The sequence below is a fragment of the Rhodococcus sp. NPDC058532 genome (genome assembly GCF_042719255.1).
In the GTDB taxonomy this organism is placed as follows: domain Bacteria; phylum Actinomycetota; class Actinomycetes; order Mycobacteriales; family Mycobacteriaceae; genus Rhodococcus_G.
On the sequence record NZ_JBHXNU010000003.1, the window covers coordinates 199,293 to 312,949 of the forward strand.

At 70.9% G+C, this 113,657-nt stretch carries 107 protein-coding genes and 3 tRNA genes (1 of these 110 only partly in view); 76 read left to right on the forward strand and 34 right to left on the reverse strand.

Going from position 1 to position 113,657, the window contains the following annotated elements; translation table 11 throughout:
- The first annotated feature begins 396 nt into the window (after positions 1–396).
- Together serA and ACFWQG_RS05460 are read left to right on the forward strand one after the other, a co-directional pair.
- A complete protein-coding gene (gene serA / locus ACFWQG_RS05455) occupies positions 397–1,989 on the forward strand; it encodes a phosphoglycerate dehydrogenase (RefSeq protein ID WP_378506567.1) in 1,593 nt (530 codons plus the stop codon).
- A gap of 95 nt (positions 1,990–2,084) precedes the next feature.
- Entirely contained in the window at positions 2,085–3,098 is a 1,014-nt protein-coding gene (locus ACFWQG_RS05460) for a 3-isopropylmalate dehydrogenase (RefSeq protein ID WP_378506568.1), read from the forward strand.
- A gap of 235 nt (positions 3,099–3,333) precedes the next feature.
- On the opposite strand, the gene ACFWQG_RS05465 is transcribed toward ACFWQG_RS05460, so the two are convergent.
- A complete protein-coding gene (locus ACFWQG_RS05465) occupies positions 3,334–4,533 on the reverse strand; it encodes an MFS transporter (RefSeq protein ID WP_378506569.1) in 1,200 nt (399 codons plus the stop codon).
- Positions 4,534–4,609: 76 nt separating this feature from the next.
- Between ACFWQG_RS05465 and ACFWQG_RS05470 the strand changes: the two genes are divergently transcribed.
- The 5 genes from ACFWQG_RS05470 (at position 4,610) to ACFWQG_RS05490 (ending at position 7,419) form a co-directional block, all read left to right on the forward strand.
- Entirely contained in the window at positions 4,610–5,383 is a 774-nt protein-coding gene (locus ACFWQG_RS05470; RefSeq protein WP_378506570.1) for a fumarylacetoacetate hydrolase family protein, read from the forward strand.
- Positions 5,384–5,470: 87 nt separating this feature from the next.
- Positions 5,471–6,943 (forward strand): glutamate--tRNA ligase, encoded by a 1,473-nt coding sequence (gene gltX / locus ACFWQG_RS05475; RefSeq protein ID WP_378506571.1) that lies wholly within the window; start codon positions 5,471–5,473, stop codon positions 6,941–6,943.
- Positions 6,944–7,082: 139 nt separating this feature from the next.
- A tRNA-Gln gene (locus tag ACFWQG_RS05480) sits at positions 7,083–7,154 on the forward strand.
- Between the two features lie 86 nt (positions 7,155–7,240).
- A tRNA-Glu gene (locus ACFWQG_RS05485) sits at positions 7,241–7,316 on the forward strand.
- Between the two features lie 30 nt (positions 7,317–7,346).
- Positions 7,347–7,419 (forward strand) — tRNA-Glu (locus ACFWQG_RS05490).
- 58 nt (positions 7,420–7,477) lie between these two features.
- Here the strand turns inward: ACFWQG_RS05490 and ACFWQG_RS05495 are convergent.
- From ACFWQG_RS05495 to ACFWQG_RS05505, 3 genes are all read right to left on the reverse strand, one after another.
- Positions 7,478–7,645, reverse strand: a complete 168-nt coding sequence (locus ACFWQG_RS05495) for a DUF5302 domain-containing protein (RefSeq protein WP_378506572.1) — start codon at positions 7,643–7,645, stop codon at positions 7,478–7,480.
- Between the two features lie 121 nt (positions 7,646–7,766).
- Positions 7,767–8,264 (reverse strand): PPOX class F420-dependent oxidoreductase, encoded by a 498-nt coding sequence (locus ACFWQG_RS05500; RefSeq protein ID WP_378506573.1) that lies wholly within the window; start codon positions 8,262–8,264, stop codon positions 7,767–7,769.
- 100 nt (positions 8,265–8,364) lie between these two features.
- Positions 8,365–9,084: an IclR family transcriptional regulator gene (locus tag ACFWQG_RS05505; protein ID WP_378506574.1), complete on the reverse strand. Its 720-nt coding sequence runs from the start codon at positions 9,082–9,084 to the stop codon at positions 8,365–8,367.
- Between the two features lie 159 nt (positions 9,085–9,243).
- Here ACFWQG_RS05505 and leuC point away from each other — a divergent pair, with 159 nt between their 5' ends.
- From leuC to ACFWQG_RS05520, 3 genes are all read left to right on the forward strand, one after another.
- Positions 9,244–10,677, forward strand: coding sequence for a 3-isopropylmalate dehydratase large subunit (leuC, locus tag ACFWQG_RS05510; RefSeq protein ID WP_378506745.1), 1,434 nt, complete (start codon positions 9,244–9,246; stop codon positions 10,675–10,677).
- A gap of 28 nt (positions 10,678–10,705) precedes the next feature.
- Positions 10,706–11,320, forward strand: coding sequence for a 3-isopropylmalate dehydratase small subunit (gene leuD, locus ACFWQG_RS05515; protein WP_378506575.1), 615 nt, complete (start codon positions 10,706–10,708; stop codon positions 11,318–11,320).
- 153 nt (positions 11,321–11,473) lie between these two features.
- Positions 11,474–12,193: an HU family DNA-binding protein gene (locus ACFWQG_RS05520; RefSeq protein WP_378506576.1), complete on the forward strand. Its 720-nt coding sequence runs from the start codon at positions 11,474–11,476 to the stop codon at positions 12,191–12,193.
- A 68-nt stretch (positions 12,194–12,261) separates the two neighbouring features.
- Here the strand turns inward: ACFWQG_RS05520 and ACFWQG_RS05525 are convergent, their stop codons facing one another.
- From ACFWQG_RS05525 to cofC, 3 genes are all read right to left on the reverse strand, one after another.
- The gene (locus ACFWQG_RS05525) at positions 12,262–13,206 is read right to left on the reverse strand and encodes an NUDIX domain-containing protein (protein ID WP_378506577.1); all 945 of its coding nucleotides are present in this window, start codon (positions 13,204–13,206) and stop codon (positions 12,262–12,264) included.
- A 28-nt stretch (positions 13,207–13,234) separates the two neighbouring features.
- A complete protein-coding gene (locus ACFWQG_RS05530) occupies positions 13,235–15,400 on the reverse strand; it encodes an RNA degradosome polyphosphate kinase (RefSeq protein ID WP_378506746.1) in 2,166 nt (721 codons plus the stop codon).
- 124 nt (positions 15,401–15,524) lie between these two features.
- A complete protein-coding gene (cofC, locus tag ACFWQG_RS05535; RefSeq protein WP_378506578.1) occupies positions 15,525–16,184 on the reverse strand; it encodes a 2-phospho-L-lactate guanylyltransferase in 660 nt (219 codons plus the stop codon).
- Positions 16,185–16,303: 119 nt separating this feature from the next.
- On the opposite strand from cofC, the gene ACFWQG_RS05540 reads away from it, so the two are divergent.
- Together ACFWQG_RS05540 and ACFWQG_RS05545 are read left to right on the forward strand one after the other, a co-directional pair.
- Entirely contained in the window at positions 16,304–17,302 is a 999-nt protein-coding gene (locus tag ACFWQG_RS05540) for an NAD(P)H-dependent glycerol-3-phosphate dehydrogenase (protein ID WP_378506579.1), read from the forward strand.
- Positions 17,303–17,353: 51 nt separating this feature from the next.
- The gene (locus tag ACFWQG_RS05545) at positions 17,354–18,460 is read left to right on the forward strand and encodes a D-alanine--D-alanine ligase family protein (RefSeq protein ID WP_378506580.1); all 1,107 of its coding nucleotides are present in this window, start codon (positions 17,354–17,356) and stop codon (positions 18,458–18,460) included.
- A 161-nt stretch (positions 18,461–18,621) separates the two neighbouring features.
- Here ACFWQG_RS05545 and ACFWQG_RS05550 read toward each other — a convergent pair whose 3' ends face one another.
- Positions 18,622–19,215 carry a DUF3515 domain-containing protein gene (locus ACFWQG_RS05550; protein ID WP_378506747.1) on the reverse strand — a complete coding sequence of 198 codons (594 nt, stop codon included), beginning with the start codon at positions 19,213–19,215 and terminating at the stop codon, positions 18,622–18,624.
- A 35-nt stretch (positions 19,216–19,250) separates the two neighbouring features.
- Positions 19,251–19,484, reverse strand: a complete 234-nt coding sequence (locus ACFWQG_RS05555; protein WP_378506581.1) for an Lrp/AsnC ligand binding domain-containing protein — start codon at positions 19,482–19,484, stop codon at positions 19,251–19,253.
- Between the two features lie 201 nt (positions 19,485–19,685).
- Between ACFWQG_RS05555 and ACFWQG_RS05560 the strand changes: the two genes are divergently transcribed.
- The gene (locus tag ACFWQG_RS05560) at positions 19,686–20,594 is read left to right on the forward strand and encodes a thiamine-phosphate kinase (RefSeq protein ID WP_378506582.1); all 909 of its coding nucleotides are present in this window, start codon (positions 19,686–19,688) and stop codon (positions 20,592–20,594) included.
- 9 nt (positions 20,595–20,603) lie between these two features.
- Here ACFWQG_RS05560 and ACFWQG_RS05565 read toward each other — a convergent pair whose 3' ends face one another.
- A complete protein-coding gene (locus ACFWQG_RS05565) occupies positions 20,604–22,049 on the reverse strand; it encodes a DUF1254 domain-containing protein (RefSeq protein ID WP_378506583.1) in 1,446 nt (481 codons plus the stop codon).
- A gap of 243 nt (positions 22,050–22,292) precedes the next feature.
- Here ACFWQG_RS05565 and ACFWQG_RS05570 point away from each other — a divergent pair, with 243 nt between their 5' ends.
- Positions 22,293–22,988: a uracil-DNA glycosylase gene (locus ACFWQG_RS05570; RefSeq protein ID WP_378506584.1), complete on the forward strand. Its 696-nt coding sequence runs from the start codon at positions 22,293–22,295 to the stop codon at positions 22,986–22,988.
- 92 nt (positions 22,989–23,080) lie between these two features.
- On the opposite strand, the gene ACFWQG_RS05575 is transcribed toward ACFWQG_RS05570, so the two are convergent.
- Both ACFWQG_RS05575 and rpmB read right to left on the reverse strand, forming a co-directional pair.
- On the reverse strand, positions 23,081–23,878 hold the full coding sequence (locus ACFWQG_RS05575; RefSeq protein ID WP_378506585.1) for an enoyl-CoA hydratase/isomerase family protein: 798 nt from the start codon (positions 23,876–23,878) through the stop codon (positions 23,081–23,083).
- Between the two features lie 115 nt (positions 23,879–23,993).
- Positions 23,994–24,185, reverse strand: coding sequence for a 50S ribosomal protein L28 (gene rpmB, locus ACFWQG_RS05580; RefSeq protein ID WP_378506586.1), 192 nt, complete (start codon positions 24,183–24,185; stop codon positions 23,994–23,996).
- Between the two features lie 214 nt (positions 24,186–24,399).
- Between rpmB and ACFWQG_RS05585 the strand changes: the two genes are divergently transcribed.
- The 23 genes from ACFWQG_RS05585 to ACFWQG_RS05695 all read left to right on the forward strand — a co-directional run bounded on the left by ACFWQG_RS05585 (position 24,400) and on the right by ACFWQG_RS05695 (position 49,464).
- Positions 24,400–26,034, forward strand: a complete 1,635-nt coding sequence (locus ACFWQG_RS05585; RefSeq protein WP_378506587.1) for a DAK2 domain-containing protein — start codon at positions 24,400–24,402, stop codon at positions 26,032–26,034.
- Between the two features lie 29 nt (positions 26,035–26,063).
- Entirely contained in the window at positions 26,064–28,403 is a 2,340-nt protein-coding gene (gene recG, locus ACFWQG_RS05590) for an ATP-dependent DNA helicase RecG (RefSeq protein WP_378506588.1), read from the forward strand.
- Positions 28,404–28,457: 54 nt separating this feature from the next.
- Positions 28,458–28,976: a hypothetical protein gene (locus ACFWQG_RS05595; RefSeq protein WP_378506589.1), complete on the forward strand. Its 519-nt coding sequence runs from the start codon at positions 28,458–28,460 to the stop codon at positions 28,974–28,976.
- Positions 28,977–29,127: 151 nt separating this feature from the next.
- Positions 29,128–32,541, forward strand: a complete 3,414-nt coding sequence (locus tag ACFWQG_RS05600) for a pyruvate carboxylase (protein WP_378506590.1) — start codon at positions 29,128–29,130, stop codon at positions 32,539–32,541.
- A 25-nt stretch (positions 32,542–32,566) separates the two neighbouring features.
- Positions 32,567–33,130: a 16S rRNA (guanine(966)-N(2))-methyltransferase RsmD gene (gene rsmD, locus ACFWQG_RS05605; protein WP_378506591.1), complete on the forward strand. Its 564-nt coding sequence runs from the start codon at positions 32,567–32,569 to the stop codon at positions 33,128–33,130.
- Positions 33,127–33,618, forward strand: coding sequence for a pantetheine-phosphate adenylyltransferase (gene coaD / locus ACFWQG_RS05610; protein WP_378506592.1), 492 nt, complete (start codon positions 33,127–33,129; stop codon positions 33,616–33,618). Before rsmD ends, coaD begins: the two co-directional genes overlap by 4 nt.
- Positions 33,619–33,720: 102 nt before the next feature.
- Positions 33,721–34,485 carry a DivIVA domain-containing protein gene (locus tag ACFWQG_RS05615; protein ID WP_378506593.1) on the forward strand — a complete coding sequence of 255 codons (765 nt, stop codon included), beginning with the start codon at positions 33,721–33,723 and terminating at the stop codon, positions 34,483–34,485.
- 131 nt (positions 34,486–34,616) lie between these two features.
- Positions 34,617–35,243 carry a YceD family protein gene (locus tag ACFWQG_RS05620; protein WP_378506594.1) on the forward strand — a complete coding sequence of 209 codons (627 nt, stop codon included), beginning with the start codon at positions 34,617–34,619 and terminating at the stop codon, positions 35,241–35,243.
- A 2-nt stretch (positions 35,244–35,245) separates the two neighbouring features.
- Complete coding sequence (gene rpmF / locus ACFWQG_RS05625) at positions 35,246–35,428, forward strand: 50S ribosomal protein L32 (protein WP_137799096.1); 183 nt, start codon at positions 35,246–35,248, stop codon at positions 35,426–35,428.
- A 5-nt stretch (positions 35,429–35,433) separates the two neighbouring features.
- Positions 35,434–36,201 carry a ribonuclease III gene (gene rnc, locus ACFWQG_RS05630; protein WP_378506595.1) on the forward strand — a complete coding sequence of 256 codons (768 nt, stop codon included), beginning with the start codon at positions 35,434–35,436 and terminating at the stop codon, positions 36,199–36,201.
- Positions 36,202–36,205: 4 nt separating this feature from the next.
- Positions 36,206–37,072 (forward strand): bifunctional DNA-formamidopyrimidine glycosylase/DNA-(apurinic or apyrimidinic site) lyase, encoded by an 867-nt coding sequence (gene mutM / locus ACFWQG_RS05635; RefSeq protein ID WP_378506596.1) that lies wholly within the window; start codon positions 36,206–36,208, stop codon positions 37,070–37,072.
- A 321-nt stretch (positions 37,073–37,393) separates the two neighbouring features.
- Entirely contained in the window at positions 37,394–37,492 is a 99-nt protein-coding gene (gene kdpF, locus ACFWQG_RS05640) for a K(+)-transporting ATPase subunit F (RefSeq protein ID WP_378506597.1), read from the forward strand.
- Positions 37,493–39,184, forward strand: coding sequence for a potassium-transporting ATPase subunit KdpA (gene kdpA, locus ACFWQG_RS05645; protein ID WP_378506598.1), 1,692 nt, complete (start codon positions 37,493–37,495; stop codon positions 39,182–39,184).
- The gene (gene kdpB / locus ACFWQG_RS05650) at positions 39,181–41,283 is read left to right on the forward strand and encodes a potassium-transporting ATPase subunit KdpB (RefSeq protein WP_378506599.1); all 2,103 of its coding nucleotides are present in this window, start codon (positions 39,181–39,183) and stop codon (positions 41,281–41,283) included. The genes kdpA and kdpB overlap by 4 nt, the downstream gene beginning before the upstream one ends.
- Positions 41,284–41,289: 6 nt before the next feature.
- A complete protein-coding gene (locus tag ACFWQG_RS05655) occupies positions 41,290–41,934 on the forward strand; it encodes a potassium-transporting ATPase subunit C (protein ID WP_378506600.1) in 645 nt (214 codons plus the stop codon).
- Between the two features lie 7 nt (positions 41,935–41,941).
- Positions 41,942–44,455 (forward strand): DUF4118 domain-containing protein, encoded by a 2,514-nt coding sequence (locus ACFWQG_RS05660; protein ID WP_378506601.1) that lies wholly within the window; start codon positions 41,942–41,944, stop codon positions 44,453–44,455.
- Positions 44,456–45,136, forward strand: a complete 681-nt coding sequence (locus ACFWQG_RS05665) for a response regulator (protein WP_378506602.1) — start codon at positions 44,456–44,458, stop codon at positions 45,134–45,136.
- A 49-nt stretch (positions 45,137–45,185) separates the two neighbouring features.
- Complete coding sequence (locus tag ACFWQG_RS05670) at positions 45,186–45,629, forward strand: OsmC family protein (RefSeq protein WP_378506603.1); 444 nt, start codon at positions 45,186–45,188, stop codon at positions 45,627–45,629.
- A 13-nt stretch (positions 45,630–45,642) separates the two neighbouring features.
- A complete protein-coding gene (locus tag ACFWQG_RS05675; protein WP_378506604.1) occupies positions 45,643–46,824 on the forward strand; it encodes an SMP-30/gluconolactonase/LRE family protein in 1,182 nt (393 codons plus the stop codon).
- A gap of 11 nt (positions 46,825–46,835) precedes the next feature.
- Entirely contained in the window at positions 46,836–47,117 is a 282-nt protein-coding gene (locus ACFWQG_RS05680) for an acylphosphatase (protein WP_378506605.1), read from the forward strand.
- A gap of 174 nt (positions 47,118–47,291) precedes the next feature.
- A complete protein-coding gene (locus tag ACFWQG_RS05685; protein WP_378506748.1) occupies positions 47,292–47,801 on the forward strand; it encodes a hypothetical protein in 510 nt (169 codons plus the stop codon).
- Entirely contained in the window at positions 47,801–48,967 is a 1,167-nt protein-coding gene (locus tag ACFWQG_RS05690) for a glutathionylspermidine synthase family protein (protein WP_378506606.1), read from the forward strand. Before ACFWQG_RS05685 ends, ACFWQG_RS05690 begins: the two co-directional genes overlap by 1 nt.
- 41 nt (positions 48,968–49,008) lie before the next feature.
- Entirely contained in the window at positions 49,009–49,464 is a 456-nt protein-coding gene (locus ACFWQG_RS05695) for a DUF350 domain-containing protein (RefSeq protein WP_378506607.1), read from the forward strand.
- A gap of 70 nt (positions 49,465–49,534) precedes the next feature.
- Here the strand turns inward: ACFWQG_RS05695 and ACFWQG_RS05700 are convergent, their stop codons facing one another.
- Positions 49,535–51,097: an APC family permease gene (locus ACFWQG_RS05700; RefSeq protein WP_378506608.1), complete on the reverse strand. Its 1,563-nt coding sequence runs from the start codon at positions 51,095–51,097 to the stop codon at positions 49,535–49,537.
- 153 nt (positions 51,098–51,250) lie between these two features.
- Here ACFWQG_RS05700 and ACFWQG_RS05705 point away from each other — a divergent pair, with 153 nt between their 5' ends.
- Both ACFWQG_RS05705 and smc read left to right on the forward strand, forming a co-directional pair.
- Positions 51,251–52,015, forward strand: coding sequence for a VOC family protein (locus tag ACFWQG_RS05705; protein WP_378506609.1), 765 nt, complete (start codon positions 51,251–51,253; stop codon positions 52,013–52,015).
- 60 nt (positions 52,016–52,075) lie between these two features.
- Complete coding sequence (gene smc / locus ACFWQG_RS05710) at positions 52,076–55,684, forward strand: chromosome segregation protein SMC (protein ID WP_378506610.1); 3,609 nt, start codon at positions 52,076–52,078, stop codon at positions 55,682–55,684.
- Between the two features lie 41 nt (positions 55,685–55,725).
- On the opposite strand, the gene ACFWQG_RS05715 is transcribed toward smc, so the two are convergent.
- Genes ACFWQG_RS05715 through ACFWQG_RS05725 form a run of 3 tightly spaced genes read right to left on the reverse strand, consistent with a single transcriptional unit; the run spans position 55,726 to position 60,256 of the window.
- A complete protein-coding gene (locus ACFWQG_RS05715; RefSeq protein ID WP_378506611.1) occupies positions 55,726–57,537 on the reverse strand; it encodes an amidohydrolase family protein in 1,812 nt (603 codons plus the stop codon).
- Positions 57,534–59,192, reverse strand: a complete 1,659-nt coding sequence (locus ACFWQG_RS05720) for a class I adenylate-forming enzyme family protein (RefSeq protein WP_378506612.1) — start codon at positions 59,190–59,192, stop codon at positions 57,534–57,536. The genes ACFWQG_RS05715 and ACFWQG_RS05720 overlap by 4 nt, the downstream gene beginning before the upstream one ends.
- Before the next feature lie 23 nt (positions 59,193–59,215).
- The gene (locus ACFWQG_RS05725; protein WP_378506749.1) at positions 59,216–60,256 is read right to left on the reverse strand and encodes an NAD(P)-dependent alcohol dehydrogenase; all 1,041 of its coding nucleotides are present in this window, start codon (positions 60,254–60,256) and stop codon (positions 59,216–59,218) included.
- A 247-nt stretch (positions 60,257–60,503) separates the two neighbouring features.
- On the opposite strand from ACFWQG_RS05725, the gene ACFWQG_RS05730 reads away from it, so the two are divergent.
- The 7 genes from ACFWQG_RS05730 to ACFWQG_RS05760 all read left to right on the forward strand — a co-directional run bounded on the left by ACFWQG_RS05730 (position 60,504) and on the right by ACFWQG_RS05760 (position 69,820).
- Positions 60,504–61,130: a TetR/AcrR family transcriptional regulator gene (locus ACFWQG_RS05730; protein WP_378506613.1), complete on the forward strand. Its 627-nt coding sequence runs from the start codon at positions 60,504–60,506 to the stop codon at positions 61,128–61,130.
- 56 nt (positions 61,131–61,186) lie between these two features.
- Positions 61,187–62,614: a signal recognition particle-docking protein FtsY gene (ftsY, locus tag ACFWQG_RS05735; protein WP_378506614.1), complete on the forward strand. Its 1,428-nt coding sequence runs from the start codon at positions 61,187–61,189 to the stop codon at positions 62,612–62,614.
- Positions 62,615–62,875: 261 nt separating this feature from the next.
- Positions 62,876–64,204, forward strand: a complete 1,329-nt coding sequence (locus ACFWQG_RS05740; protein ID WP_378506750.1) for an ammonium transporter — start codon at positions 62,876–62,878, stop codon at positions 64,202–64,204.
- 5 nt (positions 64,205–64,209) lie between these two features.
- Positions 64,210–64,548 carry a P-II family nitrogen regulator gene (locus ACFWQG_RS05745; RefSeq protein ID WP_378506615.1) on the forward strand — a complete coding sequence of 113 codons (339 nt, stop codon included), beginning with the start codon at positions 64,210–64,212 and terminating at the stop codon, positions 64,546–64,548.
- Positions 64,538–67,081 (forward strand): [protein-PII] uridylyltransferase, encoded by a 2,544-nt coding sequence (locus tag ACFWQG_RS05750; protein ID WP_378506616.1) that lies wholly within the window; start codon positions 64,538–64,540, stop codon positions 67,079–67,081. Before ACFWQG_RS05745 ends, ACFWQG_RS05750 begins: the two co-directional genes overlap by 11 nt.
- A 75-nt stretch (positions 67,082–67,156) precedes the next feature.
- Positions 67,157–68,722: a signal recognition particle protein gene (ffh, locus tag ACFWQG_RS05755; RefSeq protein ID WP_378506617.1), complete on the forward strand. Its 1,566-nt coding sequence runs from the start codon at positions 67,157–67,159 to the stop codon at positions 68,720–68,722.
- 3 nt (positions 68,723–68,725) lie between these two features.
- A complete protein-coding gene (locus tag ACFWQG_RS05760; protein ID WP_378506618.1) occupies positions 68,726–69,820 on the forward strand; it encodes an amidohydrolase family protein in 1,095 nt (364 codons plus the stop codon).
- Between the two features lie 128 nt (positions 69,821–69,948).
- On the opposite strand, the gene ACFWQG_RS05765 is transcribed toward ACFWQG_RS05760, so the two are convergent.
- Positions 69,949–70,749 carry an NADase-type glycan-binding domain-containing protein gene (locus ACFWQG_RS05765; protein WP_378506619.1) on the reverse strand — a complete coding sequence of 267 codons (801 nt, stop codon included), beginning with the start codon at positions 70,747–70,749 and terminating at the stop codon, positions 69,949–69,951.
- Positions 70,746–71,402: a DUF5336 domain-containing protein gene (locus ACFWQG_RS05770; RefSeq protein WP_378506620.1), complete on the reverse strand. Its 657-nt coding sequence runs from the start codon at positions 71,400–71,402 to the stop codon at positions 70,746–70,748. Before ACFWQG_RS05770 ends, ACFWQG_RS05765 begins: the two co-directional genes overlap by 4 nt.
- 301 nt (positions 71,403–71,703) lie before the next feature.
- On the opposite strand from ACFWQG_RS05770, the gene rpsP reads away from it, so the two are divergent.
- The 5 genes from rpsP to ACFWQG_RS05795 are packed head-to-tail and all read left to right on the forward strand — an operon-like array spanning position 71,704 to position 76,007.
- Complete coding sequence (gene rpsP / locus ACFWQG_RS05775) at positions 71,704–72,150, forward strand: 30S ribosomal protein S16 (RefSeq protein WP_378506621.1); 447 nt, start codon at positions 71,704–71,706, stop codon at positions 72,148–72,150.
- The gene (locus tag ACFWQG_RS05780) at positions 72,150–72,392 is read left to right on the forward strand and encodes an RNA-binding protein (RefSeq protein WP_378506622.1); all 243 of its coding nucleotides are present in this window, start codon (positions 72,150–72,152) and stop codon (positions 72,390–72,392) included. The genes rpsP and ACFWQG_RS05780 overlap by 1 nt, the downstream gene beginning before the upstream one ends.
- A 4-nt stretch (positions 72,393–72,396) precedes the next feature.
- Positions 72,397–72,924, forward strand: coding sequence for a ribosome maturation factor RimM (gene rimM / locus ACFWQG_RS05785; RefSeq protein ID WP_378506623.1), 528 nt, complete (start codon positions 72,397–72,399; stop codon positions 72,922–72,924).
- Positions 72,925–72,926: 2 nt separating this feature from the next.
- Positions 72,927–73,619, forward strand: coding sequence for a tRNA (guanosine(37)-N1)-methyltransferase TrmD (gene trmD / locus ACFWQG_RS05790; protein WP_378506624.1), 693 nt, complete (start codon positions 72,927–72,929; stop codon positions 73,617–73,619).
- A gap of 48 nt (positions 73,620–73,667) precedes the next feature.
- The gene (locus tag ACFWQG_RS05795) at positions 73,668–76,007 is read left to right on the forward strand and encodes a Tex family protein (RefSeq protein WP_378506625.1); all 2,340 of its coding nucleotides are present in this window, start codon (positions 73,668–73,670) and stop codon (positions 76,005–76,007) included.
- Positions 76,008–76,098: 91 nt separating this feature from the next.
- Here the strand turns inward: ACFWQG_RS05795 and ACFWQG_RS05800 are convergent, their stop codons facing one another.
- Complete coding sequence (locus ACFWQG_RS05800; protein ID WP_378506626.1) at positions 76,099–76,767, reverse strand: GAP family protein; 669 nt, start codon at positions 76,765–76,767, stop codon at positions 76,099–76,101.
- Positions 76,768–76,909: 142 nt separating this feature from the next.
- Between ACFWQG_RS05800 and ACFWQG_RS05805 the strand changes: the two genes are divergently transcribed.
- The 6 genes from ACFWQG_RS05805 (at position 76,910) to ACFWQG_RS05830 (ending at position 81,130) form a co-directional block, all read left to right on the forward strand.
- Complete coding sequence (locus ACFWQG_RS05805; protein WP_378506751.1) at positions 76,910–77,836, forward strand: formylglycine-generating enzyme family protein; 927 nt, start codon at positions 76,910–76,912, stop codon at positions 77,834–77,836.
- Positions 77,833–78,681, forward strand: coding sequence for a hypothetical protein (locus ACFWQG_RS05810; protein WP_378506627.1), 849 nt, complete (start codon positions 77,833–77,835; stop codon positions 78,679–78,681). The genes ACFWQG_RS05805 and ACFWQG_RS05810 overlap by 4 nt, the downstream gene beginning before the upstream one ends.
- Before the next feature lie 146 nt (positions 78,682–78,827).
- A complete protein-coding gene (gene rplS / locus ACFWQG_RS05815) occupies positions 78,828–79,169 on the forward strand; it encodes a 50S ribosomal protein L19 (RefSeq protein ID WP_378506628.1) in 342 nt (113 codons plus the stop codon).
- A gap of 84 nt (positions 79,170–79,253) precedes the next feature.
- Positions 79,254–80,039, forward strand: a complete 786-nt coding sequence (gene lepB / locus ACFWQG_RS05820) for a signal peptidase I (protein ID WP_378506629.1) — start codon at positions 79,254–79,256, stop codon at positions 80,037–80,039.
- A 10-nt stretch (positions 80,040–80,049) separates the two neighbouring features.
- The gene (locus tag ACFWQG_RS05825) at positions 80,050–80,742 is read left to right on the forward strand and encodes a ribonuclease HII (RefSeq protein WP_378506630.1); all 693 of its coding nucleotides are present in this window, start codon (positions 80,050–80,052) and stop codon (positions 80,740–80,742) included.
- 64 nt (positions 80,743–80,806) lie between these two features.
- Positions 80,807–81,130, forward strand: coding sequence for a DUF2469 domain-containing protein (locus tag ACFWQG_RS05830; RefSeq protein ID WP_345343313.1), 324 nt, complete (start codon positions 80,807–80,809; stop codon positions 81,128–81,130).
- 4 nt (positions 81,131–81,134) lie between these two features.
- On the opposite strand, the gene ACFWQG_RS05835 is transcribed toward ACFWQG_RS05830, so the two are convergent.
- Together ACFWQG_RS05835 and ACFWQG_RS05840 are read right to left on the reverse strand one after the other, a co-directional pair.
- A complete protein-coding gene (locus tag ACFWQG_RS05835) occupies positions 81,135–81,647 on the reverse strand; it encodes a TIGR04338 family metallohydrolase (RefSeq protein ID WP_378506631.1) in 513 nt (170 codons plus the stop codon).
- Positions 81,644–82,393, reverse strand: coding sequence for a DUF2786 domain-containing protein (locus ACFWQG_RS05840; protein ID WP_378506632.1), 750 nt, complete (start codon positions 82,391–82,393; stop codon positions 81,644–81,646). Before ACFWQG_RS05840 ends, ACFWQG_RS05835 begins: the two co-directional genes overlap by 4 nt.
- Positions 82,394–82,542: 149 nt before the next feature.
- On the opposite strand from ACFWQG_RS05840, the gene ACFWQG_RS05845 reads away from it, so the two are divergent.
- The 3 genes from ACFWQG_RS05845 to dprA are packed head-to-tail and all read left to right on the forward strand — an operon-like array spanning position 82,543 to position 85,534.
- Positions 82,543–82,899: a YraN family protein gene (locus ACFWQG_RS05845; RefSeq protein ID WP_378506633.1), complete on the forward strand. Its 357-nt coding sequence runs from the start codon at positions 82,543–82,545 to the stop codon at positions 82,897–82,899.
- Positions 82,899–84,407: a YifB family Mg chelatase-like AAA ATPase gene (locus tag ACFWQG_RS05850; protein ID WP_378506634.1), complete on the forward strand. Its 1,509-nt coding sequence runs from the start codon at positions 82,899–82,901 to the stop codon at positions 84,405–84,407. The genes ACFWQG_RS05845 and ACFWQG_RS05850 overlap by 1 nt, the downstream gene beginning before the upstream one ends.
- Positions 84,404–85,534: a DNA-processing protein DprA gene (gene dprA / locus ACFWQG_RS05855; RefSeq protein ID WP_378506635.1), complete on the forward strand. Its 1,131-nt coding sequence runs from the start codon at positions 84,404–84,406 to the stop codon at positions 85,532–85,534. The genes ACFWQG_RS05850 and dprA overlap by 4 nt, the downstream gene beginning before the upstream one ends.
- Positions 85,535–85,547: 13 nt before the next feature.
- On the opposite strand, the gene ACFWQG_RS05860 is transcribed toward dprA, so the two are convergent.
- Positions 85,548–86,123 carry a hypothetical protein gene (locus tag ACFWQG_RS05860; RefSeq protein WP_378506636.1) on the reverse strand — a complete coding sequence of 192 codons (576 nt, stop codon included), beginning with the start codon at positions 86,121–86,123 and terminating at the stop codon, positions 85,548–85,550.
- A gap of 136 nt (positions 86,124–86,259) precedes the next feature.
- Here ACFWQG_RS05860 and ACFWQG_RS05865 point away from each other — a divergent pair, with 136 nt between their 5' ends.
- The gene (locus ACFWQG_RS05865) at positions 86,260–87,036 is read left to right on the forward strand and encodes a siderophore-interacting protein (RefSeq protein WP_378506637.1); all 777 of its coding nucleotides are present in this window, start codon (positions 86,260–86,262) and stop codon (positions 87,034–87,036) included.
- Positions 87,037–87,039: 3 nt separating this feature from the next.
- On the opposite strand, the gene ACFWQG_RS05870 is transcribed toward ACFWQG_RS05865, so the two are convergent.
- A complete protein-coding gene (locus ACFWQG_RS05870; RefSeq protein ID WP_378506638.1) occupies positions 87,040–88,224 on the reverse strand; it encodes a multidrug effflux MFS transporter in 1,185 nt (394 codons plus the stop codon).
- 84 nt (positions 88,225–88,308) lie between these two features.
- Between ACFWQG_RS05870 and ACFWQG_RS05875 the strand changes: the two genes are divergently transcribed.
- Complete coding sequence (locus ACFWQG_RS05875) at positions 88,309–89,259, forward strand: tyrosine recombinase XerC (RefSeq protein ID WP_378506639.1); 951 nt, start codon at positions 88,309–88,311, stop codon at positions 89,257–89,259.
- A 45-nt stretch (positions 89,260–89,304) separates the two neighbouring features.
- Here ACFWQG_RS05875 and ACFWQG_RS05880 read toward each other — a convergent pair whose 3' ends face one another.
- Positions 89,305–89,787 carry a M23 family metallopeptidase gene (locus ACFWQG_RS05880; protein ID WP_378506640.1) on the reverse strand — a complete coding sequence of 161 codons (483 nt, stop codon included), beginning with the start codon at positions 89,785–89,787 and terminating at the stop codon, positions 89,305–89,307.
- 285 nt (positions 89,788–90,072) lie between these two features.
- Here ACFWQG_RS05880 and rpsB point away from each other — a divergent pair, with 285 nt between their 5' ends.
- The 6 genes from rpsB (at position 90,073) to ACFWQG_RS05910 (ending at position 95,086) form a co-directional block, all read left to right on the forward strand.
- A complete protein-coding gene (rpsB, locus tag ACFWQG_RS05885; RefSeq protein ID WP_378506641.1) occupies positions 90,073–90,951 on the forward strand; it encodes a 30S ribosomal protein S2 in 879 nt (292 codons plus the stop codon).
- 88 nt (positions 90,952–91,039) lie between these two features.
- Entirely contained in the window at positions 91,040–91,864 is an 825-nt protein-coding gene (gene tsf, locus ACFWQG_RS05890) for a translation elongation factor Ts (protein ID WP_378506642.1), read from the forward strand.
- Positions 91,865–92,111: 247 nt separating this feature from the next.
- Positions 92,112–92,855 carry a UMP kinase gene (gene pyrH / locus ACFWQG_RS05895; RefSeq protein ID WP_378506643.1) on the forward strand — a complete coding sequence of 248 codons (744 nt, stop codon included), beginning with the start codon at positions 92,112–92,114 and terminating at the stop codon, positions 92,853–92,855.
- A 45-nt stretch (positions 92,856–92,900) separates the two neighbouring features.
- Positions 92,901–93,458 (forward strand): ribosome recycling factor, encoded by a 558-nt coding sequence (gene frr, locus ACFWQG_RS05900; protein ID WP_378506644.1) that lies wholly within the window; start codon positions 92,901–92,903, stop codon positions 93,456–93,458.
- 69 nt (positions 93,459–93,527) lie between these two features.
- Entirely contained in the window at positions 93,528–94,361 is an 834-nt protein-coding gene (locus ACFWQG_RS05905; RefSeq protein ID WP_378506645.1) for a phosphatidate cytidylyltransferase, read from the forward strand.
- The gene (locus tag ACFWQG_RS05910; protein WP_378506646.1) at positions 94,358–95,086 is read left to right on the forward strand and encodes a methyltransferase domain-containing protein; all 729 of its coding nucleotides are present in this window, start codon (positions 94,358–94,360) and stop codon (positions 95,084–95,086) included. Before ACFWQG_RS05905 ends, ACFWQG_RS05910 begins: the two co-directional genes overlap by 4 nt.
- A 7-nt stretch (positions 95,087–95,093) precedes the next feature.
- Here ACFWQG_RS05910 and ACFWQG_RS05915 read toward each other — a convergent pair whose 3' ends face one another.
- A complete protein-coding gene (locus tag ACFWQG_RS05915) occupies positions 95,094–95,498 on the reverse strand; it encodes a lipopolysaccharide assembly protein LapA domain-containing protein (RefSeq protein WP_378506647.1) in 405 nt (134 codons plus the stop codon).
- Positions 95,499–95,591: 93 nt separating this feature from the next.
- Here ACFWQG_RS05915 and rlmN point away from each other — a divergent pair, with 93 nt between their 5' ends.
- Complete coding sequence (gene rlmN / locus ACFWQG_RS05920; protein ID WP_378506648.1) at positions 95,592–96,701, forward strand: 23S rRNA (adenine(2503)-C(2))-methyltransferase RlmN; 1,110 nt, start codon at positions 95,592–95,594, stop codon at positions 96,699–96,701.
- A 67-nt stretch (positions 96,702–96,768) separates the two neighbouring features.
- On the opposite strand, the gene ACFWQG_RS05925 is transcribed toward rlmN, so the two are convergent.
- Complete coding sequence (locus ACFWQG_RS05925; protein WP_378506649.1) at positions 96,769–97,017, reverse strand: DUF2631 domain-containing protein; 249 nt, start codon at positions 97,015–97,017, stop codon at positions 96,769–96,771.
- A gap of 198 nt (positions 97,018–97,215) precedes the next feature.
- On the opposite strand from ACFWQG_RS05925, the gene ACFWQG_RS05930 reads away from it, so the two are divergent.
- From ACFWQG_RS05930 to ACFWQG_RS05955, 6 genes are all read left to right on the forward strand, one after another.
- Positions 97,216–98,022: an NAD(P)H-binding protein gene (locus ACFWQG_RS05930; protein WP_378506650.1), complete on the forward strand. Its 807-nt coding sequence runs from the start codon at positions 97,216–97,218 to the stop codon at positions 98,020–98,022.
- Positions 98,023–98,071: 49 nt separating this feature from the next.
- Positions 98,072–99,223: a 1-deoxy-D-xylulose-5-phosphate reductoisomerase gene (dxr, locus tag ACFWQG_RS05935; protein ID WP_378506651.1), complete on the forward strand. Its 1,152-nt coding sequence runs from the start codon at positions 98,072–98,074 to the stop codon at positions 99,221–99,223.
- 8 nt (positions 99,224–99,231) lie between these two features.
- The gene (locus ACFWQG_RS05940) at positions 99,232–100,458 is read left to right on the forward strand and encodes a M50 family metallopeptidase (RefSeq protein ID WP_378506652.1); all 1,227 of its coding nucleotides are present in this window, start codon (positions 99,232–99,234) and stop codon (positions 100,456–100,458) included.
- A 45-nt stretch (positions 100,459–100,503) separates the two neighbouring features.
- On the forward strand, positions 100,504–101,658 hold the full coding sequence (gene ispG / locus ACFWQG_RS05945) for a flavodoxin-dependent (E)-4-hydroxy-3-methylbut-2-enyl-diphosphate synthase (protein WP_378506653.1): 1,155 nt from the start codon (positions 100,504–100,506) through the stop codon (positions 101,656–101,658).
- Between the two features lie 83 nt (positions 101,659–101,741).
- Positions 101,742–102,578 carry a GNAT family N-acetyltransferase gene (locus ACFWQG_RS05950; RefSeq protein WP_378506654.1) on the forward strand — a complete coding sequence of 279 codons (837 nt, stop codon included), beginning with the start codon at positions 101,742–101,744 and terminating at the stop codon, positions 102,576–102,578.
- A 111-nt stretch (positions 102,579–102,689) separates the two neighbouring features.
- On the forward strand, positions 102,690–104,498 hold the full coding sequence (locus ACFWQG_RS05955; RefSeq protein WP_378506655.1) for a penicillin-binding transpeptidase domain-containing protein: 1,809 nt from the start codon (positions 102,690–102,692) through the stop codon (positions 104,496–104,498).
- A gap of 7 nt (positions 104,499–104,505) precedes the next feature.
- Here ACFWQG_RS05955 and ACFWQG_RS05960 read toward each other — a convergent pair whose 3' ends face one another.
- The 4 genes from ACFWQG_RS05960 to ACFWQG_RS05975 form a co-directional block, all read right to left on the reverse strand.
- Positions 104,506–104,961 (reverse strand): hypothetical protein, encoded by a 456-nt coding sequence (locus ACFWQG_RS05960; protein WP_378506656.1) that lies wholly within the window; start codon positions 104,959–104,961, stop codon positions 104,506–104,508.
- Positions 104,962–105,079: 118 nt separating this feature from the next.
- A complete protein-coding gene (locus tag ACFWQG_RS05965) occupies positions 105,080–105,844 on the reverse strand; it encodes a nuclear transport factor 2 family protein (RefSeq protein ID WP_378506657.1) in 765 nt (254 codons plus the stop codon).
- Between the two features lie 73 nt (positions 105,845–105,917).
- Positions 105,918–107,330 carry an APC family permease gene (locus ACFWQG_RS05970; RefSeq protein ID WP_378506658.1) on the reverse strand — a complete coding sequence of 471 codons (1,413 nt, stop codon included), beginning with the start codon at positions 107,328–107,330 and terminating at the stop codon, positions 105,918–105,920.
- Positions 107,331–107,361: 31 nt separating this feature from the next.
- A complete protein-coding gene (locus ACFWQG_RS05975) occupies positions 107,362–108,219 on the reverse strand; it encodes a LuxR C-terminal-related transcriptional regulator (RefSeq protein ID WP_378506659.1) in 858 nt (285 codons plus the stop codon).
- Positions 108,220–108,326: 107 nt separating this feature from the next.
- Here ACFWQG_RS05975 and ACFWQG_RS05980 point away from each other — a divergent pair, with 107 nt between their 5' ends.
- Positions 108,327–109,955 carry an AMP-binding protein gene (locus tag ACFWQG_RS05980; protein WP_378506660.1) on the forward strand — a complete coding sequence of 543 codons (1,629 nt, stop codon included), beginning with the start codon at positions 108,327–108,329 and terminating at the stop codon, positions 109,953–109,955.
- Positions 109,956–109,998: 43 nt separating this feature from the next.
- Here ACFWQG_RS05980 and ACFWQG_RS05985 read toward each other — a convergent pair whose 3' ends face one another.
- The 4 genes in view from ACFWQG_RS05985 to ACFWQG_RS06000 are tightly spaced (at most 1 nt apart) and all read right to left on the reverse strand, a layout consistent with a single transcriptional unit that may run on beyond the window.
- Positions 109,999–110,784 carry an ABC transporter permease gene (locus ACFWQG_RS05985; protein ID WP_378506661.1) on the reverse strand — a complete coding sequence of 262 codons (786 nt, stop codon included), beginning with the start codon at positions 110,782–110,784 and terminating at the stop codon, positions 109,999–110,001.
- Positions 110,759–111,664 carry a 2-aminoethylphosphonate ABC transporter permease subunit gene (locus ACFWQG_RS05990; protein ID WP_378506662.1) on the reverse strand — a complete coding sequence of 302 codons (906 nt, stop codon included), beginning with the start codon at positions 111,662–111,664 and terminating at the stop codon, positions 110,759–110,761. Before ACFWQG_RS05990 ends, ACFWQG_RS05985 begins: the two co-directional genes overlap by 26 nt.
- Positions 111,661–112,842 (reverse strand): ABC transporter ATP-binding protein, encoded by a 1,182-nt coding sequence (locus ACFWQG_RS05995; protein ID WP_378506663.1) that lies wholly within the window; start codon positions 112,840–112,842, stop codon positions 111,661–111,663. Before ACFWQG_RS05995 ends, ACFWQG_RS05990 begins: the two co-directional genes overlap by 4 nt.
- A gap of 1 nt (position 112,843) precedes the next feature.
- Positions 112,844–113,657: the 3' portion of a 2-aminoethylphosphonate ABC transporter substrate-binding protein gene (locus ACFWQG_RS06000; protein ID WP_378506664.1), read on the reverse strand. The gene runs 236 nt beyond the window's last position; only the last 814 of its 1,050 coding nucleotides appear in the window; its start codon lies beyond the right edge, outside the window; the stop codon is at positions 112,844–112,846.

Below are 113,657 nucleotides of genomic sequence, written 5' to 3' on the forward strand. Positions count from 1 at the left end.
CGAAAGAGGAAGGGTGGGGGGGTTGGGGGGGGGGGTTGGGTAGCAAGACGAAGGGGACGACCGGGGGTTTTTGCCGGTTGTGTTGGTTTCCCCCGGGGGGGGGGAAAAACCCCCCCCACGGGCGCGGTAGCGCGGGGCCCGATGCCCTCCCGGACAGTGCACCTGTTCCGGAGGGCATCGGGCCCGTCCGCTTTCCGGGGGCGAGGCGGCCGACACGCGTACCCGGTGATGCGCGTGCGGATCGTTCCCGCGTCCACGATGTGGTACTGCCGACCCGCGGGGTGATACCGAACTGTGGGGGCAACTAAGCTGTCCGGGTCACGAACTTTGCGGGCACCGCACCGCGCCCCGGTTCGGTGACGATCCGCCCAGACACCTAACACAGGGAGTTCGCTCGTGAGCCAGAATGGCCGTCCCGTTGTCCTGATCGCCGACAAGCTCGCACAATCGACCGTCGATGCGCTCGGAGACGGTGTCGAGGTGCGCTGGGTGGACGGCCCCGACCGTCCCGCCCTGCTGGCCGCCGTGCCCGAGGCGGACGCCCTGCTCGTGCGTTCCGCGACCACCGTCGACGCCGAGGTCCTCGCCGCGGCCGCCAAGCTGAAGATCGTCGGCCGCGCCGGCGTCGGGCTGGACAATGTCGACATCCCGGCCGCGACCGGTCGCGGCGTCATGGTCGTCAACGCGCCGACCTCCAACATTCACTCGGCCGCCGAGCACGCCGTCTCGCTGCTGCTCTCGACCGCCCGTCAGATCCCGGCCGCCGACCGCACGCTGCGGGAGAAGACCTGGAAGCGCTCCAGCTTCAACGGCACCGAGATTCTCGGGAAGACCGTCGGCGTCGTCGGCCTTGGCCGCATCGGTCAGCTGTTCGCGCAGCGTCTCGCCGCGTTCGAGACCAACCTCATCGCGTACGACCCCTACCTGCCCGCGGCCCGCGCGGCGCAGCTGGGTATCGAGCTGGTCGACATCGACGAGCTGGTCGAGCGTGCCGACTTCATCTCGGTGCACCTGCCCAAGACCAAGGAGACCGCGGGCCTGATCAACGCCGAGCGCCTGGCCAAGGCCAAGGACGGCGTCATCATCGTCAACGCCGCCCGCGGCGGCCTGATCGACGAGGACGCGCTGTACGACGCGCTCGTGAACGGCAAGGTTCGCGCCGCCGGTCTCGACGTGTTCAACACCGAGCCGTGCACCGACTCCAAGCTGTTCGATCTCGACAACGTCGTCGTCACCCCGCACCTTGGCGCCTCCACCTCCGAGGCCCAGGACCGCGCGGGCACCGATGTCGCCAAGTCCGTGCTGCTGGCCCTGGCCGGCGAGTTCGTGCCGGACGCCGTCAACGTCTCCGGCGGCCCGGTCGGCGAAGAGGTCGCGCCGTGGCTCGAGCTGGTCCGCAAGCTGGGCCTGCTCGCCGGCACGCTGTCGACCGAGGCCGTCCAGAACGTCCAGGTGATCGCGAGCGGCGAGCTGTCCGCCGAGAACGTCGACATCCTCGGTCTCGCCGCGCTGCGCGGCCTGTTCTCCGCGAGCAGCGACGAGGCCGTCACGTTCGTCAATGCCCCGCAGCTCGCCGAGCAGCGCGGCGTCACCGTAGAGGTCGAGAAGCACAGCGAGGCGCAGACGCACCGCAGCGCCGTCGAGGTGCGCGCGGTCGCCGCCGACGGCACCGTCACCACCGTCGCCGGTGCGCTGACCGGCCTGCAGCAGGTGGAGAAGATCGTCGCCGTCAACGGCCGCAGCTTCGACCTGCGGGCCGAGGGCCACAACATCGTCGTGCACTACACGGATCGGCCGGGCGTGCTCGGCATCCTCGGCACCGTGCTCGGCACCGCGGGCATCGACATCCAGGCCGCCGCGCTGAGCCAGGACGCCGAGGGCGAGGGCGCCACCGTGATCCTGCGCGTCGACCGCGTCGTCGGTGACGCCGAGGTCGCGCAGATCACCTCGCAGCTCGACGCGCGTGTGGCGCAGGTCGACCTGTCCTGATCGTCCCGGTCTGACCACGTGGCCGCGACCGTTGACGAAACGGTCGCGGCCACAGTCAGATTCACCCCCAGTAGCTACGAGAAGAGAGTGTGTTCATGAAGCTTGCGGTCATCCCCGGTGACGGCATCGGTGTCGAGGTCACGGCCGAGGCGCTGAAGGTGCTGCGGAAGCTGGTTCCCGACGTGGAGACCACCGAGTTCGATCTCGGTGCCAAGCGGTACAACGAGACCGGCGACCTGCTGCCGGACGCGGAGCTGGAGTCGATCCGTCAGCACGACGCGATTCTGCTCGGCGCGATCGGTGATCCGCGGTACGTTGCCCCCGGCATCCTCGAGCGTGGCCTGCTGCTGAACATGCGCTTCCTGCTCGACCACCACGTGAACCTGCGCCCGGCCCGCACCTACCCGGAGTCGACGTCGCCGCTGGCCGCGAACCCGGACATCGATTTCCTCGTCGTCCGGGAGGGCACCGAGGGGCCGTACACCGGCAACGGTGGCTCGATCCGGGTCGGCACCCCGCACGAGGTCGCCACCGAGGTGTCGGTCAACACCTGGTTCGGTGCCGAGCGCGTCGTCCGCGCCGCCTACGAGCTGGCGCAGAAGCGTCGCAAGCATCTGACGCTGATCCACAAGACGAACGTGCTCTCCAACGCGGGCCGCATCTGGACCCGCGCGATGGAGCAGGTCGGCGCCGAGTACCCGGACGTCGAGACCGCGTACTGCCACATCGACGCCGCGACGATCTACATGGTCACCGACCCGGCGCGGTTCGATGTGATCGTCACCGACAACCTGTTCGGCGACATCATCACCGACCTGGCAGGCGCGGTCACCGGCGGTATCGGCCTCGCCGCGAGCGCCAACATCGACGCCTCCGGCACCAACCCGTCGATGTTCGAACCCGTGCACGGGTCGGCCCCCGACATTGCGGGCCAGGGCATCGCCGACCCGACCGCGGCGATCCTGTCGGCTGCGATGCTGTTGCGCCATCTCGGTCGCGAGGACGACGCGGCGGGGATCGAGCGCGCGGTCGAGGCCGATCTCGCTGCCCGTGGCGACGCGCCGATCGTCACGACCGAGGTCGGCGACCGGATCGCGGCCGCGGTCTAGTACGCGCCACACACGCGCCCGCGAGCCGTCCGGCTCGCGGGCGCGTGTGTGTCTGTGGACCGGTCGTCCGAGGCCGGTTCAGCCGAGCGAACGTGCCGTTCATTCGACCAGATCGACTGAACGCTTCCGTTCAGTCGATCAGATCGAGCGGATGATCCGTTCACTCGGGCGGTGTGGAGCGGATGGGCCCGGTGGTCCGATCGTCGGGACGGTGCGCGCGCCTCGGCCGGGCGGATCAGGTGCGGGCGGGGTGGTGGGTGGGGACCAGGGGTGCCGCGGCGGCGGGCATCAGGGCGGCGACAGCGAACGCGGCGGGGAACCCGATCACGCCGATGACCGCGCCGAAGACCGGGCCGACGGCCGCCGCGGCGATGAACTGTCCGGTGTTCTGGATGCCCAGTGCCCGGCCGCTCCAGTAGGGTCCCGCGATCTCGGCGACCGCGGTGAACGCGAGACCGTTCGGAGCGACGGTGGTCACCGACGCGACGACCAACAGTGCAACGGCGACCGGGGACCCGGTTGCCGCTGCCGCCGCCAGGGCGAGCATCGACACCGAGACGGCCAGTGCGACCGTCCGCAGGGGGCGCAGTCGGCTGCCGACCCGGTCGGACCAGACGCCGGCGGCGACGCGTCCCGCCGCGCCGAGGAACTGTGCGGCGGTGATGACGATGCCCGCGGACGACTCCGACCACCCCCGGTCGGTCACCAGCCAGACCAGGGCGTAGGTCCACACGACGTACTGCGGGACCACCAGCAGGATCGAGGTGGCGTGGATGCGTTGCAGCGTGCCGGTCGTCCGGTACGGGTTGGCGAGCAGGCCGAGGTCGGCGGCGTCACCGGGCGCGGGCCGCGGCGGATCCGCGATCCAGATCGCGCATGCCGCGGCCGCCAGCGCACACGCCGCGGCGGGGAAGGCCAGCGCCCAGCCGATGCCGTGATCGCGGGCCAGGACCGGGACGGTCATCGCGGCGACCGCGACACCGAGCGGCAGCGACATCTGGCGGATGCCCATCGCGAGTCCGCGCTGGTGGGGCGGGAACCAGCCGACGACGACGCGTCCACTGGCGGCGTTGGCCGCGGCGGCCGCTGCGCCGCCGAACGCCAGCAGCACCGCGAGTGCGGGCAGGGCCGTGACGACGGTGGCGGCGGTGGTGGACGCGGCGGCCAGCGCCAGCCCGGCGGCCAGGACGACGCGCTCGCCGTATCGGTCGGCCAGCGCGCCCCAGGCGACCAGGGTCAGCATCACGCCGACGATCGGTGCCGACGCGAGCGTGCCGGCCTGCGCGAGGGTGAGGCCGTACTCGTCGTGCAGCGTGGGGATCAGGAACGCGGTCCCGTTCACCAGGACCGCCTGCGCGGCCTGGGCGGCGACGCCGAGCCCGAGCATCGCCGCGCGGCGCGTGGTGCTGACGGTGTGCTGCGCGGTATCGGTCATGACGTCACGCTACGACCGTGCTTCTCATGTAGTGAAATTGATGTCCCAAAATATGGAATAGGTCTAGGATTCGGGCATGCGCCTAGGTCGAATTGCCAGCCCGGATGGGGTCGCCTTCGTCTCGATCGAGGGGGAGGGGGACGCGCGCACGGCGAAGGAGATCGCCGAGCATCCGTTCGGCACCCCGACGTTCACCGGCCGCAGTTGGCCCCTCGCGGACGTGCGCCTGCTCGCCCCGATCCTCGCGAGCAAGGTGATCTGCATCGGCAAGAACTACGCCGCGCACGCCGCCGAGATGGGCGGCGAGGCGCCCGCCGATCCGGTCATCTTCCTCAAGCCCAACACCGCGATCGTCGGCCCCGGCGCACCGATCGTGCTGCCGCCGAGTTCCAGCGAGGTCCACCACGAGGGTGAGCTGGCCATTGTCATCGGCCGCCCCTGCAAGGATGTGCCCGCGGCGAAGGCGCTCGACGTGGTGCTCGGCTACACCGTCGCCAACGACGTGTCCGCGCGTGACCATCAGCGCCACGACGGCCAGTGGACCCGGGCGAAGGGGCACGACACGTTCTGCCCGTTGGGGCCGTGGATCGAGACCACCCTCGACGCCTCCGACGTCGAGATCCGCACCGAGGTGAACGGCGAACTCAGGCAGCGCAGCCGCACTTCGCTACTGCTGCACGATATTCCGAAGATCATCGAGTGGATCTCGGCGGTCATGACGCTGCTGCCGGGCGACGTCATCCTGACCGGAACACCGGAAGGCGTCGGGCCGATCGTCGCGGGCGACAGCGTCAGCGTGACCGTCGAGGGGATTGGGACGCTCACCAACCCCGTCGTCGCGAAAGGCTGATCGGGCGGCCCGACGGTGCGGGGGAGGACTAATCTGGGAGGGACCCGCGGTCTCAACGAGACCGTCCTCCTCCAACCCAAGTGAGCCATGACCACCAGCGAAGTGCGCGTCCGTTTCTGTCCGTCTCCCACCGGAACCCCGCACGTCGGGCTCGTCCGCACCGCCCTGTTCAACTGGGCGTACGCGCGGCATCACGGCGGCAAGTTCGTCTTCCGCATCGAGGACACCGACGCGGCGCGCGACTCGGAGGAGTCGTACCAGGCGATCCTCGACGCGCTGCGGTGGCTCGGCCTGACCTGGGACGAGGGCCCCGAGGTCGGGGGCCCGCACGAGCCGTACCGGCAGTCGCAGCGCCGCGATCTGCACCTCGAGGTCGTCGCGAAGCTGGTCGAGGCGGGCGAGGCATACGAGTCCTTCTCGACGCCGGAGGAGGTGGAGGCGCGGCATCACGCGGCAGGCCGCGACCCCAAGCTCGGGTACGACAACTTCGACCGCACCCTGACCGAGGAGCAGCGGGAGCTGTACCGGTCCGAGGGGCGCAAGCCGGTGATCCGGTTGCGCATGCCCGACCACGACCTGACCTGGGTGGACATGGTCCGCGGTGAGACGACGTTCAAGGCGGGCACGGTCCCGGACTTCGCGCTCACCCGCGGCAACGGCATCCCGCTCTACACGCTCGTGAACCCCGTTGACGACGCGCTGATGAAGATCACCCATGTGCTGCGCGGCGAGGACCTGCTGTCGTCGACGCCGCGGCAGCTCGCGCTGTACGAGGCGTTGCGGCGCATCGGTGTCGCCGATTTCACACCGGAGTTCGGGCATCTGCCGTTCGTGATGGGGCAGGGCAACAAGAAGCTGTCCAAGCGGGATCCCGAGTCGAATCTCTTCATTCACCGCGACCGCGGCTTCCTCCCCGAGGGGCTGCTGAACTACCTGGCCCTGCTCGGCTGGAGCATCGCCGACGACCGCGACGTCTTCTCGCTCGACGAGATGGTCGCGGCCTTCGACATCGCGAAGGTCAACTCCAATCCCGCGCGGTTCGACCAGAAGAAGGCCGACGCGATCAACGCCGAGCACATTCGGTTGCTCGACTCCGCGGACTTCGCGGCCCGGCTCCGCGCGTACCTGACCGCGCACGGTCACCCCGTCGACGCCGTGACGGCCGAGCAGTTCGACACCGCCGCGGAGCTCGTGCAGACCCGCATCGTGGTGTTGTCGGACGCCTGGGACCTGCTCAAGTTCCTGTTCGTCCCCGACGCCGACTTCGCGATCGACGAGGCCGCCGCAGCGAAAAACCTGGGCGCCGACGCGGCGCCGGTGCTGGATGCGACCATCGCCGCACTGGACGGGCTCGGCGCGTGGGCGACCGCCGACCTCGAGGCCGCCCTCAAGGCCGCGCTGATCGACGGTTTGGAGCTCAAGCCGCGCAAGGCGTTTGCTCCGGTGCGGGTCGCGCTGACCGGGTCGCACATCAGCCCGCCGCTGTACGAGTCGATGGAGCTGCTGGGCCGCGAGAAGACCCTCGGCCGCCTGCTGGCGGCCCGCGCGAGCATCGTCTGACCCTCCGCCGGCTGGTCGGGTGGCTCAGATTGGGCCCCTGACCAGCCGATTTGGAGAATGGCGGGTGGGCTTTGCTAAAGTTCTCCTCGGTTCGAACGACAGCAACCGCCGCGCAGCGGAGGCCGTCGGGAGAAGCCATTGGGGTATGGTGTAATTGGCAACACAGCTGATTCTGGTTCAGCCATTCTAGGTTCGAGTCCTGGTACCCCAGCGGAAATTCGGTGAGTGTTCACTGTGCTGTTTCGACAGCACAGCGGCCGTTCGCCGGGTTGCCATGCAGTACACGGCACGTTCCCTGGCCCCGTCGTCTAGCGGCCTAGGACGCCGCCCTCTCAAGGCGGTAGCGCGGGTTCAAATCCCGTCGGGGCTACCACGGAGAGCGTGCCGATCGTCTGCAAGTCCTGGCCCCGTCGTCTAGCGGCCTAGGACGCCGCCCTCTCAAGGCGGTAGCGCGGGTTCAAATCCCGTCGGGGCTACAAAACGAAAGACCCTCCGGTATCCGGAGGGTCTTTCGTCGTTGGACGGGAACGTCCGTCAGCCGCTCTTGCGGCGGAACTCACGCTTGTGGTCGGCGGGGCCATGCGAGTTGTGAATCTTGGAATCGCCTGCCGGTGCGTTGCCGTGCATCGAGTGCTGATGACTCTTGCGCTCGAGTGCCTCCCGGAACTGCTCCTTGATGTGTTCACTCTCGGATTCGGTCACGGTGCGGTCCTCCTCGATCGTCGATCTCCGGTGGATGGGGTCGCACCGTGACCGTACCGCGCCGACGTGCCCCCGTCGCGGCAATATTTCGCGGCACGGATGCGGTCGGGCGGGGGCGGTGTCAGAGAAATTCGGCGGTGCTGCCGCCGAGCGGCATCGACGGCAGGCCGAGCTTGCGGTGGTCCCACGACCGCACTCGGTCCGGCTTCACCCGCACCGCGACTCGCTTGTTGAGCATCATCTCGATCGCGGGATCGACGTCCTTGCGGTACGGGCCGGTGTACCGCTCCCAGATGCTCACGCCGACGGACCACAGGGCGTCGGGATCCTCGACGATCTCGGCGGTACCCTCGAACGAGACGCCGCGCAGGGTGTCGTAGGTGTGGCCGTCCTCGATCATCACCGTGATGCGGTTGTCGCGGCGCAGGTTCACCGCCTTCTGCGACTTCGCCTTCGTCTCGAACCACACTTCGCCGTCGATGATCGCGTACCACATGGCAATCAGGTGGGGTGCGCCGTGCGGGCCGATGGTGGCCATCGTTGCGACGCGGCTGTGTTCGACGAACTCGGTGATCTCGGCGTCGGTCATCGTGACCTGTGCCCGCTGGTTGGTGCCCACTGCGACGGTCCTCCGGTTTCGGATTTTCTGGAACGTGTTCTCACGCAGCACTGTGCCACGTGGGTGTCCGCCGGGGGAGGGGATGGGCGCCGAATCCCACTCAGAGGCGCTTGTGCAGCGCTTCCGCGGCGGCGAGCAGGTCCGCCGCCCACCTGGCGCCGGGGCGTCTGCCCATCCGGTCGATCGGTCCGGACACCGAGATCGCCGCGACGACGCTCCCGGTGCGGTCGCGGACCGGGGCGGCGACGCTGGCCACGCCGGGTTCGCGTTCGGCCGCGCTCTGGGCCCACCCTCGTTTGCGTACCTCGGTGAGGACCCGCTCGCTGAACAGGGCATCGGGGAGCACGCTGCGTTGGACCTGTGGATCCGACCAGGCGAGAAGCACTTTGGCGCCGGATCCCGCGGTCATGGGCAGCCGGGCGCCGACGAGCACGGTGTCGCGAAGGCCGGTGGGCGGCTCCATCGACGCGACGCAGACCCGCTGCACCCCTTCGCGTCGATAGAGTTGCACGCTCTCGCCGGTGATCTCACGCAGTCGCGGCAGCACCAGGGCGGCCGCCTCGAGCAGATTGTCGTGTGCGGTCGGTGCCAGTTCCGCCAGGCCGGGGCCCGGGCGCCACAGGCCGTCCGCGTCGCGCGCGAGCAGTCGGTGCACCTCGAGGCCGACGGCGAGGCGGTGCGCCGTCGCACGGGGGAGGCCGGTGCGCGTGCACAGCTCCCCGAGAGTGCACGGCGCCTCCGCGACGGCGTGCAGGACCGACATCGCCTTGTCGAGAACCCCGATGCCGCTGACCGCCTCGGGAACGCTATGCTTTCTCATAGGTCGATATTATGCGTCTCGCATTCTGAGATTCCTAATCGGACACTCTCGCGGGATGTGCACGGCAGGACGATGGCAACGACCACGAACCGAGAGATGATGGAGGTCGGATCCTCGGCGGGCCAGCCCATAACCCGCGAGCCGACCGATCACGAAGAGGTGGAGAACATGGCCAGCAGAGGGCGCACTCTTGCGGAGAAGGTGTGGGACGACCATGTCGTCGTCCGGGGCGAAGGGGAGGGCTCGGCGCGTCAGCCCGACCTGATCTACATCGACCTGCACCTCGTGCACGAGGTCACCAGCCCGCAGGCGTTCGACGGACTTCGGTTGGCCGGACGGCAGCTTCGTCGTCCGGACCTGACGATCGCGACCGAGGACCACAACGTCCCGACCGTCGACATCGATCAGCCGATCGCCGATCCCGTTTCGAGACTTCAGGTCGACACGTTGCGACGCAACTGTGAGGAGTTCGGGGTCCGGTTGCACCCGATGGGTGACCTGGACCAGGGCATCGTGCACGTCGTCGGTCCGCAGCTGGGGCTGACCCAGCCCGGCATGACGGTCGTCTGCGGCGACAGCCACACCTCCACGCACGGCGCCTTCGGTGCTCTGGCAATGGGAATCGGCACCAGCGAGGTCGAGCACGTGATGGCGACGCAGACCCTGTCGCTGCGCCCGTTCAAGACGATGGCCATCACGGTCGACGGTGAGATGGCCGATGGTGTCACGAGCAAGGACCTGATTCTCGCCGTGATCGCGAAGATCGGTACCGGTGGGGGGCAGGGCTACGTGCTCGAGTACCGCGGTGAGGCGATCCGCAAGCTCTCGATGGAAGCCCGAATGACGATCTGCAACATGTCGATCGAGGCGGGCGCGCGGGCCGGGATGATTGCACCCGACGAGATCACCTACGAGTTCGTCAAGGGGCGTCCGCACGCCCCGACCGGCGCGGACTGGGATGCCGCGGTTGCCGCGTGGAGCGAGCTGAAGACCGACGACGATGCGGTTTTCGACGCCGAGGTCCACATCGACGCGTCGGCGCTGACCCCCTTCGTCACGTGGGGAACCAACCCGGGCCAGGGTGCTCCGCTGGGGGAGCGGGTGCCGAACCCGGAGGACATCGTCGACGAGAGCGACCGCGCGGCAGCCGAGAAGGCCCTGGCCTACATGGGGCTGGAGGCGGGCACGCCGCTCCGCGAGGTCTCCGTCGACACCGTCTTCGTCGGTTCGTGCACCAATGGGCGGATCGAGGATCTGCGTGCGGTCGCGGGAGTTCTCAAGGGCCGCAAGGTTGCCGACGGGGTCCGCATGCTGATCGTTCCCGGTTCGATGCGGGTGCGGGCCGAGGCTGAGGCGGAGGGGCTCGGTGAGATCTTCACGGCAGCAGGGGCGCAGTGGCGTCAGGCCGGCTGCTCGATGTGCCTTGGCATGAACCCGGACCAGCTCGCCTCGGGTGAGCGCTCGGCGTCGACGTCGAATCGAAACTTCGAAGGCAGGCAGGGCAAGGGCGGTCGCACCCATCTGGTTTCGCCGCTCGTCGCCGCCGCAACCGCGGTGCGCGGGACGCTGTCGGCGCCGGCGGACCTCGACTAGAGACTCGGAACAGGTAGGAGATATTTCGATGGAAGCCTTCACCACTCACAAGGGCATCGGCGTCCCGCTGCGACGGTCCAATGTCGACACCGATCAGATCATTCCCGCGGTGTACCTAAAGCGCGTCACGCGTAGTGGTTTCGAGGACGGGCTGTTTGCCGGCTGGCGTGCCGATCCCGGATTCATCCTGAACCTCGCCCCGTACGACAAGGGCACCGTACTGGTAGCGGGACCGGACTTCGGCACCGGCTCCTCCCGTGAGCACGCGGTGTGGGCGCTGTCGGACTACGGATTCCGGGTCGTCATCGCATCGAGGTTCGCGGACATCTTCCGTGGCAACGCGGGCAAGGCCGGTCTGCTGGCCGCTCAGGTGGAGCAGTCCGACGTCGAACTGCTCTGGAAGGCGCTCGAGGAGCAGCCCGGTCTGGAAATTGTCGTGGATCTCACGTCGCGCACGGTGAGTGCTGGAAGTCTGGTGGTGCCCTTTGCCATTGACGACTACACGCGCTGGCGTCTGCTGGAGGGACTCGACGACATCGGATTGACGTTGCGCCAGGTAGACGCGATTTCCGAGTTCGAAAAGTCAAGGCCGTCATGGAAACCGACCACCCTTCCGGCCCGGGTCGACGGCAGCGACGGGTAGGGGCGCTAAGCACATCGGACGCCGGAAATGGGTAGCCACGCCGCTGAGAGAGGCATGAGAATTGGCGTGGCACATAGACTCTTGCCCATTTCCGGTTTACCGTGTTTGCTAGTCGGTCCGTCAATGGGCCATTGGTTTGCGGAGGAACATCCAATGAACAAAGCAGAGCTCATTGATCAGCTGACCGAACGGTTGGAGTCTGATCGTCGTAGCGCCACCGATGCGGTCGAGCACATCGTCGACATCATCGTCCGCGCGGTGCACGCCGGCGAGAACGTCACCATCACCGGCTTCGGTGTCTTCGAGCAGCGTCGTCGTGCGGCGCGGGTCGCGCGTAACCCGCGCACCGGTGAGACCGTCAAGGTTAAGCCGACGTCGGTGCCGGCCTTCCGCCCTGGCGCCCAGTTCAAGTCCGTCATCGCAGGAAAGCAGAAGCTGCCCGCGTCCGGCCCGGCCGTGAAGCGTGGTGCGGCCGCCGCGGCTCCCGCGAAGAAGGCCGCCGCGAAGAAGACGGCGGCGAAGAAGGCCGCGCCCGCCAAGAAGGCCGCCGCGGCGAAGAAGGCCACGGCCACCAAGGCGACGGCCGCGAAGAAGACCACCGCAGCCAAGAAGGCCGCCCCCGCCAAGAAGGTCACCGCGGCGAAGAAGGCCACGGCCACCAAGGCGACGGCCGCGAAGAAGACCACCGCAGCCAAGAAGGCCGCCCCCGCCAAGAAGGCCACGGCCACCAAGGCGACGGCCGCGAAGAAGACCACCGCCGCCAAGAAGGCCGCCCCCGCCAAGAAGGCGACCGCAGCCAAGAAGGCCGCCCCCGCGAAGAAGGCACCGGCCAAGAAGGCCCCCGCGAAGAAGACCACCGCCCGCAAGCGGTAGGCCTCGACGCACGGAAGAGGGGGACGACGGGCAACCGTCGTCCCCCTCTTCTTTCGTGTCAGTGCCGTTCAGGCCTCGGGGAGGGCGCTGTCGACATGGTTCGCGTCCACCAGTCGGCCCCCGGACATCGACAGCACCCAGGTGCTGCCCTTTCGATTGCGCGCGGCGGGGAGGGTGACACCGTCACGATCGGCCCAGCGCTGCAACAGATCGGGGATGACCCGGCCCTGGCTGCAGATCACCTGGACCCCGCCGCGGGCCGCGATCTTGCGCACGAGGGACTGCGTCGTCGCCGGATCGTCCAGGTACGACTCCTCGGTCAGCGCCGGTTCCACCCCGATGCCGACCCCGAGGTCGCGGGCGAGGGGTTCGACGGTTTGCACACAGCGGACCCGGTCGGCGGCGTGGATCTCGGTGGCGCCGAAGGCCCGCAGCAGCGTCGAGAGCGCCTCGGCCTGCCCGCGCCCGACCTTGTCCAGGGGGCGCTGGGTGTCATCACCCTTGTATCGGGTGCGCCGACCCGCCTTCGCGTGCCGTACCAGCAGCACCGTTGTTGTGTCGGCGGGAACCTTGAGGAAGCGGCGGGTCACCTTGAGATCCACCGGGTACGACAGTGCGGCCGGAACGTCCTCGGGGGGGAGCCACCGCAGTTCGTCGACCTCGTCGTTGGGCACGAACAGGCCACCGCGCGCCTCGGCCGCCCAGTAGTCCACCCGCTTGCGTTTGCGATGTCCGGGTACCTCGTAGGCGACCCGGGTGACGTGCCTGCCCAGCTGGACCCTCAGGCCCGTCTCCTCCTCGACCTCGCGCAGCGCGGCAACCACCGGTGTCTCACCGGGATCGAGCTTGCCCTTAGGGAAGGACCAGTCGTCGTACTTGGGGCGGTGGATCAGGGCGATCTCGATCTCGTACGGGTTGGTGGGCGACTTTCGCCACAGCACCGCCCCCGCCGCGAAGATGTTCGCCTTGATCGACGTCGACCCGGCCTTCGGGCCATCCGACTTCGTGCTCACGGAGTTCCTCCTGTCGGGTGGTCGGGGCCTATGCCGTGCGGCCGCGTCGGCTGCACATCAGTTCCTCCTGATGCTCGCGCACCTGCTCGCCGCGGGCCGGGGACGCCGCCCAATGCCCGTCGGACTGCAGCACCCAGCACCGGGTCGTCGGGTCGAGCGCGGACTCGAAAACCTCGCCGAGTTGGCCGGTGAGGCGCGGATCCTTGACCTGGGCCATCACCTCGACCCGCCGATCGAGATTGCGGTGCATCATGTCGGCGCTGCCGATCCAGAACTCGCCAGCGCCCTCGAAGTGCATGATCCGGGAGTGCTCGAGGAACCGGCCGAGAATCGAACGGACCTCGATGTTCTCGCTCAGGCCCGGCACCCCCGGCCGGAGTGCGCAGATCCCGCGGACCACGACCCGGACCGGGACGCCCGCCTGGGAGGCGCGGTAGAGCGCGTCGATCACCTGTTCGTCGACGAGCGCGTTGGCCTTGAGTCGGATGCCCGCCGGTCGACCGGCCAACCGGTGCTCGATCTCGGCATGGATGCGAGCAACGATGCCGGCACGAACCCCGTGCGGGGCGACGAGAAGGTTGCGGTAGTTGGCCTTTCGGGAGTACCCCGTCAACGTGTTGAACAGGTCGGTCAGGTCGGCGCCGATCTCGGGGGCCGCGGTGAGCAGGCCCACGTCCTCGTAGAGTCGCGCGGTCTTCGGGTTGTAGTTGCCGGTGCCGATGTGGCAGTAGCGGCGGATTGTCGACCCCTCGCGCCGGACGACGAGGCAGGTCTTGCAGTGCGTCTTGAGTCCGACGAGTCCGTACACGACGTGCACGCCCGCCTGCTCCAACTTGCGTGCCCACTTGATGTTCGCCTGCTCGTCGAACCGGGCCTTGATCTCCACGAGCGCGACCACCTGCTTGCCCGCCTCGGCCGCGTCGATGAGCGCATTGACGATCGGGGAGTCGCCCGAGGTGCGGTACAGCGTCTGCTTGATGGCGAGCACCTGCGGGTCAGCGGCCGCCTGCTCGATGAACCGCTGCACGCTGGTCGAGAACGAGTCGTACGGATGGTGCACGAGGACGTCACCGTCGCGCAGCGTCGAGAAGACGCTCTTGGGTGTCTCGCGTTCGCCGAACGCCGGGTGGGTGGCGGGGACGAACGGGGCGTCCTTGAGCGCGGGCCGGTCGACGCCGTACACCTGCCACAGGCAGGACAGGTCGAGCAGGCCCGGCACCTGGATCACGTCGCCGGGGTCGACGTCGAGTTCGCGCAGCAGCAGCTCGAGCATGTGGTCGGTCATGTCGTCCGCGACCTCGAGCCGGACCGGGGATCCGAAGCGGCGGCGGGCGAGTTCGCGTTCGAGGGCCTGCAGCAGGTCCTCGTCGCGGTCCTCCTCGACCTCGAAGTCGGCGTTGCGGGTGATCCGGAACGCATGGTGCTCGACGATCTCCATGCCGGGGAACAGCACGTGCAGGTGCGCGGCGATCAGCGCCTCCATCGGCAGGAACGCGGGGATCGCCCCCGGTCCGTCAGCTCGGGTGACCCGGACGAAGCGGTCCACGTTGTCGGGCACCTTCACGCGGGCGAAGTGTTCGCCCCCGGTGGACGAATCCTTCACCGTCACCGCGAGGTTCAGGCTCAGCCCGCTGATGTAGGGGAACGGGTGGGCGGGATCGACGGCCAGCGGTGTCAGCACCGGGAAGACCTGGTCCCGGAAGTACTCGGAGAGCCGGCCTGCCTCGTCCTCGTCGAGGTCCGACCACCGGATGATCGAGATGCCCTGCCGCGCGAGCTGCGGGAGCACCTGGTCGAGGAAGGTGCGGGCGTGCAGTTCGGCGATCTCCTGGGTGCGTTCGCCGATCAGCGCCAACTGCTCGCGCGGGGTCAGCCCGTCGGCGGAGCGCACCGACAGCCCGGTCTCGTCGCGGCGCTTGAGCCCCGCGACGCGCACCATGTAGAACTCGTCGAGATTCGACGCGAAGATCGCGAGGAACTTGGCCCGCTCGAGCAGCGGAAGGGACGGGTCCTCGGCGAGCGCGAGAACCCGCGAATTGAAGTCGAGCCAGCTGAGTTCGCGGTTGAGGTAGCGATCGTCGGGGAGCGGCGCCACCGAACCGTCGACCGACCGGGGTGTCGCGGCGGGGGGCGCGGTCGGGATCACCGGGAGGTGTCCGGCGACGGGTGACGGGCCGAGGACCTCGCCGTCGATCGCCGTCTTCTTGGCCGTGTCGGGTCCCGCGCCTTCGCCGTTGCTCACGGCTCGATCATCCCCCAGATGGCGAGGAGGCGACAATCCGACGACGGCGATTCGAGATGAACGTCGAGCGACCGTTTCACCACCCGAGCGCGCGAAGCACCCGCGCCGTCTCCGGGCCGGCGCCCAACGCGGCCGCGGCGTCGAGATCGGCTGGCGTGTCCACATCGAGGCGCAGCCCTGGCCAGTTCCCCGTCAACGCCGCTGCCCCCGAATCGATGTGTTTGCGCGCCGAATCCGCACCGAACTGCGGTGCGAGATCGGCCGCCGTCGCGGCGATCAGGGCGGCCGTCCCGGTGCCGTGATGATCGACGACCACCGCACGCCGGTGCGGCAGCGCGGCCGTCACCGCGGCGGTAAGTTCGTCCGCGGACAGGCACGGCAGGTCGCCCTGGAGGGCGACGATCGGCACCCCCGGCATGCCGAGCCGCCGAGCGGCCGAGTGCAGCACCGAATTCAACGGGTCGACGGCGTGCTCGTCGGGGTCCGCCAGGTGCGCCGCGCCCGCGGTCTCGGCGACGGCAGCCACCGCCGCGTCCGGGGTGATCACCGTGACACCCGCGACGGCATCCGAGGACCGCGCGGCGGCGAGCGTGTCGCGCAGCATCGCCAGCACCAGCGCGGCCCGCTGCGCGCGGTCGAGGCGGGACGCCAGCCTGGACTTCGCGCGCCCGAGGTCCTTGACGGCGATCACCACGTGGGCGCGCACCGCCGTCGAGGGTGGGGGTGCGCCGGTCATGCCGCCAATCCTGCCAGTGCCACCGACGGCGGACACGGGGGCGTCATGCGCACCGCCGGTCCCCACCCCGGTACTACTGTCGTCACTGCCAACATGGAGCGGGAACGGTCGGAGGGCAGATGGTCAGGGCGGCGGTACTGGGTGCGGGTTCGTGGGGAACGGCGTTCGCGAAGGTGCTGGCGGATGCCGGGACCGAGGTGACGATGTGGGCCCGTCGCGAGGAGGTCGCCACCGCGATCACGACGACCCACGCCAATCCCTTTTACCTGGAGGGTGTCGCGCTGCCGACGACCGTGACCGCCACCAGCGATCACACCGCGGCGGTCGACGGCGCGGATCTCGTGGTCCTCGCCGTGCCCTCCCAGACGCTGCGCGAAAACCTCGCCGGCTGGGCGCCGGCAATCGGACCGGACGCGACCCTGCTGTCGCTGGCCAAGGGTATCGAGTCGGGCACGCTGATGCGGATGAGCGAGGTGATCACGGAGGTCGCGGCAGTGCCGCCGGGGCGGGTGGCCGTGCTCTCCGGCCCGAACCTCGCGCGCGAGATCGCGGTCGGTCAGCCCTCCGCCACCGTGATCGCGTGCGTCGATCACGATCGGGCTGTTGGAGTTCAAAAGGCGTGTGCCACAGGATATTTGCGGCCGTACACCAACGTCGACGTGGTCGGCTGCGAGATCGGTGGTGCCTGCAAGAACGTCATCGCGCTCGCGTGTGGCATGGCGTCCGGGCTCGGATTCGGGGAGAACACGAACGCCTCCATCATCACCCGCGGCCTCGCCGAGATGATCCGGCTCGGTGCCGCGCTCGGCGCCAACCCCGCGACGCTCGCCGGCCTGGCCGGTGTCGGGGACCTGGTGGCGACCTGCTCGTCGCCGCTCTCCAGGAACCGAACCTTCGGCGCGCACCTGGGGCAGGGCGGCACCCTGGCCAGTGCCCAGGCCGCGACCAAGGGGCAGGTGGCCGAGGGCGTCAAGTCGTGCACCTCGGTGCGCGCGCTGGCAGCACGGCACGACGTGGAGATGCCGTTGACCGACGCCGTCCACAAGGTCTGCCACGAGGGACTGTCCGTGCCCGAGGCGGTCGGCATGTTGCTCGGCCGCCGAATCAAACCCGAGTAGGTCGCAAACCCGCGTGCGCCGACCGCCCGCCGCCAACGGTAGGGTTTCCGGGTGAACAATCCTCGTACCAGGGTCGCGGTCGTCTTCGGTGGCCGAAGCAGCGAGCATTCGGTGTCCTGCGTGTCCGCGGGCAGCGTCCTGCGCAACCTCGATCCGGACGTCTACGAGGTGGTGCCGATCGGCATCACCCCGGACGGTGCGTGGGTGCTCGGCTCCACCGACCCGGACACGCTGACCATCGACGGTCGCGCGCTGCCGTCCGTCGACGCGTCGGGTGCCGCCCTGACGCTGACCGCGGACCCCACCCGGCCCGGCGCGGTGGTCGCGCTCGACCCCGAGCGGGCCGGTGAGATCCTCGCGTCCGTCGACGTCGTGTTCCCGGTGCTGCACGGCGCCTACGGCGAGGACGGCACCATCCAGGGCCTCCTTGAGCTTGCCGGTGTGCCCTACGTCGGTCCCGGCGTGCTGGCCAGCGCGGCGGGCATGGACAAGGAGTTCACGAAGAAGCTGCTCGCCGCAGAGGGGCTGCCGATCGGCCACCAGGTGGTGCTGCGGCCGGGTACCGCGACGGTGACCGCGGCGGACCGGGAGGCGCTCGGGCTGCCGGTCTTCGTCAAGCCCGCCCGCGGGGGTTCCTCGATCGGCATCACCCGGGTCACCAGCTGGGACGGGCTCGATGCGGCGATCGCGCATGCCCGCAGTCACGACCCGAAGGTCATCGTCGAGGCCGCGATCATCGGCCGCGAGGTCGAATGCGGCGTCCTCGAGTTCCCGGACGGCACCGTGCGGTCGAGCGTCGTCGCGGAGATCCGCATGCCCGAGGTCACCGACGATGACGGCGCGTTCTACGACTTCGACACCAAGTATCTCGACGACATCTGCGAGTTCGACGTGCCCGCCAAGCTGGACGACGCCGTCGGCGACGAGATCCGCGCGATCGCGGTGCGCGCGTTCGAGGCACTCGACTGCCAGGGCCTCGCCCGCGTCGACTTCTTCGTCACCGAGAACGGCCCGGTCATCAACGAGATCAACACGATGCCGGGGTTCACCGCGATCTCGATGTTCCCGCGGATGTGGGACGCGGCCGGTGTCGACTACCGGACGCTGGTGTCCACGCTCGTCGACACCGCGCTCGCGCGCGGGACCGGCCTGCGCTAACGCGCCCCGAGCCGCCCCGAGCGCCCCGAGGTCCCCTCCACCCCGACCCGCCCCCACCCCGAGTGAACGGAAGCGTTCAGTCGATCTAATCGACTGAACGTGCCGTTCACTCGGCGGTGGGGGCACCGTCTCCGGGCCCGCCGACTGATCGAGGGACGCGATCAGGGGTTGGGGATCGGCGCCGGGTCGATCGGCGTCGCCTCGAGGGCGCCCGACAGCGCGGCGGACGTGTCCTGCAGCGGCGTCGGGCCAAGCCCGTGCGGGATGGTCACCGCGACGTACACGCCCCGGTCCACGGCGAACCAGGTGCTGGCGTCGAGGCCTTCGTCGCCCGGAATCTCCAACCACTGCACACCGTCGACGAGCTGCAACGCGCTGGCCGCGTCGAACTCGCTCGGCCGGTCGAGGCCGCACCGCAGCACGATCTCCTGCGCGTCGGCCGACTGCCACGCCGCTGCGCCCTCCGGGGCGGGATCCACGAGTTCGGCGCGGCTGAAGTCGCCCAACCGGTCCGGCAGCGTGTCGATCAGTGCGGTGCATTCGGCGGACCCGGACGCGGGCGCGGGCACCGGGCCGAGCGCGACCGGATCGAGCGCCGGGTTGCGGTTCGCCACGATGGCCGCGACGACGATGCCCCCGACCAGCGCGACGGGCAGCGCGACCGCGGCGGCGATCAGGGCGGGGCTGCGGCGGGTATCGGACGGATCGGTGGCGTCGGTGGTGCTCACGGTGCTGTTCTGTGCCGTTTCGTTCAGGGGATTGTTGTCGTCGGGGATTGGTGACGGGATGCTCACGCGGTCGTGGCCACCTCGCAGGTGAGGGTGCGGGTGATTCCGGCGACCCGCTGGATCCGCTCGACGACCGGGGTGAACCCGGAGCCAGCCCCGTCATCGACACGGACCACCACGTCGTAGGGGCCGGTCACGTCCTCCGCGGTCAGCACCCCCGGCAACTGCCGGATGCGGTCGGCGATCACCGTCGCCCTGCCCACCTCGGTCTGGATCAGTATGTACGCCTGCGCCACCGGTGGGCCCCTTCCCAGTGCAGGGCCCCGCCGCCTCGGTAGAGTCGCGGTGGCCCTGGCTGTCGTGCTCGGCCGGATCGAGTCCCGGCCGCCTCCCAGGGTACCGCGACCGCTTTCGACGAAAGGCCCGTCATCGACACACCGGCTTCGGAGCAGTTCCCGGACCGCGGACCCACCGTTGCGGATCTCGGGGAGTTCGCCGTGATCGACCGGGCGGTGGCCGGACGCGTCCAGCCGGACACCACGGATCTCGGACCGGGCGACGACGCCGCCGTCGTGCGCGCCGCCGACGGGCGGGTGGTGGTGTCCTCGGATATGTTGGTGCAGGGCAGGCACTTTCGGTTCGACTGGTCCACCCCCGAGCAGGTGGGGCGGAAGGCGGCCGCGCAGAACGCCGCGGACATTGCGTCGATGGGGGCGTGGCCGACCGCGTTCCTCGTCTCGCTCGGCTGCCCGCCGGACACCCCGATCCGGGTGGCGGACGCCCTGAGCGAGGGGATCTGGGCGGAGGCGTCCGCGCTCGGCGCCGGGGTGGTCGGGGGGGACACCGTCCAGTCCGATCAGGTGGTGCTGTCCCTCACGGTGCTCGGCGACCTGCGAGGCCGCGACGCGGTGCTGCGGGCGGGTGCCCGACCCGGGGACCAGGTGGCGGTCACCGGGCGGCTCGGGTGGTCCGCCGCCGGCCTCGCCCTGCTCGTCGCCGACAACCGCGACTTCCCGGAACTTGTTGATGCGCACCGTGTTCCGACGCCTCCCTACCGCCGTGGCCCGGACGCAGCCGAGGCGGGCGCCACGGCGATGACGGACAACTCCGACGGCCTCGTCGCCGACCTCGGGCACCTGTGCGCGGCGTCCGGGGTACGGGTCGACCTCGACCCGGCAGCCCTGGCCCCGGACCCGCCGCTGCGTGCCGCCGCCCAGACGCTGGGCGTGGACCCGTCCGCCTGGGTGCTGACCGGTGGCGAGGATCACTCCCTCCTCGCGACCTTCCCCCGCGGCGCGGCCCTGCCCGACGGGTGGCGCCGCATCGGCGTCGTGCGGGCCGGTGCCGGTGTCACCGTCGGCGGGCGCGCGTGGTCGGGGTCGGGAGGCTGGCAGAGTTTCGGCTGACCCGCGGGATCAGTCGAGCGGTTCGAATTCGCCAAGCGTCCAGGTCCGGTCGAACCACGGCTCGAGCGGGCCATACAGGCGAAACAGCGGAAACCACGACTTGCCGGGCAGCGTCTCGACCCAATTGGATTCCCTGCCCGCAGGCGGGGTCGGGCCGAAGAACAGGTCGTGTGAGCCGTCCTCGTTGGCGACCAGGTCGCCGGAGTTGCTCGCCACCGCAGGCCAGATCGTCGACGGAACCTGAATCAGCGACCGGGTCTGGGTGTCGTACACGTCCACCGCCCAGAAGTTCTTCACCGGCGGATTGGGGTCGACGTGCAGCCGGTAGCTGCGGCCGCCGTCGAGGATATCCCCGCGCGCGTCGTGCACGGTGTAGGCGTAGGCCGAACCCGCTCCGACCTTGGCGTGCGCCATCGCCGGGGTGATGACGGTCGCGATGTAGTGGAACTGCGTGCGCGCGTCGAGAAGTCGGGCGCCGTCACGGAGAAATTCGTGGTTGCCGCCGACGAAGGCGTTGTTCCACGACCCGTACAGCGACGCCTCCGGATCCCGCGGCGCGAAGGACAGTGCCCGCGCCATCCCGGCACCGATGCGGGCCGCGCTATCGAGGATGCCGCGCATCCGGTCGTCCGGCTCGAACGGCGTGCCCTTCACGATGCCGATCGCCGCGAGCTGGCCGGCCCGTTCCGGGTCGAGCGCCTCGGTCGGCTCCTCCTGCACGAGTTCGTCGATCTCGAAGAAGAACGACAGGTCGTTCGCGTGGACCGTGTTGAAGGGCGCCTCCTCCACCCAGTTGACCCACTCGTTGGCTGGCGGGGAATCCGCCTCACCCAGCGGGTAGATCCGGGTCCGCTGCATGTCGGCGACGCCGCCGAGCGCGCGCAGCACGACCCAGTTCGTATGGGTCGGGCTCCGCAACACGAAGTAGCCGTCCGGCACCTCGCCGGTGTAGCCGGGCGGGAGGAACAGGTAGTTGCCGCCAAGGCCGTGGTCGGGTCCGGGAATGCCCATGTCGGTGACGTAGCGGAACCAGAAGTCGTCGACGACGCACATCGAGTTGGGTGGCGCCTCGATCACCGTAGGCCCCCAGGCCTTGAGGTCGAGGAAGGTGGTGCCGTAGGTGGTTTCGGTGTTCGGAGTCAGCGCGAGCCCGCGTGAATTCGCCCGCGGATCCGAGTAGCCGATCGTGCGCGGGGAGTCGATGCCCAGCGTGCGGAGGCCGCGGCGGAACGCGACCAGCGACGCACCGGGCACGCAGGTGAGGAACACGTCGATCCCGCGAATCAGGTCCAACGCGTCGTAGATCGACGTCACCGTGTCGGGGAGCGGCACCCCGTCAAAGAACCGGAGGTGCCCGAACGGGGTGTCGATGCCGTCCGGCGACGAGATCGACGCGATCGCGTCGGTCAGGCCCGGCGGCGTCGAACCGGGAATGGACGTGTCGTGAATCACCATGTGCAGCACCTCTCGACTGAACCGATCCGTGTCACCACACGATAGGGATTCCGGTGGCAGGGCCGCCTCACTCGATGGGGGTGAATCCGGAGGCCAGGCCCGCGCCGGGGCACCATCACCCGGGGCGTATGGGCGTCGATAGGCTGACCGCATGACCAACAGTGCACGCGGACAACGCCCGTCCACGGTCCGATCTCGCCTCGGGCGCAGTGGGACGGCCGCCGCCGGTCGCGGGCTGCACCGATGACGCCCCGTCCGCTCGATGAGCTGGTCGAGCCAGGCTGGGCGCAGGCGTTGGCGCCGGTTGCCGATCGGATCGCGGCGATGGGGGAGTTTCTCCGCGCCGAAAACGACGCAGGCCGCGGCTACCTGCCCGCGGGGGAGCACGTGCTGCGCGCGTTTGCCCAGCCGTTCGACGAGGTGCGGGTCCTCGTGGTCGGTCAGGATCCGTATCCCACCCCGGGACATGCGGTGGGACTGAGCTTTTCGGTGGCGCCGCAGGTGCGTCCGGTGCCGCGGAGCCTGACCAACATCTTCACCGAACTCGGGTCGGACCTCGGCGTCCCGACCCCGTCGACCGGCGATCTGACACCGTGGGCCAAGCAGGGGGTGCTGCTGCTGAACCGGGTGCTGACCGTGCAGCCGGGTCAGGCCGCATCCCATCGGCGCAAGGGCTGGGAGGAGGTCACCGAGCAGGCCATTCGCGCGTTGGTGGACCGGACCGATCCGAGCGGGCGGCGGCGTCCGCTCGTCGCGGTCCTGTGGGGTCGGGACGCCGGGACGCTCAAGCCGATGCTGGGGGACACCCCGGTCGTGGAGTCCGCGCATCCGTCCCCGCTGTCCGCGTCCCGCGGCTTCTTCGGGTCGAGGCCCTTCAGCCGCGTCGACCGGCTCCTCGAGGATCAGGGGGAGAAGCCGGTCGACTGGCGGTTGCCCTGACCTGCCACCCGCCGAGCGAACGGATCATTCGGTCGATCTGATCGACTGAACGCTTCCGTTCACTCGGCCGGGCGGGGTGGGCGGGTCGGCGGTCAGCGCAGGGACGTGAAGTCGGGGGCGCGCTTGGCGACGAACGCGTCGACGCCCTCGCGGCCCGTTGCGCCGCCGGACGCAGCGGAGATCGCCGCCGCCTCCGCGTCGAGCTGATCCGACAGGGTGGACTCCTCCGACCGGGCGAGGAGCTCCTTGATGCCCGCGTAGGACGCGGTCGGCCCCGTCGCGAGTCGCTGCGCCAGCTGTTGGGCCTGCTCCTGCACCTCATCGTCGGCGACGACGCGGCTCAGCACGCCGAGGCGGACGGCCTCGTCCGCGTCGAGGACGGCATCGGTGAGGAGGATCTCGCGGGCCCGGCGACTGCCGACGATCCGCGGCAGGTTCCAGGACATGCCGCCGTCCGGGGTGAGCCCGATTCCGGGATAGGCGGGGCGCAGTTTCGTCGAGGCGCCGCCGAGCGCGATGTCCGCCGCGCACACCAGGCTCATGCCTGCGCCCGCCGCCCAGCCGTGCACCGCCGCGACGACGGGAACCGTCGCGGCGGCCAGCAAGCGCACGAGGTCGTGCAGTTCGTTGGCGATGCCGAGGATGTAGGCGGGTCGGTCGTCGGCGGCGGCGAACGCCCGGACGTTACCGCCCGCGCAGAAGTTCGCGCCGTCACCGACGAGCAGGATCGCGCCTGCGGCGATCTCGCCTGCGGCGAGTGCGCGCAGCGCGGTGGTGCCCTGGTTGACCGCGTCGGAGTCGAGTGCGGTGCCGTTGTCGGCGGTGGCAATGGCGATGCGAAGCACGTCGCCGACAAGGCGGACGTGGGTAAGGCCGTCGAGAGAAGTCACCGTTGTACCCTATCGGGGCGCCGGAACCGGGTGTGCGCAGCTCCCGGTGGTCGACAGACGACTGTGCCCCCGACACCGGAGGGTGTCGGGGGCACAGTCGATGCTGGGATGAACCTCAGCCGCGGACGACCTTGCCCGCCTTCAGGCAGGAGGTGCACACGTTGAGCTTCTGACGGGTACCGGTTCCAACCTGGGCCCGGACAGTCTGAATGTTCGGGTTCCAGCGACGGTTGGTACGCCGGTGCGAGTGCGAGACCGACTTACCGAAGCCGGGTCCCTTGGCGCAAACGTCGCAGACGGCAGCCATAGTCGCGAACTCCTTGATGTGATGCGGATGGTTTTCAGTTGCGAGCAGGGAACACTGGAGCGCCCCGTGCCAGGCAACCGTGCCAGATTAGCTGGCGCACCCCCGAAAGGCCAAACCGGGTCCGTGGGGTGCGTCGAGGTGAGCGGGCTGTCGGGCCCTGCCGCTAATCTTGCGGCACCGATGATACCGAAGTCACGCGGAGGACGACATCGAGGTGCGCGAGGCCCTGCAGCAGCTGGACGGTGCGGCGTTGCGTCGCTGGGCTTGGGGCTGCGTCGAGGGGCTGACCGGCCGCTGCGAGGACATCAACCGGCTCAACGTCTTCCCGGTTCCGGACTCGGACACCGGCACCAACATCCTGTTCACGATGCGCTCCGCGGTCGACGCGGCGGCGTCGGTACCGGACGGTGCACCGTCCTCCGCGGTCGCCGCGGCCCTCGCCCGCGGAGCGGTGACCGGCGCCCGCGGCAATTCGGGAGTGATCCTGTCCCAGGTGCTTCGGGGGATCGCCGAGGTGGCCCGCGGCGAGCGACTCGACGTCGCCGCCGTGCGCAACGCCCTCAACGAGGCCGCTGTCCTCGCCGCCGAGGCAATCAGCACCCCCGTCGAGGGCACCATCGTCACCGTTCTGCGGCACGCCGCCGCGGCAGCGGACGACCGCCCGGCAGGTGCCGCGCTCGGCGCCGTGGTGACGGCGGCCGCGGAGGCCGCGGTCGAGGCGCTCGCCCGCACCCCGGAACAGCTCGCCGAGCTTGGCAGGGCGGGTGTCGTCGACGCGGGCGGGCTCGGGCTGGTTGTCATCCTGGATGCGCTCGTCGGGGTCGTCACCGGGACCGTCCCGGACCGGTCCGGGCTCGCACTCGACGCCCCCGTGACGGCGGGGGCGGCGCCCGTCGCGCCGCCCGCACCCTGCGCCGGGGACCACAGCGGTCAGGACTACGAGGTGATGTACCTGCTCACCGACTCCGACGCGCGGCGGGTCGGGACGCTGCGCCTGCGGCTCGGTGACCTCGGTGACTCCGTGATCATCGTCGGCGATGGTGCCGGGGCGTGGACGGTGCACGTGCACTGCGTCGACCCGGGCGCCGCCGTCGAGGCGGGTCTGGAGGCCGGGTCCGTGCGCCGGGTCCGGATCGCCTGCTTCGCGCTCGACGCGCTGCGCGGGTCGCGGCCGGCGGCACACCCGCCGACGACGGGCAGGCGCATTCTGGCGGTGGTGGACGGCGACGGTGCCGCGGACCTGTTCGCCGCCGAGGGTGCGCGGGTGCTGCGCGCGAACCCGCCGGTTACCCCGCAGCGGTTGCTGACCGCGATCCGCGGTCTCGACTGCGCGGAGGTGCTGGTCCTGCCGAACGGGGCGCTGCCCGCGCAGGAACTGGTCACGGTCGGCGCGGCCGCCCGCGACGACCACCGCTCGGTGCTGCTGCTGCCGACCTCGTCGACGGTGCAGGGCCTCGCGGCGCTCGCCGTGCACGACGACGGCCGGGCCGCCGCCGACGACGCCTTTGCGATGTCGGAGGCGGCCGCGGCCACCCGGTGGGGCTCGGTGCGCGTCGCCAGGGAGCGCGCGCTGACGTTGATGGGTACCTGCGCGGCCGGTGACGGACTCGGCCTGATCGGGCACGAGGTGGTGGTCATCGCCGCCGACGCGGCCGACGCCGGGCGCAGGCTCCTCGACCAGGTGCTCGGCATCGGCGGGGAACTGGTCACGCTGCTGGTGGGGGCACAGGCGCCCGCTGTGCTCGCCGACGCCCTTGTCGACCATGTCGCGCTGCACCATCCCGGCGTCGAGGTGCACGTGTATCCCGGCGGACAGGACGGCGACCTACTGCAGGTCGGCGTCGAGTAGGACCTCGAGGCAGGACGAGAAGACTCACGATGGCAACCCTCACCGATCGCATTGATCACCTACTCGGCGCCAAGGCCGCCGAGCCGCTCGCGCAGGACTTCGAGATCCACACCGTCGAGGACCTGCTGCGGCACTACCCGCACCGCTACGCGACGCAGGGTGCGGAGCTGGGGGAGAGCAGGCCGCCCGAGGGCGCCCACATCACGCTGGTCGCGACCGTCGCGAAGGCCGACGTGGTGTCGTTCAAGAACCGCAACGGCAAGATGCTCCGCACCGTCCTCGAATCCGACAAGCAGCGGGTCGAGGCCACGTTCTTCAACCCGCAGAAGGTGGCGCACGTGATCCGGCCGGGCGTGCGGGCGATGTTCTCCGGCACCGCGAAGTACTTCCGCGAGCAGCTGCAACTGACGCACCCGAGCTACCTGATCTTGCCGGCAGGCGACGGCGAACCCACGGTCGGTGGGCGGGTACGCGGGGCCGGGGAGCTGGCCGGGATGGCGCGCAGCGCGCAGGGCTCCGACGCGGGCGTCGACATGGAGATCTTCGATCGGGAGCTGATCCCCATGTACCGGTCGACGCGGGACGTGGAGACGTGGACGATCGCGAAGTGCGTCCGGCAGGTTCTCGACCAGCTCGACCCGGTGCCCGACCCGCTGCCGGAGGCGACGCGCGAGGAGTTCGGCCTCATGGCCCTCGACGAGGCGCTGCGCCTCGTGCACCGGCCGGAGACCACGCTGGACATCGAGCGGGCGCGGGAGCGGCTGCGCTTCGACGAAGCGGTCGCGCTGCAGCTGGTGCTGGCCCGGCGCAGGCACGCCGTCGACGAGCGGGTGGCCCCCGCCTGCCCGCCGCGACCCGACGGCCTCGCGGCCGCGTTCGACGCGCAGCTGCCGTTCACCCTCACCGACGGTCAGCTCGCGGTGGCGGCGGAGATCGCGGCGGACCTGTCCCGGCCGCATCCGATGAACCGGCTGCTGCAGGGTGAGGTCGGATCCGGCAAGACGATCGTCGCGTTGCGCGCGATGCTGCAGGCGATCGACGCCGGGTATCAGTGCGTGCTGCTGGCGCCGACCGAGGTGCTGGCCGCGCAGCACGCCCGTTCGCTGCGGCAGATGCTCGGAACCCTTGCCCTCGCAGGCGAACTCGGCGCCGCCGAGTACGCGACCCGGGTCACGCTGGTGACCGGGTCGATGTCGGTGGCCGCCAAGCGGGCGGCGCTGAACGAGGCGCAGGTCGGGGACGCTGGGATCGTGATCGGCACCCACGCGCTCATCCAGGACGGCGTCGGCTTCTTCAACCTGGGTCTGGTCGTCGTGGACGAGCAGCACCGCTTCGGTGTCGAGCAGCGCGACAAGCTGCGGTCCCGCGCCAGGGAGGGGCTGAGCCCGCACGTGCTGGTGATGACCGCGACGCCGATCCCGCGCACCATCGCGATGACCGTCCTCGGTGACCTGGAGACCTCGACGCTGCGGGAGCTGCCGCGCGGGCGGTCGCCGATCGTGAGCAACGTGGTGTCGGCGTCGGACAAGCCGGCGTGGGTGGACCGGGCGTGGGCGAGGATCTGCGAGGAGGTCGCGGCGGGGCGGCAGGCCTACGTGGTGTGTTCCCGGATCGGGGAGGGAGACGAGGACGACGAGGCGGGCGGTGAACCGGCACTCGACCTCGACGACCTCTTCGGCGGCGACGCACCCGAAGCCGAACCCGCCCGGCGCGCACCGGCCAGGAAGGCGAAGCCGGCCAGGGGCGGGGACGCTCCGCAGACCGCGGCCGCGGTCGCCGTCTTCGAGGACCTGCGGAGGGGGGCGCTGTCGTCGGTGCGGGTGGGGCTGCTGCACGGCAGGCTGCCCGCCGACGAGAAGGACACGGTGATGCGCGAGTTCACCGCGGGCGAGGTCGACGCCCTGGTCTGCACGACCGTCGTCGAGGTCGGTGTCGACGTCCCCAACGCCACCGTGATGGTGATCGTCGACGCCGACCGGTTCGGTGTCAGTCAGCTGCACCAGCTGCGCGGCCGCGTCGGGCGCGGCGCCCACCAGGGACTGTGCATCCTGATCACCGGCTCGCGACCCGAGTCGCCCGCGTTCCGCAGGCTGAGTGCGGTCGCGGGAACCAACGACGGATTCGAACTGGCGCAGCTGGACCTGGCGCAGCGTCGCGAGGGCGACGTGCTCGGTGTCGCCCAGTCCGGGACCACCACGACGCTGCGCCTGCTGTCGCTGCTCGACCACGAGGAGGTCATCGCGACGGCACGCGACTTCGCGCGGCGCGTCGTCGCGGAGGACCCGGATCTGAGCCGGCATCCGGGGCTGGCGTCGATGGTGTCGGCGGGACTCGACGCCGAGCGGCTGGACTTCCTCGACAAGTCGTAGCGTGTCGGTGGCAGCCGACCCTGCCGCGCCGCCCGACCGACCCGAGGAAGTGCCATGACCGACGACCTGTCCGCCCCGTCCGACCTGTCCGCGTACGAGGACGAGCTGGCGGCGATCGAGCGGCGGGTGCGACGGGAATTCTCGTTCGGGCGCAGGCGGCCGGTCGTGATGGCGTTGATGTTCGTCCTCGCCGTCGCGTTGTTCCTGCCGTTCTCCGGTTCGGACTCGGCGGTCACCATCCTGGCCGGCGCGGCCGCCGCCGAGGTGACGGTGCCGCAGCGGCTGTTCCTCGGGTTCGTCCTCGTGGTCGGGCTCGGGGTGTCGACGCTCGCGGTGGCCACCCGGCGGTGGGCGCTGTCCTGGCTGGCGATGCTCGGGTCGTCGATGGGGTTCGTGTTCGGGATGCTCGCCTGCTGGTCGCAGCAGTCGCTGCCGGAGGCGACCAGGCCGCAGGGGCTCGGGGCGGGACTGCTGCTCGCGTGGGCGGCGATGGCGCTGCTCGCGATCCAGTGGGCGTCGGTGACGTGGAGCCGCGCGAACGTGATGCCGGCGCGGGGGCGTCGGGAAAATTAGCCGAAATCGCAGCTCACGCGGGGTGGCGGGGTCGCGTGAGGTGGGGCAAGGTAGCGTACTGCATCGTTACAGGCGTCCGATCGTCCGGGGGATTCCCGGATGGTGGAACGCACCGCCATGTTCGCCGTGAACGCAGGGGTAGTTTTCAGCGATGTTCTCAAAAGTCTTGGTTGCCAATCGCGGTGAAATCGCGATTCGGGCATTCCGCGCCTCCTACGAGCTGGGTGCGGGCACCGTCGCCGTCTTTCCGTACGAGGACCGCAACTCGGTTCACCGGCTGAAGGCAGACGAGAGTTACCAGATCGGCGAACAGGGCCACCCGGTGCGGGCATACCTGTCGATCGGCGAGATCGTCTCTGCCGCCAAGAAGGCGGGCGCGGACGCGATCTACCCCGGCTACGGCTTCCTGTCCGAGAACCCGGACCTGGCCGCCGCCTGCGCCGCGGAGGGCATCACGTTCGTCGGCCCGTCCGCCGAGATCCTCGAGCTGACCGGCAACAAGGCCCGCGCGATCGCCGCCGCGAAGGCGGCGGGTCTGCCGGTGCTGGCGTCCTCGGCGCCGTCCGCCGACGTGGACGAGCTGATGGCGGCGTCCGAGACGATGGAGTTCCCGATCTTCGTCAAGGCCGTCGCCGGTGGTGGTGGTCGCGGCATGCGCCGGGTCGCCGACCGCGCCCAGCTGCGCGAGTCGATCGAGGCCGCGGCCCGCGAGGCCGAATCGGCCTTCGGGGATCCGACCGTGTTCCTGGAGCAGGCCGTCGTCGACCCCCGGCACATCGAGGTGCAGATCCTCGCCGACGGGCAGGGCAACGTCATCCACCTGTTCGAGCGGGACTGCTCGGTGCAGCGGCGGCACCAGAAGGTGATCGAGCTGGCGCCGGCACCGAACCTGCCGGACGAACTGCGGCAACGGATCTGCGCGGACGCCGTCGCGTTCGCCAAGCAGATCGGCTACTCCTGCGCGGGCACCGTCGAGTTCCTCCTCGACACCCGCGGCAACCACGTCTTCATCGAGATGAACCCCCGCATCCAGGTCGAGCACACGGTGACCGAGGAGATCACCGACGTCGACCTGGTGCAGGCGCAGCTGCGGATCGCGTCCGGCGAGACCCTCGCCGATCTCGGTCTGAGTCAGGACTCGATCGCCATCCGCGGTGCCGCGCTGCAGCTGCGGATCACCACCGAGGATCCGGCGAACGGGTTCCGGCCCGACACCGGCCGGATCACCGGCTACCGCACCCCCGGCGGTGCTGGCGTGCGGCTGGACGGCGGCACCATGGTCGGCGCCGAGGTCGGCGCCTACTTCGACTCGATGCTCGTCAAGTTGACCTGCCGCGGCCGCACCCTCGAGGCGGCCGTCGCCCGTGCCCGCCGCGCGGTCACCGAGTTCCGGATCCGCGGCGTCGCCACGAACATCCCGTTCCTGCAGGCGGTGCTCGACGACCCGGAGTTCATTGCAGGCAAGGTCACCACGTCGTTCATCGAGCAGCGTCCCGAGCTGCTCACGCAGCGTGCGTCCGCGGACCGCGGCACCAAGATCCTCACCTACCTGGCCGACGTCACGGTCAACAAGCCGCACGGCGAGCGCCCGTCGACGGTGTACCCGCACGACAAGCTGCCCGCCATCGATCTCAAGGCGGCGCCGCCCGCCGGATCCAAGCAGCGGCTGATGGAGCTCGGACCCGAGGGATTCGCCGCCGCCCTGCGCGCGCAGGACGCCCTCGCCGTCACCGACACCACCTTCCGCGACGCGCACCAGTCGCTGCTGGCGACCCGGGTACGCAGCCGCGACCTGCTCACCGTCGCCGGGCACGTGGCCCGGATGACCCCGGAGCTGCTGTCGGTGGAGGCGTGGGGCGGCGCCACCTACGACGTCGCGCTGCGGTTCCTGCACGAGGATCCGTGGGAGCGGCTCGCCGCGCTGCGCGAGGCCATGCCGAACATCTGCCTGCAGATGCTGCTGCGCGGCCGCAACACCGTCGGCTACACCCCCTACCCGGAGACCGTGACCCGCGCGTTCGTGCGGGAGGCCACCGCGACCGGTGTCGACATCTTCCGGATCTTCGACGCGCTCAACAACGTCGACCAGATGCGGCCCGCGATCGACGCGGTCCGGGAGACCGGGACCGCGGTCGCCGAGGTCGCCCTCTCGTACACCGGGGACCTGTCCAACCCGAACGAGACCCTCTACACCCTCGACTACTACCTGAAGCTGGCCGAGCAGATCGTCGACGCCGGTGCGCACGTGCTGGCGATCAAGGACATGGCCGGACTGCTGCGTGCCCCCGCGGCCGCGACCCTGGTGTCGGCGCTGCGCAGCAACTTTGACCTGCCGGTGCACGTGCACACCCACGACACCCCCGGCGGTCAGCTCGCCACCTACCTGGCGGCGTGGCAGGCGGGTGCGGACGCCGTCGACGGCGCCAGCGCCGCGATGGCGGGCACCACCAGCCAGCCTGCCCTGTCGGCGATCGTCGCCGCAGCGGCGCACAGCCCGCGGGACACCGGCATCGACCTCCAGGCCGTGTGCGACCTGGAGCCCTACTGGGAGGCGCTGCGGAAGGTGTACGCGCCGTTCGAATCCGGACTGCCGTCCCCGACCGGTCGCGTGTACACCCACGAGATCCCGGGCGGGCAGCTGTCGAACCTGCGCCAGCAGGCCGTCGCGCTCGGCCTGGGCGACCAGTTCGAGGAGGTCGAGGCCAAGTACGCGGCAGCGGACCGGATGCTCGGCCGCCTCGTCAAGGTCACCCCGTCGTCCAAGGTGGTCGGCGACCTCGCCCTGCACCTCGTCGGTTCCGGCGTCGACACCGAGGAATTCGCTGCCAACCCCGCAGGCTACGACCTCCCCGACTCCGTCGTCGGGTTCCTGCGCGGCGAGCTCGGCACCCCCGCGGGCGGCTGGCCCGAACCGTTCCGCACCAAGGCCCTTGAGGGCCGCGGCGCCGCAAAGCCCGAGACCCCGCTCACCGCCGCCGACGAGGCCGGTCTCGCGGGCGCCTCCGACGAGCGGCGCGGCACCCTCAACCGGCTGCTGTTCCCCGGCCCGGCAAAGGAATTCGGTGAGCACCGGGCCAAGTACGGCGACACCTCCCGGCTGTCGGCGAACCAGTTCTTCTACGGCCTGCGCCGCGGCGAGGAACACCGCGTGGAACTCGCGCCCGGTGTGGAACTGCTCATCGGACTGGAGGCGATCTCCGACCCCGACGAGCGCGGCATGCGCACGGTGATGTGCATCCTCAACGGGCAGCTGCGGCCGGTGTCGGTGCGTGACCGGTCGATCGCCAGCGAGGTGCCCGTCGCGGAGAAGGCCGACCGCGCCAACCCCGGCCACATCGCGGCCCCGTTCGCGGGCGTGGTCACGCTGATCGTCGCGGAGGGACAGAAGGTCGCGGCCGGTGACACCGTCGCCACCATCGAGGCGATGAAGATGGAGGCCGCGATCACCGCGCCGCGCGGCGGCACCGTCTCCCGCCTCGCGATCGGCCCGGTGCAGCAGGTCGAGGGCGGCGACCTGCTCGCGGTGATCTCCGTCGTCGCCGCAGAGGAGGACGGCCCGCAGTGACACGGATCGTTGCCGGGGCGGTGCGGTGACCCGGATCGTCGCCGGCGCCGCGGGTGGGCGCAGGCTCCGGGTGCCCGAGCAGGGCACCCGGCCCACCTCCGAACGGGTGCGGGAGGCGCTGTTCAGTGCACTGGACGCGCGGATCGACCTCGACGGCGCGCGCGTGCTCGACCTGTACGCGGGTTCGGGGGCCCTTGGCCTCGAAGCGCTTTCGCGGGGAGCGGGCCACGTGCAGTTGGTCGAGTCCAATGCCCGCGCCGCAGCGGTGGTCCGGGCCAACATCGCCGAGGTGGGCCTGCCCGGCGCGGTCGTGACGACCGCGCCGGCGGCCGCCGTCGTGGCGGGCACCCCGGACGGGGAGTACGACATCGTGATGCTGGACCCGCCGTACGCGTTGGGGGAGCAGGAGCTCGGGGTCGTGCTCGCCGACCTGGCCGCGAAGCGCTGGGTCGGCGAGGGGTCGCTGGTGGTGGTCGAACGGGCCACCCGCTCGCCGGAAACGGTGTGGCCGGACGGATTCGAGGTCGAGCGGACCCGCAAGTACGGCGACACCCGGGTCGAGATCGCCTGTTACCGTCTGCAGTCATGAGCAAGGCGGTCTGTCCCGGGTCCTTCGATCCCGTCACCAACGGTCACCTCGACGTGATCGCCCGTGTCGCGGTGCAATTCGACGAGGTCGTCGTCACCGTCGTCGTCAACCCCAACAAGCGGGGCATGTTCTCCGTCGACGAGCGCCTGCAGATGCTGCGCGACGCGACGGCGGACCTGCCGAACGTGACCGTCGACTCCTGGCAGGGGCTGCTCGTCGACTACGCGACCGCGAACGGTGCCACCGCGATCGTCAAGGGCCTGCGTGGCGCCAACGACTTCGACTACGAACTGCAGATGGCGCAGATGAACCACAAGCTGACCGGTGTCGACACCCTGTTCGTCGCGACCAACCCGCGCTACAGCTACCTGTCCAGCTCGCTGGTCAAGGAGGTCGCCACCTACGGCGGCGAGGTCTCGGACATGCTGCCCCCGCACGTGCACGCGCGGCTGCTCGAGCGGATCGCCGAACGCGCGGCCGCCGGCTAGACGCACGACACATCTGGGTGCCGGTGGGCGTGGCGCCGCGCCCCGTCCGCGGGCTGCGGCAAGATTGACGGCGCAAGCCGCTGTCGACGATTGGGGTGTGGCGTGTACCGGGTATTCGAGGCGCTCGACGAGCTCGTCGCGATCGTGGAGGAGGCCCGAGGCGTCCCGATGACCGCGGGCTGCGTGGTGCCGCGGGGTGACGTCCTCGAACTGCTCGACGACGTCCGTGACGCGCTGCCCGGCGAACTCGACGACGCGCAGGACGTGCTCGACCACCGCGACAAGCTCGTCGGGGACGCCCGCGCGCACGCCGAGCAGACGGTCTCCGGCGCCAACGCCGAGGCCGACGAGACCCTCACCGGCGCGCGGGACTCCGCCGACCGGATCCTCGCCGACGCCAAGGAGAAGGCCGACCGGATGGTCGCGGAGGCCCGCGCGCACGCCGACCAGCTCGTCGCCGACGCGCAGGACGAGGCCGAGCGGACCGTCAGCGACGCGCGGCGCGAGTTCGAGGACGTGACCGGCCGGGCGCAGGACGAGGCCGACCGGATGGCCGAGGCGGGGCGGGCCGCGCAGGAACGGTCCATCGCCGAGGGGCGCGCCGAGCAGGAACGCCTGGTGTCGGCGACCGAGGTCGCGATGGCGGCGCATGCCGAGTCGGCGCGGGTGATCGACGCGGCGCACGCCGAATCGGATCGCCTCCGCAGCGACTGCGACCTGTACGTCGACACCAAGCTCGCCGAGTTCGAGGAGTTCCTCACCGGCACCGTCCGATCCGTCGGCAGGGGCAGGCAGCAGCTGCGCACCGGGTCCGGGGTGCCGACCTACGACGACGTCGACGATCGACGGTCCGAGCGTCGCCGCTGACCGGCCCGACGCCGGATTCACCCTCGCGGTCGACCGTCGCGTATCGTGGGGTGGTTGCCCGATCCGGGCCCGTCCCGATCCGCAGAGAACCGGTCCCGTCGAGAACCGGCCCGTATGGAAAGAGTGTTCGCGTGTCGTCCCACCGTTCCACCTCGCCCCGTCCGCACGACGGCGGCTTCGTGCTGGACACCCGCACCCTCGGTCGCAGGCCGGGGTCGATGACGACCCTCACCCGGACCGTGCCGACCCCGATCCGCATCGGCCTCGACCTGGTCGCGGTGCCGGTCGGTGCCGACGTCGAGCTGGACCTGCGTCTGGAATCCGTTTCCGAGGGCGTCCTCGTCACCGGCACGGTGCGCGCCGCGACGGTCGGGGAGTGCTCGCGCTGCCTCGAGCCGTTCGAGGGCGAGCTGAACCTCCACCTGACCGAGCTGTTCGCCTACCCGGACAGCGTCACGGAGGAGACCACCGAAGAGGACGAGGTCTACCGGATCGTCGACGAGATGATCGACCTGGAGCCGGTCATCGTCGACGCCGCCGGGCTTGAACTTCCGCTGCAGCCGTTGTGCAGCGAAGACTGTCAGGGACTGTGCCCCGAATGTGGCATTCGCCTGGCGATTGCAGAATCCGGGCATGGACATGAGATACTGGATCCTCGCTGGGCTGCCCTCGCGGGGAAGTTGGTCGACGCCGACAGTGTCGAAGCCGATGCAGAGTCCAGCACGAGTCGTGTGAACACCGAAGCCGAGGAGAAGTAGAAGTGGCTGTCCCCAAGCGCAGAATGTCGCGATCCAACACCCGGTCGCGTCGCAGCCAGTGGAAGACCACTGCGCCCACCCTCATCACCTGCCCGAACCGTGGCTGCGGCGAGAAGACGCTGCCCCACATTGCGTGCCCGTCCTGCGGCACCTACAAGGGTCGTCAGGTCACCGCTGCGGTCTAGTCGCAGTGACAAGCAGTACGAGCCCAACAGCTCCCGCCGGCGGCGAGGAGGGACAGCATGCTTCCCTCCTCGCCGCCCTTGGCGTTGAGTTGGACGATGCACTTCTGACCCTCGCCCTGACGCACCGGTCGTACGCGTACGAGAAGGGCGGCCTGCCGACGAACGAACGCCTCGAGTTCCTCGGGGATTCCGTTCTCGGGCTGTCCGTCACCGAACGCCTGTACCTGGCGCACCCGGACAAGTCCGAGGGCGAGCTGGCGAAGATCCGCGCGAGCATCGTGAACATGCACGCCCTTGCGGAGGTCGCGCGCGGCCTCGGCGAGGGTGGCCTCGGCGTTCACCTCCTGCTCGGCAAGGGCGAGGAGATGACCGGCGGCCGCGACAAGGCCAGCATCCTGGCCGACGGCATGGAGTCGCTGCTCGGCGCCGTGCACCTGCAGCACGGCATCGACACCGCGCGGACCGTGGTCCTCACCCTCTTCGCGGACCTGCTCGAACGCGGACCGAAGCTCGGCGCAGGCCTGGACTGGAAGACCAGCCTGCAGGAGCTGACCGCGGAACGCGGCGACGGCGTCCCCGTCTACGAGATCAGCTCCACCGGCCCCGACCACGACAAGGAGTTCACCGCGACCGTGCTCGTCGCGGGAGCACCGCTCGGCATCGGCATCGGCCGGTCCAAGAAGGAAGCCGAGCAGAAGGCGGCCAGCACGGCCTGGAAGTCGCTGACCGACGCGCAGGCCGCGTCGGGCGCGGCGTCCTCCGCCGGCGAGTAGCCCCGTGCCGGAACTACCCGAGGTCGAGGTGGTGCGACGCGGCCTCGACGCGCACGTCGTCGGGGCCCGCGTCGCGTCCGTCGAGGTGCTGCACCCGCGGGCGGTGCGCCGGCACCTGCCGGGCGGCGCCGACCTGGCGGCCCGGCTTACCGGCCTGTCGGTCTCCGCCGCGCGCCGTCGCGGCAAGTACCTGTGGCTTGAGGTCGATCCCGGCGAGCTGGCGGTCGTGGTGCATCTCGGGATGAGCGGTCAGATGCTGGTGCAGGAACCCGGCGTGGCAAGGGAGAAGCACCTGCGGATCCTCGCGGAACTCGACAGCGGCCGGCAGCTGCGGTTTGTCGATCAGCGGACCTTCGGCGGCTGGGCGTTGGCGCCGCTCGTCCAGGTGGACGGCACCGCCGTCCCCGCACCGGTGTCGCACATCGCCCGCGACCCCCTCGACCCCCGCTTCGACCCGGACGCCGTCGTCGCGGCGGTTCGCGGCAGGCACTCCGAGATCAAGCGGGTCCTGCTCGACCAGACCGTGCTGTCCGGGGTCGGGAACATCTATGCCGACGAGGCGTTGTGGCGCAGCCGGATTCACGGGAACCGTCCGTCGGACCGGTTGACTCGACCGCAGGTGCGGCTGCTGCTCGCGTCCGTCACCGACGTGATGACCGAGGCGCTCGCGCAGGGCGGCACCTCCTTCGACGCGCTATACGTCAACGTCAACGGCGAGTCCGGCTATTTCGACCGCTCCCTCGACGCCTACGGCCGTGAGGACGAGCCCTGCGCCCGGTGCGGCGCCCCGATCCGCCGCGAGAAGTTCATGAACCGCTCCTCGTACAGCTGCCCGAAATGTCAGCCGCGGCCGCGTCCCCGCCGCCCCTGATCCCTCCGGTCGACTCCGTCGACTGTGCGTGATTTTCACCCCGACCGGGGTAAAAATCACGCACGGGCGCGAAGCGCATCAAGAAGGCGTAAACGCACGCAGGTCACACCGTCAGCGACCCGTTAGGGACGACGATTCCCCGGTGCGGCGGGGGCACTCTGCACTGTGGCCCGCAAACGGGCCGGGCGCGCCGACGGACGGCGGCCCCTTGCCGTGTGAAGAGGAATGCGTGATGGCTGATCTGGCCTACGTGATGCTGATCATCGGGACCTTCGCGGTCTGCGCGGGCGTGCTGCGCGCGCTGCAGACGAAGAAGGTCCGGTGACGGCGGCCGGCCTGCTGAGTGTCGTGCTGATCGCGCTCGCGGCCGCCCTGGTGATCTATCTGCTCGTCGCGCTCGTCGACCCCGAGAGGTTCTAGGTGAATCCCGCACTCGCAGCGGGACTGCAGATCGCGTTCGTGCTTGGCGTCCTTGCGATCCTGTACGTCCCCGTCGGTGACTACATGGCGAAGGTGTACGACACCGACCGGTCCCGCGACCTACGGATCGAAACGATCCTGTACCGGCTCTGCCGGATCAACTTCCACACCGAGCAGACCTGGTTCGGCTACGCGGCGTCGCTGCTCGGCTTCTCCGCCGCGAGCACCCTGTTCCTGTACTTCCTGCAGCGGGTCCAGGGGGTGCTGCCGCTCGGCGCGGGCCTCGAGGGCGTCAGCCCGGCGATGGCGTTCAACACCGCGGCGTCGTTCGTCGCGAACACCAACTGGCAGTCGTACACCCCCGAGACGACGATGAGCCACCTCACCCAGTCGCTCGGGCTCGCGGTGCAGAACTTCGTGTCGGCAGCCGTTGGCATGGCGGTCGCGATCGCTCTGATCCGCGGCTTCGTCCGCGTCACCCGCGGCGGCGAGATCGGCAACTTCTGGGTCGACCTGACCCGCGGCTGCCTGCGCATCCTGCTGCCGATCTCGTTCCTGATCGCGCTGGTTCTGCTCAGCCAGGGCGTGGTCCAGTCCTACCGAACCGGGTTCACCTCGACCGGCCTCGACGGCGCCGCCGTCACTAATGCGCTCGCGCCCGTCGCATCGCAGGAGGCGATCAAGGAACTCGGCACCAACGGCGGCGGCATCCTCGCCGCGAACTCCGCGCATCCCTTCGAGAACCCCACCCCGCTCTCGAACGTCGTCGAGATCCTCGCGATCCTGCTGATCCCGGTGTCCCTGACCCGGACCTTCGGCACGATGGTCGGCGATCGGAAGCAGGGCCTGACGGTCCTCGCGGTGATGGCGGGCCTGTGGGCGGCGCTGCTCGCGGTGGTGCTCGCCGCCGAGTCCGGCACCCGTGGCGTCGCCGCGACCGCGGCCGGCGGAATGATGGAGGGCAAGGAGGTCCGGTTCGGTATTCCCGGCAGCGCCCTGTTCGCCGTCTCCACCACCGGCACCTCCACCGGCGCGGTCAACTCCGCCCACGACAGCATGTCCCCGCTCGGCGGTGGCGCGGTGCTGCTGAACATGCTGCTCGGCGAGATCGCCCCCGGCGGCGTCGGCACCGGCCTGTACGGCATCCTGGTGCTCGCGATCGTCGCGGTGTTCGTCGGCGGCCTGCTCGTCGGGCGCACCCCGGAATTCCTCGGCAAGAAGCTCGGCAGACGGGAGATCACCCTCGCGGCCCTGTCGGTGCTGGTGATGCCGGCGCTGGTCCTGATCGGCACGTCGATCACGGTGATCCTGGGCTCGACGACCGGGTACCTCGGCAACTCCGGCGACCCGGGCACCCCGCAGGCGATCCACGGGTTCTCCGAGGTGCTGTACGCGTACGCGTCGGCGTCGAACAACAACGGCAGCGCATTCGGCGGCCTCACCGTCACCAGCGACTGGTTCCAGTCCTCGCTCGGCGTGTGCATGCTGCTCGGCCGGTTCCTGCCGATCATCTTCGTTCTCGCCCTCGCCGGATCGCTTGCCGCGCAGCGACGTTCCGAACCGACCACGGGCACCCTGCCCACCGCCGGACCGATGTTCGCCGGACTGCTCACCGGCACCGTCGTTCTCGTCGCGGCACTCACCTTCTTCCCGGCCCTCGCACTGGGCCCGATCGCGGAGGCACTGCAATGAGCGTGCACACCACCGAACGCCCCCGGCCCGCCCCCGACGTCGACGGCGATCCGTCGCCGGTCAAGGCGGGCATCTTCGACCCCCGTCAGCTGATCACCGCGCTGCCCGGCGCGGTCGGCAAGCTTGACCCCCGCCACCTGGCCCGCAACCCGGTCATGTTCGTGGTGCTCGTCGGCTCGGTGGTGACCACCGTGATGGCGATCGCCGACCCGTCGGTGTTCTCGTGGCTGGTTGCCGCGTGGCTGTGGTTCACCATCCTGTTCGCCAACCTCGCCGAATCCGTCGCCGAGGGCCGCGGCAAGGCGCAGGCCGCGAGCCTGCGGAAGGTCAAGCAGGACACCACCGCCCACCGGATCACCGGAAGCGGAACGATCGAATCGGTGCCCGGCACCGAGCTGCGGGTCGGGGACCGCGTCGTGGTGGTCGCGGGGGAGGTGATCCCCGGCGACGGTGACGTGGTCGAGGGCATCGCCACCGTCGACGAGTCCGCGATCACCGGCGAATCCGCCCCCGTCGTCCGCGAATCCGGCGGCGATCGCTGCGCGGTCACCGGCGGCACCGTGGTGCTGTCGGACCGGATCGTCGTCGAGATCACCGCCGCGCCGGGTGAGTCCTTCGTCGACCGGATGATCGCGCTCGTCGAGGGCGCGGCCCGGCAGAAGACGCCGAACGAGATCGCGCTGAACATCCTGCTCGCCTCGCTGACGATCATCTTCCTGCTCGCCGTGGTCGCGATCGGGCCGATGGGCCTGTACGCGGGGCATGCGCTGGACCCGGTCAAGCTGATCGCGCTGCTCGTCTGCCTGATCCCGACCACGATCGGGGCGCTGCTGTCCGCGATCGGCATCGCGGGCATGGACCGGCTCGTGCAGCGCAATGTGCTCGCCATGTCCGGCCGCGCAGTCGAGGCCGCAGGCGACATCGACACCCTGCTGATGGACAAGACCGGCACCATCACGTTCGGTAACCGCCGCGCGACCGCCCTGTACCCGGCGCCCGGCGTCGACGCGGACCAGCTCGCCGCCGCCGCCCGGCTGTCCAGCCTCGCCGACGGCACCCCGGAGGGACGCAGCATCGTCGACCTGTGCGTCGCCGAGTTCGGGCTGTCACCCGAGGCGACCGCGGGCGAGAAGGATTCCGAGTTCGTGCCGTTCACCGCGCAGACCCGGATGAGCGGCCTGGATCTGGCTGGCCCGGACGGGGTGACGCGGATCCGGAAGGGGGCGAGCGACGCGGTCCTGCTCTGGGTTCGGTCGCAGAGCGGCCTCGCCCCGACCGAGGTGACCGACACGGTCAACGACATCGCGTCGGGTGGCGGCACCCCCCTCGTCGTCGCGGTCGCGATCGGGGACACGGTCCGGGTGCTCGGTGTCGTCCGGCTCTCCGACGTCGTCAAGCCCGGCATCGCGGAACGGTTCGCCCAGCTCCGGGCGATGGGCATCCGCACCGTGATGGTGACCGGCGACAATCCGTTGACGGCCAAGGCCATTGCGGACGAGGCTGGCGTCGACGACTTCCTCGCCGAGGCGACACCCGAGGATAAGCTCGAACTGATCCGCCGGGAGCAGAGCGGTGGCCGCCTGGTCGCGATGACCGGTGACGGCACCAACGACGCACCTGCCCTCGCGCAGGCCGACGTGGGTGTCGCGATGAACACCGGCACCTCGGCCGCGAAGGAGGCCGGGAACATGGTGGACCTGGACTCCGATCCGACGAAGCTGATCGAGGTCGTCGAGATCGGCAAGCAACTGTTGATCACCCGCGGTGCGCTGACCACGTTCTCGCTGGCCAACGATCTCGCGAAGTACTTCGCGATCCTGCCTGCCCTGTTCAGCGTGATCTACCCGCAGCTGGACACGCTCAACATCATGCGACTGGCGACGCCGGAGTCGGCGATCGTGTCCGCGGTCATCTTCAATGCGCTGGTCATTGTCGGACTGATCCCGTTGGCTCTCAAGGGCGTCCGATACCGGCCCGCGACGGCATCGACGCTGCTCGGCCGAAACTTGTTGGTGTACGGGCTCGGAGGTGTGATCACGCCGTTCATCGGCATCTGGCTGATCGACCTTGTGGTCCGACTGATTCCCGGGATGGGGTGAGTGACGATGCGATTCACGATCGGATTGGTGCGCCAGGTGGGCGCCGGGCTTGCGGTGCTGCTCACGTTGACCGCGATCCTCGGGATCCTGTATCCGGCCGCGGTGTGGGGGGTCGGCAGGCTCGCCCCCGGCTCGGCGGAAGGCTCCCCGGTCCGCGATGGCAACGGCTGCGTGGTCGGCAGCCGGTGGGTCGGGCTCGACCCGCAGGTCGGTGCCGGCGAGCCGGACCCGTTCTTCCACGCCAGGGTGACCGGGTCGGTTGCCGACACGGACCCGTTCGCGGTCAGTGATCCGGCCGCCGCGCTGCCCACCAACCAGGGGCCGAGCAGTGAGCTGCTCGCCGAGTTCGCGGAGGCCCGCCGCGCGGCGATCGCCGACCGGGAAGGCATCTCGCCCGACCGGGTGCCCGTCGACGCGGTGACCGGCTCCGGGTCCGGCATCGACCCGCACATCAGCCCGGAGTACGCGGCCCTGCAGGTGCCGCGGGTGGCGACGGCGACCGGGCTCGGCGAGGACAGGGTGCGCGAGCTGGTCCGCGAGCACACCGAGGGCCGCCAACTGGGCTTCCTTGGCGCGGAGCGGGTGAACGTGCTGGAACTGAACCTCGCGCTTGGCTTGACGGCGCCGGATTGCGTGCCCGCGGGTGGATGATGGCGGGGTGAGTGACAGCGACACCGCCCCCCGCCGGGGCGAGCTCCGGATCTACCTCGGCGCCGCGCCGGGCGTCGGGAAGACGTACGCGATGCTCGGCGAGGCGCACCGGCGGCGGGAGCGAGGCACCGATGTGGTCGTGGCCGTGGTGGAGACCCACGGCCGCGCCCGCACCGCGGCGCAGATCGGTGATCTGGAGCTCGTCCCGCCGCGGCTCGTCGAATACCGGGGCACCCGGATGGGGGAGCTGGACGTCGACGCGGTGCTGCGCAGGCGCCCGGCGCTCGTCCTCGTCGACGAGCTCGCGCACACCAACACCCCGGGCAGCCGCAACGAGAAGCGGTGGCAGGACGTCGAGGAACTGCTCGCCGCGGGCATCGACGTGCTCTCCACCGTGAACGTCCAGCACCTCGAATCGTTGAACGACGTGGTGCAGCAGATCACCGGGGTCGTGCAGCGGGAGACGCTTCCCGACGCGGTGGTGCGCGGCGCCACCCAGGTCGAGCTGGTGGACATCACTCCGGAGGCGTTGCGGCGCAGGCTGTCCCACGGGAACGTGTACGCGGCGGAGAAGGTCGACGCGGCGTTGAGTAACTACTTCCGGCGCGGAAACCTCACCGCGCTGCGGGAACTGGCGCTGCTCTGGGTCGCCGACCAGGTGGACGCCGCGCTCGCGAAGTATCGCGCGGAGAACGCGATCACCGATACCTGGGAGGCCAGGGAACGAGTGGTTGTCGCGGTCACCGGCGGTCCGGAGTCCGACACCCTGATCCGCAGGGCCAGCCGGATCGCGTCGAAGGCCAGCGCCGAACTGATGGTCGTGCACGTGGTCCGCGGTGACGGACTGGCCGGGGTGTCGGCGGCGGAGATGGGGAAGGTACGCCGGCTCGCCGCGAGCATCGGTGCCACCCTGCACAGCGTCGTCGGCGACGACGTCCCCGCCACCCTGCTCGACTTCGCCCGCTCCGCGAACGCGACGCAGCTGGTGCTCGGCACCTCGCGTCGGTCCCGGTGGGCGCGGATCGTCGACGAGGGCATCGGCGCCACCGTCGTCCAACGGTCCGGCGGGATCGACGTGCACATGGTCACCCACGGCGAGACAACGCCGTCCCGCCGCTGGCTGGCGGGGGGCTCCCGACCGCGCCGCGCGGTGTCGTGGATCGCGGCGCTGCTCGTCCCGTCGGCCGCGGCCTTGCTGATGTGGGCGGTGAACACCCGATTCGAGGTCGGTGGCGAGAGCGCACTGTTCTTCATCGTGGTGCTCGTCGTCGCGCTGCTCGGCGGTGTCGCGCCGGCGGTGCTGTCGGCGTTGATCTCCGGGTTGCTGCTGAATTACTTCTTCACGCCACCGCTGCGCAGCTTCACGATCGCCGAACCCGACAACTTCATCACCACCGTGGTGCTGCTGGTCGTCGCGGTCGCGGTCGCGGTGCTCGTCGACGAGGCCGCGAAGCGGGCTCGCGAGGCGCGCCGGGCGTCGCAGGAGGCGGAACTGCTTGCGCTGTTCGCCGGCTCCGTCCTCCGCGGCGCCGACCTGCCTGCGCTGCTGGGGAAGGTGCGGGAAACCTACGGGCAGCGGGCGGTCGCCGTCCTGCACCGCACGAGCGGCGTCGTCAGCGCGGTCGGGGACGAGCCGCCCTGCGGGATTGAGGACGCGGACACCGTCTGCGAGGTCGACGAGTACGCGTTGGTGCTCCGCGGCGCCGAGGTCGCCGCCAGGGACCGGCGGGTGCTCACCGCAGTCGCGAATCAGGCGGTCGGGCTGATCCGGCAGGAACAGTTGGCCGCCGAGGCCAGTGCGGCACGGGCGCTGGCCGAGGCCGATCGGTTGCGCAGGGCACTGCTCGCTGCGGTGAGCCACGACCTGCGCACCCCGCTGGCCGCGGTGAAGGCCGCGGTGTCGAGCCTGCGCAGCGACGACGTCGAGTTCTCGCCCGAGGACACCGCGGAACTGCTTGCCACGGTGGAGGAGTCGACCGATCAGCTGACCAACCTCGTCGGCAACCTGCTCGACTCGTCGCGGCTCGCGGCCGGGGTGGTGCGCCCGGCGCTGCGCCCGGTGTACCTCGACGAGGTGGTGCACCGCGCGCTCGTCGGCGTCGGGGTCGGCACCGCCGTCGGATCCGCACGGACGGTGGGGGACCGGGTGCGGGTCGAGGTCGGCGCGCATGCCGTCATGGCGGACGGCGGCCTGCTGGAACGGGTGGTGGCGAACCTGGTGGACAACGCGTTGCGGTACGCGCCGGACACGGTGGTGCGTATCGGCGCCGCCGCGGTCGCGGACCGGGTGCTGATCACGGTGGCGGACAACGGGCCCGGGATCGCCCGCGGGTCGGAGGAGCAGATGTTCGACTCCTTCCAGCGACTCGGCGATCGGGACACCACCACCGGGGTCGGGCTCGGATTGTCGGTGGTGCGCGGCTTCGTCGACGCGATGGGCGGCAGCGTCACCGCCACCGACACCCCGGGCGGCGGACTGACGATGGTGGTGGATCTTGCGGGAATCGGGAAGGCTGACTGAGTGACACGGATATTGGTGATCGACGACGAACCGCAGATCCTGCGTGCGTTGCGGATCAACCTGAGTGTGCGCGGCTACGAGGTGACCACGGCCGCCAACGGGGCGGCGGCGCTGCGGGCGGCCGCCGAACGGCACCCGGAGGTGATCGTCCTCGACCTCGGCCTGCCGGACATGGACGGCATCGAGGTGCTCGCCGGGCTGCGCGGGTGGACCACCGTTCCGGTGATCGTGCTGTCCGCGCGGACCGATTCGTCGGACAAGGTGGCCGCGCTCGACGCGGGCGCCGACGACTACGTCACCAAGCCGTTTGGCATGGACGAGTTCCTGGCCCGGCTGCGTGCGGCGGTCCGGCGCGGCACCGCGGCCGCGGACGTCGGCGTCCCGGTCGTCGTCACCGACTCGTTCACGGTGGACCTGGCCGCGAAGAAGGTGACCAAGGGGGACCGGGAGGTCCACCTGACGCCGACCGAGTGGGGCATGCTTGAGATGCTGGTGCGCAACAAGGGCAAGCTCGTCGGGCAGAAGGAACTGCTGCGCGAGGTGTGGGGCCCGGCGTATGCGACCGAAACGCACTACCTGCGCGTGTATCTCGCGCAACTTCGCCGCAAACTCGAGGACGACCCGTCCACTCCCCGCCATCTGATCACCGAACCGGGGATGGGCTATCGGTTCCAGGAATGAGGGGACGGGTCCGCGTCCGGGCCAGGGACGGCAATGGCAGGATTGGGCCATGACCGACCAGAGCCCCGAGACCGCCCCCGCCGCGACCGACTTGTGGGTCGAGCGCACCGGCACCCGCCGCTACACCGGCCGCAGCTCACGTGGCGCGGAGGTGCTGATCGGCTCCGAGTCGGTCGAGGGCGTGTTCACGCCGGGCGAGCTGCTGAAGATCGCGCTCGCGGCGTGCAGCGGGATGAGCTCCGATCTGCCGCTCTCGCGCAGGCTCGGCGACAACTACGACGCCACGGTGCGGGTTTCCGGCGCCGCCGACCGGGAGAACGAGGTGTACCCGGTGCTCGAGGAGGTGCTCGAGCTCGATCTCAGCGAACTCGACGCGGAGGCCCAGCAGCGGCTGATCACCGTCGTCGAGAAGTCGATCGACAAGGTCTGCACGGTCGGTCGCACGCTGAAAAGCGGCACCGTCGTTCGGCTTTCGATTGAAACCGATTCGTGATCTGATGGGCGCCATGACTCTGTCCCGCGTTGCGATGGTCGGCGCGGTGGTCGCCGGCGTGGTCGCCGGTGCACCACTGGCCGCCGCACAGCCCGCCCCGGTCACGCCGACCCCGGTCACGCCGTCGCCCACTCCGACGCCGTCGTCCGCACCGACGAGCACGCTGCCGATCCCGCAGGTGCAGCTGCCCGAGTTGGAGGTGGAACTCCCCGCCCTGCCGCCGCTTCCGTCGTTGCCCGCGCTGCCGCAGCTGCCCGGTGCGCCTGCCGCGACCACCACCGCCGCGGCCCCGACAACGACCACGGCGCCGCAGTCGACGGCCGTGCCCGCGCCCGCTGTCGCGTCCACCCCCGCCGCCCCCGCCGCGGCACCCGCCTGCACGCCGTGGACGGTCGACACCGTCGCGAGCGGATTCGGGGTCCTGGAGAACCTGGCGTTCGACGGGGGACGGATGCTGCTGTCGGAGAGCCCGGCCCTCGGCGAGGGCGCGATCCGCACGCTGACGCCCAAGGGCGACAAGGGCACGCTGGTGTCCGGCGTCGCGTCGCCCGGCGGACTCGTCGTCGACGGCGATCGGGTGGTGTTCACCACCGGCAACAACGTGATGGCCGGCCTCTACAACGGAACCAACGGCACCGTCGAGTCGGTGAGCCTGGACGGCGCGGACCGCACCACCCTCGCCGAGGGGCTGACGATGCCGAACGGCCTCGCCATACTGGCCGACGGCGACCTCCTCGTCACCCAGGCCCTCGGCAACGACCCGGGCCTGATCCGGATCCCGGAGGGGGAGACGGACGCCGAACGGGTCCGCACGGACGTCGGCTCCGCGAACGGCCTCGTCACGGCCGGTTCACGGGTATATGTCGGCAACACCTTCGACAAGCGCACCGAGATCCACGTCCTCGACGCCGCGGACCTGACCGGTGACGCCACCACGTTCACCCTGCCGGGGAACGGCCACACCAACGCGGGTGACGACCTGACCGTCGACTCCGACGGCCGGATCTACATGGCGCTGGGTGGCGCTGGCACGGTGGTGCGTCTCGACCCCGCGACCGGGGACACCTGCGAGCTCGCGTCCGGGTTGCCGCTCACCTCGTCCGTCCGGTTCGGCGAGGGCGAGGGCTGGGACGCGACGTCGCTGTACACCACCGGTTTCGACGGCACCGTGCACCGTCTCACGCCGGCACCCTGAGAGTGGACGGCGTGGACGCGCAGCGGGTCCGGCTGACGGCCTGGGTGCACGGCACTGTGCAGGGTGTCGGCTTCCGGTGGTGGACCCGCTCGCGTGCACTCGAACTGGGCCTGGTCGGGCACGCGACCAACCGCCCCGACGGCCGGGTCCTGGTGATCGCCGAGGGCTCGCGGCGGGACTGCGAGCGGCTGCTGGACCTGCTGACCTCGGGCTCGACGCCCGGCGTCGTCGACCTGGTCGTCGAGAGCTGGTCGGACGCGGCCGGGAACCTGGTCGGATTCGTCGAGCGCTGACCCGGCCGTCCGCTGCGGCGGCGGTCGGGGGTGCCGCGCGGGCCGCGGGGCCCGGTGGCCTAGGGTCGGCTGCGGACACCGACACACGAGGGGGAGGGGTCGATGGGACCCGACGAGCAGGACCCGCGCACCGGCGCCGGTGACGACGGCGAGGCCCGGCCCGCTGCGGGACGCATCCGCCGTCAGGACCCGGGAACGACCACGCCGCGCCCGCCGACCGTCGGCGAGGCCCGCGCCCGCGACAAGGCCCGCCGCGCCCGCGAGGAGCAGGACAGGTTGGCCGCCGAGCAGGCGGAGAAGGACGAAGCGAAGCGTCGGACCCGGCGCAAGGCGATGATCGGCGGCGTCGCCGTCGTCGGCATCGTCGGGTTGGTCGCGCTCGGCTACTCGGTGCTCTCATCGGACGAGGTCGAGGCCACCTGCATCGACCCCGACACCGAGGTCGTCGTCGACGAGTCCTACTGCACCACGGGCACACCCGGCTCCGGTTCGTCGGCGGGGATGTTCATCTACGCCGGGTCGACCTACCGCTACTACTACGGCGGGAAGAGCGGACCGGTCGGCACCAAGGTGTCCGGCGGCACCGTCGTCACCCCGAAGGGAACCACCATCAAGACCAAGTCCGGCACCACGGTCCAGCGCGGCGGGTTCGGTAGCAAGAGCTCCGGAAGCGTCGGCACCTGATGCGCCGCGTCCGCAGCACCCCGCGGCCGGGCTGGCGGGAAACCGTCGCCGCGCAGGGCATGGTGTTCGGCACGCCCGCCCGGATGGCGGACGGCACCGACCGGCCCTACTGGGACGAATCCGTGCACTACGAGTTCGACATGGACGAGATCCTCGCGCTGGAGGCGGACGTCGAACTGCTGCACTCGATGTGCCTGAAGGCCGTCGACCACGTCATCCTCACCGAGCGGTACCGCGACTTCGGGCTGCCGGAGTGGACGTGGGAACCGATCGCTGAATCCTGGCGCCGCGGCGACCCGCACGTGTACGGCCGTTTCGACCTCCGGTACGACGCGCGGCGCCCGGCGAAGCTGCTCGAGTACAACGCGGACACCCCGACGACGCTGTTGGAGGCGTCGATCCTGCAGTGGCACTGGCTGACCGACACCCACCCCGGCGACGATCAGTGGAACTCCCTGCACGAGAAGCTGGTTGCGCGCTGGGCCGAGATCCGTTCCCAGCTTCCCAGTGCCGAACTGCATCTCGCGTGGTCGAGCGCCGACCTCAGCGGCGAGGACAATGTCACCGTCGCCTACATGCAGGAATGCGCCGCCGAGGCGGGGCTGGACACCGTCGCCCTCGCGATCGAGGAGGTCGGCTTCGACGCCGACCTGCACCGGTTCGTCGACCTCGAGGAGGCGCCGATCTCCAGCCTGTTCAAGCTGTATCCGTGGGAGTGGATCCTCGACGACGAGTTCGGAAGGCGCGCACTCGAACTCCTGCCGGAGACGCTGTGGGTGGAGCCGCTGTGGAAGGCGATCCTGAGCAACAAGGCGATCCTCGCCGTGCTGTGGGAGATGTACCCCGGGCACCCGAACCTGCTGCCCGCCTACCTCGACGACCCGCACGAGCTGACCGAGTACGTGCGCAAGCCGAAGCTCGGCCGCGAGGGTGCCAACGTGTCGATCGTCGGTGCGGGCATGGACACCGCGACCGGCGGCATCTACGGGGAGGAGGGGTTCGTGTATCAGTTGCTCGACCCGCTCCCCGCATTCGACGGGATGCGGCCCGCGCTCGGCGCGTGGATCGTCGGTGACGAGGCGGCCGGGCTCGGCATCCGGGAGACCGCGGGCCTGGTCACCGATGACGGCGCCGCCTTCGTGCCGCACCGCATCCCGCAGCCCTGACCCAGGAAGTACCTCACCCACCCGATGAACGGAGTACCTCGATGACCACTGCGGTGGTAGCCCTCGGCAGCGACTACTGGTCCACCCTCGGCCGCGGGGTGTCCGCGATCGTGCTGTACGCGATCCTCGGCCTCGCCCTGATGGTGCTCGGCTTCTTCGCGATCGACTGGACCACCCCAGGCAAGCTCCGCGACCTGGTGCGGGCGGGCAGGCCGAACGCGGCGGTCGTGACCGCGTCCGGGATGGTGAGCATGGCGCTCATCATCGTGCTCGCGATCTACGCCTCGTCCGGCAAGCTCGTCGAGGGCCTGATCTACAGCGCCGTGTTCGGGCTCGTCGGCATCGCCGCCCAGGTCATCTCGGTTCGCCTTGTTGAGCTCGTCACCGCCATCGACATCGGTGAGGTGCTCGACCGGGAGCGGTTCACACCGGAGGTCCTCGTCGTCGCCGCCGCCCACGTGGCGCTCGGCCTGATCGTGGCGTTCGCCATTCTCTGACCCCGCCGCCCTGCAGTGAACGGGGGTTCATGTGTCAAGTCCGGACGCCGGATGACACATGAACCCCCGTTCAACGTTTCGGGGAGTTGGGGAGTCCGCGGTCGATGGTGTCGCCGTCGAAGAACGCGGGCTCGCGGCGCCGGCACCACCACATCAGTGGCAGGCCGATCGCCATCGAACCGACCCCGATCAGGAACACCCCGCCGACCTGCCAGTGCGGCGCGAACGGCAGCGTCCAGTACGTCTCGCCGTAGTCCGCGGCAAACGAGGTCACGGCCGTCCACGCCGCGGCAAACACCAGCATCGCCCCGCCCGCCAGCGGAAGGAGCACCCGCATCCACCGCTCGCGGCCACCGGCCCGCAGGTCGGCGCGGTACAGCCAGGCGCAGGCCAGGCCCGTCATCCCGTAGTAGAAGCCGACCGCGATACCGATCGCGGCGACGGAGTCGTAGATCAGGTCGCCCGCGGCGAGGAAGTTGAACACCACGTAGAGGACGGCGGACACCCCGCCCATCGCGAGGGTCGACACCGTCGGGGTCCGGAACCGCGGGTGCACGGTCGCGAAGGTCGCGGGCAGCGCCTTGAACACGCCCATCGCCAGGGTGGTCCGCGCGGTCGGCAGGATCGTCGTCTGCGTCGAGGCGACCGCCGAGGTGAGGATCATCAGCAGCAGCACGTGCACGGCGAACACCCCGAGCGGTCCGTCCCCGAACACCGCGGTGCCGAGCGCGGCGAAGAAGTCGTCGAAGTGGTCGGGGTTGGCGAGTCCGGTGCCCTCGGCCGACACGCCAGCAAAGGACTGCGCGGCGATCGTCACCAGCACGTACAGCGCGACTAGGACGATCGTGGAGATGACCGCGGACCGGCCGGGGGTGCGCCGGGAGTCCACGGTCTCCTCGTTGACCGAGACCACCGAGTCCCAGCCCCAGTAGATGAACACCATCAGCAGGATTGCGTTGACGAAGGTGGAGAACGAGCCGATCTCGAACGGGTTGAACCAGCTCCACTGCGGTGTCATCGAGGCCTCCCCGGCGCGGCCGATCCAGACCCGGACCAGGGCCACCGCCGCGAACACGACGAGCGCGACGAACTCGACCGTCAGCAGCACCGACTGGATCCGGGCGGACAGTTCGATCCCGCGGAAGCACAGCCACGTCATCGCGAGCATGAACGCGACACCCAGGACCAGCACCGCGACGTGGGTCGGGTCGTGTCCGATGCCGTCCGCGCCGAACAGCAGGAACGTGTACTGGCCCGCCACCTGCGCCATGCTCGCCATCACCAGGACATCAGCGACGACGATGGCCCAGCCTGCCATCCAGCCCCAGGCCGGCCCGAACGCCCGGGTCGCCCACACGAACGTGGTGCCGCAGTCGGGGTCGGCGCGGTTGAGTTGCTGATACCCGAACGCCGCGAACAGGATCGGAACGAACGCCAGCAGCGCGACGATCGGCGCCTGCAACCCGACCGCAGCGACCATCAGCCCCAGGGTCGCGGCGATGCTGTAGGCGGGTCCCGCCGACGCGACCCCGATCGCCACACTCGAGGCGAGGGTCAACGCCCCCGCCCGCAACCCCTTCTCGGGGACGTCCACGTCGCCACGCATTGCGGCCTGCGCCGCACCATCGATCACTGGCGGCAGCCTAGGGCACGGGTGCGGACCGCGGACCCGGTGCCCCCGCCCGGCTCGGCTGGCGCCGGGGCCGTCGACGATGGAGGCTGGGACGGTCCGCCGGTCGCCGGCCCCGGGTCGGCCCGCTGTCGATGCAACCCCCGAGGAGCAGCGATGAGCACGATCACCACCAACCAGCCGCTCGGCACCCCCACCTGGATCGATCTTGGAATCCCCGACCTGGATCGCGCGATGTCGTTCTACGGCGCGGTCCTCGGCTGGGAGTTCGACGTCGGTCCCGAGGAATACGGCCGGTACACGATGTGCCTGGTCGGAGGGAAGAAGGTCGCGGCGATGATGCCGAACCCGGATCCAGCCGCGTCGGACTTCTGGTGGAGCGTGTATCTGGCGACGGACGACCTCGACACCACCGTCGCGCGCTGCCGGGACCACGGCGGCGAGCTGCTGGTGGACCCGATGGACGTGATGGACCAGGGGCGGATGGCGATCGTCCGCGACCCGTCCGGCGCGCAGGTCGGGCTGTGGCAGGGGCGGGCGCACGTCGGCTGCGAACTGGTGAACGAGGCGGGCGCACTGCTGCGCAACGACCTGGTGACCCCCGACCCCGGCGCCGCCCGCGACTTCTACGCCGCGGTGTTCGACTTCACCCTGGACGGGAACGAGGACATGCCGGACATGGACTTCACCTTCCTGCGCAGGCCCGACGGACACGAGATCGGCGGCATCGCCGGCGACCCGAGCGCCGCCACCTCGGCGTGGGGCACGCTGTTCCAGGTCGACGACGCGGACGCGGCGGTCGCGGCGGCGCGGGCCTGCGGTGGGACCGCGGAGGACGCCGCGGACATGATCTACGGCCGGATCGCCGAGATCACCGACCCGTTCGGCGCCCGATTCACCGTCGGTTGCCCGCACGGGTAGCCCGCGGTCCTGGCGCGGGGTGGCGGAATCGGTCGGTGTGGTGCCGTAATCTCATCGGCTGTGCATCTCAAGAGTCTGACGCTGAAAGGATTCAAGTCCTTCGCCTCCGCGACGACTCTGCGTTTCGAGCCGGGCATCACCTGCGTCGTCGGACCGAACGGGTCCGGCAAGTCGAACATTCTCGACGCGTTGACCTGGGTGATGGGCGAGCAGGGCGCCAAGGCGTTGCGCGGCGGCAAGATGGAGGACGTCATCTTCGCCGGCACCAGCGGCCGGGCCGCGCTCGGCCGTGCCGAGGTGACCTTGACGATCGACAACAGCGACGGCGCCCTCCCGATCGAGTACTCGGAGGTGTCCGTCACCCGGCGGATGTTCCGCGACGGCGCGGGCGAGTACGAGATCAACGGCACCTCCTGCCGGTTGATGGACGTGCAGGAACTGTTGTCCGATTCCGGAATCGGCAGGGAGATGCACGTCATCGTCGGGCAGGGCCGCCTCGCGGCGATCCTGGAGTCCCGGCCCGAGGACCGCCGCGCGTTCATCGAGGAGGCCGCGGGCGTCCTCAAGCACCGCAAACGCAAGGAAAAGGCGGTCCGCAAGCTCGACTCGATGCAGGCCAACCTGGCCCGGCTGACCGACCTGACCACCGAACTGCGGCGCCAGCTCAAACCGCTCGGCAGGCAGGCCGAGGTGGCACGCCGCGCGCAGACCGTGCAGGCCGACCTGCGCGACGCCCGGCTCCGGCTCGCGGCCGACGATCTGGTGACCCGGCGCACCGAGCTGGCCTCGCAGTCCGAGAACGAGGCCATCGCCAGGGCCCAACAGGAGCACGTGCAGGGCGACCTGGAGGAGGCGAGCACCGAACTCGGCGCCCACGAGCAGGCCCTTGCCCGGCTCACCCCCGGCGCGGAGGCCGCCGCGCAGACCTGGTTCCAGCTGTCCGCGCTCGCCGAGCGGGTCGGCGCCACCGTCCGGATCGCGACCGAACGGGCCCGGCACCTCGACGAGGATCCGGTGGCGCATCGGGGCCAGGACCCCGATCAGCTGGACGAGCAGGCCGAGCGGGTCGCCGCCGAGGAGCTGGAACTGCAGGAGGCCGTGGAGATCGCGCGCGCCACCCTCGACGCCGCGCAGGACACCCTCGCCGAGTACGAGGAGGCGGCGGCCGATGCCGAACGCGCCCACATGGCGGCGGTGCGTGCGGTCGCCGACCGGCGTGAGGGCCTGGCCCGGCTGACCGGCCAGGTGGACACGCTGCGCACCCGCGCCGACTCGGTGGACGCCGAGGTGGCCCGCCTGACACTCGCGATCGACGACGCCCGCGCCCGCGGGGACGCCGCACAGGCGGAGTTCGAGTCCGTGCAGGAGCGGGTCGACGAACTCGACGCGGGCGAACTCGGGCTGGACTCGCACCACGAGCGGTCCGTCGCGGCGCTCGAGTCGGCGACGGCGCGGGTCACCGAACTGCAGGACGCCGAGCGCGCCTCGGGTCAGGAGGTCGCGTCGCTGCGCGCCCGGATCGAGGCGCTCGCGATCGGCCTGCAGCAGAAGGACGGCGCAGCGTGGCTGCTCGAGAACCGGTCCGGCGACGGCCTCATCGGTCCGCTGGCCGGGCAGGTGCGGATCGCCGCGGGCTACGAGGCGGCGATCGCCGCGGCGCTCGGTCCGGCGGCCGACGCGGTGGCCGCCGAATCCCTCGACGCGGCGCACGCGGCCGTCGACGCACTCGAGCGGGCCGACGGCGGTCGGGCAGCCCTCGTCGTCACGCACACCCCGGCGCCCGGCGGCGACCCGACCCCGCCGTCTGCCGCCCGAGCCGCGCTCGACCTGGTCGAGCACCCGGCGTCGCTGCGCGGCGCGCTCACCGCGCTGCTCGGAGCGGTGCTGGTCGTCGACGACATCGCGACGGCTACGGATGTCGTTGCCGCGCACCCGCGGTGGCGGGCGGTCACTCGGACCGGCGACCTCGTCGGTGCGGGCTGGGTGATCGGCGGATCGGACCGCAGGCCGTCGACCCTTGAGGTGCAGTCGGCCATTGACGCCTCGACGGCGTCGCTCGCCGATGCCGAGCGGCGATCCGAGGAACTGACCGCCGCGCTGGCCGGCGCCCGCGCAGAGCACGGGGATCGCGCCGAGACCGCCGAGCATGCCCTCGCCGCGCTGCACGAATCCGATGCGGCGATGTCCGCGATCTACGAGCAGCTCGGCCGCCTCGGGCAGGTGGCCCGCGCCGCGCACGCCGAGTCGGATCGGCTCGCCGCGCAGCGTGCCGCCGCCGAATCCGGTCGGGAGGACGCGATCGCGTCCCTGCGGGACCTCGAGGAGCGGTTGACGCTCGCCCAGCAGGAGCAGTCCGGCGGGCCGGGCGCCAACACCGTGATCGACAGCAGCGAACGGGAGGCGGCGTCCGCGGCGCTTGCGGAGGTGCGGGCGGTGGAGGTCGAGTCCCGCCTGTCCCTGCGGACCGCGGAGGAACGAGCGGAATCCGTTCGCGGCAAGGCGGATTCGCTGCGTCGCGCGGCCAGGGCCGAACGGGAGGCGCGGGCGCGCGCCGAACGGGCGATGGCGGCACGGAAGAACGCCGCCGCCGTCGCGGCTGCCGTCGCCGCATCCGGTGTGAAGGTCGCCGCGCATCTCGACACCGTCGTCGCCGCCGCCCTTGCCCATCGCGACGACCTGACCCGTCAACGGGCCGAGCGCGCCACGCAGGTCGAGGCGGTCAAGGAACGGGTCCGGCAGTTGACCGCGCAGCTGACCGCGCTCACCGATGCCGTGCACCGGGACGAGGTGGCCCGCGCGCAGGCCGCGACCCGCATCGAACAGCTCGAGGCCGCGATCTCCGAACAGCACGCCATCGGCCTCGACGACCTGGTCGCCGAGTACGGTCCCGACGTGCCGCTGCCGCCGCCCGAGCTCGAGATCGCCGAGTACGAGCAGGCGAAGGAGCGGGGCGAGCAGGTGGTCGCGCCGGCACCGATGCCCTACGACCGCGCCACTCAGGAACGGCGGGCCAAGCGCGCCGAGAAGGACCTCGCCACCCTCGGTCGAGTGAACCCGCTCGCGCTCGAGGAGTTCGCCGCGCTCGAGGAGCGGTACAACTTCCTGTCCACACAGCTTGAGGACGTCAAGACGGCCCGCAAGGACCTGCTCGGTGTCGTCGCCGACGTCGACGCCCGCATCCTGCAGGTGTTCACCGACGCCTGGGTGGACGTCGAGCGCGAGTTCGTGCAGGTGTTCGGGACGCTGTTCCCCGGCGGGGAGGGCCGTCTGCTGCTCACCGACCCGGGCGACATGCTCACCACCGGCATCGAGGTCGAGGCCCGTCCCCCCGGCAAGAAGGTCAAGCGCCTGTCCCTGCTCTCGGGTGGCGAGAAGTCCCTGACCGCGGTCGCGATGCTGGTCGCGATCTTCCGGGCTCGGCCGTCGCCGTTCTACGTGATGGACGAGGTGGAGGCGGCGCTCGACGACACCAACCTGCGGAGGCTGATCAGCCTGTTCGAGCAGCTGCGGGAGAAGTCGCAGCTGATCGTCATCACGCACCAGAAGCCGACGATGGAGATCGCCGACGCGCTCTACGGTGTCAGCATGCGCGGCGACGGCATCACGCAGGTGATTTCGCAGCGGCTGCGCGGCCAGAATGTCGCCGAACCCGCCCCGGTCGCCGACTAGCCACCGCCCCCCTTCCTGACCGAATGTGGGATTCGGTCACTTCAAGTGACCGAATCCCACATTCGGTCAGGGGGGGAGGCGCGCAGGAAGGTCCCGGTTCGCCGGACGCCGAGGACGGGTGTCGGGACCCCGTCGCGGACGACGCATTCGCCGCCGACGAACACCGCGGACACCGCATCCTCGTTCCGGTTCACCATGCGCGACAGTCCGTCGTACTCCGGCACCGGGCACTCGGCGTATGCGTCGAGCGTGGCATCGAGGTGCGCGGGGTCGATCACCACCACGTCGGCCCGGTCACCGATCCGCAGGTGCCCGGCATCGAGCCGATACCAGTCGGCGAGCTCCCCGGTCAGGCGGTGCACCGCCCGTTCCACCGACATGAACGGTGTTCCCGCCCGCTCGGCGTCCTGAACGCGGCGCAGCAACCGCAGTCCGAAGTTGTAGAAGGCCATGTTCCGCAGGTGCGCGCCCGCGTCGGAGAAGCCCAGCTGGATGCCGGGGTCGGCGGCGAACCGGTCGAGCACCGCCGGGCGGTGGTTCGAGATCGTGGTACGCCACCGCACCTTGGTGCCGTGCTCGACGACCAGATCGAGGAACGCGTCGACGGGGTGCACCCCGCCCCGGTCGACCCCGACCTGCCCGAAGGTCTTGCCGATCACCGAAGTGTCCGGGCATTCGACGATCTCGGCGTCGAAGAAGTCCCGGTGCCAGACCCGCGGCCCGTACTTTTTGTCGTAGTCCGCGCGGAAACGTCGCCGGTAGTCCACGTCGGCGAGCAGCGCCCGCCGCTCCTCGATCTGGTTCGACAGGTGCAATGCCTCGGCGCCGGAGCCGAACTCCTCGAACACCGGCAGATCGATGCCGTCCGCGTACACCTCGAACGGCACAGGAAGATGCTGCCAGCGGAAGTCGCCGCCCAGCGCGTTGATCGCCTTCGCCATCGCCGGGAAGAGGTGCGCCGCAGCCGGTGTCGCCTTGACGTCGGCGGCGGAGAGCAGGCTCACCTTCAGCGGACGCCGGAACAGGCCAACGCTGCTCAGCGCCAACGCGACCATCGACTGCGGACGGGCCACGTCGGGGCCCGCCTGCAACGCCCGACCCCGGCGTCGCAGGATTGCGCCGAGCCTGCGGCGCTCCTTCCGCGTCGCATAGGTCGAGGGCAGTGTCCGGGACCGGCAGAGGTCACCGTCTAGCTTGTCGAACAGCAGTTCCTGTGTGGACAGGCCGACGAAGCCCGCGTCGAGCGCCTCCTCCAGCATGGCCGCCATCGCGTCGAGCTCGGCCTGCGTCGGCGCGACCTCCTTGCGGGTCGCCCGGTCCAGTCCCATCCGCGCGGAACGAATGTCCGAATGCCCAAGGAAGGAAGACACGTTCGGGCCCAACGGCAGCGCCTCGATCGCCTCGATGTACTCGTGCGCCGAGGTCCACGTCTTGGATTGGGTGAGCGTGTCGACGACGTGCCTGCGCGGGATGGCCTCGACCCGGCCAAACAGGTCGCCCGCATCGGAGGGGTCCGCGTGGACGGCGGACAGCGAACAGGAACCGAGGAAGACCGAGGTGACGCCGTGCCGCACCGATTCGGGCAGTCCCGGGCTCAGGAGGACCTCGACGTCGTAGTGCGTGTGAATGTCGAGCATGCCCGGCATGACCCACTTGCCGGAGGCGTCGAGCACCTGCGGGCACCCGGTTTCGTCGAGCGGGTCGATCGAGACGACCGCGACCCGCCCGCCGCGGATGCCGAGGTTCCGGATCGCGGACGTGGCGCCGGTGCCGTCGAACCAGCGGCCGTTCCTGATGATGACGTCGAAGCGCGTCCCGTCGCGGGGATCGCCGGGCACTGGTCGGTTCGTCACAGCTGCACCCTCGTTCGCATTGTCTTGCCGGTCGCGTTGCGCGGCAGCGGCGTCGTGGTGATCCGCCACCGGGTCGGCACCTTGAAGTACGCGAGCCGGTCGGCGGCATAGGCGCGCAACGCCTCCGCCGACACGTCATCGCCCGGTCGCGTCACCACCACCGCGGCAACCTCCTCCCCGAGGTCCGGGTGGTCGACGCCGATCACCACGCACTCCGCGACGGCCGGATGCTCGTCGAGGCACTGCTCGACCTCGACGGGATAGACGTTCTCCCCGCCCCGCAGGATCAGGTCGGATCGGCGTCCGGTGAGCCGGATCATCCCGCCGTCCAAGACGCCGACGTCGCCGGTGTGCAGCCACCGGTCGTCGGTGATGGCCGCCGCGGTCGCCGCGTCGTCCTCCCAGTAGCCCAGCATCACGTACGGGCTCCGCACGCAGATCTCGCCCTCGGTGCCGTCCGGCACTGGGTCGCCGAACGGGTCGCGGACCTCGACCGCGACACCGATGATCGGGCGGCCCAGGGTGCCGGGGAAGGTGTCCAGGTCCATCGGCGTCGCGACGGACACCGCGGTGCAGCATTCGGTGAGCCCGTAGCTGTCGACCAGCGCATTCCGCGCGAATGGCAGCGTTTCCCGCAGCCGCTCCTGGAAGGTCGGGGACGACGGAGCCGACGCCAGCGCGAACGCGGTCAGCGACGACAGGTCGTACCGGTTCAGGCCGGGGTGGTCGAGGAGACGATTCGCCATCGTCGGCACCGCACCCCAGTTGGTGACCCGTTCCCGTTCGATCAGCCGAAGCACCCGGTCCACATCGAAGGAACCCTCGTGGATCACCACGGCGCTGCCCGTCGCGAGCCGCGGCACGATCAGATTGTGCAGGCTGGCGATGTGGAACAGGGGAGAGGTGAGCAGGTAGCGCAGATCGCTCGGCCCGTCGGAGGCCGGGGTGCCCGCGAACGCCGCGGTGAGGGCGTCGCTGTAGCGGTGGTAGTCGATGACGGCCACCAGGTTTCGCTGCGAATGCACCGCACCCTTCGGACGTCCGCTGGTGCCGCTGGTGTACAGAATCGCCGCCGGGTCGTCCTCGTCGACCTCGGTGCGCGGCAGCTCGGCGCCGGCGAACTCCTCCACCAGCCGGGGCAGGTCCGCTTCCATCGTGAGCACCGGCGTGTCGACGGCGAGGCCCTCGAGCCGCGTGGCGCGCGGTCCGTCGACGATCAGCACTGACGGGCGCGTGTGCCCGATCCCGTAGTCGATCTCGCGCGGCGCCCACCAGGCGTTGAATCCGACGGCGATCGCGCCGAGCGACTGGGTGGCCCAGAACGTCAGCACCCACTCGGGCGTGTTGGCGGCGAGGATCGCGACGCGATCGCCCGGTCCGACGCCGTACCGGTCGCGCAGTGCCGTCGCGAGCGCGGCAACGGCGGCGCCGTGCTCCGCGTAGGACATCCGGCGGTCCTCGGTGACCAGGTAGTCGCGGTCGCCGTACTCGAGGGACGCGGCGAGGACGTCGCCGAGGGACCGGTTCCGGCCAACCATCACCGGCATCGCGGCGCCGAGGACGTCCTCGACGCCGAGCTCGAACCGGCCACCGGGCCCGGTGAGCGCGGCGATCACGGAGGCGATCTGCGCCAGGGGATCATCGGCCTTCGTCACGTGTCTTCCTTGTCGTTCGGGGGTCAGGGGACGAGGACCGCGCGGCCCCGGATGTGGCCCGCTTCGAGGCGGTCGAAGGCGTTGCGGGCGTCGCGCAGGTCGAACCGCTCCACCGCGACGACGAGCCGCCCGGTCTGCGCAAGGGTGATCGCGTCAACGAGGTCGCCTCGGGTGCCGCCGTACGACTTGCGCACCGACGCACCCCACGGCCAGCCGGGGCCGCCAGCGGCGTCGGCCGTCACCCCGGGGACGCCGCCGCCGAGCCCGATCATCCGGTACGCCCCGTTCGGTGCCACCGACTCGACCGCCATGCGTGCGGTGGCGTCGATGCCGACGAAGTCGAACACCGCGTCCGCGCCGCGACCACCGGTGAGGTCGAGGATCCGGCGGGCGGTGTCCGGGCCGGATTCGAAGGTGACCTCGGCGCCGCAGTGGGCCGCGAGCGCGAGCCGGTCGTCGCCGACGTCGACCGCAACGACCCGGGTCGCGCTGGCCGCGCGGAGGATCTGGACGGCGACGTGCCCGAGGCCGCCGACGCCGATCACCACGGCGGTGGAGCCGGGGCCGAGGTGGTCGCGGGCGCCGCGGATCGCGTGACAGCTGGTCAGTGCGGCGTCGGCGATCGGGGCGGCCTGCAGGAAGTCGAGGTCGCCGATCGGGACGAACGACCGCGCGGGCACCCGGACGTAGTCGGCCATCCCCCCGTCCGGGCCGAGGCCGGGACACGGCGGCATCGCGGTGCGGCCCGCCGCCAGGCAGACGTTCTCGTTGCCGGTCAGGCATTCCCGGCACACCCCACACGACCAGCACAGGTAGATCACGCCGCGCTCACCGATGCTGCGGCCGTCGACCGCGTCGCCGACCGCCTCGATCGTGCCCGCGATCTCGTGCCCGAGGGTCAGCGGCTCCTCCCGCATCTTCACCGGGAAGTGCAGCAGGTGCAGGTCGGAGTGGCAGAGGCCCGCCGCGCCGACCCGGATCAGCAGATCGGACGGACCGAGCTCGGGGACCGGGACGTCCCGGACCTCGATCACACCGGGGCCGGTCAGTTGCAGCGCGCGCATCGAGCCGTCGCCGTCCTGTGCGGCCACCGGGGCGGGTGTGCGGGACTCATGGGCGTACTCCTGTGGGTGCGGGGTGCCCGGATTCCGGTGTTTGACCGGAATCGGGCTCGACTCGACCCCAGCAAGCGGCAACGCCCGTGTGATCTGGGCGATAGACTAGTATTCGCTGACGTTGTGTCAAGTGACAAACTTTATGTCTTGTTTATGGCATAGAGTCCAGTCAGTGGGCACCCGCTAGCCTGGGGGCATGGCGGACACGGCCGACAAGCCACGCAAGCGGAAGAGCACCCTGCGGGAGGAGCAGAAGAAGGCGACCCGGGCCAAGATCGAGGAATCCGCCCGGACCCTGTTCAGCGCGCGGGGATACGCCGCAGTCACCGTCGACGACATCGCAGCTCAGGTCGGGTGCAGCCGGGCCACCTTCTACCTGCACTTCACGGCCAAGGTCGACGTGTTGCTGGTCCTGGCCGAGCGGGACATGGCGCCCAGCACCCTCGCGGTGTACCGGGACCTCGACCGGGTCCTCGACACCGGTTCGCGGGAGGAGCTCACCGGCTGGATCACGCGTGCCATCGGGTGGCTCCAGCAGAACAAGGACATGCTCCAGGCCTGGGACGAGGCGACCGTGCTCGAGCCGGACATGCAGGCCGTCGCCCGCCACGGGATGCTCGCCCTGCCGAACGCGATGACGACGTACCTCGACCGCTGGCCCGAGGACCGGCGCGACGAGGCCCGGCTGCGGGTCGATCTCCTGCTCACGCAGCTCGAACGCTTCTTCACCCGGTGGGCGGTGCAGGGCACGATCGACGTGACCGCGGAGACGGCGGCGGAGGTGCTCACCGACATCTGGTTCCCGGCCCTGTCGGCTCCATGACCGTCGGCAGGCGCACCATGTGCGCCGCAGGCCGCGCGGCCTGAGAGTATGGGTCGGTGACTACCGGAGCTTGGATCGCCATCGCGGCCGTACTGGCCGTCCTCATCGTTGCCCTCGTCGTCGGTGGGGTGCTGTACCGGCGACGGCAGGTCAGCCTGACCCCGAAGACCGAGCGGCCCGAGGCGCTCGGCGAGGCCACCGACCGGTCGGGCGGGTACACGTCGGCGGGCGGCTTCAACTTCAGTGAGGGGAGCACGGCCACCGCCCCGCCCGCGCCGAAGCCGGTGCCAGCGGAACCGAAGGTCGTCGAGAAGCCCGTCGTCGAGAAGCCCGTCGTCGAGAAGCCGGTCGTCGCGGAGCCGGTGGTGGAGGAGCCCACGGCCGCCGCGCCGGTCGTCGAGACGCCTGCGGTTGAGGAGCAGGCCGCGGCCCCCGCCGACGAAGCGCCGGTCGCCGAGCCGGTCGTCGCCGAGCCGGTCGTTGAGGAGCCCGTCGTCGAGGAGCCGGCCGCGGCGCCCGCCCCGGAACCGGAGGCGCCCGCTGCGCCCGTCATCGAGGAGATCGCGCCGACCGAGGGCAGGCTCGACCGGCTCCGCGGCCGTCTCTCCCGATCCCAGAACGCGGTCGGCAAGTCGCTGCTCGGCCTGCTCGGCGGCGGCGACCTGGACGAGGACTCCTGGGAGGAGATCGAGGACACCCTGATCATCGCCGACCTCGGCAGCGCCGTGACCGAGGAGGTCGTCGGGAAGTTGCGGGCGGAGATCGCGTCCGGCAACGTCAAGACCGAGGCGCAGGCCCGCGCGCTGCTCCGCAAGGTGCTGATCGAGGCGCTGCACCCGGAGATGGACCGTTCGATCCGGGCGTTGCCGCACGATGCGACCCCCGGCGTCCTGCTCGTGGTCGGCGTCAACGGCACCGGCAAGACCACCAGCACCGGCAAGCTCGCGCGGGTGCTCGTCGCGGACGGCCGCCGGGTGCTGCTCGGCGCCGCCGACACCTTCCGCGCCGCGGCAGCGGACCAGCTGCAGACGTGGGCCGAGCGGGTCGGTGCCGAGGTTGTCCGCGGACCCGAGGGCGGGGACCCCGCCGCGATCGCGTTCGACTCCGTCACCAAGGGCATCGAGACCGGTGTGGACGTCGTCATCGTCGACACCGCGGGCCGCCTGCACACCAAGACCGGGCTGATGGACGAGCTCGGCAAGGTCAAGCGGGTCGTCGAGAAGCGGGCCGTGGTCGACGAGGTGTTGCTGGTGCTCGACTCGACCGTCGGGCAGAACGGGCTCGTCCAGGCCCGGGTGTTCGCGGAGGTCGTCGACATCACCGGCGTCGTGCTCACCAAGCTCGACGGCACCGCGAAGGGCGGCATCGTGTTCCAGGTGCAGCACGAGCTGGGTGTGCCGGTGAAGCTGGTCGGGCTCGGTGAGGGCGCCGACGATCTGGCGCCGTTCGAGCCGGAGGCGTTCGTGGACGCGCTCCTCGGCTGAACCGCGGCAGCAGGCCGAGGGGAAGCCCCGGCGGGTCGCACGGGGCAACAACTCGGCCTGTCAGGGCCGCGAAACCTAGTAGCAACACACATCCGCGATGCGTTCACGTGCGCGAAACGCGAGGGCGTCACAGCCGAAACACCCGATGAGCACTCTTCTCCTCAAGTCGAAAGCCGCGAGCAGCGGGCGACCTGACGAAGGAGGAGGCACAAGGTGGAATTCCCGACTATCGGAGCACCGGACGCCGGTGATACCGCGTGGATGCTGATGAGCGCCGCGCTGGTGTTGCTGATGACGCCCGGGCTGGCGTTCTTCTACGGCGGCATGGTCCGCGCGAAGAGCGTCCTGAACATGATCATGATGAGTGTCGGCGCGATGGGTGTCGTCGGTGTCCTGTGGGCGCTGTACGGCTATTCGATGGCGTTCGGCGAGGACAAGGGCGGGCTGATCGGCGACCCGTTCCAGTTCTTCGGGCTCAAGGGTCTGTTCGGTGGCTCCTACCTGGCGGACGCGGAGACCGGGGCCGCCGCCGCGATCCCGCTCGTCGGCACCATCCCGGCGACGGTGTTCGTCGCCTTCCAGGCGATGTTCGCGATTCTCACCGTCGCGCTGATCTCCGGTGCTGTCGCCGACCGCATGCGGTTCGGGCCGTGGCTGCTGTTCGCCGGGCTGTGGGCCACCGTCGTCTACTTCCCGGTCGCGCACTGGGTCTTCTCCTTCGACGGCGTCACCGCCGAGACCGGCGGCTGGATCGCGAACTCGGTCAAGGCGATCGACTTCGCCGGTGGTACCGCGGTGCACATCAACGCCGGTGTCGCTGGCCTGGTCCTCGCCCTGATGCTCGGCAAGCGTCGCGGCTGGCCCGCCACCCCGTTCCGCCCGCATAACCTGCCGTTCGTGATGCTCGGCGCCGCGCTGCTGTGGTTCGGCTGGTTCGGCTTCAACGCCGGGTCCGCGGTCGGCTCCAACGGGATCGCAGGCGCCGCGTTCGTCACCACCCTCGTCGCCACCGCCGCCGCGATGCTCGCCTGGCTGCTCGTCGAGCGGCTGCGGGACGGGCACGCCACCACCCTCGGCGGCGCCTCCGGCATCGTCGCTGGCCTGGTCGCGATCACTCCGGCCTGCTCGTCGGTGGACGTGGTCGGTGCCCTCGTCATCGGTGTCGTCGCAGGCGCCCTGTGCGCCCTCGCGGTCGGCCTCAAGTACCGCTTCGGCTTCGACGACTCCCTCGACGTCGTCGGTGTCCACCTGGTCGGCGGCATCGTCGGCACCCTGCTGGTCGGCTTCGTCGCGACGGCGGACGCACCCGCCGCGGTGGACGGCCTGTTCTATGGTGGGGGCCTCGACCAGCTGTGGCGCCAGGCGGTCGGTGCGGGCGCGGTGCTGCTGTACTCGCTCGTCGCCACCACCGTCGTCGCGCTCATCGTGAAGTTCACGATCGGTCTGCGGGCGAGTGACGAGGCCGAGGCCCGCGGTCTGGACGATACTGAGCACGCCGAGAACGCCTACGACTTCGCCGCACTCGGCGGTGGGGGTTCGGTTGGCTCGGCAATCTCGGCACCGGTGCGCACGTCCGTCAGGGAGGCATGAATTCAATGAAGCTCATCACCGCAATCGTCAAGCCGTTCACGCTCGAGGACGTCAAGACCGGGCTGGAGCAGGCAGGCGTGCTGGGCATGACCGTCAGCGAGGTCCAGGGGTACGGCAGGCAGAAGGGGCACACCGAGGTGTACCGGGGTGCCGAGTACTCGGTCGACTTCGTCCCGAAGGTCCGTGTCGAGGTCGTCGTCGACGACAGCGTGGTCGACAAGGTCGTCGAGGTGATCGTCGAGGCCGCCCGCACCGGCAAGATCGGTGACGGCAAGGTGTGGGTGAGCCCGGTCGAGTCCGTCATCCGGGTCCGGACCGGCGAGCGGGGCGCGGATGCCATCTGACCCGACAGGGTCCGCATCCGGTGGCCCCGATCCCGTCGCAGCAGCGGCGGGGTCGGGGCCACCCGCGTTCGCGGGCACCCCGACACCCGGCCACGACCACATCGTCGCCGCCGACGACCTGGTCCGGGCACGGAAGCAGTTGCTGGACCGTGGTTCCCGCGCCCGCAGGCTCGACGCCCCCGCGTTGCGGTCGGCGATGGTGGAGCTGCACGAGTTCTGGTTGACCACCAAGGGCGCCGAACTCGGGATCACCGCGGACAGCGGCTTCGCGATCGTCGCCGTCGGCGGCCTCGGCCGCCGGGAGCTCCTTCCGCACTCGGACCTCGACCTGGTGCTGCTGCACGACGACATGGACCCCGGCGTGGTCGCCGATGTCGCGGACCGGCTCTGGTACCCGTTGTGGGACGCGCACATCAAGCTCGACCACAGTGTGCGGACGGTGCCGCAGGCGTTGCAGGTTGCGGCCACCGACCTGACCGCGGCAATGGGCCTGCTCGAGGCGCGGCACATCGCCGGGGATGCGGAGCTGACGAACCTGCTGATCGGGGGGGTGCGGCGGCAGTGGCGGGCCGGGATCCGGTCCCGCTTCGATGAACTCGTGGAGATGACCCGCGCGCGGTGGTCCCGCAGCGGGGAGATCGCGCATCGCGCCGAACCCGACGTCAAGAACGGCCGCGGCGGACTGCGCGACGTCCAGCTGCTTGACGCGCTGGCGATCGCCCAGTTGACCGACGCGGCAACGGGACTCGGGCCGGATGCGCCGGGCGGGGGGCTGGCCTCCGCGCATCTGCGGCTGCTCGATGTCCGCACCGAACTGCACCGGGTAGCTGGCCGCGCCAGGGACCAGGTCCGCGCACAGGACGCCGACGAGATCGGGGCCGCGCTGCGGATCGGTGACCGCTTTGACCTGGCCAGGACGTTGAGCGACTCGGCCCGCACCATCGGCTACTCGGTGGACGTGGGGCTGCGGACGGCGGGCAACGGGTTGCCGCGGCGCGGCCTGGCCCGACTCCGTCGGGTGCCGGTGCGGCGGCCGCTCGACGAGGGGGTCGTCGAGCATGCCGGGGAGGTGGTGCTGGCGCGGGACGCGACACCGTCGCGGGACCCCGGGCTGATCATGCGGGTCGCCGCGGCCGCAGCCCGGACCGGCATGCCGATCTCGGCGTCCACCCTCGGCAGGCTCTCCGACAGCGCGCCGGAGCTGCGGGAGCCGTGGCCGACGGAGGCGCTCGCGGATCTGCTGGTGTTGGTGGGGTCGGGGCCGCGGACGGCAGCGGTGATCGAGGCGCTCGACCGCACCGGGCTGTGGGGGCGGCTGCTGCCCGAATGGGGCTCGGTTCGCGACCTGCCGCCCCGCGACGCCGTGCACACCTGGACGGTGGACCGGCACCTCGTGGAGACGGCGGTCCAGGCGAGTGCGTTCACCACTCGGGTCACCCGCCCGGATCTGCTGCTCCTCGGTGCGTTGCTGCACGACATCGGGAAGGGGCGCGGCGGCGACCACAGCGTCGTCGGGGCCGACCTGGCCACCCAGATCGGCAGGCGGCTCGGCCTGTGGCCGTCGGATGTCACCGTGCTCAGTGCGATGGTCCGGCACCACCTGCTGCTCCCGGACACCGCAACCCGCCGAGACCTGGACGATCCCGCGACCGTGCGGATGGTGGCCGACGCGCTCGGACACGACCCGGTGCTGCTCGAGTTGCTCTACGCGCTCGCCGAAGCCGATTCGCTCGCGACCGGGCCCGGGGTGTGGGGCGAGTGGAAGGCGACGCTCATCGGGGAGTTGGTGCGTCGCTGCAGGCTGGTGATGGCGGGCGAGCCGCTGCCGGAACCCGACCCGATCGACCCGGAACACGCCGCCCTCGCCGAGGGCGGGGGTGTGCACGTGATGCTGACGCCGGCCGAGGGGCCCCACACCTACACGGTGACGGTGATCGCGCCGGACGTGCCCGGCCTGCTGTCCGACGCGGCCGGGGTGCTGGCCCTGCACTCGCTGCGGGTGCTGTCGGCGGCGGTCGGCAGTCACGGCGATGCGGTGGTGAACTCGTTCACCGTCGCGCCCCGCTTCGGTGCACCCCCGCAGGCCGGGCTGCTGCGGCAGGAGCTGATCCGGGCGACGGCAGGCGAACTGGACCTGGTCACCACCCTCGCCGAGAAGGAGCGGGCCGCACAGCAGGAGCAGGTGCTCGACCTGGGCGCGGCGGGAGTGCCGGTGCAGTACGCGCAGGCGCCGCCGCGGATCATCTGGTTCGACTCCGACGTCCCGGGGCAGGTGATCCTCGAACTGCGCACCGAGGACCGGCTCGGCATGCTGTGCCGGCTCGCCGCGGTGCTCGAGCAGCACGGTGCGGACGTCCGGTGGGCGAAGGTCACCACCCTCGGCACCTCCGTGGTCGACGCGTTCTGCCTTCACCTCGGCGACGGCGATCCGCGGGTCACCCGCGCGGACCTGGCGGCGGCGATCCTGTCGGTGGTGCCCGCCCCGGCGCCGCCGAGGGGCGGGGAGGAGGGGGGTGCCGCCCCGAGCGGCTAGGCTGGTGTGCACGTGTCCGCGGACGGGCCCCGTGCCGGTCCAGACCACCCCGTCTCACAGCCAGGAGCTCGCTCGGTGTTCGAATCCCTTTCCGACAGGTTGACCGGTGCCCTCAAGGACCTGCGCGGCAAGGGCCGGTTGTCCGGCGCCGACATCGACGCCACGTGCAGGGAGATCAGGCTCGCCCTGCTCGAGGCCGACGTCGCGTTGCCGGTCGTCCGGTCCTTCATCGCGAAGATCAAGGAACGCGCGAAGGGTGCCGAGGTCTCCGGCGCGCTGAACCCGGCGCAGCAGGTCGTCAAGATCGTCAACGAGGAGCTCGTCGGGATCCTCGGCGGCGAGACCCGGCGGCTGCAGTTCGCGAAGACCCCGCCGACGGTCATCATGCTCGCCGGCCTGCAGGGTTCCGGTAAGACCACCCTCGCGGGCAAGCTCGCCACGTGGCTGACCGGGCAGGGCCACACCCCGCTGCTGGTGGCCTGCGACCTGCAGCGCCCCGGCGCGGTGGGTCAGCTGCAGATCGTCGGCGAGCGGGCCGGTGCCGCGGTGTTCGCGCCGCACCCCGGCACGTCGATCGGCGGCGGCGAGAACCAGCTCGGCCAGTCCGCCGCCGACCCCGTCGATGTTGCCCGCCGCGGCATCGAGGAGGCCCGCGCGAAGCATCACGACGTGGTGATCGTCGACACCGCTGGCCGCCTCGGCATCGACGAGGAACTGATGGCGCAGGCCGCGGGGATCCGCGACGCCGTCCAGCCCGACGAGGTGCTGTTCGTCCTCGACGCGATGACCGGCCAGGACGCGGTGCACACCGCCGAGGCGTTCCAGTCGGGTGTCGGCTTCACCGGTGTCGTGCTGACCAAGCTCGACGGCGATGCCCGCGGCGGCGCCGCGCTGAGCGTCCGGGAGATCACCGGCAAGCCGATCATGTTCGCGTCCACCGGCGAGAAGCTCGAGGACTTCGACGTCTTCCACCCGGACCGGATGTCGAGCCGGATCCTCGGCATGGGTGACGTGCTCACCCTGATCGAGCAGGCCGAGCAGGTCTTCGACGCCAAGCAGGCCGAGGTCGCCGCGCAGAAGATCGGGTCGGGCGAGCTGACCCTCGAGGACTTCCTCGAGCAGATGATGGCGGTCCGGAAGATGGGCCCGATCGGTAACCTGCTCGGGATGCTGCCCGGCGCGGGCCAGATGAAGGACGCCCTCGCGCAGGTCGACGACAAGCAGCTCGACCGGATCCAGGCGATCATCCGCGGCATGACCCCGGCCGAGCGGGCCAACCCGAAGATCATCAACGCCTCCCGCCGGCTGCGGATCGCGAACGGGTCCGGTGTGAAGGTCTCCGACGTCAACCAATTGGTCGACCGGTTCTTCGAGGCCCGCAAGATGATGACGGCGATGGCGGGCCGGATGGGCATGCCCGGTGCCCGCGGCTCGCAGCGCTCGAAGAAGGGCAAGAAGGGTAAGAAGGGCGGCAAGGGTCCGACCCCGCCGAAGATGAAGGGCGGCTTCCCCGGGATGCCGGGCGGCTTCCCCGGACTGCCCGCCGGGATGGACCTGTCGAAGATGCCGAAGGGGCTCGACGAGCTGCCGCCGGGTCTCGAGGGCCTGGACCTGTCCCAGCTCAAGCTGCCGAAGAACTAGGCCGTGTCGCTGCGCATCGCGGGCCGCGGCCTGCCCGACGAGCAGCCCATCGAACTGTGGATCGGTGACGACGGGATGCTCTCCGCCGACCCGATCCCGGCCGCGCGGACCCTGACCGAGACCGGATGGGTGCTGCCCGGCCTCGTCGACGCGCACTGCCACGTCGGCATCCGCTACGGCGGCGGCCACGAGGACGAGGCCGGGCTGCTCGCGCAGGCGGAGACCGAACGCGACCGCGGCGTCCTGCTGCTCCGTGACGCCGGGTCCCCGGTGGACACCCGCCTCGTCGACGCGCGCCCGGACCTGCCGCGGATCATCCGCGCGGGCAGGCACATCGCGCGCCCCAAGCGGTACATCCGCGGCCTGCCGGTCGATCTGGACGACGAGGCGCAGCTGCCTGCGGCGGTGACCGAGCAGGCGCTGCGCGGCGACGGCTGGGTCAAGCTGGTCGGCGACTGGATCGACCGTGAGGTCGGGGACCTGCGCCCGCTGTGGAGCGACGCGGTCCTGAAGGAGGCCATCGCCGCCGCGCACCGGGCGGGCGCCCGGGTCACCGCGCACGTGTTCGGCGAGGACGCGCTGCCGGGGCTGATCGGCGCGGGCATCGACTGCATCGAGCACGGCACCGGCCTGACCGACGAGACCATCGAGATGATGGTCGAGCACGGCACCGCGCTGGTGCCGACGCTGGTGAACATCGCGACCTTCCCGGAGATCGCGGACTCGGCATCCCGGTTCCCGGTGTATGCCGCGCACATGCGTGACCTGCACGCCCGGCGCTACGAGACGGTGGCCGCCGCGCACGCCGCAGGTGTCGCGATCTACGCGGGCACCGACGCGGGCGGATCGATCAGGCACGGCCGGATCGCCGACGAGGTCGCCGAGTTGGCTGCGGCAGGCCTCGGGCCGACCGGGGCGCTCGGCGCCGCCTGCTGGGATGCCCGCACCTGGCTCGGGCATCCGGGCCTCGATGACGGCGCCCCAGCGGACCTCGTCGTCTACGACCGGGACCCGCGAATCGGGCCGGATGTGCTGGCGCGGCCGGACCTGGTGGTGCTGCGCGGGCAGGTCGTCACGCGGCGCGGCCGGTTCGCGTAGCGGGGCCGGTTCATCGGCGCGGCCGGTTCGCGTAGCGGGGCCGGTTCATTGGCGCGGCCGGTTCGCGTAGCGGGGCCGGTTCATTGGCGCGGCCGGTTCGCGTAGCGGGGCCGGTTCATCGGCGCGTCCTACCGGGTGCAGCCGTCGCCGGCGTCGCCAGCGCGGGCGGTGAACCGGATCTCGCTGATCGAGGTGACATCGTTGAACGGGGCGGACTGCACCCCGTCCCGGCTGGAGACCGGCTGACCGTCGACGGTCGCGACGACCGTCAACGTCGCGGTGCGCGCGGTGGTGTCGACCGGCATCGTCTGGACGCCGCGCCGTGGCTCGAGCCGCTGCACGGTGGTGCTGCCGTCGTCGAATGTCCACTTCACCTCGGTGACCTTCCGGTTCTGCGCGAACCGGTCGGATCCGTCGGGGTCGGTCTTGTCGTGGCCGGGGTCGACGCCGATGGACGCCAACTGGACCGAGCACGGGAAGCTGACGGCGAGGGTCTGGCCCGCGGTGCCCATGCAGCGCCACGCGGTCGTGACATCACCGTCGATCGCGTTCGGTGCCTCGTAGGCGTGCGTGCGGCCCGTCGAGTCCACCGCCGGGGGCAGCGGCGTGCAGGTCGGGAGCACGGCGGTCGGGGTGACGGCGACGGTGTCGGCACTGACGTCCCCGGCAGGGACTTCGAAGGCCCCGCCCCCGAAGTCCCCGCCCGCAAGGTCCCCGCCGTCCGCGGTGTCGGTGTCGTCCGCGGGTGCCGCGCTGCCCGCGACGGCACCGGTGTCGTCGGTGAGGGCCCGGTTGATCAGGTAGCCGCCGCCGGCGAGCACCGCGAGGACCGCCGCGATCGACGTGAGCACGACCGCCCAGCCCCGCCCGGACAGCGGCGGGCGGGGCGGTTCGGGGGGCGCCGCGGGCGTGGGGGTGCTGTCGGTCATGCGGGGGTGTCCTTCGTCGGTGCGGCGGCGGCCGTCGGCGTGGTGGCTGGTTCGGGTGGCAGGAATGGTTCGTGCGGCGTGGTCGGGGCGCGCCGCGCCTGCGCGAGCCCGACGTCGTATGCGAGCGCGGCGAACGCGACCACGGCCTGCAGCGCGGCGAGCACGAGGATCGTGATCCCACCCCAGCCGAGCCCGATGACCACCGACTCGGTGCCGTCGGCGGCGGCGCCGAGCAGGTCCGCCGGCGTCGCGACGTTGCCGATGACGATCAGCACGAAGAGCGCGAGCAGGGTGCCCGCCGCCGCGGACGCGGTCGCGATCGCGTGCAGCACCGGGGTGGCGCCGCGGACGGTGGCGAGCCGGGGGAGCGTCGACAGGCCCGCCACCAGGCCAGCGAACAGCACTGCCGCCACCACCAGCAGGCCCTGCGGGAGCGCGATCGCGCTGACGGTCACGACGCCACCCGAGGTGTGCGCGTCGAGGTAGGGGCCGAGGCCGACGAAGAGGGCGGCGACCCCGAGCAGCAGGACCACCGCGGCGAGGGCGATGCCGCGGCGTCGCTCGGGTACCGGGGGCCCGTCCGTGAAACTCGGGAACGGTGCCTGCGCGGGAGCTGCGCTCGGCGCGGGTGGACGCGGCGGCGAGGGCGACAACGTCGTGCCCCTTTCGAGTCGTCGAACCGGGCCGCGTGGCCCGCGGTCGACCGGAGTGTAGGCAGACGGTGGGCGGGTCGGGCGGCTATCCGGGTGCGGGCGCGTCGCCGCGGGCCGTCCCGGGGGCGGTCGCGGGGCGGGCGATTCGTCGGGTGGTGTGCGCGTCTGGCAGAATGGACCGCTGTTCGCCCGTCTCCGGTTACGCACCGCGCGGCGGTCACAACACCCCATCAACGCAAAACCGGGTGCGCATGCCTTGCGCATCGCTGAATTGCGCCGTGACCATTCGAAAGGTTCCATCGTGGCTGTCAAGATCAAGCTCACGCGGCTCGGCAAGATCCGCAACCCGCAGTACCGCATCATCGTCGCGGACTCTCGCACCCGCCGCAACGGCCGTGCGATCGAGACCATCGGCAAGTACCACCCCAAGGAAGAGCCGTCGCTGATCGAGATCGACTCGGAGCGCGCGCAGTACTGGCTCGGCGTCGGCGCCCAGCCCACCGAGCCGGTCGAGAACCTGCTCAAGATCACCGGCGACTGGCAGAAGTTCAAGGGCCTGCCGGGCACCGAGGGCACCCTCAAGACCAAGGAGGCCAAGCCCTCCAAGCTGGAGCTGTTCCAGGCCGCGCTCGCCGCCGCCGAGAACGAGCCGGTCGCCGAGGCCATCACCCCGAAGAAGAAGGCCGCCAAGAAGGACGAGGCCGCCGAGGCCGAGGCCCCCGCCGAGTCCGCTGAGGCCGGCGAGTAATGAGTGCCGTTGTCGCCGACGCCGTCGAACATCTCGTTCGCGGCATCGTCGCCAATCCCGACGATGTCCGGGTCGAGATGATCACCGGGCGTCGCGGGCGCACTGTCGAGGTACACGTCAACCCCGACGACCTCGGCAAGGTCATTGGCCGTGGCGGCCGCACCGCCACCGCACTGCGGACCCTCGTCACCGGCATCGGTGGCAAGGGCCTTCGCGTCGACGTGATCGACACCGATCAGTAATTCGGTGGAACTCGTCATCGGCCGTGTCGCCAAGTCGCACGGCATCAGGGGCGAACTCGCCGTCGAGATCCGCACCGACGAGCCGGAGCTGCGCTTCGCCGTCGGTGCGGTCCTGCGCGGCCGCAAGCCCCGCGATCGGAAGCTCACCGATTACACGGTGGAAGCCGCCCGGGAGCACTCCGGGCGGCTTCTGCTGCGTGTACGCGGCGTCGACGACCGCACCGCGGCCGACGCGATGCGCGGCACGCTGTTCGTGGTCGACACCGCGGACCTGCCGCCGTCCGACGACCCGGACTCGTTCTACGACCACGAACTCGAGGGCCTCGAGGTGCGGCTCGGTGACGGCTCCGTCGTCGGAACGGTCGTCGAGGTGCTGCACTCCGCGGCCGGGGAACTGCTGTCGGTGCGTCCGGTCGGCAGTGACACAGGTGAGATCCTGATCCCGTTCGTCACCGCGATCGTCCCGACCGTCTCCGTCGCGGGCGGCTACGTGGAGATCGACCCACCCGAAGGACTACTGGACCCGGAGTAGCCGTGCGCCTCGACGTCATCACGATCTTCCCCGAGTACCTCGAGCCGCTGCGAACCGCGTTGCTGGGCAAGGCCATCGAGAAGGGCCTCGTCTCGGTCGGCGTGCACAACCTGCGGGACTGGACGCACGACGTGCACAAGGCCGTCGACGACTCCCCGTACGGCGGCGGGCCCGGCATGGTCATGAAGCCCACGATCTGGGGCGATGCGCTGGACGCTGTCTGCCCCGACGACGCGCTGCTCGTGGTCCCCACCCCCGCCGGGGTGCCGTTCACCCAGGCCACCGCGCAGCGCTGGTCCACCGAGAAGCACCTCGTCTTCGCCTGCGGCCGCTACGAGGGGATCGACCAACGCGTCTTCGACGACGCCGCCCGCCGGGCGCGGGTCGAAGAGGTCAGCATCGGGGACTACGTGCTCATCGGCGGGGAGGCCGCCGTGCTGGTGATGGCCGAGGCCGTCGTCCGGCTGATGCCGGGGGTGCTCGGCAATCAGCAGTCGCACGAAGAGGATTCGTTCTCCGACGGGCTCCTCGAAGGTCCCAGCTACACCCGGCCGGTGAGCTGGCGGGGCCTCGACGTGCCCGAGGTGCTGCTGTCCGGCAACCACGCGAAGGTCGCGCAGTGGCGGCGCGAACAGTCGCTGGCGCGGACTGCGGAGCGGCGGCCCGACCTCCTCCCCGGCACCGACGACGCGTAGCCCCGCGCCCGGCCGAACTGTCGGTGGGTCACGGTAGGGTCGGTCGCCGTGACCTCAGCCCTGAAATCTGTGAACCAACGCATCGCCGAGGAACTCGACGTTCGGGAGGAGCAGGTCCGTGCGGCCGTCGACCTCCTCGACGGCGGCGCGACGGTCCCGTTCATCGCCCGATACCGCAAGGAGGTCACCGGCGGCCTCGACGACGTGCAGTTGCGACAGCTCGAGGAGCGGCTGCGCTACCTGCGCGAGCTCGACGAGCGCCGGGTCGCGATCATCGAGTCGATCCGCGCCCAGGACAAGCTGACCGACGAACTCGAGGATCAGCTGATCCTCGCCGACACCAAGGCCCGGCTCGAGGACATCTACCTGCCGTACAAGCCGAAGCGGCGCACCAAGGCGCAGATCGCCAGGGAGGCCGGGCATCAGCCGGTCGCCGACACCCTCCTCGCCGACCCCTCCGTCGACCCCGCCCAGTACACCGCCGAGCAGCTCGAGGGCGCCCGCGCGATCCTCGTCGAGCAGTTCGCCGAGGACGCGGACCTGGTCGGTGAGCTGCGTGAGACGATGTGGCGCCGCGGCCAGGTGACATCCACGGTCCGCAAGGGCAAGGAGTCCGATGGCGCGAAGTTCGCCGACTACTTCGAGTTCTCCGAGCCGTTCGAGAAGCTGCCGTCCCACCGGATCCTCGCGTTGCTGCGCGGCGAGAAGGAAGAGGTGCTCTCGCTCGGCCTCGACGCGGACACCGAGCCGCAGGCGCCGGGGGAGCCGACCGTCTACGAGGGCCGCATCGCCGCCCGATTCGGGGTCGCCGACCGGGGGCGTCCCGCCGACCGGTGGCTGCTCGACACCGTCCGCTGGGCCTGGAAGACGAAGCTGGCCGTCAGCCTCGGCATCGACACCCGGATGCGGCTGCGGCAGTCGGCCGAGCAGGACGCGGTCGACGTGTTCGCCACCAACCTCAAGGACCTGCTGCTCGCCGCGCCCGCGGGCACCCGCACCACGATGGGTCTCGACCCGGGATTCCGCACCGGCACCAAGGTCGCGGTCGTCGACGCCACCGGCAAGGTGCTCGACCACGCCACCATCTACCCGCACCAGCCGGCGAACAAGTGGGACCAGTCGCTGGCCACCCTCGCCGGGCTGGCCGCCAAGCATCGCGTCGACCTGATCGCGATCGGCAACGGCACCGCCTCCCGGGAAACCGATGCGCTCGCCACCGATCTGATCGCGAAGTTCCCGGCGGCGAAGCTGACCAAGGTGATGGTCTCGGAGGCGGGCGCGTCGGTGTACTCGGCGTCCGCGTACGGTTCCCAGGAACTGCCCGACCTCGATGTGTCGATCCGCGGTGCGGTGTCCATCGCCCGCCGGCTGCAGGACCCGCTCGCCGAGCTGGTGAAGATCGACCCGAAGTCCATCGGCGTCGGTCAGTACCAGCACGACGTGTCGGAGACGCTGCTCGCGCGGTCCCTCGACGCGGTCGTCGAGGACGCGGTGAATGCGGTCGGTGTCGACGTCAACACCGCGTCGGTGCCGCTGCTGTCGCGGGTGTCGGGCATCGCCGCGTCGCTCGCCGAGTCGATCGTCGCGCACCGGGATGCCAACGGCCCGTTCCGGACCCGTGCCGCGCTCAAGGACGTGGCCCGCCTCGGGCCGAAGGCGTTCGAGCAGTGCGCGGGCTTCCTCAAGATCGCCGACGGCGACGACCCGCTCGACTCGTCGGCCGTGCACCCCGAGGCGTACCCGGTGGTGCGGCGGATCGTCGACGCGCAGGGGGCGACGGTCAAGGAGATCATCGGCAACGCGTCGATGCTGCGGTCGCTGCGCCCGCAGCAGTTCGCCGACGAGCGGTTCGGTGTCCCCACCGTCACCGACATCATCGCCGAGCTGGAGAAGCCGGGCCGCGACCCGCGCCCGGAGTTCAAGACCGCCACGTTCGCTGCCGGGGTCGAGAAGGTCGCCGACCTCACGCCCGGCATGGTCCTCGAGGGGGTCGTCACCAACGTCGCCGCGTTCGGCGCGTTCGTCGACGTCGGGGTACACCAGGACGGCCTCGTGCACGTGTCGGCGATGTCGCACACCTTCGTCAAGGATCCGCGCGAGGTGGTCCGGTCCGGGGACGTCGTCAAGGTGAAGGTGATGGAGGTCGACGTGCCGCGGCAGCGGATCGGCCTGAGCCTGCGGCTCGACGATGAGCCCGGCGCACCGAAGCAGTCCGGCCCCCGGCAGGGCGGTCAGCGGCAGGGTGGTCAGGGCTCCGGTGGCGGCGGCCAGCGGCAGAACGGCCGCGGCAACGGCGGCGGCCAGCAGCGTCAGTCCGGGGGTCGTGCCGAGCGTCCCGCCACCGGCTCGATGGCCGACGCCCTCCGCAAGGCCGGCTTCGGGAAGTAGTTCATTTCGCCCACCCCCCCGCCCGAGTGAACGGAAGCGTTCAGTCGATTAGATCGACTGAACGGTACGTTCACTCGGGCGGAGTGGCGGGTCAGAACCCGCCGATGCCCTTGCCGATCATCACGACCCCGATAACCAGCAGCAGGGTCGCCATCACCGCGGCGTTGTTGGCGGTCAGCCACGCCGTCAGCTCGTTCAACCAGCCGGTGACCCGGTCCCGCGCCGCGAAGTAGGCGATCACCGGGAGCGCGACGGTGCTGGCCGCAATCACGGTGAACACGATGCCGGCGACCGTGAGCGCCGCACCGCTGACGCCCAGCTGCGCGACCGCCACCGCGGCGCCGACGATCATCAGCAGGTTCTTCGGGTTCACCACCGATAGCACCAGACCAAGGCCGAACGCCTTGCCGGGGGTGACCTTGTCGATGGCGGCCCACCCGGGCATCGCGGGCGCCTCGCCCGGCTTCGGGCGGCCGCGCCACTGCTTGCCTGCGAGCAGAAGCAGCAGCACACCCAGCACGATCTTGATCGTCGCCGTGACCGCGTTGCCGTTCGAATCCGTGCTGAGCCCGACGACGCTTGCGATCACCACGAGGACCGCGTAGCCGCCCGCGATGCCGAGCACCCAGCCCGCCGTGAAGCTGGTGGCGGTGCTGCCCGCCTTCGGGGTCAGCAGCATGAGGATCGCGGCAATGATCGGGATCGGGCTGATCGCGATGCCAAGCGCGAGTGGAAGTATGCCTCCGATTGCGTGTCCCATGCCGGGGATGCTCGCAGAGTCCGGGCCCGCGCGAACCACCCGCGACGGATGAGTGCGTCGGGTCCGGTCGGGGTGAGATGCTCGGGGCATGCAGCCCGAGCCGTTGACGTTGGTCGCCCGCCCCACCGCCCCGACGAAGAACATGTCCTGGGTGCCTGGCGGCACATTCTGGATGGGGTCGGAGGACTTCTACCCGGAGGAACGGCCGGTGCATCAGGTGCAGGTCGACGGGTTCTGGATGGACACGCACCCGGTGACGGTCGCCGAGTTCCGCCGATTCGTGAAGGACACCGGGCACGTCACCGTCGCCGAGTCGGCGCCCGATCCGGCCGACTACCCGGGCGCGGACCCGGCGGATCTGGTGCCCGGCTCACTGGTGTTCACGCCGCCGCCGGGGCCGGTGTCGCTGGACGACTATCGCCAGTGGTGGTCGTGGGTTCCCGGTGCGGACTGGCGGCACCCCGAGGGCCCGGACAGCAATGTCGGTGGGCGCGAACGTCATCCGGTCACCCACATCGCCTACGCCGACGCCCTGGCCTACGCGGACTGGGCGGGCAAGGAACTGCCCAGCGAGGCGGAATGGGAGTTCGCCGCCCGCGGCGGACTCGACCGGGCGACGTACGTGTGGGGCGACGAGTTCGCGCCGGGGGGCAGGCATCAGGCCAACACCTGGCAGGGGCAGTTCCCGTGGCAGAACCTCGCCGAGGACGGGTTCGTCGGCACCTCCCCGATCGGTGCGTTCCGCCCCAACGGGTTCGGGCTCGTCGACATGGCGGGCAACGTCTGGGAGTGGACCACCGACTTCCACACCGCCGACCACGGCGCGTCCGGGCGCAACACCGCCCCGGCCGACGCCTGCTGCATCCCCCGGAACCCGCGGGTGGAGGCGGCGGTGCTGCGGGACGGCGAGGTGTACCCGCGTCGGGTCATCAAGGGCGGCTCGCACCTGTGCGCACCGAACTACTGCCTGCGCTACCGGCCCGCGGCCCGGCAGGGGGAGACCGAGGAGACCTCGACCTGCCACGTCGGGTTCCGCTGCATTGTCAGGAGTTCGGGACCAACCCCATGAGGCACTGGCTCGACCACCAGATCGTCGCCACCGGCAGGCTGCCGCTGCTGTGCTTCCTGCTCGGCTTCATCCTCGGCTTCGTCTTCATCCGGATCAGTGTGCGAATGATCCGGGCGCAGGTCCGGTGGTGGCCGGGCAATGTGACCCCGGGCGGGCAGCACGTGCACCACGTGGTGTTCGGGGTGGTGACGATGGTGGTCTGCGGTGTCGCCCTGATCGCCACCTACGAGGACGGGACGCGGACGTCGGGTGCGCTGCTCGCTGCCGGGTTCGGGATCGGGATGGCGCTGGTGCTCGACGAGTTCGCGTTGATCTTCTACCTCAAGGACGTGTACTGGTCGGAGCAGGGCCGGGCGTCGGTCGACGCGGTGTTCGCCGCGGTGGCCGTCACCGGGTTGTTGCTGCTCGGGGCGCGACCGGACTCGATCGTGAACCCCGCCGACTTCCGCGACAACCCGGACCTGGTGGTGCGGCTGGCGCTGGTGGTGTCGTCGCTGCTCAGCCTCGCGATCGCGGGTGTGGTGATCGCGAAGGGGAAGATCTGGACGGCGCTGTTCGGCATGTTCATCTCGCCGATGCTGCTGGTGGGGGCGATCCGGTTGAGCAGGCCGGGGGCACCGTGGGCGCGGTGGCGGTACCAGGACAGGCCGAAGAGGATGGCGCGGGCGGTGCAGCGGGAGAAGCGGTACCGGCGGCCGTTGATCCGCGCGAAGATCTATGTGCAGGACCTGATCGCGGGCAAACCGAGCCTCGAACACGCGGTGAGCGCCACCGAGGCGGAGCTTGAGCGGACCGTCCGGCCCGCTCCGGCCCCGGCCCGCGTCGGGGCGGCGGACGGTGCCTGATTTCGCCTCCGACCAGCCCGTCTGGCACAATTGACGGGTTGCCTGCACAGGCGCACCCACTGAATCGGAGTATGAACCAGCCGAGCGCCGGGAAACCGGCGCCGCTCGGGTCCTCTGCTCATGCGAAGAAACGCAAGGATGGATCAATGAACACACTGGACTTCCTGGACGCCCAGTCGCTCCGCACCGACATCCCGGAGTTCCGTCCCGGCGACACCTTGAACGTGCACGTCAAGGTCATCGAGGGCTCGAAGGAGCGCGTGCAGGTCTTCAAGGGCGTCGTGATCCGGCGTCAGGGCGGCGGCATCCGCGAGACCTTCACCGTCCGCAAGGTGTCCTTCGGCGTCGGCGTCGAGCGCACCTTCCCGGTGCACAGCCCCAACATCGCCTCGATCGACGTCCTCACCCGCGGTGACGTGCGTCGCGCCAAGCTGTACTACCTCCGCGACCTGCGTGGCAAGGCCGCGAAGATCAAGGAAAAGCGCTGAGCTTCTGCTCACTTGTGCACTGAGCTGTAGCTCACAATCGTGTTGGCCCGGCCCAGAATTTCTGGGCCGGGCTAACCTGTTCCAGTGGTAGATACCCCCCAGGAATCGTCGGCATCGGGCACCGGTGCCGAGGGCCCCGACACAGCGTCGGCGCGGCCCGAGAAGAAGTCCCGCTCGTTCTGGCGGGAACTCCCCATCCTCATCGTCGTTGCGTTGCTGCTCAGCTTCGTGCTGCAGACCTTCATCGCCCGCGTGTACCTGATCCCGTCCGAGTCGATGGAACCGACGCTGCACGGCTGCCCGGGCTGCACCGGCGACCGGATCCTGGTGGAGAAGATCAGCTACCGGTTCGGCGACCCGGACCCGGGGGACGTGGTGGTGTTCAAGGGCCCCGACTCCTGGAACGGGCAATGGGAGTCCACCCGCTCCTCGAACGTCGTCGTCCGCGGCCTCCAGGAGTTCGGCTCGATCGTCGGCCTGGTGCCGCCGGACGAGAACGATCTCGTCAAACGGGTCATCGCGACCGGCGGGCAGACCGTCGAATGCTGCGACGAGCAGGGCCGCGTCCTTGTCGACGGCAAGCCGCTCGACGAACCGTACGTCGTCACCGACTTCCCGTTCGTCCCCGGCACCCAGACCTGCGACACCCCGATCAAGTCGGGACGCTGCTTCGGCCCGTTCACGGTGCCGGAGGGCAACCTGTGGGTGATGGGCGACAACCGCAGCAACTCGGCGGATTCGCGTTACCACGTCGGGGACGAGTACAACGGAACCGTGCCGATCGACAACGTGATCGGCAAGGCCGTCGCGATCGTACTTCCGCCGTCGCGGTGGGGCACGATCTCCTCCCCGAACCCCCAGACGAACTGACACCGAACACGTGACCAGCTGGCCACCGCGCACCATCATCCGCAGGGCATCCGGACTGCGGACGATGGAGTCCGCGTTGATCCGGACGGGACTCGGCCCGGTCGCGGGCGTCGACGAGGCGGGACGCGGCGCCTGCGCCGGACCGCTGGTGGTTGCGGCCTGCGTGCTCGGCCCGAAGCCGCACGGCGCGCTGGAGCGGCTCGACGACTCGAAGCGGCTCACCGAGAAGGTGCGTGAGGAACTGTTCCCGGTGATCCAGCGGCTCGCGCGGGCGTGGTGCATCGTCGAGATCCCGGCCGCCGAGGTCGACGCGTTGGGTGTGCACGTCGCGAACATCGAGGGGATGCGTCGGGCCGTGGCCGGGCTGGCGTCCCCACCGGGTTACGTTCTGACGGACGGCTTCCGGGTGCCCGGGCTGTCCGCGCCGTCGCTGCCCGTCATTGGCGGCGACGCGTCCGCGGCGTGCATCGCGGCGGCCAGTGTCCTTGCGAAGGTGTCCCGCGACGCGACGATGGTCGCGCTGGACGCGGAACTGCCCGGATACGGCTTCGCCGGGCACAAGGGCTACAGCACGGCGGTGCACATGGCCGCGCTGTCGGAGCTGGGGCCGAGCCGGGAGCACCGGATGTCGTACGCGAACGTGCGGGCCGCGGTCCGCATCGAGGCGGGTGCGATGTACAGCGCCGCGGTCGGTGCGGGATGATGGGACGTCAGGACCGGACGCCGGTATGCCCGGACCAGCGAACAGCAGGAGGACGACGAACCCGATGAGTGCCGAAGATCTCGAGAAGTACGAAACGGAGATGGAGCTCTCCCTCTACCGTGAGTACAAGGACATCGTCGGCCAGTTCGCCTACGTCGTCGAGACCGAGCGCCGCTTCTACCTCGCGAATTCCGTCGAACTGGTGCCGCACAACGCGGACGGGGAGATCTACTTCGAGGTGCGGATGGCCGACGCCTGGGTGTGGGACATGTACCGGCCTGCCCGGTTCGTCAAGCACGTGCGCGTCATCACCTACAAGGACGTCAACATCGAGGAGCTCGAGAAGTCGGATCTGCGGCTGCCCGACAACGGCCCGTTCGGGTCCTGACCGGTCAGCGCAGCGCCACCCCGTTCTCCAGGAGGGTGGTGCGCAGCACGAACGCGGCCTCGCCGCCGAGGATCTCCTCGACGAGCACCAGGTAGCGGTCCACGAACTCCGGGCCGTGCGGGGCCGCGTCCGCGTCCGCAGGCTCGAGGTGGTGTGCCAGCTCGTGCAGCACGACCAGTTCGCGCAGTGCCCAGCGGGATTCGCGGCCAACGACGGGGACGGCGAGGGTTGCGGTGTCGGCCTCGTAGTGCGCTGCGGTCGCGCCGGACCGGGCCCGGACCGTCACCGGCTCCGCGGACCGAGGCCATCGCGCGCGCACCCAGTTCAGGGCGAGGACCCGGTCGGCGTAGTCCTGCACCGACTCGACGGACGCGAACTTCCGCTCGACCGGCAACGTGAGGTGCGAGCCGTACAGTTCGAGTCCGCGACCGGTCCCGGCGTCCGCGCGGTCGAAGATCCTGCGCACCACCGACTCCGCGTCGTACACGCGGGAGCGCTGGGCGTCGCGGACGCTCACGCGAGCCGTTTCCGCGGCGCGGGCAGCTCGGTCTCGCTGCCGAGTCGTGCGTCCCGCCCGGCGCGGTCCCCGGCCCGGCGGGCCCGGTCGGAGCGGGCCATGCCCGCCTGGGCGCCCCGCCACGCGCCGCGCGCCTTCGATGTCCGCGAATAGAAGTCTCGGAGCTCGATCTGCTTGTCCCGCAACACGAGTGCCGTCCCGGCCCGCTCGTCGTCTGCGGTGCCGGTCACGTCGGCCTCGACCGCGCGCTTCGTCTCGGCGAGGCGGTGCCCGATCCGCGCCGCGAAGGCCAGCTGGAAGTTCAATCGTGCGGTCACCCCGGCGACGGGTCGGTGGGCGCCGGACCGGATGTAGGCGTCCGAGGCCCGCACCATCTGCAGCAGCAGCGACGAGTACAGCGCCTGGCAGGTGTCGATGTCGGAGTCGAACCCGTACGCGAACACCTGCGTCGAGTTGTGCGCGACGTCGCACTGCACGTCGTTCGCGGCCGCGACCGCAACGAACAACTGGACATAGGTGCGCAGGCCCTTGCGGCCCGGTTCGCCGATCGAGATCGCCCGCTGCGTCGGGCATGCCCGACGCTCCCGCGATGCGGTGTGCGCGCGGGCCACCGCGAGGTCGACGGCGGTGGCGGTGGCGAGGCGCTGCGCGGCCTCCATGAACGCCTGCGCCTCGTGCGGGTTGTCGGTGGACTCCGCCTGCCGCAACAGCCCGCCGATCCGGACCAGCATCTTCTCCGAACTCACCCGATCGAGGGTAGCGGCAGGGTCCGACGCGGCCCGGGTCGTCGGCGGGGGAGCGGTCGTTGTCCACAGCCACCGAACTCATCCACAGGCCGCCCGAATCCCCAGGTGACGCCGGTGGCCGCGCTCGGTACCCGGTGCAGGGTGGTGGCATGGCACGCAATGTGGAGTTGGGAGCGTTCGGGGAGGAGCTCGCGGTCGGGCATCTGCTCGGGCGGGGGATGGTGGTGCTGGACCGCAACTGGCGGTGCCGGTACGGCGAGCTCGACGTGATCGCCGAGGACGACGGCGCGGTCGTGTTCGTGGAGGTCAAGACCCGCACCGGCCGCGGATTCGGGACCCCGGCCGAGGCGGTGACCCACGCGAAGCGGGCCCGGATCAGGCGACTTGCCGGGCTGTGGCTGCGGGAGCAGCCGCGGGGGTGGCGCCGGGTCCGGTTCGACGTGGTGTCGGTGTTGGTGCCGCCCCGTTCCGCGCCGGAGCTGACGCACCTCGAGGCGGTGTTCTGATGGCGCTCGGGAGGGCCCACTCGGTCGCGGTCCGCGGGGTGGAGGGGGAACTGGTCGAGATCGAGGCCGACCTCGGCCGCGGCCTGCCTGGCACGCACCTGGTCGGGTTGCCGGACACCGCCCTGCAGGAGTCGAGGGACCGGGTGCGGGCCGCGGTGACGAACTCCGGTGAGAAGTGGCCGGATTCGCGGATCATCCTGGCGTTGTCGCCCGCGACGCTGCCGAAGGGCGGGTCCGCGTACGACCTGGCGCTCGCGTGCGCCGTCCTCGCCGCCGCTGGCGTCGTTCCGGTCGGGGACCTGGAGAAGAGTGTGCTGCTTGGCGAGCTGGCACTCGACGGTCGGCTGCGGACGGTCCGCGGCGTGCTGCCCGCGGTGCTCGCCGCCAAGCACGCGGGGTGGACGACGGTCGTGGTACCGCACGTCGCGCTCGCGGAGGCAGGGCTGGTCGACGGCATCGACGTGCTCGGTGCCCGCGACCTGCGGGAGGTCGTCGAATGGCTGCGCGGTGAGCTGGTCCTGGCCGGTCCGGGGGAGCGGGACCGCAGTGCCGAGCGCACGGTGCCCGACCTGGGCGACGTCGCCGGGCAGGAGGAGGCCCGGCTCGCGCTGGAGGTCGCGGCGGCGGGCGCCCACCACCTGATGTTGACGGGTCCACCGGGGATCGGGAAGACGATGCTCGCGCAACGACTTCCGGGGATCCTGCCGTCCCTCAGCGAGGACGAGTCCCTCGAGGTGACCGCGATCCATTCGGTTGCGGGGCTGCTGACCACGGATCGGCCGCTGATCACCGAGCCGCCGTTCGTCGCCCCGCATCACACCTGCTCGATCAGTGCACTCGTCGGCGGGGGAACCGGGATGGCACGACCCGGGGCGGTCAGCCGCGCGCACCGCGGCGTGCTCTTCCTCGATGAATGCGCCGAGCTCGGCGTCAAGACCCTGGAGGCGCTGCGCACCCCGCTCGAGGACGGTGAGGTGCGGATCGCCCGACGGGACGGGGTCGCGGTCTACCCGGCACGTTTCCAGCTGATCCTCGCGGCGAACCCCTGTCCGTGCGCGCCGCCGCGGATGGAGGACTGCATCTGCGCGCCGACCGCGCGCCGGCGCTACCTCGGCAAGCTGTCCGGGCCGTTGATGGACCGGGTTGACCTGCGGGTGCAGATGTTCGCCGTCTCCGTCGGCGCGCTCAACGGGGACGGCGGCGAGGGCACCGCGGCGGTGCGGGAACGCGTCGAGCAGGCCAGGGCAGCGGCGGTGGAGCGGTGGCGCGACTTCGGGTGGCGCACCAACGCCGAGGTTCCGGGGCCCGTGCTGCGGCAGCGGTTCCGGCTCGGCCGGGACACGCTCGCCGGGATGGAGCGGGCGTTGCGGGCGGGGGAGATCACCGCGCGGGGGGCGGACCGCGCGCTGCGGGTCGCCTGGACCCTCGCCGACCTGGCCGGCCTGACGGTTCCGGGGACGGATCAGGTCGGCTTCGCACTCGGGTTCCGGGACCGGTGGGGCGCGTGAGCGCCCGGGCCGGTGACCGGGCCGCAGCGTGGGCGTATCTGTCCGCGGTCGCGCAGGGGCCGTGCGCGCCGCTGGTCGAGTTGGTCGACGCGGTCGGGCCGCTGGAGGCCGCCCGCGCGGTCCGGGAGGCGGACCTACCGGAGGTGTTGCGCACCCGGACCGAGGCGCGCAGACATCTCGACACCGTCGAACGCGACCTCGACCACCTCGACCGCCTCGGCGGCCGACTGCTCACCCCGGACGACGAGGACTGGCCTTCCTGGAAGTTGTTGGCGTTCGGCGGGATCGATGCCCGACGTGATCGGGAGGCGACGATTCCGCTGGCGGTGTGGGTGCTGGGGTCGCGGTCGGTGGCCGAGCTGACCGACCGGGCGATCGCCGTGGTCGGGACCCGGGCGGCGAGCGGGTACGGGGAACACGTGACCGCGCAGTTCGTCGACGACCTCGCCGGTGCCGGGTGGACGGTGGTGTCCGGGGCCGCATACGGGATCGACGGGGTCGCGCATCGCGCGGCCCTCGCGGCGGGCGCGCCGACCGTCGCGGTGCTCGCGTGTGGGCTGGACCGCGCCTACCCGGCCGGTCATGCGCGGCTGCTGCGGCAGATCGGCGAGACCGGGTTGGTGCTGAGCGAGTACCCGCCGGGGACGCCGCCAGCGCGCCACCGGTTCCTGGCCCGTAATCGGCTGGTGGCGGGGCTGTCCGACGCGGTGCTGGTGGTGGAGGCGGGCGCCCGCAGCGGGGCACGCAACACCGCCGCGTGGGCCGCCCGGCTCGGTCGGCCGGTGCTCGCGGTGCCGGGGCCGGTCACGTCGGCGGCCTCGGTGGGATGCCACCGGATGATTCGTGACGGGGACGCCCGGCTGGCCGCGACGGCAGCGGACGTCGTCGACGTGGCGGGCCCGATCACGGTGGGGGACACCGCGTCCGGGCCCGCCCGCCGACTCGACGCACTCGGTGAGACCGAGTCGCTGGTGTACGAGGCGCTCCCGTCGTCGGGTGCGGCCGGGGTGCGGGAGCTGTCCGAGTCGTCGGGCCGGACCGTCGACGCGGTGCGGGGGGCGCTGCCGACGCTCGAACTGATGGGGCTGGTCGGGAGGGACGAGACCGGGTGGTACCGGCGCGGGTGAGGCGCAGGGACGATTAGGCCCCGAACTGCGGGCAGAGGTTCTCGAGCGCCGACGAGTACAGCTGCTTGGCCTCGGCGCTGTCGTCGCCGCGGGTCATCATCTCGACGTAGCCGTTCCAGTCCGACCAGGCGTCGGTCGAGACGGCCGACGGGCGCAGGTGCTCGTAGGTCTCGCAGAAGCTGTGCCCGGCGGCGACGATCGCGGCGCGCTGCGAGCGTTGGGACGGGACCTCGGTGCCGTCGGGGGTGGTGGTCGCATCCCAACGAGACTGCCCGCACACGGCCTTCACGAAGGCGGCATCCCCGCCCTCCGGGATCGCGGTGAACACGGCACCCGACTGCACCTGCGCGATCCGGGCATCCCGGGACTCCTCGAACTGCGCGGCCAGCTGACGGTAGGCGTCGTCGGGCTCGCCCGCGGGCTGCGGCCGGAGCACGTCCACCAGTTCCTCGGCGGTGGCGTTGGGAAGGCCGACGTCCACGCACCCGGTGTCCGCGGCCGTGTCGGCCTCCGAGGGGGACGAGCAGCCGGTCAGCACGGCGGCGGCGACGAGCAGAACGGCGGGTGTGATGCGACGAGCGAGTTTCATGATCCTCCGATGGAAGGGGCTGCGACCGAAGGAGTATGTCAGCAGGGTCCATCTCGCCGTACCGAATCGTGCGGCTGGCGACGCCACCACGCGCCCGCGTACAGTTAGGTAATCCTAATTCTCTGGAGGTTCGAGGATGACGCGGCCGACCGTCACACTGACCGTGCAACGCACCGAGCAACTCGCCCCGCACCTGGTGCGGGTGTACCTCGGCGGCCCGGGATTCGAGGAGTTCGTCCCCAACGGGTACGCCGACGCCTACGTCAAGCTGGTGTTCGGTACCGACACCGAACCCGTGCTGCGGACCTACACGGTGCGCCGGGTCGATGACCGGAGCCGGGAAATCGCAATTGATTTCGTGGTTCACGGCGACGAGGGCGTCGCCGGTCGATGGGCGGCGACCGCCCGGCAGGGGGAACAGCTGCGGCTGCGTGGACCGGGCGGAGCGTACGCGCCGCGCCGCGACGCGGACTGGCACCTGCTCGCCGGGGACGAATCCGCGCTGCCCGCGATCGGCGCTGCGCTTGAGGCGCTACCCGCGGGTGCCCGCGCACAGGTCTTCGTCGAGGTCGCCGGGCCCGGCGACGAGATCGCCCTGCCCACCGCCGCCGACGCCGCCATCACCTGGATCCACCGCGGCGGCGCGGCGGACGAGGTCGGCGACGACCGCGCGGGCGAGCACGCCCCACTGATCGCGGCGGTCACCGCCGCCGACTGGTGGCCCGGCCAACCCCAGGTGTTCATCCATGGTGAGGCACAGGCGGTCATGCACGGGCTGCGCCCGTACATCCGCAGGGAGCGGGGCGTGCGGGCCGAGTGGGCGTCGATCTCCGGGTACTGGCGCCGCGGCCGCACCGAGGAAGGATTTCGGGTCTGGAAGTCCGAGCTTGCTGCGGCCGAACCGGGCGGCTGACCGTCAGCCGGTGACCGCCGGCGCAGGCTCGGCGGTCGGGGCCGTCGCGGGCCGGGCCAGGGTGAGCAGCGCGACCAGCGCGAGGACCGAGCAGGCCAGAATGCTGATCGCCATGCCCGCCGCAGATCCGCCGACCAGCGGAGCGACCAGCGCGGCAAGGCCGAACTGTCCGGCCCCCATCACCGCGGACCCGGTGCCTGCGGCGTCGGGCACCTCGGCCTGGCCGAGCGCGGTCGCGTTGCCCATGATGAAACCGATCGCCGTCGTCACCACGAACAGCAACGGCAGCACCGCCGCCGGGCCGATGCCGCCGACGGCCACCACCAGGACCAGTGCGGCACCGGCCGCGGTGACCAGCAGGACGCCGAAGGTGAGCAACTGGCTGGCGTGGAATCGCCCGATCAGGCGGGTGTTGACGATGCTGCCGAGCACGATGCCGACCGAGTTGACCCCGAACACGATCGAGAACTGTCCTGCGGTCAGGCCGAGGACGTCCTGCACCACGAACGGCGACGCCGAAATGTAGGAGAACAGCGCGCCGAACCCGAACATGAACGCCAGCGCGTAGCCGACGAACCGGCGATTGCACACCACGTACCTGCCGTTGCGGGCCAGCGCGGCGAGACCACCGCCGTGCCTGCGGTCCGGCGCCAGCGTCTCCGGGATCAGGGCGAGCACGCCCACCACCATCACCACGCCCGCGACGGCGAGCACCCAGAAGATGCCGCGCCAGCCGATCGGGCCGAGCAGCGCACCGCCAGCCATCGGTGCGACCACCGGGGCAACGCCGCCGATGATCATCATGAGCGAGAACAGCTTCGCGGCGGCGTCACCCGACGCGCGGTCGGCGATCACCGCCCGCGCCAGCACGATCGCGGCACCGCCGCTCAACCCCTGCACCAGACGCGCCGCGATCAGGACACCCGCCGACGGCGCGATCGCGCACAGGATCCCGCTGAGCGCGAACACCGCGGTGCCGCCGAGCAGCAGCCCGCGGCGCCCCCACCCGTCGGAGAGCGGCCCGACGATCAGCTGCCCGATGCCGAGCCCGGCCATGAACGTGGTCAACGTCAACTGCACGGTCGAGTCCGATGTCGACAGGTCGTCGCCGAGCATCGGAAGTCCCGGCAGGTACATGTCCGTCGCCAGCGGGGCGATCGCCGACAACAGGGCGAGGGTCAACAGCATCGGAACCGGTATCGCACGCATCACATGGGAGTACCAGCGGCGCGTGTGCTTGCTTTATTCCCGTGGCGGGGTGATCTTTTGGGGATGACCTCCGACGCGCAGGATGCCGGGCCCGCCGAACTTCCCGCACGCCTCGCCGACCTCCTCGACGTGTACGCCGACCACCTGCGGCTCGAACGCGGCAGATCCGAGCACACCGTCCGCGCCTACCTCGGTGACGTGCGGTCGCTGCTGGCGCATGTGGTCGCGACCGACCCCGACGCCCGACTCGAGGATCTGGACCTGGCCACCCTGCGGGCCTGGCTGTCGGGGCAGGCCGCCGCGGGCGTTGCCCGCACCACCCTCGCGCGTCGCACCGCATCCGCCCGCACGTTCACCGCCTGGCTCACCCGCACCCGCCGCATCCCACGAGACCCCGGGGTCCGGCTGGCGTCCCCGAAGACGCATCGGACGCTGCCGGCCGTGCTCCGGCAGGGTCAGGCCGAGGATGCGATGCGGGCCGCCGAATCGGGTGCCGCGCAGCATGATCCGGTGGCACTCCGGGACCGGCTGATCGTGGAGATGCTGTACGCCAGCGGAATTCGGGTTGGAGAGTTGTGCGGACTCGACCTCGGCGACGTCGACCACGAGCGGCGGGTGGTTCGCGTGGTTGGCAAGGGCGACAAGCAGCGCTCGGTCCCGTTCGGGGGGCCCGCCGCCGCCGCCCTCGACCTGTGGCTGCGCGTCGGGCGTCCCGCCCTCGCGAATCCCCGGTCCGGCGAGGCGTTGCTGCTGGGCAAACGGGGTCGGCGACTCGACCAGCGGCAGGCGCGGACCGTGGTGCATGAGGTGCTCGAAGCGGTCCCCGGGGCGCCGAGCCTCGGGCCGCACGGCCTGCGGCATTCCGCGGCAACCCACCTGCTTGAGGGCGGCGCCGACCTGCGCGTCGTGCAGGAACTGCTCGGCCACAACAGCCTCGCGACCACTCAGCTCTACACCCACGTGTCCGTCGCCCGGCTCCGTGCGGTGCACGATCAGGCCCACCCGCGGGCCTGACGCCCGCCCCGGTCGTGTGAGCGGGCCTGACACCCCGCCTCCCGGTCAGGAATGGAGCGGCTTCAGCCGGACCGGGCCGGGCCGGAGCAGGGCAAGCGGGTCCAGGTACACGTCCCGTCCGCGGCGTACCCCCCAGTGCAGGCAGCTGCCGGGGCAGCCCGGGTGCCCCGCGGCCAGGGTGCCGAGCCCGGCCCCCCGGGCCACCCGCTGCCCGACCCGGACGCTCGCCAGCACCGGCTCGTAGGTCGTCCGCAGCCCGCCGCGGTGGTCGACGGACACCACCGGCTTGCCCGCGACCTCGCCTGCGAAGGCCACCACCCCGTCGCCGGCGGCCAGCACCGGCTGACCGGCGGCGGCGGACAGGTCGACGCCGCGGTGCCCGGCCAGCCAGTCGCGGGCGGGCGGATCGAACGGGGTCACCACGATCGGACGGGGGGTGAGGGGCCAGCCGAAGCCAGCGGCCGCGGCGGGGGCGGCGGCGCCGAGCAGCAGAGCGGCGCAGAACCCGAGGAGCATCGGCAGTCGCATCTCCCCACCCTGACCGTTCCCGGTCAGCCGCGGGAGCCCGCGACCGCGCCCTGGGGAGAATTCCGCGCGTTCTCCACAGCCCGCGGAGGCCGATTGGGAGCTGCACCGTGCACCCCGTACACTCGACACGCGGTCTGTGTTCGCGCAGTCCGACTTCGCGCGCCCGCGCATCGACAAGCAGCCCTCGGCTGGTCCCGCATTCGTGCAGGTCCGAGGGTTGGTGGGCGCCAGGGCAGGGGTCACCCGACCGCCTGCGTCAACCGGAAATGAAAGAGGTACACAGCCATGGCTGTTGTGACCATGAAGCAGATGCTCGACAGTGGAACCCACTTCGGGCACCAGACCCGTCGCTGGAACCCGAAGATGAAGCGGTTCATCCTCACGGACCGCAACGGCATCTACATCATCGACCTGCAGCAGACGCTCACGTACATCGACAAGGCGTACGAGTTCGTCAAGGAGACCGTCGCGCACGGCGGCACCATCCTGTTCGTCGGCACCAAGAAGCAGGCGCAGGAGTCCATCGCCGAAGAGGCCACCCGCGTCGGCATGCCGTACGTGAACCAGCGCTGGCTCGGCGGCATGCTCACCAACTTCACGACCGTCCACAAGCGCCTGCTGCGCCTGAAGGACCTCGAGGCCATGGAGCAGACCGGCGGCTTCGAGGGGCGCACCAAGAAGGAAATCCTCATGCTCACGCGTGAGATGACCAAGCTGGACCGCACCCTCGGCGGCATCCGGGACATGGCCAAGGTTCCGTCGGCCATCTGGGTCGTCGACACCAACAAGGAGCACCTGGCGGTCTCCGAGGCGCGCAAGCTGAACATCCCGGTCATCGCGATCCTGGACACCAACTGCGACCCCGACCTCGTCGACTACCCGATCCCGGGCAACGACGACGCCATCCGCTCCGCCGCGCTGCTGACCAAGGTCGTCGCGTCCGCCGTCGCCGAGGGTCTGCAGGCCCGCGCCGGCCGCAACGCCGCCGACGACAGCAAGCCCGAGGCAGGCGCCGAGCCGCTCGCCGAGTGGGAGCAGGAGCTCCTGTCGCAGGCCGCGCCCGCCGCCGACGCCGAGGCTGCGCCCGCCGCCGCCGCCGACGCCGAGGCTGCGCCCGCCGCCGAGGCCGCGCCCGCGACCGACGCCGAGGCCCCGCAGGCCTAGTTGATCCGGCCCCGACCCATCGCTGCACGGCCGGGTCGGGGCCGTTTCGCTCCCCATCCAGACACTCATTCGAGGAGGCTCGCCCCCGATGGCGAACTACACCGCCGCTGACGTGAAGCGGCTCCGCGAGCTCACCGGCTCCGGCATGATGGACTGCAAGAACGCGCTGACCGAGACCGACGGCGACTTCGACAAGGCCGTCGAGCTGCTGCGCATCAAGGGCGCGAAGGACGTCGGCAAGCGCGCCGAGCGGTCCACCGCCGAGGGCCTGGTCATCGCCAAGGACGGCGTGATGCTCGAGCTCAACGCCGAGACCGACTTCGTCGCCAAGAACGCCGAGTTCCAGGCGCTGGCCGACACGGTCGTCGCCGCGGCCGCCGCCGCGAAGCCTGCCGACCTGGACGCCCTCAAGGCGGTCGAGGTCGACGGCAAGACGGTCGACGCCCTGGTTCAGGAGCTGTCCGCGAAGATCGGCGAGAAGCTTGAGTTGCGCCGCGTCGTCTCCTTCGACGGCCCGGTCGCGACCTACCTGCACAAGCGTGCGTCCGACCTGCCGCCCGGTGTCGGCGTGCTGATCGAGTACACCGGCGAGGGTGACGCGGCGGCCGAGGCCGCCCGCGCCGCCGCCATGCAGGTCGCCGCGCTCAAGGCGAAGTACCTGACCCGCGACGAGGTCCCCGCGGATGTCGTCGAGAACGAGCGTCGCATCGCCGAGCAGACCGCGAAGGAGGAGGGCAAGCCGGAAGCAGCCCTCCCGAAGATCGTCGAGGGTCGCGTCAACGGCTTCTTCAAGGATGTCGTGCTGACCGAGCAGTCCTCGGTGACCGACAGCAAGAAGACCGTCAAGGCCCTGCTCGACGAGGCGGGCGTGACCCTGGTCCGCTTCGCGCGGTTCGAGGTCGGCGCCAGCTAGTCGCGGGCACCACCGCCGAAACGGCCCCGTCACCACCCGGTGACGGGGCCGTTCGCGTGCCTGCGGCACTGTGCGTGATTCTTCCCCCCACTGGGGTAAGAATCACGCACGGGCGCGAAGTCGCACCCGACGGTGGTTCGCGGGGGTGGATAGGGCAGGATGGAGAGGTCATCTGTGGCTGTACCGCCGACGGTGGCCGATTCATGCTGGTCGCACCATCTGCGCGGCCGTGAGACGAGAGAGAGCCATGACCGAATCCGCCTCAACCGACACCACTGCCCGACGTGACGGCTTCAAGCGCGTCCTGTTGAAACTCGGCGGCGAGATGTTCGGTGGCGGCGAGGTCGGCCTCGACCCGGACGTGGTGCAGACCGTCGCCCGGCAGATCAAGGCCGTGGTGGAATCCGGGGTGCAGGTCGCGGTCGTGATCGGCGGCGGCAACTTCTTCCGCGGCGCCGAACTGCAGCAGCGCGGCATGGACCGGGCCCGCTCCGACTACATGGGCATGCTCGGCACCGTCATGAACTGCCTTGCGCTGCAGGACTTCCTGGAGAAGGAAGGCATCGACACTCGTGTGCAGACCGCCATCACGATGGGTCAGGTCGCCGAACCGTATCTGCCGCTGCGGGCGCGCCGTCACCTGGAGAAGGGGCGCGTCGTCATCTTCGGTGCGGGCATGGGCATGCCGTACTTCTCGACCGACACCACCGCCGCGCAGCGCGCCCTCGAGATCGGCGCGGAGGTCGTGCTGATGGCCAAGGCCGTCGACGGCGTGTACACCGCCGACCCCCGGCTCGATCCCACCGCGACGATGTACACCGAGATCAGCCACCGTGAGGTCATCGAGCGGGGCCTGAAGGTCGCCGACGCGACCGCCTTCAGCCTCTGCATGGACAACCAGATGCCGATCATGGTGTTCAACCTGCTCACCGAGGGCAACATCGCGCGCGCGGTGTCCGGTGAGAAGATCGGAACCCTGGTGAAATCGTGACCATCACACCATCCGCAGCCACCCCCGCGAGCCTGGAGGAACACCGTGATCGATGAAGCGCTCTTCGATGCCGAGGAGAAGATGGAGAAGACCGTCGCGTCGGCGAAGGACGACCTCGGCGGAATCCGCACCGGGCGGGCCAATCCCGGCATGTTCAACCGGATCGCGATCGAGTACTACGGCGCGATGACGCCGATCTCGCAGCTCGCGTCGATCACCGTTCCGGAGGCCCGGCTCGTGGTCATCAAGCCCTACGAGCAGGCCCAGCTGGGGCCGATCCAGAACGCGATCCGGAACTCGGACCTCGGCGTCAACCCGACCGACGACGGCACCCTGATCCGGGTGTCGGTGCCGCAGCTGACGGAGGAACGCCGCCGCGAGCTCGTTAAGCAGTCGAAGGCCAAGGGCGAGGACGCGAAGGTCGCGATCCGCAACGTGCGGCGCAAGGCGATGGACGAGCTGAACCGCATCCAGAAGGACGGCGAGGCAGGCGAGGACGAGGTGGCCCGCGCCGAGAAGGAGCTCGACAAGACCACGGCGAAGTACGTCGGGCACATCGACGAGCTGGTCAAGCACAAGGAAGCCGAATTGATGGAGGTCTAGGCGGTGCCCACCGACAGTCCCACCGGCGCCGCGCGCCACGATGGGACGGATGGTCCCCATCCGGACGGCATGACCACCGCCGTCGCCTCCAAGGCCGGCCGAAACCTGCCCGCCGCGATCGCGGTGGGGGCGGGTCTCGGCGCCCTCGTGATCGCCTCGCTGCTGTTCGTGCCCATGGTGTGGTTCGGCATCGTCGCCGCGGCGATGGCGATCGCCACCTGGGAGGTGGCGAAGCGGCTGCGGGAGAGCGACGTCTCCGTCCCCCTGATCCCGCTGCTGCTCGGCGGCCAGGCGACGATCTGGCTCGGCTGGCCGTACGGGACGACCGGGGTGCTCGCCGGGTTCGCCGGCACCGTCCTGGTGTGCATGGTGTGGCGGCTGCTGGCGCAGGGGCTGCGGTCCGCGCCGCGAAACTATCTGCGGGACACCGCGATCACCACGTTCGTCGCGGCCTGGATCCCGCTGCTCGCGGCGTTCGCAACCCTGATGGTCACCCACGAGGGCGGCAACAGGTGGGTGTTCGTGTTCATGATTGGTGTCGTCTGTTCGGACGTCGGCGGCTACACCGCGGGCGTCCTGTTCGGCAAGCATCCGATGGTGCCCGCGATCAGCCCGAAGAAGTCCTGGGAGGGCCTCGGCGGGTCGCTGCTGTTCGCGATCATCGGCTCGCTCGCGACCGTCACCCTCATCCTCGACGCGAACCCGTTCATCGGCGTGCTGCTCGGCGTCGTGCTGGTGCTCACCGGCACCCTCGGCGACCTGATCGAGTCGCAGGTCAAACGGGACCTCGGCATCAAGGACATGGGCACCCTGCTGCCCGGGCACGGCGGCATCATGGACCGGCTCGACTCGTTGTTGCCGTCGGCGTTCGTGACCTGGCTGGTGCTCACGGCGCTGCTGTGACCCGGCGCAGGCCGCCGCACGGGCGGCCGATCCCGAGCCCGAACATCTGGCACTGGCCGCGGATCTACGAGGTGGAGAACCGCGCCCAGGACGCGGACGGCGCGATCTTCGCGGAACTGCGCCGGGTCGCGGACTGGGCCGGTCGCGACCTCGTCGATGTCGGCTGCGGAACCGGGTTCCACCTGCCGACATTCGCGGCGGCCGCAGGCAGCGTCACCGGGGTCGAGCCGCACCCGCCGCTGGTTGCGGCGGCGCGGGCGCGCACCGACTCGCTGGCCGGGGTCCGGGTGCTGGCGGGGACCGCGGAGGCGCTGCCGTTCGCGGACCGCAGCGTCGACGTCGTGCACGCGCGCACCGCGTACTTCTTCGGACCTGGCTGCGGGCCCGGCATCGCCGAGGCGATGCGGGTGCTGCGCCCCGGTGGCGTCCTCGCCGTCGTCGACCTGGACGCCACCGCCCCCGGCTACGGGGACTGGATGCGCGCCGACCTGCCGCACTACGACCCGGCCGTCGTCGAGGCGTTCTTCGCGGCGCAGGGCTTCGACCTCGTTCGGGTGCCGACCCGGTGGGAGTTCGAGGACCGCCGCGCGCTGCGGGCCGTCCTCGGGATCGAGTTCGGCGAGAAGATCGCGGATCTGGCGTTCGCCCAGACCCCCGGACTGGCGCTGGACGTGCGGTACCGGATCCACACCCGACGGGCTCCGCGGGGCCTGCTCGGCGGCTGACCCGGCGTCAGCCCGACGTCGACCGCTTCGCGAGGCGGCGGATCTGCATGATCCGCACCCCGCCGGCCAACGCCATGATCAGCGCGCCGGCGATCGCGGCAAGCAACAGGCTGACGCCAAGCGGGAGCGAGAACTCCCACCAGAACAGGTTCCACGTCACCGAGTCGAGGTTCTGCAGGATGAACACCAGCAGCAGGATCAGCACCAGCGTCCCGATGACCAGGCCGGTCCAGGTGGCGGCCGCCTTGGTGTGACCGAGGCGGGGGTGCCCGGGTGGGGTGTCGGCGGTCCCGGACGCCGCCGGGTGCGGTCCGGGCTCCGGGGCCGGGACCGCCGGTGTCGGGCCGGGCGGCTGGTCCGCACGGTCGGCAGGGTCCGAGTCGTCGCGGTGCGGTCCGTCGGTGGGGGACATGGACCGATCATCATGCACCGGATGTGTGATTGCACGCGCATCCCGCTCGGGAAGTTCGCATGTCGCCCCGGCCGATGGAACACTGGGGACACTATGGCCGTTTCCCTGCCCCTCGTGTTCGACGCTCCCCGCCGCGGCATGCCGCCCACCCACCTGGCCGATCTCGACGCCGACGGCCGCAAGTCCGCCGTCAAGGACCTCGGGTTGCCGGGCTTCCGCGCCGATCAGCTCGCCCGCCAGTACTACGCCCGGCTCGAGGCCGACCCGGAGCGGATGACCGATCTGCCCGCCGCGGTCCGGGAGGCGGTCGCGGAGCGGCTGTTCCCGACCCTGCTCACCCCGGTCAAGCACGTCGCGTGCGACGACGGAACCACCAGGAAGACGCTGTGGAAGGCGCATGACGGCACGCTGCTCGAATCGGTGCTGATGCGCTACCCCGACCGGGCGACGCTGTGCATCTCCAGCCAGGCGGGGTGCGGCATGGCCTGCCCGTTCTGTGCGACCGGGCAGGGCGGCCTTGATCGGAACCTGTCGACCGCGGAGATCGTCGACCAGGTGCGGGCGGCGGCAGCCGCGATGCGGGACGGGGACATCGAGGGCGGGCCCGGTCGGCTGTCGAACATCGTGTTCATGGGGATGGGGGAGCCCCTCGCCAACTACAAGCGGGTGGTCGCCGCGGTCCGCCGGATCACCTCGCCCGCCCCGGACGGCCTCGGCATCTCGCAGCGTGCCGTCACCGTCTCGACGGTCGGGTTGGCGCCCGCAATCCGCAAGCTCGCCGACGAGAACATGTCGGTGCGACTGGCGGTGTCGCTGCACACCCCCGACGACGAGCTCCGCGACACCCTGGTCCCGGTCAACAACCGGTGGTCCGTCGCCGAGGTCCTCGACGCCGCCCGGTACTACGCCGACCGGAGCGGGCGCCGGGTGTCGATCGAATACGCGCTGATCAAGAACGTCAACGACCAGCCGTGGCGGGCGGACATGCTCGGCAAGAAGCTGCACAAGGCGCTTGGCCCGCTGGTGCACGTAAACCTGATCCCGCTGAACCCGACCCCGGGCAGCGAGTGGGACGCGGCTCCGAAGGACGTCGAACGCGAGTTCGTGCGCCGCGTCATCGCGCAGGGCGTGTCCTGCACGGTCCGCGACACCCGCGGCCAGGAGATCGCCGCCGCCTGCGGGCAGCTGGCCGCCGAGAACTGAGCGCCACCCACGACAACGGCCGCGCGGCTCCTTCCGGAGCGGCGCGGCCGTTGTCGTGGACGGGTGGCTACCGCGGCTTGCGGCGACGGATGATGTCGCGAACGAGCAGGAACACCATGCCGGCGGCGAGGCCGACGAGCCACAGGTCCTCGACCCGGCCCTCGTGGTTGCCGACCGTGTAGAGCAGCAGGAACGCGGCGAAGAACCAGCCGAGGAAGCGGAACAGTCGCGGCGCCTCACCGCTCCAGCCCCATTCCGCAGAGGGCACCTCGGCGGTGTCGACTTTGCTGGTGACGATGGGCTCGCTGGCGGCCACGGCCGATCCTCCTGCTCGTGCGGGTATGCGGATTGCTCGCATATCGTGGCATACGACCCGACGTCGTAGCGAGCGGGGTGGACATGTGGGAGGGGCGTTTCGGATGACCGTCACAGCTACCGGGCGGGTGATGGTCACCGATGCCGGTGTCCCGAAGCGGCACGGTGAGGCCGTGGTGGCGCGGCGAGCCGACGGCCGATGACGATCCTCGTCACCGGCGCCACCGGCAGCGTCGGACGTCTCGTTATCGACCACCTCGTCGACCGGGGTGCGACCGGTGTCCGCGCGCTGACCACCAACCCTGAGCGGGCGGCACTGCCGCCCGGCGTCGAGGTGGCCCTGGGCTACCTGCGCCGACCCGAGACGATGCCACGAGCGCTTGAGGGGGTGCGGAAGATGTATCTCGCGCCGGCGCCCGAGACGGTGCGCACTGTGGTTGCCATGGCCAGGGACGCGGGAGTCGAGCACATTGTCGACCTGTCCGGTGAACCCGAATCGTGGTGGGGAGCGGTCACCCTCGCCGTCGAGGCATCGGGGATCGAGTGGACCCATCTGTGGGCGGGGGAGTTCCTCGAGAACGACCTGGTGTGGTCGGACCAGATCCGCCGCACCGGCGTGGTCCTCGACCCGTATCCCGAGGTGGTCAGCGCCCCCATTGCGATGGACGACATTGCCAGGGTCGCCGCGACCGTGCTCCTTGGTGAGGGGCACGCGGGCCGGACCTACCGGCTCACCGGCCCGACGGCGATCTCGCGCGGGCAGCGGATCCAGGATCTCGGCGCCGCGATCGGTCGGCCGGTGTCCTTCCTGCGGGTGACCCCCGCCGAGGCCGTGACCGTGCTGCGGCCGGTGATGGGGGACAACGCCGCCTTCTACATCGATGAGGCCATCGCCTCGATGGTGGGTGCGCCGCAGGCCGCGACGACCACGGTCGCCGACGTGACCGGGCAGCCCGCGACGAGCCACGCCGCGTGGGCGGCCGCGCACGCCGACTACTTCCGCTGACCGCCGGGCTGTCAGGTTGCTCTCAGGTCGCATCGGGAACAATGGACGGGTGGCAGAACCTACGCGCGTGCTCCTGCTCGGCAGCACCGGCTCCATCGGCACCCAGGCCCTCGAGGTCATCGCCGCGAACCCCGACAAGTTCACCGTCGTCGGCCTGGCCGCGGGCGGTGGCAACATCGACCTGCTCGCCGACCAGATCCGCGCCACCGGCGTCACCCGGGTCGCGGTCGCCGACCCCGCAGCCGCCGCCCGGCTCGACCTGCCCGGCGTGCTCGCCGGCCCGGGCGCCGTCACCGAACTGGTCCGCACCACCGAGGCGGACGTCGTGCTCAACGCCCTCGTCGGGTCGCTCGGCCTCGAACCGACCCTTGCCGCACTCGCATCCGGCGCGCGGCTCGCGCTGGCGAACAAGGAGTCCCTGGTCGCGGGCGGACCGCTGGTCACCGCCGCGGCCGCGGCCGGCCAGATCGTGCCGGTCGACTCCGAACACTCGGCGCTCGCCCAGTGCCTGCGGGGTGGTCGCGCCGACGAGGTGGACCGCCTGATCCTCACCGCGTCCGGCGGCCCGTTCCGCGGCTGGACCGCGGACGCGCTCGAGGACGTCACCCCCGAGCAGGCTGGCGCCCACCCCACCTGGTCGATGGGCCCGATGAACACCCTCAACTCGGCGTCGCTGGTGAACAAGGGCCTCGAACTGATCGAGACGCACCTGCTGTTCGGCATCGACTACGACCGCATCGACGTCACCGTGCACCCGCAGTCGGTCGTGCACTCGATGGTCACCTTCACCGACGGGTCCACGCTCGCCCAGGCCAGCCCGCCGGACATGAAGCTGCCGATCGCCCTCGCGCTGGGCTGGCCGGACCGGGTGCCCGGCGCGGCCACCGCCTGCGACTTCCGGACCGCGTCGACGTGGACGTTCGAACCGCTCGACGGCGCCGTCTTCCCGGCCGTCGACCTGGCGCGGGCGGCGGGGAAGGCGGGCGGATGCATGACCGCGGTCTACAACGCGGCCAACGAGGTCGCCGCCCAGTACTTCCTCGACGGTGCGGCCGCCTTCCCGTCGATCGTGCGGACCGTGGAGCGGGTGCTGGCGGGCGGCGGCCAGTGGTCGGCGGCACCGGCTACCGTGGATGACGTGCTCGCGGCGGATGCCTGGGCAAGGGCACGCGCCCACGAACTCGTCGAGCGGAAGGGCTGACAACCGGCATGTTGATCATCGGCGTGATCCTGTTCGCGCTCGGCATCACCGTTTCGATCGCGCTGCACGAGGCCGGTCACATGTGGACCGCCCGCAAGCTGGGCATGAAGGTCCGCCGGTACTACATCGGCTTCGGACCGAAGATCTTCTCGTTCCGCCGCGGCGAGACCGAGTACGGGCTCAAGGCGATCCCCGCCGGCGGCTTTTGCGACATCGCGGGCATGACCGTGCACGACGAGCTCGCCCCCGACGAGGTCGACCGGGCGATGTGCAAGCAGAAGACGTGGAAGCGTCTCGTCGTGATGTCCGGCGGCATCGTGATGAACTTCGCGCTCGGCCTGCTGCTGATCTTCCTGCTCGCGGTGGGCTGGGGGCTGCCGAACCGGGACGACCGCGCGGTGGTCGACGCGCTGGTGTGCGTGTCGCCGTCACAGGCCCCGAAGGAGCAGGACTACGCGCTGGCCGACTGCTCCGGCGTCGGTCCAGCGGAGGCGGCCGGGATCGAGCAGGGCGACGTCATCGTCGCGGTCAACGGCACGCCGACGCCGACGTTCTCCGACGTCGTGACCGCGACGCAGCCGGTGACCGGGACCGCGGAATTCACCGTCGAGCGGGGCGGCGAAACGCTGACCGTCGACGTGCCGGTGACGCAGGCGCAGCGGTGGGTCAATAACCGGGATTCGACGCCGGAAAACCCGCTGCCCCCGGTGTCGAAGGAGGTCGGCGCGATCGGCATCGCCGCGCCGCCTGCGTGGGTGGAGTACTCGGCGGTGACCGCGGTCCCCGCGACGTTCGTCTACACCGGGGACCTGTTCGTGCAGAGCGTGCAGGGGCTGATCCAGATGCCGTCGAAGGTGGCCGACCTGTGGACGGCGGTCACCGGCGGCGAGCGGGCGATCGACACCCCGGTCAGCGTGGTCGGCGCCTCGGTGATCGGTGGGCAGGCCGCCGAACGCGGCCTGTGGGAGATGTTCATCGTGCTGCTCGCGTCGCTGAACTTCTTCCTCGGCATCTTCAACCTGCTGCCGCTGCTGCCGTTGGACGGCGGGCACATGGCCGTCGCCGTCTACGAGAAGATCCGCAACAGCCTGCGGATGCGTCGGGGCCTGCCCGCGGGTGGGCCGGTCGACTACATGAAGCTGATGCCGCTGACGTACGTGGTGATCGCGATCGGCGGAGCGTTCATGCTGCTCACGCTCACCGCGGACATCATCAACCCGATCAAGATTTTCTAGCCCGACTAGACTTCCCTGGTACCGCAAAAACGAAAGTAGGCAACCGTGACCAGCCCCGTCGGTTTGGGCATGCCCGACGTCCCCGCAGTCCTCGCCCCGCGTCGCACGACCCGGCAGTTGATGGTCGGGGGTGTCGGTGTCGGCAGCGACCATCCCGTGTCGGTGCAGTCGATGTGCACCACCAAGACGCACGACGTGAACGCCACCCTGCAGCAGATCGCCGAACTGACGGCATCCGGCTGCGACATCGTCCGTGTCGCCTGCCCCCGGCAGGAGGACGCGGATGCGCTCGCGACGATCGCGAAGAAGAGCCAGATCCCGGTGATCGCGGACATCCACTTCCAGCCGCGGTACATCTTCGCCGCGATCGACGCCGGCTGCGCAGCGGTCCGCGTCAATCCCGGCAACATCAAGGAGTTCGACGGCCGCGTCAAGGAGGTCGCGAAGGCGGCCGGGGACGCGGGCATCCCGATCCGGATCGGCGTCAACGCCGGCTCGCTCGACCCGCGGCTGATGCAGAAGTACGGCAAGGCCACCCCGGAGGCCCTCGTCGAGTCCGCGCTGTGGGAGGCGGGCCTGTTCGAGGAGCACGGCTTCGGCGACATCAAGATCTCCGTCAAGCACAACGACCCGGTCGTGATGGTCGAGGCGTACCGGCAGCTCGCCGCGCAGTGCGACTACCCGCTGCACCTCGGTGTCACCGAGGCCGGTCCCGCCTTCCAGGGCACCATCAAGTCGGCGGTCGCGTTCGGCGCGCTGCTGTCCGAGGGCATCGGCGACACGATCCGGGTGTCGCTGTCGGCGCCGCCCGCCGAGGAAATCAAGGTCGGCACGCAGATCCTGCAGTCGCTGAACCTGCGTCCCCGCAAGCTGGAGATCGTGTCCTGCCCGTCCTGTGGGCGGGCCCAGGTGGACGTGTACACCCTCGCGAACGAGGTGACCGCGGGCCTCGAGGGCATGGAGGTTCCGCTGCGCGTCGCGGTGATGGGCTGCGTCGTCAACGGTCCCGGCGAGGCCCGCGAGGCGGATCTCGGCGTCGCGTCCGGCAACGGCAAGGGGCAGATCTTCGTCAAGGGTCAGGTCATCAAGACCGTCCCGGAGGCGCAGATTGTGGAGACCCTGATCGAGGAGGCAATGCGCATCGCCGAGGAGATGGGCAACGATTCGGAATCGGGAACGCCGGTCGTCACCGTCAGCTGACCGCGGACCGTATCCTGTCGGCACGCCCACCGCGTGGGTGATTCAAGTGTCCGATTCGTTCGACGAGACCCGGGGGTGACGGGGTGCTCAAACTCCTCGGCGCCAGGCAACTCGGCGCGCGGGACCGCGCCGACGTGCTCCGGGTGCTCGACGCCGACCCCGTCGCGACGTGCATGGTCGCCGCCCGGGTGCAGGACCTCGGTGTCGAACCGCGTTCGATCAACGGGGAACTGTGGAGTCGCGGCGGGCCCGACGAGTCGCTGTGCTTCTCCGGCGCGAACCTCGTCCCGCTGCGCGGCACCATCGGCGATCTGCGCGCCTTCGCGGACCGGGCGTGCCGGTTCCCGCGCATGTGCTCCTCGCTGGTCGGGCGGGCCGAACTGACGATGCCGCTGTGGGAGATGCTCGAATCCGACTGGGGCCCGGCCCGGGAGGTCCGTGCCGACCAGCCGCTGCTCGCGCTCGCCGCGCGGCCACTCGTCGAACCCGATCCGCAGGTTCGCCTGGTCAGGATGGACGAGCTCGACGCCTACCTCGTCGCCGCCGTCGACATGTTCATCGAGGAGGTCGGTGTCGACCCGCGCGCCGGTGACGGGGGCCGCGGATACCGGCGCCGCGTCGCCGGGCTCATCGCCGCGGGCCGCGCGTTCGCCCGCTTCGAGAACGGCGCCGTGCTGTTCAAGGCGGAGATCGGGTCCGCGTCCCGCCAGGTGGGCCAGATCCAGGGAGTGTGGGTGCACCCCGAACACCGCTGTCGTGGCCTCGGCGCCGCGGGTACCGCCGCGGTCGCCGCCGCCGTCGTCGACGGCGGCCGCACCGCCAGCCTGTACGTCAACAGCTTCAACGCCCCGGCCCGTCGCGCATACGAGCGGATCGGCTTCACCCAGGTGGCCACCTTCTCGACCATCCTCCTCGACTAGCCTGCCCTCGGTCGGCTCTGCCGCCGTGCGTGCCGAGCACCCCGGTCGGGGTACACATCGCGCACGGTCGTTGGGCCGAATGCGTGCGCGGCGCACCTACTATGGGCGTCGATGAAGTCACGTGTCGCCCACCGCGCCCGCACCCCGTTCGTCCTCGCGCTCGCCGGGGCGCTCACCGTCGGGCTCGCCGCGTGTACCCCGAAGCCCGACGGGCCCGAACCGGCGGCCCAGCAGTTCGTGACCGCGCTCGCCGGGCGGGAGACTGCCGCAGCGGCCGCGCTGTCCGACCGGCCCGACGTCGCGCAGCAGGCGCTGGACTCGGCGTGGGACAACCTGCAGGCCGAGTCGATGACCGCGACGCTCGGCGACGTCCGGGTCGCCGGCGACACCGCGACCGTCGGCTACACCTACGAGTGGCACCTTCCGAAGAACCGGGTCTGGACCTACAGCGGTGACCTGCAGATGGGCAGGAAGGATGGGGACTGGGCGGTGCGGTGGAATTCGACCGACCTGCACCCGAAACTCGGTGACACCCACACGATGTCGCTGCGCGCGATACCGGCACCCCGGGCCAGGGTCAACGAACGGTCCGGAACCGACGTGCTGGTGCCCGGCACCATCGAACGGATCAAGCTGGACGCGCGGAAGGCGGGCGACCTGGGGTCCGTCGCAGGCGCGCTCGCGAGGATCCTGGCGCCGTTCGTCCCGTCCCTGACCGCGCAGTCGATCGCCGAGTCGGCGTCCAGCGTCAAGGGCACCTATCTGGTCGCGAGCCTGCGCGAGGAGGACTACGAGACGGTCGCCGCGTCCCTGACCGAACTGCCGGGGGTCACGGTCGACGAGGAGGCCGACCTGCTGTCCACCGACCGCGACTTCGCGCCCGACCTGATCGGCCAGGTCAAGAAGCGGGTCATCGACGAGGTGGACGGCACCGCCGGGTGGAGCGTCGTGACCGTCAACCAGAACGGCCTCGACACCGACGTGCTGACGGACACCAAACCCCAACCGGCCCCGTCGTTCTCGGTCAGCCTCGACCGCCCGATCCAGGTCGCCGCACAGAACGCGGTCGACGCCCGCACCGAGCAGGCGATGATGGTGGTGATCCAGCCGTCCACCGGGGCGATCCTCGCCGTCGCGCAGAACAAGGCCGCCGACCGGGACGGCCCCGTCGCGTCCACCGGCATGTACCCACCCGGCTCGACGTTCAAGATCATCACCGCTGGCGCGGCGATCGACACCGGCCTCGCGACCCCCGGCACCATGGTCGGCTGCCCGGGCCGGATCGTGATCGGGGAACGATCGGTGCCGAACTACAACGAGTTCGCGCTCGGCACCGTGTCGATGAGCACCGCGTTCGCGCGGTCCTGCAACACCACCTTCGCGAAACTGGCCAGCGAGATGGAGCCGGACACGCTGACCAGGGCGGCAGCGCAGTTCGGCATCGGCGTCGACTACGACGTCCCCGGTTTACCCACCGATGCGGGCTCGGTGCCCCCCGCCGACGACCTGGTGCAGCGCACCGAGGACGGGTTCGGTCAGGGCAAGGTGCTGGTCAGCCCGTTCGGGATGGCCTTGGCCGCCGCGACCGTCGCGAACGGCTCGACACCGGTGCCACATCTGATCGTCGGCGACGAGACCACCGTCGACGGCGAGCGCACCCCGATCACGCCGCAGATGGTCGACGGGCTGCGCGGCATGATGCGCGAGGTGGTCACCTCGGGCACCGCGACCCGGATCGCGGGGGAGGGCGACGTCTACGGCAAGACCGGGGAGGCCGAGGTGGACGGCGGTTCCCACGCGTGGTTCGTCGGCTACCGCGGCGATCTCGCGTTTGCGACGCTCGTGGTCCGCGGTGGCAGCTCCGACAACGCGGTCGCGGTCACCAACGACATGTTCGCCGCGCTGCCCGCCGGGTACTGAGCGGGCGCTACCCGGACACGGGTGCCGCGGCGGCGCCGCGGTGGTCGCGCACGACGGGTTCCGGCTGGGGGGTGCGGTGGTCCCGCACGACCGGTTCGGGTTCGGTGGGGCCGACCAGGACCCCGCCGCCGGGCTCCCCGCCCGGACCGCGGTGATCACGCACCTCCGGTTCCGGGTCGACCACGGTAGGCCCCGGATCCAGGACGCCGTGCGGTGTCGTCACCCGCGGGTCGCTCGGGCAGACCTCCGCGCGCGCCATGCCCGGGTCGTGCGGCGGCATCGGGCACGCGTCCGCGGGATCCGTTGCTCCACCGTCCGGGACGCCGGGGTGCATCGGAGCGGTGAGCGTCGGGTCGAGGTCGGGGACAGCGGCCGCCGACGCGACGCCGGTCAGGCCGAGCGTCAGTCCCGCCGACGCGGCGAGCACGGTGATGATGGTTCGGGCGGTGCGGGAACGGCTCATGAGGGACTCCCTGTGGGTGTTGTGGTCGAGTGCCCCATCAGCGTCCCGCGCGGCGGCTGGCGCGGACACCCACCCCGGGTGGTGGAAGATCCCACCCGCCCTGCGCGAGCGGTCCGGGTCAGGAGTAGATGACGGCGCGGACCACCCGCAGGCTCCGGCGGTCGAGGTAGCAGCACAGCAGGGCGGGCGCGCCGTCGGCGGTGCAGGACGCGGTGACGGCATCGCCGGCGGCGATCACCTTCGTCAGGTTGGTGACGGTGCGGCCGCCGAGGGTGCGCGCGGCGCCGGTGTCGCCCCGCCCCGCGGCCTCGACGAGGTGCCGGACGGCCTGCTTGCCGCGGTCACCGACGCTGCGGACCGCGGCGCCGAACGCGAGCGTCCCGCCGACGCCCTGGTGCCGCAGCATCCGCCCCGCCATCGAAAGGCCGACCCGCACCTTCGCGGGGTCAACGCCCGCGACCTGCGCGAACATCGGGGCCACCGCCCAGTGCGCGGCGATCCGACGGATTCGGGGTTCGCCGTCGTCGAGGGTGGTCTCGTACAGCAGATGCATCGGCGCCTTCGCGACGACGCCGCCACCGAGCCGGGTCTCGATGGTGACGTCGCGGACCACCGTCATCCCGTCGACGATGTCGTCGCGTTCGACGTGGAAGCGAATGTCGTTGGGAGCGATGAAGGTGTCCCAGAAGCGGGCGAGGGGCTGGCCGCCGCGGCGGCGGCTGCGCCGGTCGTAGAGGCCGCCGAGGACGGGCCTGCCCCCGACCGGGTCCTCGACCACGTGCGACCGCGCGAACAGGCCGAGCCACGCATCCCTGTCGTGGTCGGCGACCGCGGCGGGGGAGGCGTGCGCGAGCGCGAGCAGGGCGGCGGGATCGGCGAGCATGGGCACACCTCGGGGTCGGTGAGGGCTGTGGGCACCGCGGAGTATGCCAGAGTTCTGGAACGTGTTCTAGAAGTCAGTTGGTGGGGCCGTGCGGGTGCGCCGGATCGTCCCCGAGGTACTCCGGGTGCAGTTCGCCCTTGACGCCGAGCTTCTTGTTGACCAGGACGTTCACGAACCACAACACCACCCCGATCGCCAGCAGCGCCCCGGCGATCGCGTACTGGTCGGGGTTGCGGTCGGTCAGCGGGGTTGCCAGGAACGCGCAGCTGAGCGCGCCGACCACCGGAAGCACGGTGGGTGCCCGGAAGTGCTTGTGGTCGACCGGGTTCCGCCGCAGCACCAGGACCGCGACGTTGACGATGGTGAACACGCAGAGCAGCAGCAGCGCGGTGGTGCCGCCGAGCTGGGGCACCTCGCCGACAAACGTGATCAGGCCGAGGGCCAACAGGGTGGTGAAGCCGATCGCGATGTACGGGGTGCGCCGGGACCGGTGCACCCGGCCCAGCTGTGGTGGCAGCACGTGCTGCCTGCTCATCCCGTACAGCAGCCGGCTCGCCATCAGCATGTTGATCAGCGCGGTGTTCGCTACCGCGAACATCGTGATGAACGCGAAGATCCCGATCGGGAACCCGGGCGCCCCGGCCTGCACCACCTTCAGCAGCGGGGTGTCGCCCTCGCCGAGCTCGGCCGCAGGCACCAGCGCGATCGCGGTCACCGACACCAGCACGTAGACCAGGCCGGTGAACAGCAGACCGATCAGCAGCACCTTCGGAAAGATCCGGCTCGGATCCTTGCATTCCTCGGCCATGTTCACCGAGTCCTCGAATCCGACCATCGCGTAGAAGGCCAGCGTGGTCGCCGCGATCACCCCGCCGAGCGCGGTGCGATCCCCGGTGTCGAACGTCATCGCGCGGGAGAAGTCGCCGTCGCCGACGCCGAGCGCCCACATGCCGATGAAGATGATGATCAGCAGGCCCGACAGCTCCACGCAGGTGAGCACCACGTTCACCTTCACCGATTCGCCGACGCCGCGGAAGTTGACCGCCGCGACGATCAGCATGAAGGCGATGCCGAGCAGGGTGATCCCGATGCCGGTGCGCAGGTCGAGGTCGAAGGCCTCGGCGAAGTTCGCGGCGAACGCGCGGGACGCGGTCGCCGCCGACGTGATCCCCGAACACATCACCGCGAACGTGACCATGAACGTCAGGAATTGGATGCCGAACGCCTTGTGCGTGTACAGCGCGGCCCCGGCGGCCTGCGGATACTTGGTGACCAGCTCCAGGTAGCTGAACGCGGTGATCAGCGCGACCCCGAACGCGACGAGGAAGGGCAACCACACCACGCCGCCGACATCCTTGGCCACCTGCCCGGTCAGGGCGTAGATGCCGGTGCCGAGGATATCGCCGACGATGAACAGCAGCAGCAGCCACGGTCCCATCACCCGTCTGAGCGTCGGTTCCTGTCCGGTGTCGGCCGGTGTGGTCATGACGCCTCCTTGAGTGGAATCGCCTTCGGGCCTAGGGCAGCAGGCCGAGCCGCCGCGCGCTCACCACCGCTTCGTGCCGGGAGTGCGCGTCCAGCTTGCCCATCGCGCTGCGCAGGTAGCTCTTGACCGTCTCCGCCCCCAGCGAGAGTCGATGCGCGACTTCGTTGTTCGTGCAACCCAAGGCGATGTGGGCGAGGACGTCGAGTTCCCGCGGCGACAGGGCGACGGCGCCCGGGTCGGCGCCTGCGGAGAGCAGCCCGGCGAGCTTATCCGCGACCGCACGCAGCCGCCGCCGCAGCGCGTCGTCGGGGACGTCCGTGGCCAGGCTCCGCAGGTCCGCGTTGGCGTCCCGGATGCCCTCGGACACCGCCGCGTCGACGCCACCCGCCGCCGCGTCGCGGGTGCCGAGCAGACGCAGCCTGCGGTCCACCTCGTCGCGGATCGTGATCTCCGCGGCGAGTCGGCGCCCGGACAGTGTCAGCACCTCGGCGGTCCGGTCACCGATCGGTGTCGACTCCCGGATCGCCGCGTACAGCACGGCCCGGGACACGCCGTCGACGACGACCGGCACGGCGAGCACCGACCGCAGCCCCTCGCCGAGGACCGGGCCGTCGAAGTGGTGGGTGATGCTGCGGGCGATGCGGTAGTCGGGGACCGATGCGGGACGGCGTTGGTGGGCGGCGCGGCCGCCGAGACCGGATGTGGACGGCACGGTCAGGCCCCTTAGCCCGTTCGTCCGGGTGCCGAGGAACTCGGTGAGCAGCAGGTTGCCGTCGTGAACCTCGCCGCCGAACAGCACGGGAACACCCGTCAGGCCCGCCGCATGACGCAGCTCGGCGCGCAGCGCGTCGCCGTCCCTGGGACGTAGGAGGGGGCTCGGCATCGGCATCGGTGGCTACCCCTTTCCGGGGGTGGTGAACGGCTCCTGTGAGCTAGATCATAAGGCCAGTGACGTGGTCGGCGTCACGCCCGGAACGGAAGTGGGAGGAACCACCGATGAACGACACCGCGACCCGCGTTGGTGCGCTGCTGGCCCGATACGACACCGCCGACGCCTGCGCGGCCGAGCTGCTGTGCGACCGGCACCCGGCCGACGCCGTCGCGTTCACCGTGATCGACGCGGACCTGTCCTCGCGGGACCTCACCTACGGCGAGCTGCGCGACGAGTCGACGCGGTTCGCCGCCGCGCTCGCCGACCTGGGGGTCGAGCCGGGCCACTGCGTCGCCACCCTGATGGGCAAGTCCGCCGAACTCGTCGTCGCGCTCCTCGGCATCTGGCGCCGCGGCGCCGTCCACGTGCCGCTGTTCACCGCGTTCGCCCCGCCCGCGATCGCGTTCCGGCTGACCTCGGCGGGCGCGCGGGTCGTGGTCGCGGACCGGGACCAGCTGGGCAAGCTCGCGCCGGGCGACGACATCCCCGCCGACGCCCCGTGGACGACGGTCGTCGCGGCGGGAGACCCGGAGTCCGACGCGCAGCTGCGGCTCACCGACCTGCTCGCCGCGCACACCGCGGACGACCCGAAGGGCGCGGCCGTCGCGGTCGGGGGCGCGGCGCCGCTGGTGCAGCTGTTCACCTCCGGCACCACCGGAACGCCGAAGGGGGTGCCGGTCCCGGTGCGCGCGCTGGCCTCGTTCCACGGCTACCTCGAGTTCGGCCTCGACGTGCGTCCCGACGATGTCTTCTGGAACGCCGCCGACCCGGGCTGGGCGTACGGCCTGTACTACGCGCTGCTCGGCCCGATGGCGGCCGGGACCCGCAGCCTGCTGCTGCACGCCGGATTCTCGGCGGCGCTGACCTGGCAGGTGATCGAGCGCTTCGGGGTCACCAACTTTGCCGCCGCGCCCACCGTGTACCGCAGCCTGCGCGCCGACACCGGGCCGGTCCCCGACGGCCTGACGCTGCGGCGCGCGTCGTCGGCGGGGGAGCCGCTGACCCCCGACGTCGTCGCCTGGTCGCGGTCCACCCTCGGCTGCGAGGTGCGCGATCACTACGGGCAGACCGAGCACGGCATGTTCATCGTCAACGCCTGGGCCGACGGCCTGCGTGAGCAGGTTCCGGCCGGGTCGATGGGGCGGGCGCTGCCGGGCTGGTCGTGCGCGGTGCTGCGCGACGACGCCGACGAGGTGGCGCCGCCGCGGACCGCGGGCCGGGTCGCGATCGACACCCGTCGCTCGCCGCTGATGTGGTTCGCCGGCTACGTCGACGCCCCGGAGAAGACCAGGCAGCGGTTCACCGCGGACGGCCGCTGGTACATCACCGGGGACGCGGGCAGCACCGACGAGGACGGGCACTTTTTCTTCTCCTCCCGCGATGACGACGTGATCATCATGGCCGGCTACCGGATCGGCCCGTTCGACGTCGAGTCCGTCCTGGTGATGCACGAGCACGTCGTCGAGGCCGCCGTCGTCGGCATGCCCGATGAGCTGCGCGGTGAGGTGCTTGAGGCGTTCGTTGTGCTCCGGGACGGGGTGGATGGCACCGACGACCTCGAGGCCGAGCTGCAGCAGCTGGTGAAGAAGAAGTTCGCGGCGCACGCCTATCCGCGGACCGTGCACTTCGTGCCGTCGCTGCCGAAGACCCCCAGCGGCAAGGTACAGCGGTACATCCTGCGGCTGCGCCCGTGAGTCCTTTTGGCCCCCAGCGGGACCAGAAGGACTCACGGGTGCGTCAGCGCCTGCGGAGGCGGCCGACGACCAGCAGCGCGAGCAGGGTGACCGCGAGCAGCAGCGTGGTGTTCGCGGCGGCCTGGAACACCTGGCCGCGGTCGGTGAGCCCGAAGATGGTCACCGGCAGCGTCTTCCACGTCGCCGGGTACACCATCACGGTGGCCCCGAGCTCACCCATCGACAGCGCGATGGACAGCCCGGCGGCGGCGCCGATCGCGGGCAGCAGCAGCGGCAGCGTCACCCGCAGCAGCACCCGGACCGGTCCGGCGCCGAGCGACTCGGCGGCCTGCCGGTAGGCGGGGTCCATCCGGTCCAGCGCGGCGGAGACAGAGCTGAACGCGAACGCCAACACCAGCACCGTGTGCGCGAGAATCACGATCCACTTGGTGCCGCCGAGCAACAGCGGCCGCGAGTTGAACGCGATCAGCAGGCCGAGGCCGATCGCCACCGACGGCACCGCGATCGGCAGGTGGAACACGGCGTCGGTGAGCTTCCGCAGCCAGGCCGGCGCCTCCCGTGCCGCGAGCGCCGCCCACGTCCCGACCCCGAGCGCGAGGGCGCCCGCGATGAACGCCGTCTGCAGGCTCACCGCCAGGCTCGCCAGGTTGTCGTCCGACAGGGCGGCGGCGAAGTGCTTGCCGCCCAGGTCCGACGGCAGCGGCCCGGTCCAAGACCCGGCGAGGCCCGCCGCGATGACCGTCGCGATCGGGGCAACGAAGACCACCGCGACCACCAGCCCGAACACGGTCAGCGTGAGTGCCCTAGCGCGCGTTGTCCACAGCAGCACGGCTGCCTCCCATCGGTCGGTTGAACAGGACCCGGTAGCCGACGTACAGCGCGATCGACAGCGCCACCTGCACCGTCGCGATGACCGCGGCGCCGGGCAGGTCGAAGGTCACGATGCCGCGGGTGTAGATCAGCACCGGCAGCGTCACCACGTCCTTCGCCCCGGTGAACAGCACGATGCCGAACTCGTTGAGCGTCAACAGCAGGACCAGTGATCCACCGGACATCAGCGCCGGCCACGCCTCCGGCATCACCACCGTCCGCAGCACCCGGGCCGGTGACGCGCCGAGGCTGGCGGCGACGTCGAGCTGCTCGCGCGGCAGCTGGGTGAACGCGGCGAGCAGCGGCCGCACGACGAACGGGGTGAAGAAGGTGATCTCGGCGGCGATGACGCCGAGCGGGGTCGCGAGGAAGTTCAACGGCCCCTGCTCGGCGCCGGTGATCCGGGTGATCAGGGCGTTGACCGCGCCCGCGGTGCCGTACAGGAACGTGAACGCGAGGGTGATCAGGAACGACGGCAGCGACAGCACCGTGTCGATCAGCCTGCCCACCACCTTCGACCCGGGAAACGGGACGAACGCGAGGACCAGCGCAAGGAACGTGCCAAGCACCATCGCGCCGAGCGTCGACAGCGCCGCGATCTGCACGGTGCGCCACAACGCGTTCCGGAACAGCTCCGACCCCAGCACCTCGGTCCAAGTGGACCAGCCGCGGCCGTCGTCGGTGACGGTGGACTCGGCAAGCACCCGGGCCATCGGGTAGACGGCGAACCCGAGCACCAGCAGCAGCGGCGGCAGCGCCAACAGCGTCGGTGCCCATCGGCGCGGTTCGGGCCGCACCGGGATCGGGTCCGACACCGGGCGGTCCAGGAGCGCGGTCACGACACCGGTCCCGGGGCCGGGACCAGCACCGCGCTCAGGTCGGGGAAGCTCACCCCGACCGGGCTGCCGATCGGTCGACCGTCGTGTCCGGTGACGTCCACGTCGACCGGATGCCCGGGCAGCCCGTCGAGGGTGACGGTGAGGCGGGTGGTTGCGCCGCGCCAGACGCTCCCGGTGACGGTCCCGGCCAGCGCACCCCGCTCGCCGGGGGACACCAGGGTCACCGCGTGCGGCCGGATGCACAGCAGGGCGGCGGAATCGGCGGCCTCCCAGTCGGCGGCACCGGCCGGTGTCGCTGGCGCCTGGGCGGTGACCGGAACACCGGCCAGCGACACCAGGGCGGATCCGCCGATCACCCGGGTCACCGCGGCTGGCAGCAGGTTCGCCCCGCCGAGGAACGCGGCGGTGAAACTGCTCGGGGGCCGCTTCCACAGGTTCTCGGTGGTGTCCACGTCCACCAGTCGGGCGTCGCGCATCACGGCGATCCGGTCGGCGAGCGCGAGCGCCTCGGACTGGTCGTGGGTGACGTAGAGCATCGCGGTGTCCGGCAAGGCCGCCCGCAGCTGCTGCAGTTCGGTGAGCATCGACTGCCGCAGCTGCGCGTCGAGCGCGGCGAGCGGCTCGTCCAGCAGCAGCACCTTCGGGCGGATCGCGAGCGCCCTGGCGATCGCCACCCGCTGCTGTTGCCCGCCGGACAGTTCGCGGGGAAAACGCTTGCCGTAGGCCGACATTCCGACCATTTCGAGGGCGTCCGCGACCCGGCCGCCGATCTCGGACCGCGGCACGCGCTGCGAGCGCAGGCCGAACGCGACGTTCTCCGCGACCCGCATGTGCGGGAACAGCGCGTAGGACTGGACGACGACGCCGATCCCGCGCCGGGCCGGGGGCAGGTCGGTCACGTCGACGTCGCCGAGGCGGACGGTGCCCGACACCGGGCGGTTGAACCCGGCGAGCGCCTTGAGCGCGGTCGACTTGCCGGACCCGCTCGGCCCGAGCAGGGCGACGGTCTCGCCCGGCGCCACCCGCAGGTTGAAGTCGATCAACGCCCGGGTGGCGCCGCGTCCCCGCCCGTAGGCCACGTTGACGCGGTCGAAGGTGATCGCAGGGTGGGTGGCGCCGCGGGTGCCGCGGTCGGTGCCGGTGTCCGTGGCGCGCCACCGGGTGTTGATCCTGTTCATGTCAGCTCCCGGTCGCCTTCTGGTACGCGGCCAGGTCGGCGTCGAGGTCGCGCAGCACGTCGTTCCAGTTCGGGGTCCACACGTCGACGCCTGCGAGGGCCCCGGCCGGGGTGTTCGGGTCGGTGCCCTCGCCCGCCGTGAGGTCGGTGCGCACCGAGACGCCGAGCGCGTCGGTGCCGACGGCGCGCTGCGCCTTCTCCGAGAGCAGGTACTCCATCAGCTGCTTCGCCTCCTCGGAGCGGGGGGCGCCCGTCGCAAGGCCCATCACGTAGGGGAGCGCGATGGTGGTGCGGGTGCCGTCCGGGTTCGCCGGGAAGAACAGGTCGAACTGCGAGCCGTCGTCCCTGATCGACGCCAGGTTCATCTGCACGTCGCCGTTCGCGACGAGCAGTTCCCCGTTGCTGACCTTCGGCTGCAGCTTGCCGGTCGACGACGACGGGCCGACGTTGTTGGTCTGCAGCGCCGCCAGGTAGTCGAGCGCGCCCTCCTTGCCCATCAGGTGCTGCAGCAGCAGCAGGACCGCGGTGCCGTCGCCGGCCTGGCCCGGCGTCGAGTACTGCAGCTTGCCCTTGAACTGCTCGGTAAGCAGGTCGTCCCAGGTCGTCGGGGTCGGGTTCGCGCCGGGGTTGGCGATGAAGGTCAGGTAGTTGTTCACCACCGGGACGTAGCTGCCCGCCGGATCCTGCACGTCGGCGGGGACGGCGGAGGTATCGATTCCGCTCGGCTGCAGCAGGCCCTGCGCCGCCGCCTTCTGGATGAACGGGGGCAGCGTCACGACGACATCGGCCTGCGGGTTGGACTGCTCCTTCTCCACC

What these genes read in the sequence shown, in the direction of transcription:
- ACFWQG_RS05750 (WP_378506616.1), top strand. Translation starts at nt 64,538, where the DNA reads ATGCCATCTGACCCGACAGGGTCCGCATCCGGTGGCCCCGATCCCGTC.
- ACFWQG_RS05725 (WP_378506749.1), bottom strand. Translation starts at nt 60,256, where the DNA reads ATGCGCGCGCTGCAACTGACCGGCCCCGGTGTGATCGAGGTCCGGGAC.
- ACFWQG_RS05470 (WP_378506570.1), top strand. Translation starts at nt 4,610, where the DNA reads ATGCGCCTAGGTCGAATTGCCAGCCCGGATGGGGTCGCCTTCGTCTCG.
- ACFWQG_RS05965 (WP_378506657.1), bottom strand. Translation starts at nt 105,844, where the DNA reads ATGCTCGCCGATCCCGCCGCCCTGCTCGCGCTCGCGCACGCCTCCCCC.
- leuD (WP_378506575.1), top strand. Translation starts at nt 10,706, where the DNA reads ATGGAAGCCTTCACCACTCACAAGGGCATCGGCGTCCCGCTGCGACGG.
- ACFWQG_RS05600 (WP_378506590.1), top strand. Translation starts at nt 29,128, where the DNA reads ATGTTCTCAAAAGTCTTGGTTGCCAATCGCGGTGAAATCGCGATTCGG.
- ACFWQG_RS05870 (WP_378506638.1), bottom strand. Translation starts at nt 88,224, where the DNA reads ATGCTGTTGACCCTCGCCCTGTTGTCGGCGATCGCCCCGCTGGCGACG.
- tsf (WP_378506642.1), top strand. Translation starts at nt 91,040, where the DNA reads ATGGCGAACTACACCGCCGCTGACGTGAAGCGGCTCCGCGAGCTCACC.
- ACFWQG_RS05540 (WP_378506579.1), top strand. Translation starts at nt 16,304, where the DNA reads ATGGTCAGGGCGGCGGTACTGGGTGCGGGTTCGTGGGGAACGGCGTTC.
- ACFWQG_RS05570 (WP_378506584.1), top strand. Translation starts at nt 22,293, where the DNA reads ATGACGCCCCGTCCGCTCGATGAGCTGGTCGAGCCAGGCTGGGCGCAG.
- ACFWQG_RS05520 (WP_378506576.1), top strand. Translation starts at nt 11,474, where the DNA reads ATGAACAAAGCAGAGCTCATTGATCAGCTGACCGAACGGTTGGAGTCT.
- ACFWQG_RS05930 (WP_378506650.1), top strand. Translation starts at nt 97,216, where the DNA reads ATGACGATCCTCGTCACCGGCGCCACCGGCAGCGTCGGACGTCTCGTT.
- ACFWQG_RS05975 (WP_378506659.1), bottom strand. Translation starts at nt 108,219, where the DNA reads ATGCCGATGCCGAGCCCCCTCCTACGTCCCAGGGACGGCGACGCGCTG.
- ACFWQG_RS05995 (WP_378506663.1), bottom strand. Translation starts at nt 112,842, where the DNA reads ATGAACAGGATCAACACCCGGTGGCGCGCCACGGACACCGGCACCGAC.
- ACFWQG_RS05460 (WP_378506568.1), top strand. Translation starts at nt 2,085, where the DNA reads ATGAAGCTTGCGGTCATCCCCGGTGACGGCATCGGTGTCGAGGTCACG.
- ACFWQG_RS05865 (WP_378506637.1), top strand. Translation starts at nt 86,260, where the DNA reads ATGACGCGGCCGACCGTCACACTGACCGTGCAACGCACCGAGCAACTC.
- ACFWQG_RS05780 (WP_378506622.1), top strand. Translation starts at nt 72,150, where the DNA reads ATGAGTGCCGTTGTCGCCGACGCCGTCGAACATCTCGTTCGCGGCATC.
- ACFWQG_RS05745 (WP_378506615.1), top strand. Translation starts at nt 64,210, where the DNA reads ATGAAGCTCATCACCGCAATCGTCAAGCCGTTCACGCTCGAGGACGTC.
- ACFWQG_RS05845 (WP_378506633.1), top strand. Translation starts at nt 82,543, where the DNA reads ATGGCACGCAATGTGGAGTTGGGAGCGTTCGGGGAGGAGCTCGCGGTC.
- ACFWQG_RS05565 (WP_378506583.1), bottom strand. Translation starts at nt 22,049, where the DNA reads ATGGTGATTCACGACACGTCCATTCCCGGTTCGACGCCGCCGGGCCTG.
- ACFWQG_RS05970 (WP_378506658.1), bottom strand. Translation starts at nt 107,330, where the DNA reads ATGACCACACCGGCCGACACCGGACAGGAACCGACGCTCAGACGGGTG.
- ACFWQG_RS05695 (WP_378506607.1), top strand. Translation starts at nt 49,009, where the DNA reads ATGACCACTGCGGTGGTAGCCCTCGGCAGCGACTACTGGTCCACCCTC.
- coaD (WP_378506592.1), top strand. Translation starts at nt 33,127, where the DNA reads ATGAGCAAGGCGGTCTGTCCCGGGTCCTTCGATCCCGTCACCAACGGT.
- ACFWQG_RS05915 (WP_378506647.1), bottom strand. Translation starts at nt 95,498, where the DNA reads ATGTCCCCCACCGACGGACCGCACCGCGACGACTCGGACCCTGCCGAC.
- ACFWQG_RS05850 (WP_378506634.1), top strand. Translation starts at nt 82,899, where the DNA reads ATGGCGCTCGGGAGGGCCCACTCGGTCGCGGTCCGCGGGGTGGAGGGG.
- rpsB (WP_378506641.1), top strand. Translation starts at nt 90,073, where the DNA reads ATGGCTGTTGTGACCATGAAGCAGATGCTCGACAGTGGAACCCACTTC.
- gltX (WP_378506571.1), top strand. Translation starts at nt 5,471, where the DNA reads ATGACCACCAGCGAAGTGCGCGTCCGTTTCTGTCCGTCTCCCACCGGA.
- rlmN (WP_378506648.1), top strand. Translation starts at nt 95,592, where the DNA reads ATGGCCGTTTCCCTGCCCCTCGTGTTCGACGCTCCCCGCCGCGGCATG.
- pyrH (WP_378506643.1), top strand. Translation starts at nt 92,112, where the DNA reads ATGACCGAATCCGCCTCAACCGACACCACTGCCCGACGTGACGGCTTC.
- ACFWQG_RS05595 (WP_378506589.1), top strand. Translation starts at nt 28,458, where the DNA reads ATGACCGACGACCTGTCCGCCCCGTCCGACCTGTCCGCGTACGAGGAC.
- kdpB (WP_378506599.1), top strand. Translation starts at nt 39,181, where the DNA reads ATGAGCGTGCACACCACCGAACGCCCCCGGCCCGCCCCCGACGTCGAC.
- ACFWQG_RS05955 (WP_378506655.1), top strand. Translation starts at nt 102,690, where the DNA reads ATGAAGTCACGTGTCGCCCACCGCGCCCGCACCCCGTTCGTCCTCGCG.
- ACFWQG_RS05800 (WP_378506626.1), bottom strand. Translation starts at nt 76,767, where the DNA reads ATGGGACACGCAATCGGAGGCATACTTCCACTCGCGCTTGGCATCGCG.
- cofC (WP_378506578.1), bottom strand. Translation starts at nt 16,184, where the DNA reads ATGACCGGCGCACCCCCACCCTCGACGGCGGTGCGCGCCCACGTGGTG.
- ACFWQG_RS05880 (WP_378506640.1), bottom strand. Translation starts at nt 89,787, where the DNA reads ATGCGACTGCCGATGCTCCTCGGGTTCTGCGCCGCTCTGCTGCTCGGC.
- ACFWQG_RS05980 (WP_378506660.1), top strand. Translation starts at nt 108,327, where the DNA reads ATGAACGACACCGCGACCCGCGTTGGTGCGCTGCTGGCCCGATACGAC.
- ACFWQG_RS05830 (WP_345343313.1), top strand. Translation starts at nt 80,807, where the DNA reads ATGAGTGCCGAAGATCTCGAGAAGTACGAAACGGAGATGGAGCTCTCC.
- ACFWQG_RS05810 (WP_378506627.1), top strand. Translation starts at nt 77,833, where the DNA reads ATGAGGCACTGGCTCGACCACCAGATCGTCGCCACCGGCAGGCTGCCG.
- ACFWQG_RS05730 (WP_378506613.1), top strand. Translation starts at nt 60,504, where the DNA reads ATGGCGGACACGGCCGACAAGCCACGCAAGCGGAAGAGCACCCTGCGG.
- rpmB (WP_378506586.1), bottom strand. Translation starts at nt 24,185, where the DNA reads ATGGCTGCCGTCTGCGACGTTTGCGCCAAGGGACCCGGCTTCGGTAAG.
- ACFWQG_RS05655 (WP_378506600.1), top strand. Translation starts at nt 41,290, where the DNA reads ATGCGATTCACGATCGGATTGGTGCGCCAGGTGGGCGCCGGGCTTGCG.
- ACFWQG_RS05465 (WP_378506569.1), bottom strand. Translation starts at nt 4,533, where the DNA reads ATGACCGATACCGCGCAGCACACCGTCAGCACCACGCGCCGCGCGGCG.
- ACFWQG_RS05960 (WP_378506656.1), bottom strand. Translation starts at nt 104,961, where the DNA reads ATGAGCCGTTCCCGCACCGCCCGAACCATCATCACCGTGCTCGCCGCG.
- ACFWQG_RS05860 (WP_378506636.1), bottom strand. Translation starts at nt 86,123, where the DNA reads ATGAAACTCGCTCGTCGCATCACACCCGCCGTTCTGCTCGTCGCCGCC.
- ACFWQG_RS05875 (WP_378506639.1), top strand. Translation starts at nt 88,309, where the DNA reads ATGACCTCCGACGCGCAGGATGCCGGGCCCGCCGAACTTCCCGCACGC.
- ACFWQG_RS05940 (WP_378506652.1), top strand. Translation starts at nt 99,232, where the DNA reads ATGTTGATCATCGGCGTGATCCTGTTCGCGCTCGGCATCACCGTTTCG.
- ACFWQG_RS05690 (WP_378506606.1), top strand. Translation starts at nt 47,801, where the DNA reads ATGCGCCGCGTCCGCAGCACCCCGCGGCCGGGCTGGCGGGAAACCGTC.
- ACFWQG_RS05705 (WP_378506609.1), top strand. Translation starts at nt 51,251, where the DNA reads ATGAGCACGATCACCACCAACCAGCCGCTCGGCACCCCCACCTGGATC.
- ACFWQG_RS05765 (WP_378506619.1), bottom strand. Translation starts at nt 70,749, where the DNA reads ATGACCGACAGCACCCCCACGCCCGCGGCGCCCCCCGAACCGCCCCGC.
- ACFWQG_RS05505 (WP_378506574.1), bottom strand. Translation starts at nt 9,084, where the DNA reads ATGAGAAAGCATAGCGTTCCCGAGGCGGTCAGCGGCATCGGGGTTCTC.
- recG (WP_378506588.1), top strand. Translation starts at nt 26,064, where the DNA reads ATGGCAACCCTCACCGATCGCATTGATCACCTACTCGGCGCCAAGGCC.
- ACFWQG_RS05670 (WP_378506603.1), top strand. Translation starts at nt 45,186, where the DNA reads ATGACCGACCAGAGCCCCGAGACCGCCCCCGCCGCGACCGACTTGTGG.
- ACFWQG_RS05805 (WP_378506751.1), top strand. Translation starts at nt 76,910, where the DNA reads ATGTCCTGGGTGCCTGGCGGCACATTCTGGATGGGGTCGGAGGACTTC.
- ACFWQG_RS05740 (WP_378506750.1), top strand. Translation starts at nt 62,876, where the DNA reads ATGCTGATGAGCGCCGCGCTGGTGTTGCTGATGACGCCCGGGCTGGCG.
- rplS (WP_378506628.1), top strand. Translation starts at nt 78,828, where the DNA reads ATGAACACACTGGACTTCCTGGACGCCCAGTCGCTCCGCACCGACATC.
- ACFWQG_RS05675 (WP_378506604.1), top strand. Translation starts at nt 45,643, where the DNA reads ATGACTCTGTCCCGCGTTGCGATGGTCGGCGCGGTGGTCGCCGGCGTG.
- ACFWQG_RS05905 (WP_378506645.1), top strand. Translation starts at nt 93,528, where the DNA reads ATGACCACCGCCGTCGCCTCCAAGGCCGGCCGAAACCTGCCCGCCGCG.